Here is a 114179-nt window from a genome sequence, read left to right on the forward strand (position 1 = left end):
AGGATTCGATTGTCGACCCGTGGTATCCGTTGGGCAACGGCAACATCCTGCGGGTGCTCGAAGCCGGCCTGCACATTTGCCACATGCTCGGTTACCGCAACCTGCAAACCGCGCTGGACCTGGTGACCGACAACAGCGCCAAGGCCATGGCCCTGGGTGATCGCTATGGGCTGGAGCCGGGACGGCCAGCGAATTTGCTGATTCTCTCGGCGGACAGCGATTACGAAGTGATCCGCAGCCAGGGCTTGCCGCTGTACTCGATTCGTGGCGGGAAAGTGTTGATGAAGCGGCAGTTGCCGGTGGTCGAGTTTTTCGGCTGACCGGGCTGACGCTATCGCGAGCAAGCTCGCTCCCACAGGTGAACTGCGATGACCACAACAATTGTGGACGACACAGATCCCGTGTGGGAGCGAGCTTGCTCGCGATAGCAATCTGACCGACACCGCAGAATCAGGACATCAACTGCGCCGTACCAAACAAACTGACCCGGCTCAGTTCACCATCGTGTTCTTCAAGAAGCACCGGCGCCGTACCGCCGGGCATAACCACCGCCACAGTCCCCGCCGTCACCCACCCCACACTCCACGCAGCGCAAGCCACCGCGCTGGCGCTGGTACCGGACGATGCGGTCGGCCCTTCCCCTCGCTCGAAGACCCGGGCAACAATGCGCCGCTCGGATTCCAGCCTCGCCCATTGCAGATTGACGCCCGCCGCACACGGCTCGCCAGCCCCGCTCGGTGGCGCAAAAGCGATACGCGTCAGGTCGTCCGACAACCCGGGCTCGCGCATCTGCTCATTGCTCGGCAACGCCTCGGTATCCGTCACCAGCGTCACACAATGGGGATTGCCGATCCGCACGAACTGACTGTAGGCCCACAGCGGATTCAGTCGCGCGAGCGGCGGCACATGGCTCAACTCACGTTGATTCAATGTCCGCGCCTCGACCGCCTGAGCCCCCACCGCATTCGCCCCTAAAGCCGGTTTGCCGAGGTCCAGCCAGAAACCCTGCACGCCGTCGACCTGCGCAGGCGTTACCAAGGTTTCGACAGGCGACACCGCATCACCTTTGTCATGGTGAACCTTGAGCAGGCATCGCCCCTGCGCCGGCATCAAGCCCTGCTCGGTCAGCGCCTGGGAAAAAATCGTCAGGCCATTGCCACTGCGCTCGGCCAGCGTGCCGTCGGTGTTGACGATCAACAGGTCAAACGGTGGCACAGCCTGAAACGGGCCGACCAACAAACCGTCCGAACGGTGCTCCTTGGCACCGGCCGGTTGGGTGCCGGGGGCCCAACTGCAAATGGCTTCCACCGCAGACAGCGCCCAGTCGGCACGGCGTTGCGCCGACTGGCTGGCGTCCTGCGGCAAATCGATACCACGCTGGCGCAGATCGTGTGGGCTGACAACGGCGTAGATATTCCCGCGGGCATCGAAAAGCGAGGTCATGGACAGGTCCTGGGTGAAGTCTGGAACACGACGCTACTGTAAGCGCTGGCGACTCGAATCACACCCACAGAACCTCAAGGTCGTCTGACGGTCGCTGATGTGCAAGGATGTGGCCCTGCTCACAGCCTCCTCCGAAGTACCAAGGATTTTCATGACCGCCATCATCCCTCCCGTCTCTGTCCGCCCCGGACGCCTCGAACAGATGTCGACGCGCATTGCCTTCTTTATTGCAGGCTTCGGCATCGCCGCGTGGGCGCCGCTGGTGCCTTACGCCAAGGCCCGGGCCGGGCTCGATGACGGTACGCTCGGTTTGTTGTTGCTGTGCCTGGGGGTCGGTTCGATTCTGGCGATGCCGATGGCCGGTGCGCTGGCCTCGCGCTTCGGCTGTCGGCGGGTGCTCAGTGGCGGCACGCTGCTGATCTGCCTGGCACTGCCGCTGCTGGCGACGGTGTCGTCGATCCCGCTGCTGATCGCCGCGCTGTTTCTGTTCGGGGCCGGGTTGGGTACGGTGGATTCGACGGTGAACCTGCAAGCGGTGATCGTCGAGCGAGCCAGCGGCAAGACCATGATGTCGGGCTTTCATGGCTTGTTCAGCCTCGGCGGGATAGTCGGCGCGGCGGGTGTCAGCGCCCTGCTCGGCCTGGGTGTTTCGCCGTTGGGCGCGACCTTGGTGGTGATCGTGTTTCTGCTGGTGTCGTTGCTCAAAGCTGCGCCCCATCTGTTGCCCTACGGCAGCGAAAGCTCGGGGCCGGCGTTCGCCATTCCCCACGGCATGGTGCTGTTTATCGGTAGCCTGTGTTTTATCGTGTTCCTGGCCGAAGGCGCGGTGCTGGACTGGAGCGCGGTGTTCCTGACCTCAGAGCGTGATCTCGACACCGCGTATGCCGGACTGGGCTATGCCGCGTTTGCCTTGACCATGACGGTCGGACGGCTGACGGGCGATGCCATCGTGCATAAGCTGGGGGCCACACGCGTGATTGTGTTTGGCGGTTTGACCGCGTCTGCCGGCCTGCTGCTGGCAACCTTGGCACCGGCCTGGGAAGCCGCGCTGATCGGGTATGCATTGGTCGGGGCCGGGTGTTCGAACATCGTGCCGGTGCTGTACACCGCCGTTGGCAAACAGAAAGTCATGCCCGAAAGCATCGCCGTTCCGGCCATCACGACCTTGGGGTATGCGGGGATTCTGGCGGGGCCTGCAGTGATCGGCTTTATCGCCCACGGCAGCAGCTTGAGTTTCGCCTTCGGATTGATCGCGGTGTTGCTGCTGGCCGTGGCGGTCAGTGGCAAGGCGTTGAAGGTTTGAATCACCCGCCACAAAGCGTTGGCGGGTGATACGGGGCTGAACAACGGGTGTTTAAAAACGCAACGTGGCACCGGTGGCGAGCCACTGTTCGCGGTCGTTATTCAGGTGGCGTCCTACCACCAGATCGATATCGACCTTTTTGCCCAGATGCAGACGAGGTCCGGCCTGCCAGCCCTGGTCGCCACCCTGCTGGCCGAAGCGTTCGGCAATCAGCGTCAGGGATTCGGCCAGCGCGTATTCAACGCCTGTGCCCCAGGTCCAGCTACGGCGTTGCTTGCCGTCGTCGTATTCGTGGGTCCAGCCGGTGCTGACGTTCAGACGCAACGACTCGACAGGCTGATACGTCATGGGCAGGGTCAGGTCGGCGCCATCGAAGGAGTGGCGGCGGTTGAGGGCAAAATGCGCGCCTGCGGCAAGGGCCACTTCCAGCCCCAGATCATCATCGCTGAACACCTGCGCCTTGATCTTCGGACTGACTTGGGTCTCCCTGTCGCCATCGTCGTGGCCGTGGGACACCGCGGCGCCGAACTGCACCGAGGGCAGCGCCTTGAACGTGCAGTCCTGGGACAGCTCCGTTTCATGGTTCGACTGTTGGTGGCGTTGGCTTTTGTACCAGACGTCGACGTTGCATTCGCCGGGGGCGTTGATCGAACCGTCGTCGACCACATAGGGGCCGCCGGCGGCGTGGGCTTTGGAAGACAGTGTCAGCAGAAGGGAGACGCCAACGGCCACACCGACAAACACCAGGTTTTGCCGCATGACCCCGCGTTTGTGGGGAGACAGATCTTGAAGAAAAGCAGTGAATGAAACGGCCTCAACGGCCTGCGCAGTGATTTTCGAGTGGGCGGTGCGGCAAGGTGTGTAGTTTGGCATGATCGACCTTGAATACTTGTTCACGCAAATGCTCCTCATGCCTATAACGAGGAGGGTTTGCGACGGCTAAGGTTAATGTCTTCAACAATAAGGCAGTGCTCAGGTGTTGAGAGTTACAACTAGGTTCTTCGGTCATCTTCGACGCTCCTGATCTTTCATTAATGGCCATAACGAGGCACGATCACCCAACTTGGCCGGACGGAATTCATTTCAATTTGTGACAAGTTTATTTCATCCAAAAACATCCACCACCGGCATCACACCTGCCTAGAAACCCATACAGGCCAACACCAACAGTGCTTATCATCAAGAAACAAGTTACACACACTGATACACATTACGAAACATCAGCACACTTGTTTCTGATAGCCGCGCGCACGAACAAACACTATTCAAGTGCTTGACCAGCGATATCTTCCAAACTAAATAATCGTTCTTCGGATGCGCCGAAGTATATCCACCGAGTTACTGACTTGTCCGCACTCAACAGAGAACACGCACTGTTTTCTGAATGATGTTCAGGTAGCCGACAGAAATAATAAGTGAACTTATTAGTTACCGCAGTCGAAAGCGAAGCCCCCCTCCTGTTGCCAGGAGAGGGGCTTTATTGTTTGCGCAAGGCCCGTGACACAGTCACTGGCCTGCCCCGGTTTAGCGGGTGTTCTCGTCGATACCGGCTTGCAGCACCTGGGTCTCGTAATGGCCACCGGCACTCAGTGGGCCGAGGTTGAACTTGCGATCCTTGGCCGTGGCGGCGTCAGGCGTTTGGGTGAGTTCGTCCTTGGCGCCGGTCGCCAGGTTGATCGCTGACTTGGACAGGTTGAGGCCAACATCGGCCCGGTAGTAGCTGCCGCTGAGGCTAGTACTGGTGACCCTGGAACCGCCCAGATCCACCGAACCTTCCTTGGCAGAAATCCGCGCACCGGTCAGTTGTGTTTCCCCGCCTACCCGAAGGTCGACGCCTTGGCTGCCGCTGATGCTGGACGCCTGGGTAACGTTGTTCTTGCTGGTGTGGCTGACGTCCAGGTACAGCGTCGGGGTGTATGAGGTTTCACCGCTCTTGTCGCCGAACAGCGCGCTTTGGGTCGCGTCGGCGACCTTGCTGCCGGCGGTGTCTTTCTCGTTGAGCGAGTAACTGCCGCTGCGGGTCAGTGAGTCCTTGGCCGAGGCCAGGCCTTCAACGCTTTTGTCGACCGCGGTTTCCAGCTTGTCGCGCTGGCTGTCGAAAGCTTCCTGGGCTTTGCCCTCAACCTTGTCCTTGAGCGGGCCGGTAGTCTTGGCCAGTTTGCCGACGGCGCCTGGCTGGTTCTTCTCCGCGTTCAAACGCAGGTCGATACCAACCTTGACGCTGCTCTCATGGTCTTGACGGCTTTCGACCGTGAGATCACCGCCAACCTGGCCGCTGACCTGTTTGGCATCGATCCGGGCACCGGCCAACCGGGTGTCGCTAGCGCTGTTCAGCACCACGCTGTCAGCCTGGATGTGGCTGTTTTTCTGGGTAGTGCTGTTGCGGTTGTCGACGTCGATTTTCGCCCGCGCGTCGAAGCCGTGGCCGCTCTTGGCAACGTCCTGATCGTTGGTCGCCGACGGCGTCGACTTGCTCGCGTTTCCACCGGCGCCGAGGGTCAGCCCCCAGTTGTTGATGGCCTGAGTCGATTGCGCCGACTCCTGATAGATCCCGCCTCGTTGTGCATCAAGGGTCACGCTCGGTGCGCTGACCTGAGTGCCTTGCAAGTGGATCGCGTCAGCAGCGCTGGAACCGCTGCTCAGCGAGACCGGGCCCTGACTGTTCAGGCTGCCACCCTTCAGGATTTGGCTGTTTTCGCCCACCCGACCGATGTTGAAATTGGCGCTCAGGTTGCCATTCAAGCCGCTGCTTTGCTCGGTGCTGCTTTTACCGCCCCCAACATTGAGACCGCCACCCAGATTGCTGCCAGTGGCGCTATGAGTATCCGTCGCAGCTTGCAGATTGAGCTTGCCGCCGGCGTTCAACGAGATGTCAGCCGCCTTGTTCACCACCGTGCCGATGGTGGTGCCTTGCAGCACTTGATCACCACCGCTGCTCAGTTGCACCGGACCTTTGCCCTGAATGCTCGCAACCCGGGCCTGGCTGTCTTCAGTCTGGTTGGCCTTGTGATCGAGTTGGAAACCGGCGCCCAGATTGACGTTGCTGCCTTCGGCGCCCGGGTTGGTGCCGACCGTCAGCGAGCCATCGCCACGCAGGCTGGAAGTGCTGCTGCTCTGATGGTCGTTGGCCTGATTCAGCGCCAGATCGCCGCCGCTCTTGATCGCCACACCGCCCTGCCCGCCGTTGAATTGACTGCCTTGGTACTGGCCGTCACCGCGCAGATCGATCTTCACGCCCTGATTCCCGGCATAGCCGCCGACCACCGCTTTGGAGCTGGTCTCGGAAGTCTGGCGGCTACCGCCCGCCCCGCTGCCGCGCACGTTCACGTCTTCGCCGGTGGTGGTGTAGACGCGAACGCCCACCTTGGCATCCACCGATTGATCGCTGCTGCTGTGAGTGTTGGCGGCCGCCGTCGCGACCTGCCTGTCAGCCTTGATCGTCAGCCCGCCATCGGTTGCACGGTACTGGCTGCCCTGATCCTTCAATTCACCGGCCACCCGAACATCAACCGCCCCGCCCTTGAACTGACTGACCACAGCGGTGCTGTTTTGCTCGGTGCGGCTGTTGTTCGAATGACCGACCTCGACGTCGATGCCGACATTCGGCTGCGTGAGGTTATCCAGCAAACCCGGTTGCTGAACCTTGCTCTGGGCCACACCTTCGATGGCTTTGGCGATGGGACGGGCAATGCCTTTGTACTCGACGTTGGCACCGACATCGGCCGACCAGTTGTTCTCCTTGTGGGAACTGCTGTCGGCGTTGTTGGCAGCCTGATTGTCAACCTGCCCGGCCGTGACCTGAAGCGTCGAGCCAGCGGCAACCTGTGCACCCTGGGTGGTCAGCGTGCCGTTGCCGGCGTTGATCTGCAGCTTGCCGCTGCTCTCGACACCCGTGGTGCGAGCAGTAGTTTTGGCGCTGCTGTCCTGACTGCTGCTGTGGGCGAAATCGACACCGCTACCGGCGCGGTCCAGACCACCGGTGTAGTAGAAGCCGCCGCCATTGCTAGTGGTATCCGTGGTGCTGGAGGTGCTGTCGTGTTCGGCCAACAGCGCAACGTTCTGCCCGCTGAGGCTGACGTCCCCAGCACTGGCTTTGACGTTGGCGCCTTTGAGCGTCAGGTCGCCGCCCGCCGTCAGTTCGACGTTGGCGCCAGTCAGGCTCGAGCCCTGCTGACGGGTTTCATTGGCGGTGGTGGTTTGTTGTTTGTCTTCATAGTGAATGCCGGCGCGGTACTGGCCGGCACCTGGCGCATTCTCTTTGGCATAGACGTCGAAACCACGGTTCTGGCTCGAGGTGTTACTGTCGGAAGTGTTCTGCGCCGAGCTGACCGTCAGCTTGCCCGTCGCGTCCGCACTGAGCGATCCACCGGCCGAGACAGTGGCGCCGACCACGTCGATGTCCTTGGCGCTCTTGAGCGCAAGGTTACTGTCGGAACTCAGCTGGCTGCTGACAGTGGTGCTGCCCTTGAGGTTCTGGCGGCTTTCATCCTTGGCGATGCCAAAGAATTTACTGTCCTTGTCATGGCTGTTGCTGTGGGAGGTGTTCTGCACGCCATCGATGGTCAACGAGCCTTTGTCGCTGATGACGCTGGCCTCGGTCCGGCCACGCACCTGGCTGCCGCTGATGCGCACATCGTCGGCCTTGACGATCAATTTGCCGTCGGCATTGATCTTGCTGCCCTGATTCAGGGTCTTGCCCTGATCGGCATCACCGGTCTTGCCGAAGAACCCGCCACCGACCAGATCTCCCGAGTACCCGTTCTTGCTGCTGCTTTGCGTACGGCTGGCGCTGCCGATCTCAAGCTGTTTGCCAGCCAGTTGAATGTCACCCTTGCTGCTCAGTTCCGCGCCTTGCGAGGACAACAACTCGCCGCTGCTGATCGCAATGTTCTTGCCGGCCTTCAACTGGCTGGTGACGCTGCGTTGCTCCTCGCTGCGGTCGTCCCAATCGGCTTTCCACAGGTGCTTGCGGTGCTTGCCCTGATCGGTCTGGGTACGGGTTTCGGTGGCTGCCGTCAGGCGCAGATCAGCACCGCTGTCGACCTTCAGGGTTTCGCCGGCCTCGACCTTGGCGGCCTTGAGTTCGGTGCTGGCGCCGGACGAGAGTTCGGCATTGCGACTGGCCACGACCTGGCTGCCATGCTGGCGTGAGTCGCTGTCGGTCTGGGTCCGCTCGTAGGTTTCCCACGTGATGCCGATGGTGTTGTTGTTCCAGTTCTCGCGTTTCTCCTGAAGCTTGCGCGCTTCAACGCTGCTCAGCGTGAGGTTGCGCCCGGCGTCGAGTTTGACGTTGCGGCCACTGACATCCGCCGCCGCCAACGTCAGGTCCTTGTCACTGCGCAACGCGACATCACCCTGGCTGCTGCGTACCGCGCTGCGGGTGACGTCGAGGCTGTTGGGCAGTGCCTGGCCGCTGATCTGCAAGTCACCGGCGGATTGAATCTTCACGCCGTCACGGCCTTCAACCTGGACCGGACCGACTCGCACACCCGCGCCTTCGGCGGTGCTGACAATGTTGATGCGCCCGGCCTGCATGGCACCGAACAGGCTGGCATCGATGCGTGAATCCTGAGTGGTGCCGGCCGGGTCGACGTTGCGCACCTGACCGCTCGCGTAATCCAGCTGATTGCGGCCGACCGTCACGCTCAACTGGTCGCGCGCATCGATGCGGCCCTGGCTGTCGATGCGCGGGGCGATCAGGTTGATGCCGCCTTCGCGGTTCGTCAGGCCCTGGCCCTGGATCTGCAATTGGCCGGTGGCGTCACGGGTGTTGAGCCCCTGCAATTTGCCGTCGTTCAGCTCGGGACGACCGACCACCAGGTTGGCATTCGGGGTGTTGATGAAGCTGCCGCCATTGACCGAAATACCGTTAGGGTTGGCCAGCACGTAGTTGGCCGAGCGCCCGAAAATCTCCTGCGCGCCATTGAGGGCCGAGGCGTTACGGCTGATCACTTCGTTGAGGATCACGCTCGCCGCCTGCCCCTGGAACTGCGGGTTGGCAGCCAATTGCCCGGCGAGTTGCGACTGCCCGGCTTGCAGGGCGTTGTTCAACACCAGCCCCTGACGGTCGACGTTGTAGTCGAGAAACTGGTTATGCGACAGACCGGCGCCATTGGGTGCAACGATATTGACGATCGGCACACCGGCCTGATTTTGCAGTTGCGGGGTGCCGCCCGGACCGGGTGCGACCGTCAAGCCACCGGCCAGCGCCTGAGGTAGTTGGGCAACGAAGAGCAGGCTGGCAATCGCCCAACGCAGTTTGCCCCGAGGGGAAAGGTGAAACGCGAACTTTTCTATCGGCATGAGAACCTCTCAATAAATGGGCTGAATCCAGTTGCGCGTTGGGGGGTACGCCGCTGCTGTCGCGCTCAGATGCCGCGGCTGTTTCAGGCTGTCGGGGATGGCGGTTTTCATATCTGCAGGCCCAGGCGCATCAGCCAGGCCTCGGGTTCATTCCCAAAACCTTTGGGTGTGTTGAGGCTGCGTTGGTAGTCGATGTCGACTTGCAGGTTTTTCCAGCTCAGGTTGAGCCCGACACTGGCACCGCTCAGCCGTTGGCCTTCAGCGCCGTGATCGGCCTTGAGCCAACCGTTGTCCAGCCCCAGACGCGGGGTTATTCGCACCGGCAGGCCGCTGTTTAGCGGCAAGCGCAAGGTGTTGCGCCAGATCGCTCCGGTGGCGCCGGATGCACTGTTTTCCCGGTAGCCGCGAACAGCGGAATCGTCGGTGCCCAGCAGTTGTTCGATGGCCGGCAGCGGGTCGGGGCTGTATTGCAGCGAGAGTTGGCTTTGCCATTGCCAGGCTTGCCCGGCGAACTGGCCATTGCGCCACTGGCTGAGGTTCGCGCGGTATTTGCGAAACTGCGCTTTCGGCAGGTTGCTGTTCTGGCGCTGGGCATCGTCGTCGACGCCCCACCACCGCAGCCCCTGGGCATAGTTGATATCGAGGTTCCACACCGCGCTGTTGAGCCAGAACAGGTTCAACCCGGCTTCGGCCACGGTCAGCGTCGGGCTCTGAATGCCGAGGCGAATGTTTTCCAGATAGCTGTCGACGTCCTTGTGCGCCAGTTGCAGGCTGGCACTGAGCTGATGCCCCTGATCACGCCACAACACGCGGTCGGCGCGCAGGCTGAGCTGGTCGGTCAGCCCGCGGCTGTACAACGTGGTGCTGCTGAGTTTGAACGGCGCGCGGTACTCGGCATGGCTGACGAACAGGCTGTAGGTCCAGTAACCGTAAGGAATGGCGTAATACAGGCTGGCGTTACGGCTGTAACGCGGGCCGTGGTTGAGGGTGTCGCTGAGATTGATGCTGAGCAGATCATTGAGCTGCAACGGGCTGTCCAGACTCAGGCTCAAGGTGTCGCGATCACGCCCGGTGCTCGCGCTGCCGAGGTTGTCCAGGCCCATTCCCAAGGCCCAGCGCGAGGCGGCGCTGCTGCGCGAACGCAAAATGATCCGCGAGGCGCCGGGTTGGCTGCCGGGGGCGATGTCGGCCGTCAGATCGAGTGAGCGCAAGCGGTTCAACTGATCCAGGCCCTGCTCCAGATCGCGCAGGTTCAGCGGCTTGCCGAGCATGCCGGGAAAGGCCCCGCCCAGTGCGACCGGCAAGCTCTGATCCTGCAGTTCGATGGACTCGACGTAACCTTCATCGACCCGGATATCCAGCGACTGGCCGGCCGCCGGAGCGCTGACCAGGTACGGCCGACTGGCGATGTAACCGGCATCCACATACAAGCGGGTGATGGTCGCCAGCAGATGGTTGATCTGGCCGACACCCATGCACGAAGCGATCTGCGGCTTGAGTTGCTCATTCAGTTCACGGCTGCTCAACAGCGTGACGCCGCCAATACGCGTCCCGCTCAAGGGCCAGCAACGTTCATCGGCAGTAACCTGCGCGGGCAACGCCGGAGTACTTGGCGCCGGTCCAAAGCTGCTGCGTTCCAATTGGCGGCGCCGCTGTTCCAGTTGCAGTTGTTGCAGGTCGCGTTGTTGCTGCTGTTGCTGACGCAGCCCTTCCTGGCCGAGTGCCGAGGGTTCTGCGGCCTGGAGCGGAGCGATGCTCAGGCTCAGCAGCGCGGCCAACAAACGTGGAAAGAATGGGGTGGAAAAACGCGGAACAACGGAAAGCGAAAACGGCACTCAACATCCTTGCATTCGATTAACTGGCCTAATGCCACGCTATCAATTGGCGTGATAGTCAAACCCTGACTACACAAATGCAAGACGTTGCCTACGTCGTATTTAATAATTAAACATCACTACAGTTTTTGCCGATCGGGTCGTACCGGCTCGCACGCCCGCTCAAAAACACCGCCTATCAAAAGCGTCCACCCAGGATGATCGGCAACCGACGAGCGGCCGGAAAAATCAATTGTCAGAAAATATTACCTGCGTCATATTACGTCCGTAATAACGACTGATATCCCATAGGGGATTGCCATGACCAGCCTGAATACCGTTGATCCTTCCCTTGCCGTGCAACCTGCGCGCACTCCTTTGCTCAAGCGCTTACTGCTCGCTGTTGCGGGCCTCATTGCTCTGGCGTTGATCGCCCTCTACGGTTCGCACTGGTGGACCAGCGGCCGCTTCATCGAAGAAACCGACGACGCCTACATCGGTGGCGATGTGACGGTGATCGGGCCGAAAGTCGCCGGTTATGTCGAAGAAGTGCTGGTGACCGACAACCAACGCGTCAAGGCTGGCGACCTGCTGGTACGCCTCGATTCACGCGACTATCGCGCCAGCCTGGCCAAGGCTGAAGGCGCCGTTGCGGCAGAGGAAGCGCTGCTGGCCAACCTCGATGCCACGGAGCAATTGCAGCATGCGGTGATCGGCCAGGCGCGCGCCGGGATTGATGCCGCCGGCGCGGAAACCGCCCGCTCGCGGGATGACAATGCCCGCTACAAAAAACTGGTCGGCAGTAATGCGGTGTCGGTGGAAAGTGCACAACGCGCCGATGCCACCTTCAAGACAGCTCAAGCGCAGAGTGCCCGGGCACAAGCCGAATTGCTCGCAACCCAACGGCAGCTGGACGTGATCGCCACTCGCAAGCAACAGGCCAAAGCGGCGTTGATGCAGGCACGCGCCGAACGTGATCTGGCGCAACTGAACCTCGGTTACACCGAACTGCGCGCACCGGTCGACGGTGTTATCGGCAACCGCCGGGCGCGGGTTGGCGCCTATGCCCAGGCCGGCTCGCAATTGCTCTCGGTGGTGCCCGCCAGCGGACTGTGGGTCGATGCCAACTTCAAGGAAGATCAACTGGCGCACATGGTGCCGGGGCAGCGCGTGAGCATTCATGCCGACGTGCTCTCGGGCCGCGAATTCCACGGTCATCTGGACAGCCTGGCGCCGGCCACTGGCGCGCAGTTCAGCGTGCTGCCACCAGAAAACGCCACCGGCAACTTCACCAAAATCGTCCAGCGGGTGCCGGTGCGGATCCTCCTCGATCCGGCCGACGGCGTACTCGGCCAATTGCGTCCGGGGCTGTCGGTGACCGCGTCGGTTGATACCAAAACCGCGCCCAAGGAAACCACCGTAGCCATAGCCCAGGCCAGCGCACCATGAGCCGCGCCCTCACCGCCCAGGCTCAACCGTTCAATGCCGCGAGCATGGCAACGGCGACCAAGGTGTTTGCCTTCGCCACGATGTGTATCGGCATGTTCATTGCGCTGCTGGATATCCAGATTGTTTCGGCCTCGCTGCGTGACATCGGCGGCGGGCTCTCGGCCGGTACCGACGAAACCGCTTGGGTGCAGACCAGCTACCTGATCGCTGAAATCATCGTGATTCCACTGTCAGGATGGTTGTCGCGGGTGTTTTCCACCCGTTGGCTGTTCTGCGCTTCGGCCGTCGGTTTCACCCTGGCCAGCCTGCTCTGCGGCGCGGCCTGGAACATCCAGAGCATGATCGCCTTCCGCGCGCTACAAGGATTTCTCGGCGGCTCGATGATCCCGCTGGTGTTCACCACCGCGTTCTTTTTCTTCAGCGGCAAACAACGGGTGATCGCCGCCGCGACCATTGGCGCGGTGGCCTCATTGGCGCCGACTCTGGGGCCAGTGATTGGCGGCTGGATCACCGACGTGTCGTCCTGGCACTGGCTGTTCTACATCAACCTGGTGCCGGGGATTTTCGTTGCCGTCGCGGTGCCGATGCTGGTGAAAATCGACCAGCCGGAATTGTCCCTGCTCAAGGGGGCGGATTACCTGAGCATGGTGTTCATGGCGCTGTTTCTCGGGTGCCTGGAATACACCCTGGAGGAAGGTCCGCGCTGGAACTGGTTCAGCGATCAGACGATTCTGACCACCGCGTGGATTTCCGGGCTGGCGGGCTTGGCGTTCATCGGTCGGAGCTTGCACGTGGCCCACCCGATCGTTGATCTGCGGGCGCTGAAAGACCGCAACTTTGCCCTCGGCTGCTTCTTTTCATTCGTCACCGGGATCGGCCTGTTCGCGACCATTTACCTGACGCCGTTGTTTCTTGGTCGGGTTCGCGGTTATGGGGCACTGGACATTGGTCTGGCGGTGTTTTCCACCGGGGTGTTCCAGATCATGGCGATTCCGCTGTATGCCTTTCTGGCCAACCGCGTCGACTTGCGCTGGATCATGATGACCGGCCTTGGGCTGTTCGCGTTATCGATGTGGGATTTCAGCCCGATCACCCATGACTGGGGCGCCAGGGAGTTGATACTGCCGCAAGCCTTGCGCGGGATTGCCCAGCAATTGGCGGTGCCGCCTGCGGTCACGCTGACCTTGGGCGGGTTGGCCCCGGCACGGCTGAAGCATGCGTCGGGGTTGTTCAATCTGATGCGCAACCTCGGTGGGGCGATCGGCATCGCTGCCTGCGCAACAATCCTCAATGACCGCACCAACCTGCACTTCACACGACTGGCCGAGCACCTGAACAGCAGCAATGAAGCCATGAACCAGTGGCTGTCACAGGTCGGCAGCAACTTCGCCGCACTGGGTCAGAGCGGCGACGCGGGCGTGACGGCCAGCCTGCACCAACTGTGGCTGCTGACCTACCGCGAAGCCCAGACGCAAACCTATGGCGACGCGTTCCTGACGATCATGGTCTGCTTCATCATCGCCACACTGATGGTGCCGTTGATGCGCAAGGTGCAACCGCCGGCTGCGCCATCAGCAGACGCCCATTAATCCTGGATCAGGCCTGCGGCATTTTGCGGAAACCCACCGCCAGTCGGTTCCAGGCGTTGATGGTGGTAATCGCCACGGTGAGGTCGACCATTTCCTTGGGCGTGAATTGCGCGGCGACCATTTCGTAGTCTTCGTCCGGGGCGTGGGTCAGGCTGAGCTGAGTCAGGGATTCGGTCCAGGCCAGGGCCGCACGCTCGCGGTCGCTGAAGAACGGGGCTTCGCGCCAGGCGGTCACGGCGAACAGGCGACGTGGGGTTTCACCATCCTTGATCGCATCGGCGGTGTGCATGTCGATGCAAAAGGCACAGCCGTTGATTTGCGAAGCACGCAGTTTGACCAGTTCGATCAGGGTCTTTTCCAGCGGCAGCTTGGAGACCGCGGTTTCCAGCGCGATCATGGCTTTGAGGGCATCGGGTGAAGCGGTGTAGAAATCGACACGAGATTGCATGGTCAGCTCCGTAGCAAGTGGGAATGCGCCATACGGTAGCGCTGTCGGCGATTGGCACAAATAGCCAATTGTTCAGAAGTCGAGGTAGCCAATGACCGGCCTGCCCGTCCTTTGGCGCGACCGTTTCTCCGGCCGAGTTGGCGGTGAATCGAGCACTGGATCACCTCGATCCACCGGAGTAACAGTAACCGTAGCAGCTGCCGAGCCCGCGAGGCTGCGTTCGAGGACGCAGTCCTCAAACCCTGCGTACGCGGTTTGCCTGAAAGAGCGTGTTGCCTGATTTTACGACTGCTTCGCAGCCGAACGCAGCCTCGCGAACTCGGCAGCTGCTACGGAGCGCGTGTAGCGGCTTAACGGGTCGGTAGACCCGGAACAATACAAAAAACCCACCTCTGTTTCATAAGGCTTCGTAACGGGCTACGTCCGACTACGCAACCACTGCAAGAAGCCCTTCTTCTCCACCACTTTCGGCACTTCCTGTGTCAGGGTTTGCGCAGTGTGCAAGCGGAAATCCAGCAGTGTCTGCATCGCTTCGTTGATGTCGTGGCGGGCGTCGAGACAGGGTTTGAGGTATTCCTTTTCGATCCGGTACAGGGTGCAGAAGGTCTTGGCCGAAAAGTCCGCCGGTACCGATTTATCCGAGAGAATCCCGGCCTCGCCGATCACCTCGCCCGGCCCCATGCGCCCGGCTTCGAACTTTTTGCCGCCACGGCTCAAGGCCACTGACACCACCCCGGATTCGATGATGAACAGGTGATCGCTGACCTCGCCGGCAGGCAGGATCATTTCCCCAGGGCGGAAGGTAATGAGCGTCATGTTCTGGCTGAAGGTGTCTTTCTCCTCCGAACGCAAGGTCGAGAAAATACTCGAGCTTTCGAGCAACGCCCTTGGCCGCGAAAGGTCCGGCGGTGTTGTGGTTTCTGCGGTCGACAACAGGCTCACGCCCGATGCGCGCAGATGCCGGAACGCCAGATCGAACAGCAGATTGCGCACTTCGCGCTTTTGCCCCATGGACGATACAAATCCGATGATCTCGTACTCCACGCCGCTGGCGCTGGAGTTTTTCAAGGAGACGCTCGGCGCCGGTTTGCTGAGCAGTTGCCGGCAACCCTGCATCGCCCGCTCCAGCGCTTCGATCACCGTGTGCGGGCGCGCATGGGGGCTCAGTTGCAGGCTGATGGTAATGCCGAAAATGTCGCTGGGCCGGCTGAAGTTGATGATCTTGGCCTTGGCTGCCAACGAGTTCGGAATCACCGCCATGCTGCCCTGTGAGGTTTGCAGCCGCGTGGCCCGCCAGTCGATGTCGGTGACCCGGCCTTCGGTGCCGTCGATGGAGATCCAGTCATCCAGTTGATAGGGTTTGGTGGTGTTGAGCACGATGCCGGAAAACACATCGCTGAGGGTGCTCTGCAATGCCAGGCCGACGATGATCGCCAGGGCACCGGAAGTCGCCAGCACACCTTTGACCGGCAAATCGAGCACATACGCCAGGGCGGCAATGATCGCGATCAGGAAAATCACCGCGCCGAGCAAATCCTGCAACAACCGGCCGGTATGTCCGACCCGTTGCATCATCACAGTGCCGAGCAATACCGTCAGGGTTCGCGCGCCGAACAGCCACCAACCGATCTGCAATCCGGTCGCGGCCAGGTGCAACGGCACATTCTCCGGCCAGGGCGCCACCTCCATCGGGTTCATGCCTTCATTGAACAGCACGGCACTGAACAACGAAAAAATCATCACCCGCATCGCCAGTTTCCAGTGACTGACACTGACCAACCGCCACAGCAGGATGTCGACCAGAATCAACGCCAAGGCGCAGAACATCGGGTGATCGGTGAGAAGTGACAACATCAAGCAGCTCCAGCAAGGCCAATGGCGTGAAGATCGCACAGATTGGGCACAGTGTAGGAGTGTTTGATTGCGAGGTGAACGCAACCTGCACCACACCACAAAACCAATGTGGGAGCGAGCTTGCTCGCGATGACGGTAGAACAGACACCGATGCAGTGACTGTCAGACCGCTATCGCGAGCAAGCTCGCTCCCACAGGTGGTGAGTGGCGCATGCAGAATCCGTGTACGCCACTCACCATCGCTTGAGCGCAAGGCTCCCTGGATTCGTGATTTTCAGTAAAGAGTGCTTTGCCGATACAGCGGTTTTTCTCAAGGATGCAGACCGGGATACTCGCGGCCATTCCTGTCACAACCCTTGGAGTCACACATGTCTGTTCCAGCTTTCGGCCTCGGTACGTTTCGCTTGCAAGGCCAGGTGGCCATCGATTCGGTGAGCACCGGCCTTGAACTCGGTTACCGGGTGATCGATACCGCGCAAATCTATGACAACGAAGCCGATGTCGGCCAGGCCATCGCCGCCAGCGGTATTGCTCGCGAAGAACTGTTCATCACCAGCAAGATCTGGATCGCCAATTTCGCCAAAGACCAACTGATCGCCAGCCTGAAAGACAGCCTGCGCAAATTGAAAACCGATTACCTCGACCTGACGCTGATTCACTGGCCGTCCCCGGAAAACCAGGTGCCGGTGCACGAATTCATGGGCGCCCTGCTGGAAGCCAAAGCCCTGGGCCTGACCCGACAGATCGGCGTGTCGAACTTCACCGTCGACCTCATGCAGCAAGCCATCGACGCGGTCGGTGCAGACAACATCGCGACCAATCAGATCGAGCTGCACCCTTACCTGCAAAACCGCACAGTGGTCGAGTTCGCCCAGAGCCAGGGTATTCAGATCACCTCCTACATGACCCTGGCCTACGGCGAAGTCCTGAAGGACCCGATCATCCAGCAGATCGCCGAGCGGCATCAGGCAACCCCGGCGCAAGTCACGCTGGCCTGGGCCATGCAGCAGGGTTACGCGGTGATCCCGTCTTCGACCCAACGGGCCAACCTCGACAGCAACCTGGCGGCCCGCAAGCTGACGCTGAGTGCAGCAGACATGGCGCTGATCGCCGGACTGGAACGCGGCCAACGCCTGACCAGCCCGAAAGGTATCGCTCCCGACTGGGATTGAGCAGCACCGCTCAGCGTTGCTCCAGGTGCAGAGCCAAACGTTCCATGGCGTCTTGCAAGGCCTGCACCGCCTGGCTCAGGAGATTGTTGTCGCGCTCGCCGCAGGCAGCTTCCAGCTGTTCGCAACAGTGGACCAGGCGCCGGGCCTTGACCATTTGCGCGCCGCCCTTGATCCGATGGGCCAGCTCCCGCAAGCCCATGCGGTCACGCTTGCAGTAAAAGCCCTGTAAGCGTGCCAGGTCCTTGGCGTTACTGGCGGCCAGCTCAGTCAATAATTTATTGATCAGGCTGCGGTCAGGGCCGGCCAGTTGTTCAAGGCTGCTCAGGTCGATTTCGGCAGCGCTGGTCGGCAGCGTTTCGAGCGGTTGTCGCGTGTTCGTGTCCGGTATCACCCCGGCCAGGCGAGCACTCAGGTCCTTCAGGCCGATGGGCTTGAACAGGCAATCGTCCATCCCGGCTTCCATGCAACGGATCTTTTCTTCGGGCTGGGCATTGGCGGTGAAACCGAGGATCAGGCAAGGCATGTCCCCATTGGCCCGCTCCTCGTCACGAATCGCCATGGCCAACTCGTAACCGCTGAGATTCGGCATGTTGCAATCGGTGATCACCACGTCGAACGTATGTTCACGCCAGCATTCGAGCCCCTGCTCACCGTCTTTGGCGTCACACACATGGTGCCCCAGATGGCTCAATTGCTGTAACAGCAGCAGGAGATTGGCCGGGTAGTCATCAACCACCAGAATGTTCAACGAATGCCCTTGCTCCGGCGGCGCGGTCTCGACCGTCGGCGGCTCGGCCAGCGGCTGCAACGCCAGCACATCAAGGCTGACTTCAACCTGAGTACCAGTGCCCAGCACGCTGCTCAAGTGCAATTGGCCGCCCATCATCTGACACAGCGAGCGACTGATGACCAGGCCCAGACCTGAACCACTGCGGCCATCCTGCGGGCTATTGCCGGCCTGCACAAACGGACTGAACAATCGCTGCAGGTCGAATTCGCTGATGCCAATCCCGCTGTCCTTGATACACAGGTTAACCGCCAGGTTCCCGTGAACGACAGCGGGCTCTACTTTCAGCGTCAGGCTGATCTGTCCGGTGCGGGTGAACTTGATCGCGTTACTCAGCAGGTTGGAAACGATTTGCTTGAAACGCATTGGATCGATCAACACATCGCGGTTACTACCGGCGCCCAGTTCGACCTGCCAAAGCAGGTTCTTTTGCCGCGCCAGACCTTCGAACACCTTGCTTACCGATTCGACTAGGGCCCGCAAATTCGCGCGCTCCGGAGTGAGGGACAAATGTCCCGATTCGATCCGCGAAATATCCAGAATGTCGCCAATCAGCTCCAGCAACTGCTGCGCTGCGTTCGATGCCACCTCAATCGAAAACTGGTCAGTGACGCCCTCCTCGGCACGCTTCTTCGCCAGCTCAAGCATACCGATCACTGCATTCATCGGCGTACGGATCTCATGACTCATGGTTGCCAGGAAGGTCGTCTTGGCCCGGTTGGCATCGTCTGCCGCGTCCCGGGCTTGCTGCACCTGTAGCAGTAATTGCTGACGCTTGCGGATCAGGCTGCGCTGGTAGGCAATCCAGCCCAGTGCCAACAGCAACAACAGTCCTGCGGCCAAAAAACCCTGAAGGATGGGGGTGCGGTAACGCGACCAGTAGCTGTCATCCACCAGCAGTTCATTGCGCCAGCGGCTGGCCAACTCGTCCATTTCTTCCGGGGGAATGCTTAGCAGGGCTTTATTGAGGATTGAGTAGAGCTCAAGGGCTCCACGGTGGGTCGCGAAGCTGATGTGTGCCGGTTCAGTGCCAACGGTACTGGTCACTTGAAGCAAGTCGCGGTAGTGCCGGGCAATCATGTACCGCGCACTGATCAACGAGTTCAAGGCTGCATCGGCCGCCCCGCTGGCCACCATTGCCATCGCCTGGGCGGGGCTTTCTACCTCGACGAAGCGCACACCCGGTGCATTGACCCGAATGAATTCGTGCAAAGCGTTACCGCGGACAATTGCCAGGCGTTTACCCTGCAAATCGTCCAGAGTTTTGGGGGCTCCGGCGCCCTTGGCACTGACCAGCACAAAAGGGTTGATCAGATAAGGTCGAGTAAAACGCAGCTCTGTCTGGCGTTCGATGCTGGGTGTCATGACCGCCAACAGGTCGACTTCGCCACGTTTGAGCTGATTGAGTTGCTCGCTCAACGATTCGCTGTGCAGCGGTTCGAATCTTAACCCGGTGAGCAGGCTGATTCTGTCTAGGACCTCGGCGCTGAGACCACTGAACCGGCCTTCCTTGTCATAAAACGAAAGTGGCTCAAAGTTGCCGATAACACCGACCCTGGCACGCGGATGCTGGTCCAGCCAACGTTGTTCGCTGGCGCTCAACTGCACGCGTTGCGGATTGCTGAAACTGCTGCCGGAGTTCCAGCGACGCAGGATGGTCATGCGCTCCTGCTCTGRAATCACCGCCAGAGCAGCATTGATGATGCGTTGCAAACGGGTGTTCTCGGCGCTCATGGAGAACCCGAATGCATTGACTTCCATTCTGGAAAATTGCGCCAACTGCACATTATTCAGGTAATTGTTGTTGATCAGGTAACGAGCACTGATGGAGTCGCCGAGGTAGGCATCCGCCTGCCGAAAGGCCACTGCGCCAATGGCGCTCAATGTCGAGGGATAGAGTGTTAACCGGGCTTCGGGGTAAATTGCCTGGACAGCCTCGGGCCGCAGGTAGTGATCTAGCATGGCTACCCGCAATCCTGAAAGGTCCGCTGTCAGCCTTGCGCTGTCGCCAACCTTCGCAACCAGAACGGGAGCATCTTCTGCATAGGCATTCGACATCAGAAGCTGCCGATCAGCCGCCTCAAAGTTGTTGGAGGTCCCCAGCAGATCAACCTCTCCCTGCTTCAATGCGTTAATGACAGCCTCGCGAGACTCGTAACGCGTCACCTCAACCTTGATGCGTAGCAATTGCGCGAGCAGGTCTGCAAAATCAGCCGTGATGCCCTCAAAATCGTAGTCGTTGATTTTGCTCTCGAACGGCGGGTAATCCGGCGCCGAAGCGCCCAATCGCAAGCGGCCCCTATCCCGTAACCAGCGCCAGTCGGCCGGTGCCAGTTCGACGCGGTAACCCTCAACGGTCGAGCGTCCCAGTAGATGCAAGGGTTCGGGGTCTTGTGCAAAGGTGTCCGCCGCGTACCACGGACTGAGCAACGTCAGTGCAACCAGCCATACACGCAGGCGCATGTGCATTCAGACCAGATGATTGCGTTTGGCGAATTCTCTCAAGTGAACCAGAGACTGCACATTGAGTTTTGCGATCAAACGGGTTTTGTAGGTACTGATGGTCTTGTGGCTGAGGTTCATGACTTCAGCGATTTCCTTGTTGCTAAAGCCAAGAGCCAAATATCGAAAGATGGTCAGCTCGCGGTTGGAGAGTTTCTCGATCATCTGCAGTTCGTTGAGTTGCCGTGAGTCCTGGCTCACTAAACTGGTGTTCAAACGAGGGAAATAGGTGTAACTGGACTTCACCGCCTGAACGGCTTTACGCAGTTCTTGCAGGTCATTGGTTTTCGAGACGAAACCCTGGGCCCCTGCCCTCATGCAGCGATCGACATAAAACCTCGGCTCATAGGAAGTGAAGACCACCACCCGCGAAGGTGACTGATCGCGCTGTAGACGATCCAGTAATTCCAACCCGCTAAGCTTGGGAATTTTCAGATCCAGCACCACCACATCAGGTTGCTTGCCCAGGATCTTTTGCAGAGCCTCAACACCATCGGATGACTCCAGAATGGTCTGGAACATCACCCTGTCGTTGGAATCCTTGAGGGTCCCAAGCAACATTTTGACGGCGGCCACAACAACCGGGTGATCGTCCACGATCAGCGCTGAACTCATGGCAACTCCTGTAGAAACGCCCAAAAACCCGGTGTGCCACCCATGGTATTTGCCAAGTGCTGACACAACGGCTGCGCAACGACTGTTGCACGAGAAGCGGGGCGAAACTACCTGTCAAAGTTGACAGTTCAGACCAACGGTCATGTGGCTCAGGCGCGTAAACCGCCCTGCTGTCGGGCGTGTCCACGCAGGGAACCGTGAGCCGGCATATCGACGCGACTCATCAACCCCTCGAGGGTTTCCTGGTCCGGTACGCGAGACTGGCTGATCCGGACGTTGTGCTGCTGGACAGCGAACAACGCGGGCAGTCCGGCTTTCTGGGCATCGTAGATCAATGTATGACAGATCTGCTGGTTGTCCTGGCAGAACGCAACCAGGTCCAGGCCGGTCCCGGTACACAAGGTTGCATTGATGATGACCAGGTCAAACGGCTCACAGCCGTATTCGACAACGCTGAGCAGCTCTACAAGGGAGTGCACGGGGGCAATTCGGTAGTAACCGAGCTGATTCAGCTTGCGCTCGATTTTCATGCGATGAAAATGCTGCTCATCGGCGATCAGGATACGTAACGCTTTATTCGGCATGGTTGATTGACCCTACAATGACGGTGCGGCTGTTTACGCCCACCCTTATCAAGAGCGCCTGAGACTAAGGGCAATGCCGCGGGGTTTCTGTAGGACCTTTCTGAAAGAAACAGTTCCCTCTACTTTTAATTTTTTTGTTGTGACGCCGATGACACCTGCGGGGAAATGTCCCAAGGCAGGCGTTATTCGGTCGTGCTCGGGCTCCAGAACGCCTGTTGCACCAAGGGTGAGAGGGAAATTCATGCCACGAGCGCATCCAGTTTGGCTTCGAGCAACGCAAACACAGCCTTTTGCCTTGAGCGCTGGGCGATGACGTAAACGATGTTCGCGACCTCGGCCGAGATCACGTCCAGTGGCTGGCGGTTGATGTTGTCGATGGCTTGCATAAGTTCATTCCTGAATCTTCATTTCCATTTGAAAAGATCGCAGCCTGCGGCAGCGCCTATGTGGGGTTGCGATCTTTGATAAAAACGATGATTAACCGACAGCGACCATTGCATGGCGCCGATGATGTATCTCCAGATGACTCTTGATCGCCCGCAGCACTGTGGCTTCATATTCATGAATGAAAAAGTGCCCGCCGGCCAGCATGTCCACCGAGAAGCTGCCCTGGGTTTCACGGTTCCAGCCGATCAATTGCTCGGTGCTGGCCCGGTCGGCCTTGCCGCCGAACACGTGCACCGGGCACTTGAGCGGTGCTCGCTCCCGGGGCTGAAAGAGCCCGCACAGCAAAAAGTCCGCCCGCAGGATCGGCAACGTCAGGCGCATCAGCTCTGCGTTGCCCAGCACTTCTTCGCTGGTGCCGCCGAGGGCGCGCAATTGCTCGATCAGTTGGGCGTCGGTCCGGGGTTCGGAAAAGCCCCGGTCATAGTCCGAACGCATCGTCGGTGCAGCCGTTCCGGACGCGAACAGCGCCACCGGTTCCGGCGCGCCCAGTGCCCGAAAAGCGTGGGCCATTTCATACGCCAGCAACGCCCCAAGGCTATGGCCGAACAAGGCATAAGGCGCCTTCAAGGACGAACGTTGTTCCCTGGCCAGTTGCAGCGCCAGTTCGCGCATGTCGGTCTGCAACGGCTCGTCAAAACGTGCGCCCCGCCCCGGCAACTCCACCGGTTTGACCTGCAACCATTCCGGCAGCTTGCGCCGCCAGCGGCTGTAAACCATGGCGCTCGCGCCCGAATAGGGCAGACACAGCAGTGTCAGCTGGGTCACCGCACTCCCCTCACTAAATTATCTGTTAGGGGAACGGATGACGCACAACACAAATTAATCGCAGTACGTGTGGGAGCGTGGCTTGCCCGCGATGAACGATAACGCGCAATACCTGAAAAATCGCGGTGTTCGCTTAGCCAGCCGGAACCGGCAGCGCCGATCGCCACGCCGATGCTCAGACCGGTGATCAGCCAGGTCAGGCCTTCCGTGAGTTTGGCCGGCGGCACGATGCGTTCCACCAAACCCATGGCAACAATCAGCGTCGGTGCAAAAAACAGCCCGGCAACAAACACCGCCAGCGACAGCCCGAGAATGTTCCCCGCCAACAACAACGGCAACGTGGTCAGCGCCGTCGCCACCCCGCCGTACAGAAACAATCGCGGCAACGGCGCATTGGGTTTCAACGCACCGAACGCCAACCCGGCCAGGCACGAACCGATGGCATACACCGACAGCACGATGCTCGCGGCCGCCGGCTGGCCTTGCTGCTGGGCGAACGCCACGCTGACCACATCCACCACCCCGACGATGACACCCATGGCGCCCATCAACAGCATCAACAGACGTATATCCTTCGAACCAACGACCGATCCCGGTTGATCGGCATCATGCGGATGCACCGGCGGCTCAGTGCTGCGCTGCAACACAAACGCCGTCACCCCGATCGCCAACATCAGCAACGCCGCCAACGGCCCGGCCTCGGGAAACACCACCACGCACAGCCCCACCGACAGCGGTGGCCCGACGATAAAACACACCTCATCCAGCACTGACTCCAGCGCATAGGCGGTTTGCAACTGCGGCTGACCGCGATACAGCTCGGTCCAGCGGGCCCGGACCATCGCCGACATGCTTGGCATGCAACCGGCCAGCGCAGCGAACACAAACAGTGTCCAGTTCGGCGCTTGCAATCGAGTACACAGCAACAGCAGCAACAACGCGCCACCGCCAACCAAGGCCGAAACCGGCAGCACCCGCCCCTGACCAAAACGGTCAACCATGCGCGACACCTGCGGCGCGCAAAATGCCGTGGCCAAGGCAAAGGTCGCCGCCACTGATCCGGCCAACGCGTAACCGCCCTGTAACTGCGAGAGCATGGTGATCAGGCCGATGCCGGTCATCGAGATCGGCATGCGCGCGACCATCCCCGCCAGCACGAAGGCGCGGCTGCCGGGGGCGTTGAATAGCGCTTGATAGGGGTTTGCCATCGGGTTCCATCCTCTGCGAGGCGTGCAACTTGCCATAAAGCGTCCCTGTAGTAAAAAACCTGGCGAGGCGCAACCACAAATAAACCTGCTCCACCATGAACTCAAGCCTTCGTGCGCCAGTCACTTGGTAAGGCCCTCCTTCTTAGCTGATTGACAGGGCATGTGTCTCTATCTGGAGTGACGCAGCAATGGCTGATCATCACAGCGAGCGACAAAGCGCCATCGACGCCCACGGCATCATCGGTGACATGCGCAGTGCCGCACTGATCAACGACAAGGGCAGCGTGGACTTTTTCTGCTGGCCGGAATTCGACAGCCCGTCGATCTTCTGCGCGTTGCTGGACACCCCGGACGCGGGGATTTTCCAACTGGCCCCTGACCTGCCCGATGCCCGACGCGAGCAAATCTACCTGCCCGACACCAACGTGCTGCAAACCCGCTGGCTGAGCGAGCGTGCGGTGGTGGAAATCACCGACCTGTTACCCGTCGGCGACAGTGACGACGCCCTGCCCCTGCTGATCCGTCGCGTACGGCTGGTCAGTGGCCATGCCACGTTCCACCTGCGTTGCGCGGTGCGCCATGACTACGCCCGAGTGCAGACCACGGCGCGGGCCGACGGTACAGACATCTGCTTCGAAGCCGCTCACCAGCCAGGTTTACGCCTGCACGCCAATCAGCCGATGCAGATTGTGAAAGACGCCGCCGTCGCCACGTTCAGCCTCAAACAGGGACAGAGCGCCGAATTCCTCCTCGGCGCCCTCGACGACCCACGCTTCAAGGATGAAAACAGCGACCTGTGCCTGCAACGCACGCTGAAATTCTGGCGCGACTGGATCGGGCAATCCAATTACCGTGGACGCTGGCGCGAAATGGTCAATCGCTCGGCACTGACCCTGAAACTGCTGACATCGCGCAAACACGGCGCGATCCTCGCCGCCGCCACCTTCGGCCTGCCGGAAACACCTGGCGGCACGCGCAACTGGGACTACCGCTACACCTGGATCCGCGATGCTTCCTTCACCGTCTATGCCTTCATGCGCCTGGGCTTTATCGATGAAGCCAACGCCTACATGCGCTGGTTGCGCGGACGGGTCAGCGACTGCCGGGGCAAACCGACGAAGCTCAACGTCCTCTATGCCATCGATGGTCGCCAGGAACTTCCGGAAACCGAACTCGCGCACCTGACCGGTCACGGCAATGCCAGACCGGTGCGCATCGGCAACCAGGCCTACGATCAGGTTCAGCTGGATATCTTCGGTGAATTGATGGACGCGGTGTACCTGGTGAACAAGCACGGCGAAGCGATTTCCCATGAGGGTTGGCTGCACACCGTCGAGGTGGTCGATCAGGTCTGCGGCAGCTGGCAGCAAGAGGATGTCGGCATCTGGGAAATGCGTGGCGAACAGCATCACTTCCTGCATTCGCGGCTGATGTGCTGGGTGGCGGTGGATCGGGCCATCCGCCTCGCATCGAAACGCTCGCTGCCCGCCCCGTTCGCCCGCTGGGACCAAACCCGCCAAGCGATCTACGCCGACATCTGGAACAATTTCTGGAATACCGAACATGGGCATTTCGTCCAGCACATCGGCGGCACCGCGCTCGACGGTTCGATGTTGCTGATGCCGCTGGTGCGCTTCGTCAGCGCCAAGGACCCGCGCTGGCTATCCACCCTGCAAGCGATCCAGAAAACCCTGGTGCGCGACGGCATGGTGTACCGCTACCACAACGACAGCCAGATCGACGGCCTCGCCGGTAGCGAGGGCGCCTTCGCCGCTTGCTCGTTCTGGTACGTCGAATGTCTGGCCCGCGCCGGCATGCTCGAAAAAGCGCATCTTGAGTTCGAACAACTGCTGCGCTACGCCAACCCGCTCGGACTCTACGCCGAAGAGTTCGACAGCCACGCACGGCACCTGGGCAACACGCCACAAGCACTGACCCATTTGGCACTGATCAGCGCGGCGAGTTTTCTCGACCGGAAGTTGAGTGGGGAAAAGAGTTACTGGCAGCCATGAGGTGCTGCTGAGAGACCTGACGCGGACTATCTGACAACAGACAATCCCTTGTGGCGAGGGGGCTTGCCCCCGTTCGGCTGCGCAGCAGTCGTAACCCCTGTCACTCGATCATCCAGCAAAACCGCATCGAATGGTGTTGGGACCGCTTCGCGTTCCAGCGGGAGCAAGCTCCCTCGCCACAGGTTGTGCTTTACGCGTCGGAGTCGTAGGGATCGAAATTATCCAGTGCCCGATTTACCAGCAACTCGCTCAGTACAATCATCTGCTGAATTGCCAACGCCACATGACGCCGCGAACCTTCCAGCTCGAAGGCCAGATCACTGGCCAGCACATTCACCGACGCCAGGGTTTCGCTGGCGTGGGCCAGCAGGGTTTCGTTATCGACATCGGGAATGACTACAAACATTTTGCCCGGCCGGGTATCGAGTTTCGGTGGCGGGGTGAACGGCGGCAAGTGGTAATCCAGCGCACGCTCGGCTGCTTCATGCAGTTTGCTGGAATCGAGGGAATCGTAAGGGGAAACGCTTGGGTTTTCGGGGGGATTGGGGGTGATTTTGACCATGGTTGAAACTCCATTCAGAAATTGGAGTTCGCCATTTCTGCGACCAAGCAGAAGGGTGGCGAACTGTACGCAGGTTGGTCGACCAGGGAATGGAAACCCGGCAGGGCCTAAGCCCTCCCACGCACAGTTTGCCAATAAGCAAAAAAACCGCTTACGCGGTTCTGTGCGCCATTCTAAACCCGGGCGACCAAACCCGGTCACTGATTTTGCAGCGACCCGCAAACACTAGTCCTCCACCCTTCCTAATCACAACCTGAAAACCTCGTCGGAGAATTCCCTGGCCAACGCTGCTTCTGTAGGAGCAAGGCTTGCCCGCGATGAACGATGACGCGGTCGCCCAGACGAAACGCGTTTAATGATGAATAACCTCAAAAGGTGGTAATCCAGCGCACGTTCGGCGGCTTCATGCAGCTTGCTGGAATCGAGGGGATCGTAAGGGGAAACGCTGGGGTTTTCGGGGGGATTGGGGGGGATTTTGACCATGGTTGAAACTTCTGACATTCATGAAGCTCACCAGCATCGCGACCAAACGATGGGTAGTGGGCGGTACGCAAGTTGGTCAACCGGGAAGTCAGGCACCCGGCGCACTCGAAAGTGCCCCGCGCACAGCACACCGCAAAGCATAACGACAAGTGCAGAAAAAAGGCTTTTCACGGAGTCCCGGAAAAAAACCCAAAAAAAAAGCCCGCTGGGGAGACGGGCTAATGGAATTGCTTTTTAACGGATGAGTTGAGCCTACGGATATGCTTGTGAAAGAAGCGTGAAAGAAACGCCCGGAAATCGATAAAGTTGATACCGCGCATGACACGTCACAAGCCCCCACTAACCTCCTGCACCAAGCCACACGCTGAGACACCCTCACAAAAAACCCCGCTCAATGGCGGGGTCTGTCTAATTTTCGATTACTTGCGTACAGGCACGGAAACCTTGGGCATGAACGGCTTTGCGGTGGTTTTTGTCACCGCTGGCAGCCTGGCCTTGCCCGGTTTGGTCGGTGTTTCACCAAACCCCGCCACATAATCCGTCTGGCCACATTGCACACAATTGTTGACCGGGTACTCAGCACCATCATCTTCAATGTAAGGAATGCTCATCTATCAGTCCCTCCAGACAGATCGATACCGGCAAGCAACTGATTGCCTAAAAAAGTACCGACCTTCAAGGCCTTTGAGACTAGCCGGTCATTCCCAGACCAATTATTCAATTGTCCAACACCCGACGAACGGCCAGGAAAAGCCCCTGACCTCATCGACCTGTTTCTGACAGATAAAACGTCAATCCGCCTATTTGAGCGTCACCGCCGTTCCGGTCACAAACACCACCAGCATGCTGCCCCTGCCCGAAGGCATGCTGATCTCGAAGTCGACCCCAACCACCGCATCCGCCCGAAGACTCTGCGCACGCTCCTTGAGCTCATCCGTTGCCTGGGCTCGCGCCTCCTTCAACGCCCTTTCCAATGTTTGAGAGCGCCCACCGAAGAAATCCCGCATCCCGGCAAACATATCCCGCACAACGTTGATGCCCTGCACGGATTCGGCGCTGACAATGTCCAGGTAGGCTGCGATCTGGCGACCTTCGATGGATTGGGTGGTGGTTATGATCACGTGGCATTCCTTTATTGACTGAGTATCAGCCATGTTGCTGGCTGAAGCCTGAGAGACATACATACTAAGGACTAAGTTCAGCCCGCGATTTCAATCCTGGGTGCACAGGAGGTTGTATGACGGTATTTTTACTGCTGTACCTATGCACTGACGCCTCCCGCACTGACTGCCAGGTGATACCCGTCGAACACTGGGTACGCGCTGACGCTTACAAACAATGCCTCGCAGCAGCAAAAAAGCTGACAATAGATCTCACGGCCAAGAATCGAAAGAGCAATTACTTTGTCTGCGAAACTCAAGTCAATCAGTGACCGTCAATGGAGACACCTGTTAGCGCTCATGCATCAGGAATAAGTCGCCAAGCCATCTTGTCGGATGCACCCCATGCCCAGCAACGCCGCTTCGACGGCCTCATCCAACGGCGTATGCGGCTCGCGTCCCAGCACCTCGATCAATCGCGCATTGTCCATCTGCACCGGAGTGCGCCACAAATAACGCATTTCCAGCGTTTCACGGAAGGTCACGACAAAAGGTGAAGCCAGTGTCAGCAACCACCACGGGAACGCTGCCACACGCGGCTCCAGGCCCGTGTGCCGATAAACAGCGCGCTGGATAGCACGGCTCATCCGCGTACCGTCAGTGTCCAGATGACCGGCCATATGAAAGCTTTCGAAGGCGCGGAGTGTGGTGCGGCGCTCCAGCAACTCGACCATGGTCCGCGCAACGTCAGGCAGATAGGCCCACTGGTGAGCAACGCCCTGCTCACCTGGATAACTCACTGCCTTGACGGGCCTCCCCGGCTTGATCATGCCCATGGAAAACCAGTTGCTACCGGCTCGCGGCCCGAAAAAATCCCCGGCGCGAACGATTAGCGCACGAGCGCCGTTGTCAGCAGCCTTGCGCAAGCGCTGCTCCATCTCCACCCGGATAGCGCCTTTTCGGGTAAGCGGCTGCTGTGGTGAGTCTTCATGCAATACCGGAAAAGCATCAGGGCCGAAGTTATAAACCGTGCCGGGCAGCACGATGGTTGCACCTTCGACCACGGCCGCAGCGATGGTGTTGTCGAGCATCGGCAACACCAGCTCCGACCATCGACGATAGCCTGGCGGATTGACCGCATGCACAATCACCGAGCAGCCCTTCGCTGCCTCGATAACCTCCTGCCGATTCAATGCATCGCCGCGCAACCAGGTGATGCCTGCGTGTTGATTGACGGCCTTTTCGAGATGACGTGTCAGCGCGCACACCTCCCAACCGTCGTCTTTCAATTGACGCGCCACCTCTCCGCCAATCCCGCCTGTCGCTCCCAGTACCAGCACTTTATTGCTGCTCATGCCCGACACCTCAAGGTTATAGAGGGCTTGATCCTGAGCAAATGGACGCTATAGATAAATTGCAGAAGATCAGCGTGACGCTATACATTTATGCATGGCATCGAATATTGGTTGGGAGCTCTATCGATCCTTCCTGGGTGTACTCAATGAAGGATCGCTGTCGGGCGCGGCGCGCTTGCTCGGCATCACACAGCCAACGGTCGGTCGGCATATCGCCGCGCTCGAAAAGGCGCTGGGTGTTGTGTTGTTTACGCGATCACAAACAGGGCTGATGCCCACCGAAGTGGCACTGACCCTGCGCGCCCACGCACAAACCATGGAAAATACAGCGGCCTCGATTGAGCGAGCTGCCTCAAGTCAGGGCGCGGCTGTACACGGGATTGTCCGTATTTCAGCCAGCGACGTGATTGGCGTCGAAGTGTTGCCGCCCATCATCACCCGGCTTCGCCAACAACACCCGGCGTTGAAAGTAGAACTCGTACTGACTAATCGTGTAGTCGATCTCTTGCAGCTCGAAGCCGACATCGCCGTGCGCATGATGCGCCCCCGCCAAGAGCAACTCGTGGCGCGTCGAATCGGTCAAATCGAACTTGGGCTGCATGCGCGCGCCGAGTACTTGAGCCAACATGGCATGCCGCGCGACCTCAACGAACTGGCTAGTCATTCAATCATCGGTTACGACCATCCGAACGCCTTTATCCGCAGTATCAGCAAGTCCATCAAAGGCATTGACCGCCAGCTCTTCTCACTGAGCAGCGACAGCGATCTGGCGCAGTTGGCATTGATACGCGCGGGGGCCGGTATCGGCTTCTGCCAGGTTCCGCTAGCCAAACGTGATGCAGCATTGCAACGCGTGCTGTCGACGTCGTTTTCGCTGGGATTGGAAACCTGGGTGACCATGCACGAGGACTTGCGCAATAGCCCGCGATGCCGCGCGACCTTCGACGCGTTGGTTGAAGGGTTGCAGCGGTATGCAAGTCCGGATGGGCTGGATGATTGAGATAGCGCCTTAGGCATCCACTCCAGTTACAATTTGATACCTATTCACTCCTGCAGACTCACAGCCATGACTGAAGACTTCGAAGTCCCCAGCCCCCACGAAAAGCATCTGGAACACGCTACCGAACACGCCCAGGCCCGCGGGGACAGTTTCGCCAGCAAGATAGCAGTGATGACGGCGATCATGGCAACCATCGGTGCCATGCTCAGTTATCAGGCGGGCTCCACGGAAAGCGAAGCGGCCATGGACAAGAACAACGCCGCCATCAAGAAAACCGAAGCCTCCAACGAGTGGAATTACTACCAGGCGAAATCCAGCCGACAAAACCTCTCTGAACTGGCGATTCACATCCCCGGCCTTGATGCCGCGCACTACACCGCCGAAGCGCAACGCTACAAGACCGAAAAAGAAGAAGTGCGCAAGAAAGCGGAAGCCCTCGAAGCAGAAGCCCGCGAGTGGGATGAAAAATCAGAATTGGCATTGCACCAGCATCACCGTTGGGCACAGGCAATGACGGCGATTCAGATTGCCATATCACTGGCAGCGATCACCTTGTTGACGCGCAAGGAATGGCTGAGACGGATGGCGTACAGCGCAGCGGGCATTAGCGTCGTGCTGGGTTCGCTGGCGTGGTTGCATCTATAAGTTTGTTGAGGGGGACGACATCGGGTCATCCCCTTCGACCTGGCTTTTTGGCGGGCAGGCAATCAATAAACAATCGTGACCAGAACAGACAGCCAAAGCAGTACAACGCCTAAGGCAAATGCCCGTCTGGCCGGCAAAACCCTTTCCTGCGTTTCGTCCTCAACCGGCGTCGTGGCTATCCAGGTCACCGATCCGAGCATTGCGAACCCACCCAGTGCCAACGCCACCACGAAGATTTCGTGCCAGCGCCACGGGTGCGGTTCATGCACTCCCCAGTAGCCGAGAAAGGCCATGCCCATGGCAAACATTGTCGCAGAGGCAGAGCAAAGTCCCACAATTGAACCTACTGGTGCGCGCATCCGGCATCACTCCAACGTCAATTCATCAGGCAGGAATTACAAACAGTCGTGCACCGCCTTCATCAGAGCGCGGGATTTGGCCCACGGCGGGCCTTGATACAGCGATATCCGGCTCCCATTCTTGTACTTCACGATATCCAGCGTCTCATCGGCCGTCACAACGCTTGGCGCAGTAATCCTGTAGCCGTTTGAAATCGTAGTCTGGGTGGTTTTAGGGATCTCGCGCTGCCAGACTGGCAGAACGCACTGGGCGTAATCCTTCGGAACCTTGGCAGTGATCTCGCTGACATTCGGTTCACCCGGCACCAAGGAGGCCGGTAAAGAGCACCCAGCCAACGCTGCAACAGCAAGCGCACCTATCAAAACTCGCATAATTGTTCTCTGCAATAAAATGTGGCAAATGTAACGCGAGGCCGGGTAGACATCCAGCGTAATTAAAGGAACGCACTGTTGCATTATTGAGAACAAACCTATCGAAAAGGAACACTTTCGCGCGTTTCTGAAAGTCGCCCTGCTCCTTTTCGCAACCCCCGCCACGCGTGGGTTTTCTGTCATCTGCCCTTCCCTCGCACGCCAATGTCTCAGCCTTGAGGATATTTGGCGTGCACTGCCGAACTCGACTTTACTTTTATTGATGCACCCAAGAGTTTCTTCACGACACTCACTTTCGGGAGCCCAGTCATGAACACCCCTCTATTCGCACTGGTCGTCGTGCTGTCTGCGGTGGCTGGATGCAGCTCCGAGACATCGGTCTATCGAGAGCAACCGCTGGTCGCAAAGGTAGAAATGGGCATGAGCAAGGATCAAGTCCAGCAAATCGGCGGCAAGCCTTTATCAATCAGTGATCGCACCGTCGAGCCCGGCACCTGTTTTGACTACATGCTCATGCAAGCCGGCCAAAAGCACACGTTCAATGTCAGTTTTGATGGTCGAGGCAAAGTCGACCACAAGAGCTTTATGACGTGTGCAGAATGGAGTCATATGCAGCAAAAGGCCAGAGAGCCATCCGGCACTACGGGCGGGATGGGTGGTGGCGGTTATTAGTGCAGCGGTCATGCCGGCCTATACCCGCGTAACGGCTGGCCGGCCAAGGAGACTGAAATGAAGTGTGCTCTTTTTACCCTGATGACTCTGCTGTTTTGCTCATCGGCCATGGCGTTACCGCCCGATGGGGAAGCGCTTTTCCAGGAGAACTGCAGTGCCTGCCATGGACCTCGAGGCATGGGAGGCTCGGCACCTAAATTGGCGGGAGATGCCAGCGAGTGGAAATCAAAGACATTTGAGCGGGCAGTATTGAACGGTATCGACGACCATGGAAAGCCCCTGAAAGCCCCCATGCCGCACTGGAGTGGCGCCAGCTTCAAAGCTGACAACGGCGCAAAACCCGGCAAGCTTGAAGTAGACGCAATACAGCAATATCTGCACAAACAAAAATAACGCATAACCTTCGGCCGGACGCTTGAGCGGCGCCGGCTTTTTACATTCTGGTCCTACCTGATCCTGTGCAATCCCTGCCGCTCATGGGTGGCCTTGAGGTCGTGCCGGATCTCGCCGATGAGCTTGGTTATTGCCAGATTGCCACTCAAGCTGGAAGCAGGAATCCCCGTCACCAACAACTCCACCCGGCCCGTGACTGGCTCGAAAATCTGAGCTCGCAGCGATCCGCCGGGGTCAATTTGACATTGGCAGGAAAGGGGCAGGAATGCTGATTCGATGAGGTGACGCAACTCGAGCGTAGATAACATGATGACCCCGTTCAGGGCAGGAGCCAGCCAAGGTGCTCTTGCTTAAGGGTGTTGATGGGTCCAGAAGCATTAACGCCTGAACACCGCCCCTCAAACCACTTGGCAGGGGTGACGGCAGTTTCAGTCTACGCCTTGAGTAGTCGTCTGTTAGACCGTTTCGGAGTGTGCGGTTGGGAAAACCGGCCTTGTAGGGCCCGGTAAGACGGTATATTTTTTTGAAGTGGGCAGGCGTCCGGGATGCTCGCAGCCCACCTCCGGTCATTACCAAGAGGAGAGGTGAAAATGGCCAACTCCGTGAAGAAAATGCCGATTCATACCGAAGACAAAGCCAGTCAGCCCCCGGTAACGACTGACCTTTGGCGCCCTCTGGAAAAACTGCGGCAACAGGTCGATCACCTGTTCGAGGACTTCAATCGAGGCTCGGGATTGTCGCCGTTCAGCCGCAGGCTGTTTGACGTCGAGCCGTTCTGGCGACGGGAATTTATCGGTCGCGGGCTACCTGCCGTCGATATTGCCGAGAAGGAAAAAAGCTTCGAGATCACTGCCGAATTACCCGGCATGGATCAGAAGGACATCGAGATCAAACTGTCCGACGGTAGCCTGATCATCAAAGGCGAAAAGAGGGAAGACAAGGAAGAGAATAGAAAGGGATATCACCTTTCCGAGCGTCACTATGGATCCTTCGAACGGGTGTTCAACCTGCCAAAAGGCGTCGATGCCGACAAGATTGAAGCCAAATTCAGCAACGGTGTGTTGAGCATATCGCTGCCGAAAAAACCTGAAGCCATAAAACCGGAAAAGATCGTGCCGATCAAAGGCGAATGAACCGGTGACAGCCCAGCCCCTTGCCGGGAAACCGGCAAGGGGCTTTTAGAGAAGCTTGATCAACACCGCGGTGACCGCAGCCACCGTACCGATCAGGCCAGTCGCAACGGCAACCGGATACCAAAAAGTTTCACGGGTCATCTTGCCCGCCTCGGCGTTCAGCTTGCGCTGCTCAGCCATCAGCTTGACGATTTCCACGTGAATCTTTTCCAGCTCGGCCTGTTGCATGGTCAGCTCCTGCATAACGTTCGTCCTTTCAGGTGGCAGATTGCGTCGGGGGCGCTGCGCTTGGATTCATTTTCTACCCTAAAGGTGTGAAATGAATACCCCTTCCGGACTTGTTTCGTGTGAAGCGCTGAACCAATGAAAACGCTCAAGCACCTGGCTTTGCAGCGTGGCTTCCCACACCGCCATCATTTGCCCTACAGCAATTTCGGAAGCTCCTGTAGCGATCAAATGAAAAAGCCCAGCACTAGGCTGGGCTTCGGAATCGAGGAAATATTGTTATACGGGTGCCTTCGACGATTTCCGCGTCTTTTTGATCGCTTCAGCCCTTTCTATGACTTCTAGCTGAGAAGCGATAGCCTTGCTGATCACTTCTTCAAACACTCCTCGCTTCGTTTCCGCAGAAGCGTTGGAGAAAAAATCAGCCAATGGGCTTCTTTTGCCGGCCTTAACGGCACTCATGATTGTTCCACCTCGGTTAATAGCTCAACGAGCTCTTTTTGATCATAGGTCTCAGGAATCAAAGCGTCAATTTGCTCTACGGAAACGTCGCCCTCGAAGGCCATAGCCGTACGATCCGTATTTTTTATGATCAAATCCACAGAAAAATGTTCACCGTAAGATCTCCTCAGCTCCACAATATTTCTGCGCGCAGCCAAATACTGGCTGACGAATGCATCCATTGGAATATTACGCCCCTCAGTGATCTCTCGAGCTTTAACAAACTGCCAAGCTAGCTCAGGCCGTTGATAAACATAGATCACCTGAGCTACTCGTTGATTTCTCAGGACCCTGTCGATGTTCCGTCTTGCCACGTCAATATTGGCTAAGGTCCCATCAAGAAGAAATGACAGGTGCTTGTTGAACGCCCGATCAAGCACCCTCTCCAGGATTTTGGTGACCGCACTCTGATAAAGAAATGAGTTACCGCCAGCATACCCAGGAATCAAGCACCTGAAATCGTCAGGATCAATGCGTAAAACTCTCTGCGCAGGCACACCTGGAATCCCTTCTTCCAAGGTTTCGACCATCGCCTTGGAAATCTCTGTTTTTCCCTGCCCCAGGTGATCCAGCCATGAAAACGGTGAGCGGAGAGGCTTCCGCTGCAAAAATATTCGTGTCAGCAATTGTTCTGGCAAGCGACGTCCGATTCGCTTTTGCAAACTCAAGGGCTGCCTCTTCAATGGCAATTTCTTCAGGGGTCATATGAAACTCGGTTTCATCGTGGCGTCATCTTAGGCTACAGCATGCTGACTTTACCGGTTGATAATCAGCCAGATCGGAACCAGTACCCGTAGCGATTCGAACGAACAAAGAAAGAGGACGGGGCAATCTCTAAAAATAGATCCGCCTTCTTTTCGCCACTCAACGGAAGTAAAAATAGTGATTTTGCCGTTCCTGCCCCCACATCAGCGTGCTCCTACATCACTGTCAGAAGTCTCGCCCCCTTCACACATTGCACCACTTTGAGCATGAAGCTTATAGTCCGCCCGTCGCCCACATGGCGGCTCGGGTTTGGCGACTCGACGACAAATGTGCAGAAGCCTCTCGGTTAGTTTGCAGAGCGCTTCTGCGCGCAATATGCTGCTCTATGGCGGCTGTGCGTGGGAGACCTTCGGGTCTGCCGGTTTTACCATTTGTCCCGGTTCGCCAACCTGCGTATAGCTGCCACCTTTTCGTTTGGCGACGATTGAGTGGCAGCTCTTCCTAATCAAATGGAGCTCCACGCATGAATCAATACATGGCACTCACCAGCAACGCAGACGACCAACCCACCCTCTTCGTCGATACCACGGCACCCTTGCACATTTTGCTCGACGCAGCCGGCTACCGAATCCGCGCCGTTACTCAAGTTCTTGAAAATCTAGCAATGCGCGGTGAAATCGCTAGCGACTCAGTGATCCTTAACGACTTCGCACTGCTTTGCGCTATTCCTCTGCGCGACGGTTGCGATGTGCTCGATGTCATTGGGCGGCGCTTGGATAAACTTCCGTCATAACGAAAAAGGCGACTTTGGGTCGCCTTTCTAACGGACAAATGAAAGGGGAAGATTATTAAGTCTTCCCCTCCTGTGAGTCTGCTGCGAAATCTAAACGCAATTCTCCCTGCGTTCCTTGTGCTCGTATTCCCACCCCTTACACGCCAGCCCCACATGCTTTGGAATCAGTGCTGCACCGCTGCTGTACGCGGTGATGGTTCGGCGAGTGAACCCCAGCTCAACAGCTGCCGCCGATAACGAGAGATTGTTACTCAGCATCCACCGTTTGAAATCACGGGTCGGCATAACCTCTCCAGATTGCTCCAGTGCCATGCGATGCAATGTTGTGGCGGAGAGCTCGATGTCATCACCCCACGTCACATCAAATCCCCACTCGCCTACTGCGACCCGACTGAATAGCGTCAGGTCCCGCAACGGCTTGAGCACTGGGAACGCCTGGATGTGTTCGGTGACATCAACCGTATGCCGCTTGCCGTTGCTCCACTCGATGTTAAGGGCATGTTTGCCGGCAACTGGTTGCACAGCAGAAATACGCAGCTTGCTGGTCATAAGTCAGTACCTCCGGTTTTGCTCATTCCATACTCGCCAGAGATCGGCAGTATGTGTTCTTGCCCAATGCAGGGCTGCTTTCAAGGCTTTGGATTCAGCTCCTTTGCCTAAAACCACGAGCCCTTCTATCTGAACCAATGACTCACCATCTGGCGTTTGCACGTGAAAGTGCGGCGGCGCGTGGTCGTCGGGATAGATTTTTATTTTCCAGTTTCGTTCGCTATGAAGGGTAGCCATAGCGGGATGCTAGAGAAATTTTTTCCCTGGCACAACTGACTTTTTCAGACGCCAGAAACCACAAAACCCCTGACTTCTTTCGAAATCAGGGGTTTTGTGTGTATCGAATTTGGCGGTGAAGGAGAGATTCGAAAGCGCCCGCCCCCCTGTTTCGCGCACCATCACCCCCGATTTACAAGGGCTCCAGCGCATCTGCCTGTGCGAGAACGTTCCCATCGCGTTCCCATGAATGTATGCGGGAAAAGTGGCGGCACCGGCCCTTAGGCGTTTCCGTGATTTTCGGGAGCGACATCGGAAACGAGTAATTTGGGTAATACGCTGCATCAATCGGCCTCAAGGGCTTGATTTCATTGGCTTTCGAAGACAACGAGCAAGGTAATTTTTAAGTAATGTAGAAGTAAGATAATTACTTTTTAGTAAGGTAATTTTTTCTTTCAATGCCCCCTTATAAGTCAACCACTTAAGCTCACATTACCCTTTTTATTACTCTAAATTACCTTCTGAAGTAATCCAGAAAAGCCAATAAATACGGGGCTTTTAGGGAAGCCGCTGCTCTCGAATTACTGCATTACCTTTTTCCGATTGCGTTCCTGAAAATCGGTACTCACTTGGTAGACCTGCACAGAGCTACCAGCTCCACCGTGGTGACCTCCACCGCTTTTACCTACCCCCTCGCAGGGATTCGCAGGCTTTTCACCTATCACGATCACCACGGCAGCGCCCCGCCTTGGCCGCGTTCAGCCTGGTGCAGCAATGCAGAAAAAAAGACCTATTTAGCCCGCAGGCGAGGTGGGGGGACGACGGCGCGCGCCAGGTGCACAGCGATGATGTATCTCTCCACCAAAGCAAAGCGAAAACAGCAGAGCCCGCTGCTGTAGGCGTGCCGCTTTTTGTTTGGAATGGTACATTCGTGATTAAGATTGTTGTGAGCAAGGAGCGCCGAATGCAGACTGAGCTAACCCATGCCCCTAAAAACGGAAATCGAGTAACTCCTAATCGTCAAGTGTGACGAGTCATTTAGCCTTGGTTTGGAGGAGTCGTCATATAAAACTAAATACCGTCTCCGCCCGCTGGCAAACGAACTTCATACAACCTTGAACACGGATTACCAAGAGAAAAAAACATGAAAATAAGCAGGCTCGTGATTGATGCAATTGGCGGCATACGAAATATCGAACTAACATTCAACCCAAACATGAATATAATATGCGGCCCAAACGGAGTAGGGAAAAGCACAATACTTGATTCAATTGCACTCTTATTTGCTCGCGGAGCAGGAAGTAGACTTACAAAACATGTTTCTTACGAATCAGGAAGCCTTAGAAGCACTTTAATCCATGATGGTATTGAGTTTGAAAGGGCGGCCACCGTTACTCGCTACGACCCCTCAGCGCAGCTTGATTTTTTTTGGGACAGCAAAGCCGAGCATACAAAATATCTATTATTCTCGAAAACAAATAGAATTTTTGATTACACAGCTTTAAACTCCATCGCCAGAGACGCCGTAAAAAACGACCAACAAATGTGGGAGGATAGTAAAAGTGGGGTCCCTACCCACGATATAAAAAACTGGTTCGTATTTCGTTTTTTATACTCAAAACATGAAAACACGCTATCACAAACACAACTTGATAACTACGCACTCGCAAAACAGTGTTTCTCCGCACTAAACAAAGACTATTCGTTCGCCAGAGTAGATGGCTCTAGCAATGATATCATGCTAAATACTCCAAACGGAGAAATTCACTACGAGTATTTATCATCCGGATTTAAGTCTTGCATTTCCATACTATTCGGAATAATAAAAGAAATCGAATACCGATTTACAGAGCCAAGAACTTCCGCAAAAGACTACAATGGAATTATATTAATAGACGAGCTTGAGCTTCACCTACACCCTGAATGGCAGTCTCTGATCGCCATTACACTTACATCAATATTCCCTTCAGCACAGTTCATTGTAACGACACACAGCCCGCACATTATTCAAGCAGCCGACAGCAGTCAGATAATTGCGTTAGAACATACCGACGGTGCTACACATCAAAGAGTTCTACCTTCCTCGAGTGAAGGTTTCAAAGGATGGACGCTTGACGAAGTTTTAACTGATCTGATGGGGATGAATGATACAAGATCACAATACTTTATAGATCTTATAGCTAATTTTGGTCAGGCTATAGACAATGATGATTTAGCATCTGCAAAAGAGCACTTCAAAAAACTAGACGCAGCCCTTCACCCTACAAACCCTAGCAGGAAGCTTTTGCGCATACAACTTGCGTCTATTAATGGGGGTGAAGATGATAAAGCTTGAACGCGCCTTCACTCCACTTTGCCTAACACCATCAGAAGTATCTAGACTTACAATCGAGTTTAAAAGCACCGGAAAAAATGTTTGGAATATCGACCCTTTAAAACTTGCTCTACTACAAACAAGCCACAACAAATGCGCATACTGCGAATGCAATCTAACCATCGAGTCAAAATATGTAGAGGTTGAGCACTTCTTAAATAAGGATCGTTACCCATCGGAAGTCCTATCTTGGAACAACCTACTTCCCTCTTGTAAAAGATGCAACGGTACAAAGGGCTCTCACGATGTTGTAGCAGATCCTATCATCAACCCTTATACCACGAATCCAACACATCATTTCAAGCTCAAGCACTACCGATTGCAGCCAAAATCAGAGCTAGCAAAAAACACAATACATGCCATCGACCTAAATAACTATACTCGAATAATCAAAGTCAGACTCGAAATTGGCGAAGACATACAGCAGTCCATCGAACTTGCGACTGAAAAGCTAGAGTCGTATTTAGCCAACCCAAGCACCCGCCGCCGCAACACGCTCATGTCACTTGTAACCCAACTCCTAACCGAGTGCCAACCTGAAGCATCTTACTCGGCAACAGCGTCAACCATTCTGCATGATTCAGAAGTCTACGCAGAATTGAAACAAGGGTTAGAGAACGCAACACTGTGGACCAACGAACTTAATAAATTACATACGACATCAAAACTACTATCATTAGAAACAACTTAAACCTCGCTTGCCTGCCGTTTTTTTAATCGTGCAGGCACTCCCCCAATCCAAACTAAAGGCACTTACAATCCGGCCAACTCATATTGTTTAAACTTAACAACTTCCTCCCCCACCCAGTCATTTAAGTGCAGCATCCGCGTCTGAATCGGCTCCAACTCGTTCGCCGCATAGATCTGCGCCGCCTCGCGGATCGATCCAAATCCCCCAGCGTTCTGCGGAACAATCCCCATAAACTGCGGCGGTATCCGCAGGCTGGCCAGAACGTCATCACGGGTCTGATTCTTGATCGAGTTGAATTCATCCTTCGCCGCCACCTCACTGACCGGAATCAATTGAATCCCGTCCTTCTTTCCAGTTGGCGAGTACACAAACAGATTGCGAAAATTCCCCGGCCCTTTGGAGTCCTTGAGCGCCTTGCGCAGCGCATCAATATCGGTCTCCGCCTGCGCGGCATCCGTCATGTGCAGGATGAAGCCGGCATGACTCCCGTTCTCGTAGTACTTGCGACGGAACAGCGTCGCGGACTCATTGAGCAAGGCCGACTGCAACGCACTGATCCACTCCGGCAGCCCGTAAATCTCCTGGTGCAGATCTGCCTCGCGCAGATGAAAGATGCTGCCCGGCTCAAAGACATGCTCATTTTTCCATCCTTGCACCTGGTAGTACTGACTGTCCGGCCCGACGCGCATGTACTTCGCCAGCGGCGGTACCAGTTGCCGGATGCCCCCCAGCATTGAGCGTCGCCCCTCAAGGTAACCATTGCTCAGGCACAGGAAATCCAGGGCGAACTGTTCGAACGCCGCCCGCGACAACAGCGGATGCGGGATGAAGGTCTTGCTCAAAAGGTTGCGCTTGAACATCAAGCCTGAGTGCAGATGCACACTCGCCCCAACCGAACGGGCCAGGCCATCCAGCGACAGCGGTGGTTCGTACCAGCGGCCGTTGAACCAGCACTCCAGGTAGTCGAACACCTCCCGGCCACCCAACACCGGCGACGGCTCACCGAGGCTGAACACCTACGTGCCCTGGCTAACTGGCGGTGTTTCGGTGGCTGCGGGCACCAGAGCCTGATTGGCGTGCTGTTCGGTCATGTAAAAATCTCCATCCGCCCGGTATTGGCAGCGGTCTGCCCCTCAAGCGGTTCGTTGTGCAATGCGTGAAAGAGCGCCCACGCCAGATCGGCGTGGCCGGTGTTGTCGTTGCGCCCTGCGGTGTAGGTGTACTGGCGTCCGCCAGCGGTGATTGTCTTGCGGATCGCCATCAGCGACTGTGCCATGTCGGTCCAGCCGACATCGAATTCCAGACGGCCTTTGTGGATCACGTCGTAAGCCTTGAGCACCAGGCGGGTTTTCACTTCAGGCGAATAGCTGAAGGTGGTGACGGCCGGGAAGAACTGGCGCACCAGCTGAGCCACGCCGCTGCCCAAGCCGGTGACATCGATCCCGATGTACGTCATCCAGTAGCGGTCGCAGACGCTTTTGATAAACGCGGCCTGCGCGGCGAAGTCCATGCCCCGGAACTGATGGCGCTCGAGCACGCGGAATTTGCCGCCCGGTACCAGCGGTGGCGCGACCACCACCGGCCCCGAACAGTCGCCCGTCTCGGCCGGGTCGTAGCCAATCCAAACCTGCCGGTCGCCGAACGGCCGCATAGCAAACGGTTTGTAGTCCTCGGCCCACTCGACCCAGCTGTCGACCATGCAGGACTGCAACAACGCCAGCGGGAAGATGCTCGCCCCATCGTCGACAAAATCGCACATCAGCAGGTTGGCGAACGCTTCGGGACTGTATGGGCCGGGCCACGGGTATCAGAAACCATTGCCCTGGCCTGGGAGGATGTCGACTTGCAGCAAGGAACGGTGACGTTCCGCCGATCCAAGGTGCGAGGGGCGTACCGGGTAACGAAAACCCGGCGTTCGACGCGAAAGGTGCGGCTACTGGCGCCGGCATGGGATGCATTACGCAAGATCAACGCGATCAACCAGGACAAGAACGCAGAGACGGTCGATATCGTTGAACGGGACAACAAGACAGTGCGGCAGCACAAACTGCACTTCGTCTTCCTGAATAGCCAAAGCGGTCTGCCGCATGTCAGTGATTTTGTCGTGCGGGACCGGTTTTTCAAGGCTCACTTGAACGCGGCTGGGGTGAGGTATCGGGGGCCGGGGCAGTGCCGGCATACGTACGCCAGTCAGCTATTGACGACGGGAGTGGCTTCGGTTGACTGGATTGCGGAGCAGATGGGGCATACGAATGGAAATATGATCCGACAGCATTATGGGACTTGGATTAATGAGGATGGGCCCGACGTCGTCGGAATCCTGCAACACGCCCTAAATCTGTAGCCCACTGCTACTGCACATAGAGCGGGGGGGGGGAACTCCTCGCAGAACGGTGACTAACCAAGCTCACCGGCGATTATCCCCTTCGCATTTTGCCCAAGTGATCGGCTAAAAAAGCCGTTGCTCCAAGTAGGGGTAACGGCTTTTTACATCGAGGATGGGCAAGTACGCGAACAAACTGCAACGTTAACTCAGCTCAAAAATCAATGGATCAGATAACGAATTACAATCTATTTTCCAGCATCCATAGCCCGGACAACAAGTTTCCACTCCATAGGTCCACGTTCGCAGTTACTGCAAGGTGGCAATGAATCGCACTCACGATTAATTACATCCTCAAACCCGCACTTTTGACACTTGTAGATCCCCGGATAATCAGGATTATTACCTGGTTTCCAGACCTGATCGTACTTGCCAGCGTACATTTCGTCCGTTCGCTTAACAATAGTGTTGTCCCGATACCATGCCATAACCACTTCCATATCAATTATGCGTAACAGCGAAATGCCATCAGCAACGCATTGAATAGGGGCATACCAAGCACTTTTCAAGGCGCACTCAAGTGTTTTTCGAGAAAGCTAACAGGGCAAAAAAAGCCACCCGCGTTCCCATATCGTTCCCATATCGACCTTTTTCAGACGCCAAAAACCACAAACCCCCAACTTTCTCTAGGAAAATCAGGGGTTTGTGTTTACTTAATGTGGCGGTGAAGGAGAGATTCGAACTCTCGATACAATTTCTTGTATACACACTTTCCAGGCGTGCTCCTTAAGCCACTCGGACACTTCACCGTATCTCTTCAAACATGTTCTGTCTGTCGAGGCGCGCTAATGTAGTCGAAAGCTTTTCCGATGGCAAATATTTTTTTCAGAATTTTCATGCGGTTAAGCGATTTGCGCATTCGGGCGGGTTTCGAAGCATGGCAAACCTGCCAATCTTCGGCCGGGTGAATGTTTCTATATAGAGGGCAATGCGCGGTACGTATGGCCGGCTACGCTGGGCGGGCGCGAATTGGCTGACTGGCCGGTCAGTCATGGCGCTTTACCTGGCCTACGGCGGTGGGTAACGTCTGCCCCACTTCAATACAAGGAATAGCGTCATGAGTGAGTTGATTTCCTACCACCTCGAAGACGGTATCGCGACCCTGACCTTGAGCAATGGCAAGGTCAATGCCATCTCGCCGGACGTGATTGCCGCGTTTAATGCTGCGCTGGATCAGGCGGTGACGGATCGTGCGGTAGTGATCATCACCGGTCAGCCGGGCATTCTGTCGGGCGGTTATGACTTGAAGGTGATGACGGCCGGCCCTAAAGAAGCAGTGAGCCTGGTGACTGCCGGTTCGACCCTCGCCCGTCGTCTGTTGTCGCACCCTTTCCCGGTGATCGTCGCGTGCCCTGGACATGCAGTGGCCAAGGGTGCGTTCATTCTGTTGTCGGCTGATTACCGGATTGGTGTCGACGGCCCGTTCAGCATTGGCCTGAACGAAGTGCAGATCGGCATGACCATGCACCACGCCGGCATCGAGCTGGCCCGTGATCGTCTGCGCAAGTCGGCGTTCCACCGTTCGGTGATCAACGCTGAGATGTTCGATCCGCAGAGCGCTGTGGATGCTGGCTTCCTCGACAAGGTCGTTTCTGCCGAAGAACTGCAAGGTGCAGCCCTGGCCATGGCGCGTCAGTTGAAGAAGATCAACATGACCGCGCACAAGAACACCAAGCTCAAAGTACGCAAGGCCCTGCTGGAGACGCTGGACAACGCGATCATCCAGGATCAGGAACACTTGGTTTAATCCCGAAAGCGCTGCGACGAAAAGCCCGACCGCCGAGTCGGGCTTTTTCTTGCCTGATCTGTTTAGAGTCCTTCAGCCGCTCTACTCCGCATCTGACGCTATCAGTCTGAAACATGCGCTTAAACATCGCCTATCTCCTACCTCTATAGCGGCAATTGCCGAAAACAGTGCACATCCGTACACTGCGCCACCTTTTGTCCCGGTGGGCCTGTAGATGCTGTATCTGTTCCGCATGTTATTGATGGGCCTGCATTTTGCTGTAGCGGGTTTGCTCGGTGTAGTGCTTGGCCTGTGCCGACCATTCAACCCGGATAACAGCCGTTTGTGCGCGCGCCTTTATGCCTGGCCGGCGATGTGCATTTTACGTTTGAGGGTGAAGACCGACGTCGATGGGCTGACAAACAAGACCCAAAGCTGTGTGGTGATCGCCAACCATCAGTCCAACTACGATCTGTTTGTGCTGGGCAATGTGGTGCCGCACCGCACCGTGTGCATCGGCAAGAAAAGCCTGAAGTGGGTGCCGTTGTTCGGACAGTTGTTCTGGCTGGCGGGTAATGTGCTGATCGACCGTGGCAATGCGCACAAGGCTCGACAGTCGATGCTCACCACCACCAACACCTTGCGGCACAAGGACACCTCGATTTGGGTGTTCCCGGAAGGCACGCGCAACCTGGGTGAAGAGTTGCTGCCATTCAAGAAAGGCGCGTTCCAGATGGCCATCGCCGCCGGGGTGCCGATCGTGCCTGTGTGCGTCAGCAGCTACATCAACCATATGCGCCTGAACCGCTGGCGCAGCGGCAAGATTCTGATCCGCTCGCTGCCGGCGATTCCTACCGCCGGTTTGAGCATGGACGACATGCCGATGCTGATCGCCCAGTGCCGCGAACAGATGCGCGAGTGCATCGAGTCAATGGATCGACAGCTGCAAGCTGCCTGAATCAAGCCCGCCTCGTGCGGGCTTCTTTTTGCTGGCGAACTTCGCCGATTTTGCTGACTCTCAAACCTAAGAGCAGGATAAGCTGAATACTGCTTTGTCACTGCCATTTGCCAAAAAGAAGTGGGTAAGAATCATGGGTAGAGTCGTTGCGTCTGCGGTCTACAGTGCCGGTAAGAGAGTCGCCAATATCACCCTCGATGAGGGCGCCGCCTGGGCTGCAAAACCCGGTCACTTTGTATGGATCGGCCTTGAAGAGCCGAACGCCCAGGAGCTGGCCAACCTGCAACGTCAGTTCGGCCTGCACGAACTGGCAATTGAAGACGCCCTGGATAAACACAGCCGATCGAAGCTGGAAACCTTTGGCGATGCGCTGTTCATCGTCACGTACTCACCGGTGCGCCATGAGGGCAAACTGGAGTTCATCGAAACCCACATCTTTGCCGGCAAGGGCTACATCATCACCTGCCGCAATGGCCACTCGGCGTCCTACGCCCATGTGCGCCAACGCTGTGAGGCGCGTCCGCTATTGCTTGAGCACGGCGAAGATTTCGTGCTCTACGCCCTGCTCGATTTCGTCATCGCAAACTATCAGCCAGTGGGCGAAGCGATCCATAACGAGATCGACGAACTGGAGCGTAACGTGCTGTGTAGCACGCTCAACGAAAAGGACATTCAGAACCTTCATGGATTGCGTCGCGACGTATTGCGCCTGCGCCGTTATGCGGCACCGATGGTGGAAATCAGCGAAGAGCTGCAGAAGCTGAGCTTCCCGTTTATCGACAAGAACATGCGCCCGTACTTTCGCGATGTGCAGATCCATGTCACGCGGCAGATGGAAGACCTGACGACGTTACGTGACATTGCCAGCCAGACCATCGAGATTGGCGTATTGCTGGAAGCGGCTCGACAAAGCGTGGTGCAGCGCAAGTTTGCAGCCTGGGCGGCAATTCTGGCGTTCCCGACGGCGGTGGCGGGGATCTACGGGATGAACTTTCAGAACATGCCGGAGCTGAGTTGGCACTACGGCTATCTTGGGGTAATGGTGTTTATTACCGTAGGGTGTTTCGCGTTGTGGGCGAGCTTCAAGCGGTCGGGCTGGTTATAACCGCAGGATGCATGGCGAGCGCTTCGCGCTCGATCGCGGGCAAGCCACGCTCCCACAGGGTTTAGGTGTACCTGTGGGAGCGTGGCTTGCCCGCAATGCTTTCAGGGTTTAAACGGATTTGGTCTCGGGTTTGTGGGCCACAAACCGCATCATCCACTCGGCAACGGTGGTGCCGTGGTGCTCCTGCGCCAGGCTTTCCATGCCTTTCTGATAGACCTGTTCGCCCAGGTGCTGCTGACGAATTTCCAGCAACGCCCGCGAGTAATCGTGAATGAACTCCGGGTGGCCCTGGAAGCACAGCACCTGATCGTTGATGTGATACGCGGCGTACGGGCAAAAATCGCTGGAAGCGATCACCGTAGCGTTTTCCGGTAGCGCGGTAACCTGATCCTGGTGGCTGATCAGCAGTGTCAGTTCTTCCCGCACCGGGCTCATCCATGGCGCTTTGGCGGCAAGCTTGTATTTGTGGGTGCCGACACCCCAGCCCTGGGTCGCGCGCTCGCTTTTTCCACCCAGCAGCAGCGCCAGCAATTGATGACCAAAGCACACGCCCAGCAGCTTGTCGCCGCGCTTATAGCGCGACAACAGGTAAGTCTTGAGGGTTTGAATCCACGGGTCGGTGCCGAACGAATCAGCCTTGCTGCCGGTCACCAGATAGGCATCGAAACTCAGGTCATCGCTTGGGTATTCGCCCTGCATGACGTTGTAGACAGTGAATTCGGCAGCGATGGGTTGCTGCGAAAACAGACGCTGGAACATCTGCCCGTAACCCTGATATTGATCGACCAGTTCTGGACGCAGGATGTCGGTTTCCAGAATGCAGATGCGTAACGACATAAAAAATACCTGACACGATAGAGGCGATAGTGCACACCCAGAGCCTGCCTTGAAACGCTGGGTCAAGGCAAGCCCGGTGCGCACCGCCAATCCGTCAGAGCGACTCCCTCAGAACAACGCGCCCTTCGCGGCTTTCTCCAGCAACAACGCCGGCGGTGTAAAGCGCTCGCCGTACTGCTCGGCCAGGTATTGGGCACGGGCGACAAAATCCTTCACGCCGTATTGGTTGATGAACTGCAACGCCCCGCCCGTCCAGGCGGCGAAGCCAATGCCGAAGATCGAACCGATGTTGGCGTCGGCCGTCGACAGCAGCACGCCCTCCTCCACACAGCGCACGGTTTCGATGGCTTGCACAAACAGCAAGCGATCGCGTACGTCCTGCGGCGATATCTGCCCGTCAGCTTTCTCGAAACGCATTTTCAACTCTGGCCACAAATGTTTCTGTCCACCGGCCGGGTATTCATAGAAACCGCCACCCGCGGCTTTGCCGGGACGCCGGCATTCATTGAGCAGCAGGTCGATCACCGCAAACGCCGGGTGCTCGGGCAGCGGTTTACCTTCCGCTTGCAGGTCCTTGGCGGCTTGCTGACGGATATGGCTCATCAGGCTCAGGGAAACTTCGTCGGAGATCGCCAGCGGACCAATCGGCATTCCGGCCTTACGCGCCTCGGTTTCGATCATCGGCGCCGAGATGCCTTCGCCGAGCATGGCGATACCTTCATTGGTAAAAGTGCCGAACACTCGCGAGGTGAAGAAGCCACGGCTGTCGTTGACCACAATCGGGGTTTTCTTGATTTGCAGGACGAAATCGAAACCACGGGCCAGGGTTTCATCACTGGTATTGGCGCCTTTGATGATTTCCACCAGCGGCATTTTGTCGACCGGGCTGAAGAAGTGCAGGCCGATGAATTTCGACTGATCCGGCACGGCGGTCGCCAGACCACTGATCGGCAAGGTCGAGGTGTTGGAAGCGATGACCGCGTCTGCACCGACGATTTTTTGCGCGGTGGACGAGACCCTGGCTTTCAGCTCGCGGTCTTCGAACACCGCTTCGATGATCAGGTCACAGCCCGCCAGATCGGCATCCTGCTCGCTGGTCTTGATCCGCGCCAGGGTGGCGTCACGCTGCTCCGGGCTTAGCTGGCCACGGGCGACTTTTTTGTCCAGCAGTGCTGCCGAATGAGCCTTGCCCTTCTCGGCTGCCGCCAGGTTGATGTCCTTGAGCACTACGTCGATACCGGCCACGGCACTGACATAGGCAATCCCGGCGCCCATCATGCCCGCGCCGAGCACTCCGAGTTTTTTCGTCACGTGCGGTGCGAAACCCGCAGGTCGCGAGCCGCCAGCGTTGATCTCGTTGAGCTGAAACCAGAAGGTGCCAATCATGTTCTTCGCCACCTGGCCGGTGGTCAACTCGGTGAAATAGCGGGTTTCGATCAACTGCGCCGTGTCGAACTCGACCTGAGCGCCCTCAACCGCAGCGCAGAGAATCTTCTCCGGCGCCGGCAGGCAACCCTGGGTTTTGCTGCGCAAAATCGACGGCGCGATGGCCAGCATTTGCGCGACTTTCGGGTTCGACGGTGTGCCGCCGGGAATCTGGTAACCGCTCACATCCCAAGGCTGTTTGACCGCTGGATTGGCAACAATCCAGGCTCGTGCCTTGGCCAGCAGTTCATCACGATCCGCCGCCAGCTCATCGACCAAACCAGCTTGCAGGGCTTGCTGCGGCCGGACTTTCTTGCCTTCGAGCAGATACGGCAGCGCCTTTTCCAGACCCAGCAGGCGCACCATGCGCACCACACCGCCGCCACCCGGCAGCAGCCCCAACGTGACTTCCGGCAAACCGATCTGCACCGACGAATTGTCCAGCGCAATGCGGTGATGGCAGGCCAGACAGATTTCCCAACCGCCACCCAGCGCTGCGCCATTGATTGCCGCAACCACAGGCTTGCCGAGCGTTTCCAGGGTCCGAAGCTGGCCCTTGAGTGTCAGCACCATGTCGTAAAACGCTTTAGTTTGAGGCTTGCCGACCTTGATCAGCTCATTGAGATCGCCGCCGGCAAAGAAGGTTTTTTTCGCGGAGGTGATGATCACTCCGGCAATCGAATCCTTGTCGGCCACCAGCCGCGCTACGCAATCAGCCATCGCCTCGCGGTACACCGCGTTCATGGTATTGGCGCTCTGGCCCGGCATGTCGATGGTCAGGACGACGATCTGGTCCTGGGCTTTTTCATAACGAATGGCATCGGTCATGGCAATTTTCCTTGAAGTCGGAGGCTCAGAGGCGTTCGATGATGGTGGCAATGCCCATGCCGCCGCCGACACAGAGGGTCGCCAGGCCGTAGCGCAACTGCCGCACTTCCAGCTCATCGAGCAAGGTGCCGAGAATCGCGCAACCGGTGGCGCCCAGCGGGTGGCCCATGGCGATGGAGCCGCCGTTGACGTTGACCTTGGCCGGATCGATGGCCATGTCCTTGATGAACTTGAGCACCACCGAGGCGAACGCTTCGTTGACCTCGAACAGATCGATGTCTTCGACCCGCAGCCCGGCCCTGGCCAAGGCCTTGCGAGTGGCCGGCGCCGGACCGGTGAGCATGATGGTCGGATCGGTGCTGGTGACCGCCGTGGCGACGATCCGCGCCCGTGGCTGCAAACCCAGTGCCCGACCTTTGGCTTCGGAGCCGATCAACATCAGCGCCGCGCCGTCGACAATTCCCGAACTGTTGCCGGGCGTGTGGACGTGATTGATTCGCTCCACATGGCTGTAGACCCGCAACGCGGTAGCGTCGAAGCCCATTTGCCCGATCATCTCGAAGCTCGGCTTGAGCTTGCCCAAACCTTCCAGCGTCGACTCGACGCGAATGAACTCATCATGATCCAGCAGGACGATACCGTTCTGGTCCTGCACCGCCACCAGGGACTTTTTGAACGAGCCGTCCGCCCGTGCTCGCGCAGCCTTCTGTTGAGAGTGCAGCGCGTACGTATCGACGTCTTGACGGCTGAAGCCCTCGATCGTGGCGATCAGGTCGGCGCCCACGCCTTGCGGGGTGAAATGGCTGTGCAGGTTGGTCTGCGGATCCAGCGCCCACGCGCCTCCGTCGCTGCCCATCGGCACCCGCGACATGGACTCGACGCCGCCGACCACGACCAGGTCCTCAAAGCCGGAACGGACTTTCATCGCCCCAAGATTCACCGCTTCCAGCCCGGATGCGCAGAAGCGGTTGATTTGCACACCCGCGACGCTAACGTCCCAGTCGGCCACCAGCGCTGCGGTTTTGGCGATATCGGCGCCCTGATCGCCAATCGGCGTGACGCAACCGATCACGATGTCATCGACCTCGCGGGTGTCGAGTTGCGTCCGCTGTTGCAGAGCACCGAGCAAGCCCGCCAGCAGGTTCACCGGTTTGACGCTGTGCAAGGCGCCATCAGCCTTGCCACGGCCACGGGGCGTACGTAACGCGTCGAAAATCAAAGCTTGGGTCATGACGTCCTCGTACCGCTGGGCAGGTGAATAGTTGGTGAGTTCTCACCTTAGGCTCAGCAGCGGCGGATTCAATGACCGAAGCGCTCAACGGCCTTGACGGTCACGCTCAGACGAACGGTAGTGAGCTATCGGATTAATCGATGCAGGTCACCGAACTGTCTAGCAAAAGGCCGGTAAAGCAGCTGGCAGTATGCCTCATAGCTTTTTAGAAGCAGCTTGCTCTTACTTGATACGAAATGGATCTAAAGCACAGCCTGCGGGGCCCCTAAGGTAAACCTTACGAGGTTGTCGTCGGGTTTTGCCGAGGCGCTCGTGAGAAAGGAACTACAGCGCTTTGCCGTCATGGAGAAATGCAGGCAAGCATTCGACGCTCAGGAAATAACAAAAAAAGGCAAACAGCCATGTTCAAACATTCGAAAGTGCGTCAAGCCGGGCTCATTTTATTCGCCACTACGCTGTTACTGATTTTGCCGAACCTCACCAAAGTGATCGGATAATCAAGCGTGGTTGTTGACGACGCCTCACTAAAAAACTGACTCGCTCGCTATCCGGGTCGGCGTGCGTGTGCCAACCTTTACGGCATACCTTCGACAGGATGGCGATCACTTGAAAGCTCTACTTTTGCTTGGGGCCTTGCTGCTCAGCACGCCCTCGTATGCCGCACAGCTGGTGCTCGACCTGGGCACCGGCAGCCGAACCTGGAAAACCGAGGAGTTGCTCAAGCATCCTCAGGTCCAGACGATTCAGATCACCGACGATGTTTCCTACAAAAGGAACATGAGTTATCGCGCGGTGCCGCTGGCGGCATTGTTGACCGGCATCAAGGCTGACGACCACTTGCAAGCCGTGGCCCTGGACGGTTTCGCTGCCGAACTGGCTGCCGCGCCGTTGCTCAACACGGTGGGCGCACAGGCGTGGCTGGCCATTGAAGACCCGGCCAACCCTTGGCCAGCGCTGGCGGAAGGCAAACCCGGCGCCGGACCGTTTTATCTGGTGTGGACCAACCCTCAAGCCGGCCATATCAGCCCTGAGCAATGGCCATTCCAGGTCGCCAGCATCAAACGCCTGGCGGCGGTCGGCGTACGCTTCCCTGCCCTGCTTCCAGACCCGGCACTCGCCGCCAATGACCCGGTGAATCTGGGCTATGCGTTGTTCCAGAAAAACTGCCTGGCGTGCCACCGTCTGAACGGCGCGGGCGATGCGCAGTTTGGTCCGGATTTGAACATCCCCTTCAGCCCTACCGAATACTTTGGCGCTGAATTCCTCAAGCGCTATATCCGCGACCCGCAAAGCTTGCGCCAATGGCCACAGGCAAAAATGCCGGGGTTCTCGACACAGGTATTGTCGGATGAGGAACTGACGTTGCTGGTGGGGTATTTGAAGCATATGGCGGGGCGTAAGCAGCAGCCCTGATGGTTTGAGCGGTGCGGTGTTAGTAAGGGCCTCATCGCGAGCAAGCTCGCTCCCACATTGGATCTCCTGTGTACCGGAAATCCTGTGGGAGCGAGCTTGCTCGCGATGCGGTATCCCCAATATTACTGCTGTTGCACCGAGATCACCGGGGTTGGCGCGACGAACACTTTGGCGTGCATCTGATCCCCGCCACCGCCACGGCGCATGCCACGTACCGGGCAGGCATCGAGATAGTCGAGGCCCACCGCCAGTTTCAGATGACGCTCCGGCCTGGCCAGTTCATTGGTGACATCGAAGCTGTACCACGCGTCGTCGAGCCAGGCTTCAGCCCAGGCGTGACTGGCCAGGTGTTCGCTGTTTTCGCTGTACAGATAACCCGACACATACCGCGCTGGAATCCCCAGGCTACGCGTGCAGGCAAGAAACGCGTGGGCGTGATCCTGGCAGACCCCGGCGCGCCCGGCGAACGCTTGAGCCGCGCTGGTGTCGACTTCGGTGGAGCCCGGCGTGTAGGTCATGTGCTGGTTGAGGCCATGCATCAAGTCGATCAACGCTGTGCGATCACGCCGTTGGCGACATTGCTTCTCGGCGAATGCACGTAACGCTTCATCCACCTCGGTCAGTCGAGTGAAACGCAAGAACGGCAGCGCCGACTGACTCTCATGCTCAGCCTCACGCAACTCATCGATGTCCACCTGCCCCCGCGCGCCGATGATGATCGCCTCATGGGGCTCGTCCATCGTCAGCACATGCAGGATGTTGCCAAACGGATCGAGTTGCGCGCGCACTGGCCGTGGCAAGTCGAGCTGCCAGCTCAGTACGTGCTGACGCTCGCTGTCGTGAGGCGTCAGTCGCAAATACTGGATGCTTGCCCGCACCTGATCTTCATAGCGATAGGTGGTCTCGTGGCTAATGGAAAGTCTCATGCAGCCTCCAGATAAGAACTGTGTATGGCGTTGCCCAACTGGCGCACCAGCGGGATGAACTCGATCAGCCAGGCGTGCAGGCCTTCGGCGAGAATTTCGTTGATGCCGGTGTAACGCAGCCGCGCATCCATTTCTGCCGCCAGACGTTGCGCGGGGCGGCCATTGACTCCCGGCAGACTGGCGAGGATCTGGTCGATTTCTTCAGTGCAGGCACGCAGCGAGCGCGGTACGTCGGCACGCAGCAGCAACAGCTCGGCGACGTGCCTCGCGCCAGGCGCGTCGCGGTAAATTTCGGTGTACGCCTCAAACGACGACAAGGCCCGCAGCAGTGCACTCCACTGGTAATACGCGTGGGCCGTACCGTCGCTGACCGCCTCGGCCTGATCGCCGGCCATTTCGTAGCGGGCATCGAGCAGGCGCAGCGTGTTGTCGGCCCTTTCGATGAAGGTCCCCAGGCGAATGAAGCGGAAGGCATCGTTACGCATGATGGTGCCGTAGCACGCGCCCCGGAACAGGTGGGAACGTTCTTTGATCCACTCGCAGAAACGGCTCATGCCATAGCGACTGAGGCCCTGTTCGGCGATACCGCGAATCTCCAGCCAGGTCGCGTTGATGTTTTCCCACATGTCGGCGGTGATCCGCCCACGTACTGCGTGAGCACTGGCCCGCGCGGCACCGAGACAACTGTAGATGCTGGCCGGGTTCGCTGCATCCAGGGCGAAAAAGTGCAGCAAGCGCTCGGCGTGCAATTGACCGTGGCGCTCCAGGTAATCGTCCAGCGTGCCGGTGATCAGCAAGGGCATCGCCAATTCGTGCAGACCATCGCCGCGCCCATCCTGCGGCATCAATGACAGCGAATAACTGATGTCGAGCATCCGTGCGAGGTTTTCCGCCCGCTCCAGGTAACGCGACATCCAGTACAAATCCGAGGCAGTTCTACTTAACATGGCAGGCTTCCTTCAATCCTCGACCACCCACGTGTCCTTGGTTCCGCCACCCTGGGACGAATTGACCACCAGGGATCCTTCGCGCAGGGCTACACGGGTAAGGCCACCGGGTACGACCCGGGTTTCGCGGCCAGACAGGACAAACGGGCGCAAGTCGATATGCCGTGGGGCGATGCCGTTTTCGACAAACGTCGGGCAGGTCGACAGGGACAACGTCGGTTGTGCGATGTACGCGTGGGGCTTGGCCTTGATGCGTGCACGGAACGATTCGATCTCCTCTGCCGTGGCAGCGGGTCCGACCAGCATTCCGTAACCACCGGAACCCTGGGTTTCCTTGACCACCAGCTCAGACAGGTTCGCCAGCACGTGAGAAAGCTCTGACGGGTTGCGACACTGCCAGGTCGGCACGTTTTTCAGGATCGGCTCTTCGTCCAGGTAGAAACGAATCATGTCGGTCACGAACGGATAAACCGACTTGTCGTCCGCGACACCGGTGCCGATGGCATTCGCCAGCACCACATTGCCGGAGCGATAGGACGACAGCAGTCCTGGAACGCCGAGCATTGAATCCGGGTTGAACGCCAATGGATCGAGGAAAGCATCGTCGAGGCGACGGTAGATCACGTCGACGGCTTTCGGCCCGTCGGTGGTGCGCATGAACACTTTGTCGTCACGTACGAACAGGTCCGCGCCTTCCACCAGCTCCACGCCCATCTCCCGCGCCAGAAACGCGTGCTCGAAGAACGCACTGTTGAAGCGCCCGGGAGTCAGTACCACGACACTCGGATTGTCCAGCGGGCTGGAGCTTTTCAGCGTGTCGAGCAACAGGTTCGGGTAATGATCGATGGGCGCGATGCGCTGGGCGGCGAACAACTCGGGGAAGAGCCGCATCATCATCTTGCGGTCTTCGAGCATGTAGCTGACGCCGCTGGGCGTACGCAAATTGTCTTCGAGCACGTAGTACGTGCCGTCGCCATCGCGCACCAGATCGACGCCAGAGATGTGCGAATAGATATCGCGATGCAGATCCAGCCCTTGCATGGCCAGCTGGTATTGCTCGTTGGCCAGCACTTGTTCGGCCGGGATGATGCCGGCCTTGATGATGCGCTGCTCGTGATACAGGTCGGCGAGGAACATGTTCAATGCCTTGACTCGCTGAATACAGCCGCGCTCGACGATCCGCCATTCACTGGCGGGGATGCTGCGGGGAATGGTGTCGAAGGGAATCAGGCGCTCTGTCCCCTGCTCATCGCCATAGAGCGTGAAGGTTATCCCGGCACGATGAAATAACAGATCGGCCTCGCGTCGCCGTTGTGCCAAAAGCTCGTCAGGCGTTTCAGCCAGCCAACGGGCGAACTCCCGATAGTGCGGGCGGACCTGGCCGCCAGCGTCGTACATTTCATCAAAATAGGTGCGGATCATGCCGTACTCCTTGTCACCCGGACACCTGGACTTCGCAAGGCCCGTGCCAGCGGCATAAACGCTTTACTATCAATCGGTTGGCTAATCACCGAAGACACGCCGCACCAATCCTGTGCGGCAAATGCCCCAACCTGTTCGCCCCCCGCTTCATTGCGAAGCAATGCTCATGGTCATTACCCGCATAGCCAGAGTTGATTTCACGGCCTGTGTGCGGTTGCGATCCTTTGATTTCTCAATGTCCGAAAACGAAAACGGCCAACCCTGAGGTCAGCCGTTGCTGAGTGTTGTCGCTGTTCATAGTGTTATGCGAGTAGCCCTCGTACCTCCTGCTTGACGCCCCATCCTTCGATAATCCCACCCAAAGGCTCGACCACCGCCTCAAAGTCCTGCTCGAAGTCGCCGATGCCGCCGTAAGTGGCGTACATCACCTTGCTCAACTCCAGATGCCAGGCACCGTCATCACGCACGCTGACCTGCGCATTCAAGGATTCACCGCGAAAATGCCCTGCCGCCCTGCGTGCCCGCTCCTCATCCGGAAAAATGGCGTAGAACTCGATGGGATGGAACCGTGAAAAGTCAAAGCCGCCTTCTTTCATGCGGCGCAACACACTGCTGCTGATGTCTTCTTGATAGGCTGTGCTCATGAAACGTCCTCCTCAAACTGATGGATAGACTTTCCGTACTCCCTGCGCCCGCAACCGAATGGTAAGGGCGATACGGCAATCAGATTGCCGCCGGGAAACAAGCATGTAGCTGACAAGACCAGACCTTAGCGATCCATTCGCTGATCTCGTTTGCAGAGTAGCCCCAACTCAGAGCTGCTGCCAAGGCCTGTTTGCGAGTCGCATCAAGTGGTTATGCAAGTGGAGTGATACTGAGAATTTCAATGCTGTTCTGATCTTTCAGGCTTTTGACGGTCGGATCATCGGTTCGACCCTCCAGATCATTGAGATCGAGCTCGGCCGGGACAGGGAGGAGTTTTGAGCGAATCAATTGCGCGGCCCGCTCCATCGTGGGTTTTTGTTCGCAATCGAATTGCTCCACGGTCTGCACACCGTGATCATCAACGAAGGTGACTTCCCACTTTTGCATCGGTGCCTCCTTGGTAAAACCCACAGATGGGCTTACAACATCTCGACCCCGAATACCGGAAAATCGTTCCTCCTGAATCCATCGGTTTGATATTAAAAAGGCCGCCGGTTGGCAGCCTTATTTGCAAAGAGCACGGAATTACTTCTCGGCGCGTGCTTTCAGGGCTTTCAAGGTATTGAAGGGCGCGTCGACCACAAACTTGTTGGCCAGCCAAGACGGCACGCTACCACCCGGCTCGGTGTGAACCTGATAGGTCACTTCGACCTGATCTGCACCTTTTGGAACAAACTTCCAGAAACCCTGGACCTGGGTGACACGAACAAAGCCTTTTTCTTCAGGAAGGTAGGTCGGTACACCTTCAAGCTTACGCGTCAGGCTGCCATCGGCGCCTTCGACAGTGGTCACGTGCAACACCGAGTCACGCGCCGTCACTGGCCACGGGGTGCTGAACTGAGTGTAGGTCCAGCTTTGATCGCCTTCGTGCTTGAGCAACTTCTGCACCTTGCACTCATGAATCCAGGCACATGCGCCGGGCACATCTTCCTGAAGCGCGCGCAACTTGGCCACGGAGGTCTTCATTACGGTCACACCGCGATAGGCCTTGTACTGGGACCCGGCGACTTCACTCAGGGAAACCTTGATACCGTCCTCATCCTTGGCAGTTTTCCAGTCTTCAGCCTGGGCTGTCGTGGCCAGCAAAACGGTCAAACCACACAACACAGCGATACGATGCAGCGAACCCATAGTCTTATTCCTTATTGTTGAAGTTCCGTTCGTTGAACACACTACGCCGCGGTCATTTGCTCCCACCAACCGATCAACTTGATGGCTTCTTCCCGACTGTTGCCGCACACCTCGACATCCGCCTGAAACGCGCTACAGACCGCCGGCCGTTCAGGCTTGCCGAAAATACTGCACAGATTATCGTCAGACAGTTGCACACAACGTTCTCCCGCCGCCTTGCCGTTTGGCATGCCAGGGATGGGTGTGCTGATGGAAGGGGCAATGCAACAGGCGCCACAGCCTTCACGGCAGTTCATGACGACACGCTCCTGGCGACGGGTAATGTGTTGAATAACGTGGACTAGAGTACCCGCTAAAACAGCCGTTTGAAATTGGCCGGACAGAGGTTTTTCGCTCAAACACGCGTGACTGACCAGTCTCCGACAAAGCGTCAGGTGCGCGGGTCACAGATCAATACGCAATTTTACTGTTTGAACTGGAATTCCAGCGCCGCACCTTCGACTTCCCGGTGCTCTTCTTTGCGCATTTGCAACTGCATTTCGTTGCTGAGCAGGCGACCGTTGAGCTGGAACGGGCTGTCATCCCTGGTTTTTTCACCAAACATGGGCGGAAGTAACGGAGCATGTTTGACCAGCGGAACGGTGCCAACAGGTTGCAACTGCTTGACCATGTCCGACGGCAGGCTCAAATCCAGTGTGGCCGGAGGCAAATACGTGGTTCTGACCACTTCGCTCGCGGATTTTGATTTTGAAGCAATCGGTGGGCGTTTTTTTGATGGCGTCAGCTTCTTTGCCACTTTGGTCTTTTTGACGGGCGTTTGGTTCTTCGTCGGCGCAACGGGCTTCACTTTTGCCTCAGACATACTGACGCCCCCCTTATCCAGAGCGGTCGCAGCCATAGCGCTGCCTGGCATGAAAACGCTCAAGAGGCACGCCAACATCAAACCAGCAGGGAAAATCGCTTTCATGAACACTACAGCGCTAACGGCAGAGGGCCATATGCTCGCTTGTTGTAAGGTCCCTGACAAGCTCGCATAACAATCCAGCCCCCCGATGTGCGTCAAAAGCCGCTTGCCGTCTCCTGACAAAGCTGAGTGGCCAGCATCCCGAGTGTCATCAGCGCCCGCTCGGCTTCACGATTCCACGGCGTGCCGCAGTTCAAGCGAATGCAGTGATTGAATTGCTCGGTGTTACTGAAAATCAACCCCGGCGCAATACTGATGCCCTGCTGCAACGCACGTACATGCAGTTCCTGCGTATTGACCCGCCCCGGCAGGCTGACCCACAGAATGAAGCCGCCTGTGGGCCGGGTTATCTGCGTTCCCTCAGGAAAGTACTGCTGCACCGCCAACTGGAAAGCGCTGAGATTCTTGCGGTACTCCTGGCGGATGTAGCGCAAATGGCGATCATAGCCGCCGTTCTCCAGATAGGCCGCAATCCCCATCTGCGTCACGCTGCACGCCGAATGGGTGCTGAAGGTCTGCAGGCGCTGGATTTCCTGCTGGTATTTGCCGGCAATCATCCAGCCGATGCGCACACCGGGTGACAGGGTCTTGGAAAAACTTGAGCAGTAGATGACCCGATCCAGTCGGTCATAGGCTTTCAGCGATTTGGTGCGGCCTTGCTCGAACATCAACTCGCCGTAAATATCGTCTTCGACAATCTGGATATCGAAGTCCGAAGCCAGGCGCAGCAGTTGTTTTTGCCGCTCTTCCGGCATGGTGCCGCCCAGCGGGTTGCTCAGGCGCGTGGTCAGCACCAACGCCTTGATCGACCACTGGTTGGCCGCCAGCTGCAAGGCTTCCAGGCTCATGCCTGTCGCCGGGTCACTGGGGATCTCGATGACTTTCAAACCCAACAAATCGGCGAGCTGCAACAAGCCGTAGTAGGTCGGCGACTCAGCCGCGATCAGATCGCCGGGACGCGTCAGGACGCGCAACGACATTTGCAGCGCATCGACGCAACCATGGGTGATGACCACTTCCGATGGGTCGACCACTACACCGGCATCACGCATGCGGATCGCCACTTGGCGACGCAACGGCTCAAACCCAGGGCTGAACATGTAACTGAACGCCCGCGGGCTGTGGAACCGCGTGACCTTGGCCAATTGCTGGTGCAGTGCCCGTACCGGCAGATAATCGACACTCGGCACCGCCGCGCCCAGCGGGAACACCCCTTCGCGACGCGACTCGACCAACACTTGCTGAATGATACTGCTGCGCGTGACCAGACCTGGACGTTCGACACGCGCGATATCCGGCGTCGGCGCGGTCAGTGCCGGGGTCTGGTGGACGTAGTAACCCGACTGTGGACGTGCGCGAATCAGCCCCTGATCTTCGAGGTTGGCATACGCCTGAAGCACCGTCGCGTGGCTGACATTGAGCTGCGAACTCATCTTGCGCACTGAAGGCACGCGTTCGCCGGGCTGATAGACACCACGCCGGATATCCTCAGCCAACTGCTGAGCAATACGTTGATAGAGCAAGAGATTGGTCATGACGCAGCACTCGATTTCACGGGCATTTTATTCTTGTGTGAAACATTACCGGAACAGTTTAGAAGTGTACTGGGACAGTTACCACAATAGTCGACCGTACAGTGCAGTGACAGCAAAAACTGTACTGTTTTGAGAGCCATTTCGCAGGTATAAAAAAACCCGGCACCACTGAGGGGCCGGGTTTTCCAGTAACGCTGACCTTAGCGGGCAGCGCCGAGCTGGCCTTTTTCGTCGGAGAACACAATTTCGACCCGGCGGTTCTGCGCACGCCCCCGCTCGGAAGCGTTGGCCTCTACCGGGTATTCGTCGCCGTAGCCTTCGACCTGAATGCGCTTATCTTCGATCCCCAGATCGATCAGCATGTCCGCCACCGACTGGGCGCGATCGCGAGACAGCTTGAGGTTGTCCTGCTTGCCGCCGGTGCTGTCGGTATAGCCTTCAATACGCACAACACGCTTGGGGTTGAGTTGCAGGAACTGGACAATTTTCAATACGGTGCGATTCGCCGAGTTTTTCAGCTCGGCTTCACCGGTGTCGAACAGAACATCCCCCAGGGTCATGACCAGACCGCGATCGGTCTGGGTCGTAGCCAGGTTGATGATTTGCTCTTCCAGCCATTTACCCTGTTGTTGCACGCTGAGCAGTTTGTTCTCGCGCAACGCCAGCTGCAAACGCTGACGCTCCAGTTCAAGCTTCACCCCGCGTTCGTCATTCAGCGCTTGCTCGGTGTGCTGACGGGCAATTGCGCTGTAACGCTGACTCAGGTAAGCGTAATGCTTAACATCCGGGCCGCTGCCCCAGTAGGTCGACAGGCGATCAGCCCGCGCAAGGGACTCACCTGCCCGAATCACGTCCTTGGGCGCGATGCGCAGCACATTCGAATCTTCCTTGACCTTCTGAAAATCAGCGCTGGCTTGTTGCAAAGCCGCTGCGCTGTGTTGACCTGCGCAGCCGGCAAGCCCCGCGCAACCCACCAGCAGCAAACCGCCCAGAATGGTGTTTTTCAGGCTCATTGGGCATCTCCCAGCTGCTTGCGCAGGCGAGTGATGCGGGTATTGAGCACGTTCAGTTTTTCCTGACTTTTCACTGTCAGAACCTTGGCCTCGGCCAGACGTGCGTCCAGCTCTGCCTGTTCGGCCTGCATGCGCGCATCCTTGAACGCTTGAGTGGTCATGTCGGCTTGAGCCTGAGCGAATTTGCCTTCGGCGAGTTTCAACTCTGGCACATCTTCAGTCGTTGCCCCGACAGCGGCGGCCTGTTCCAGGGCCCGTTCGGTCAAACGCAATTGTTCATTCGGCGCCGGATCGGCAGCACAACCCGCCAGGGCCATAACGGCCAGGGCAGCGAAAAGAGGTCGAAGAGTCACTAAAAATCCCTACTGTTTTGGGGTGCTGACGGGTTGCTGCAAGTGTGCTTTCCAGCGCTCCAGATTGCGCTGCAGCACGGCCTCCGTCAGGCCGGACGCGGGCAATTCTGTCATCTTTTTCGATAACTGTCCGCGTAACCATGGATCGTTGCAGGCAGAGTTGCGGGAAATGGCGAGGAACAGACCCGGCCGGTCGATTGGCTGCGGATACGCTTGCACATCGTTGGCCATGCCCAATGTCTGTGCCATGGCCATCCCGGTGTAACGCCCGGCGAGCACATAGTCCGCCTCACCCATTAGCAACTTCTGAAAAGCCTGTGTCAGGTTCGGCAGGCTCATCAAGGTCAATTGCTCTTGTGCGTACGCCTCGAACGGTTGTGTCAAACGAGCCTTTGCCGAGACGGCGCCGACATGCCCGCGCAAATCCTGTGCCTCGTTATAGACCCATGCCGAGCCCTTGCGAGTCCAGACCAGATAGTCGTTTTCCAGCAACGGCGGCTGGATGTAGTCCAGTGACTCGAGTTGATTGTCCATAAGAGGTGCATCGGCCAGCATGTCGATACGCCCGCTACGCACTTCATCCAGCGCCCGGGATCGATTGCCGGCGTACAGCAACTCGACCTTGATCCCCAACTCCCCCGCCATCTGCTGCAACAAGTCGGCACTGGTACCGATCAAGTGCGTCGGGTCTTGCGGGTCTTGCCACAGATACGGTGGGGCATCCGGACTGCCGGTCACCACCAGACGCTCGCATTTGCCCGCAGCGACTGACAGCGAGGGCAAAGCCAGCAGGCTCAGCAGCACCCAGAAGCCACTCAAGCAACGCAAATCCATGGCGTATTTCCCCACACTCAAATCGCAGACAATAAAAAGCCCGGCCAAAAGGCCGGGCTCTTTATAAGTCAAGCCGCTGGATTAGACCAGCTTCTCAAACTCTGGGATCGCTTCGAACAAGTCCGCCACCAGGCCGTAATCGGCCACCTGGAAGATCGGCGCTTCTTCGTCCTTGTTGATCGCAACGATCACTTTGGAGTCTTTCATGCCGGCCAGGTGCTGGATCGCGCCGGAGATACCGACGGCGATGTACAGCTGTGGCGCAACGATCTTGCCGGTCTGACCGACCTGCATGTCGTTCGGTACGAAACCTGCGTCGACCGCGGCGCGGGAAGCGCCAACAGCAGCGCCCAGCTTGTCGGCCAGAGCGTACAGGTGCTTGAAGTTGTCGCCGTTCTGCATGCCGCGACCGCCGGAAACGACGATCTTGGCAGCGGTCAGTTCCGGACGATCGGACTTGGCCAGTTCTTCGCCGACGAAGCTGGAAGTGCCAGCGTCGTGAGCAGCAGCAACCGCTTCAACGGCAGCCGAACCACCTTCGGCGGCAACCGGGTCGAAACCGGTAGCACGCACGGTGATGACTTTTACCGACGCGTTGGACTGAACGGTAGCGATGGCGTTACCGGCATAGATTGGGCGCTTGAAGGTGTCAGCGCTTTCAACCGAGATGATCTCGGAGATCTGGTCAACGTCCAGCTGAGCGGCAACGCGCGGCAGGATGTTTTTGCCGTTGGAGGTGGCGGCAGCCAGGATGTGGCTGTAGCCCTTGCCCAACTCCGCTACCAGCGGTGCAACGTTTTCTGGCAGTTGGTGTGCGTAGGCCGCGTTGTCGGCGACCAGCACTTTGGCCACGCCAGCGATTTTGGCGGCAGCTTCAGCTACAGCGCCAACGCCCTGACCGGCCACCAGAACGTGGATGTCACCACCGATTTTGGCGGCAGCCGCCACGGTGTTCAGCGTGGCCGGGGCCACTACTTTGTTGTCGTGTTCGGCGATTACCAAGATAGTCATGATCAGATTACCTTCGCTTCGTTTTTCAGTTTCTCGACCAGTTCAGCCACCGACTTGACCTTGATGCCTGCGCTGCGTGCAGCCGGCGCTTCGACTTTCAGGGTTTTGTTGGTAGAGGCGGTGGAAACGCCCAAAGCATCAGGAGTCAGCACTTCAAGCGGCTTCTTCTTGGCTTTCATGATGTTTGGCAGAGACGCATAGCGCGGCTCGTTCAAACGCAGGTCGGTGGTGACGATGGCCGGCAGTTTCAGGGAAACCGTTTGCGCGCCGCCGTCGATTTCGCGAGTCACGGCAACGTTGTCGCCAGTGACTTCGACTTTCGAGGCGAAGGTGCCCTGACCGTAGCCGCTCAGTGCAGCGAGCATCTGGCCAGTCTGGTTGTTGTCGCTGTCGATAGCTTGTTTGCCAAGGATCACCAGCTGAGGCTGTTCCTTGTCAACAACAGCCTTGAGCAGCTTGGCAACGGCCAGGGAAGTCAGGTCTTCGGCGGATTCGACGAGGATGGCGCGGTCGGCACCCAGAGCCAGCGCGGTGCGCAGTTGCTCTTGAGCGGTGGACGGGCCGATGGAGACGACGACGATTTCAGTCGCAACACCTTTCTCTTTCAGGCGTACGGCTTCTTCCACTGCGATTTCGCAGAAAGGGTTCATCGACATCTTGACGTTAGCGAGATCGACGCCGGAGTTGTCCGCTTTGACGCGAACCTTGACGTTATAGTCGACCACTCGTTTGACAGCTACAAGAACCTTCATGGATTCCTCGTTACTCTCCGGTGAAAAGAAAGTCGCCTAGGCGAACCTGGCGGTTGATGCTCATCGGGCACAAGGGCACCTCTAAAAACGCCGGCATTTGTAATGGGTGACCCAGCTCACGAAGCGTGATGACCGTTCGTCAGTGGTGACTAACGAGTCATTCTTTGTCGCGACGTGTAAACTTCGCGCCAAACCTGCGCTGCGCGTCACCTTGTACTGCCTTCGCCCTGTCTTTAGAGGTGCTCTTGAAACCAACAGTCAGCCTACGGCGAGCGCAAAACCGCCCGTATCTTGACCGGAACACCTATTCCGGTCAATACGCCAAAATGGCCAGTCATAAGCCGCGCTTCTTTGATTTCTCTGGGCTGGAGCAAATTCAAACAAACGTTTGTATTGGACGCTAAGAGTGGTGTAGATATAATGCGCCGCCTAGAGAGAAAGGTGGCTCATCGATTGTCCTCTCCCAGCGTTGTGCAGGGATTCATGGATGCGACACCAAACCTCCAATTAGAAAAAAAACTGTTGAGCCTTGAGTAGGAGATAACCTGTGGAACGCGAATACATGGAATTCGACGTGGTCATCGTCGGTGCCGGCCCCGCTGGTCTTTCCGCCGCCTGCCGATTGAAGCAGAAGGCCGCCGAAGCCGGTAAGGAAATTAGCGTCTGCGTGGTCGAAAAAGGCTCCGAAGTCGGCGCTCACATTCTGTCTGGCGCGGTGTTCGAACCTCGGGCGCTGAACGAACTGTTCCCGGACTGGAAAGAACTCGGCGCGCCGCTGAACACTCCGGTCACTCGCGATGACATCTTCGTTCTGAAGAATGCCGATGGCGCGATCAAGATTCCAGACCTCTTTGTGCCCAAGACCATGCACAACGAAGGCAACTACATCATCTCCCTGGGCAACCTGTGCCGCTGGCTGGCCCAGCAGGCCGAGAACCTGGGCGTAGAGATCTACCCAGGCTTCGCTGCTCAGGAAGCACTGTTCGACGAAAACGGCGTGGTACGCGGGATCATCACCGGCGACCTCGGCGTTGACCGTGAAGGCAATCCGAAAGAAGGCCTGTACACCCCCGGCATGGAACTGCGCGGCAAGTACACGCTGTTCGCCGAAGGCTGCCGTGGCCACATCGGCAAGCAACTGATCAAACGCTTCAACCTCGACACCGATGCCGACGCCCAGCACTACGGCATTGGCCTGAAAGAAATCTGGGAAATCGATCCGGCCAAGCACCAGCCAGGTCTGGTGGTACACACTGCCGGTTGGCCGCTGGACATCATGGGCACCGAAAACACCGGTGGTTCGTTCCTCTATCACCTGGAAAACAACCAGGTTGTAGTCGGCCTGATCGTTGACCTGTCCTACAGCAACACTTACCTGTCGCCGTTCGACGAGTTCCAGCGCCTCAAGCATCACCCGGTGCTCAAGCAGTATCTGGAAGGCGGCAAGCGCATCAGCTACGGCGCCCGCGCGATCTGCAAAGGTGGCCTGAACTCGCTGCCGAAGATGGTCTTCAAAGGCGGCGCGCTGATCGGTTGCGACCTCGGCACCCTGAACTTCGCCAAGATCAAAGGCAGCCACACCGCCATGAAGTCCGGCATGCTCGCCGCTGACGCCGTGGCCGACGCCCTGTTCGCAGGTTCCGAAGGCGCTGATGAACTGAACAGCTACGTTGAATCGTTCAAAGCCAGCTGGCTCTACGAAGAACTGTTCGCCAGCCGCAACTTCGGCCCCGCGATCCACAAGTACGGCGCTATCGTCGGCGGTGGTTTCAACTGGCTCGACCAGAACATCTTCGGCGGCAAACTACCGTTCACCTTGCACGACACCAAGCCGGACTACGCGTGCCTCAAGCTCGCGGCCGACAGCAAGAAGATCGACTACCCGAAACCAGACGGCAAACTCAGCTTCGACAAGCTCAGCTCGGTGTTCATCTCCGGTACCAACCACGAAGAAGAACAGCCTTGCCACCTGAAGCTGGCCGACGCGAGCATCCCGATCAGCAAGAACCTGCCGCTGTACGATGAGCCTGCTCAGCGCTACTGCCCGGCTGGCGTATATGAAGTGATCACCAAGGAAGACGGCGAAAAGCGCTTCCAGATCAACGCCCAGAACTGCGTGCACTGCAAGACCTGCGACATCAAGGACCCTGCGCAGAACATCACCTGGGTAACGCCGGAAGGTTCTGGCGGCCCGACTTACCCGAACATGTAAGTCAAATTGCCAAACATCAAGGCTCCCGAAATGGGGGCCTTTTTGTTGCCTGGAGAAAACCACACCACCCTCTGTAGCAGCTGGCGAAGCCTGCGTTCGGCCGCGCAGCGGTCGTGAAATCAACCACTTCGGTCTTCCAGATAAACCGCGTACGCCGGGTTTACGACCGCTGCGCGCTCGAACGCAGGCTTCGCCAGCTGCTACAGAGACCTCGCAGCGCCTGAAATCTAAGCCACCCGCTCATCCCCCGGATTACGCTCAAAGTAGCGTTTGTACTCACGACTGAATTGCGACGTGCTCTGATAACCCACTCGATGCGCAACCTGCGCCACTCCCAGCCCTTCCGACAGCAACAACTGCTGCGCCTTGAGCAATCGCAAGCGCTTCAAATACTGCACCGGCGACAACAAGGTGCTGCGCTTGAAATGCTCGTGAAAGGTCGACGTACTCATGTTCGCGCAACTGGCCAGCGTCTCGACGTTCAGCGGCTCGGTGAAGTGCGCATGCAAATGACTCAACGACGCCGCAACCCGGGCAAATTGTCCCTGTTGCTCGACCAACGCCCGCAGCACATCAGCCTGCGGACCGCGTAACGCCACGAACAACAACTCACGCAACCGCGCCTGCCCCATGACCTGACATTCCAGCGGATCGTGCAGACAGTGCAACAAGCGCTCGACACAGCCGCGCATGCCGTCATCGAGTACCGCCGAGGTCATGGATTCGGGGGTTTGCGCGGGCGTATTGCGCCCATGCACCAACCCCATGGCCAACACCAGTTCGCCCAAAAGCGCGCGATCGATGGCAATCGACACCCCGAGCAATGGCGCATCAGCCATGGCAAATGTTTCGCATTCGAAAGGCACCGGCAGCGCCTGAATCAGGTAATGCCCGGCACCGTACTCCAGCGTACGCGCGCCCAAATAGGCGACTTTGCTGCCTTGGGCAATGATCATCAGGCTCGGCTCATAGATCTGCGGGCCACGCGCCACATCGCAACTGGCTCTGAGTACGTGCACACCGGGCAAGCGTGTCGGCACGAAACCATCACGGGTCGCCAACGGCTGAATCAGCCCAACCAGCGCGGCATTGGCATCGAGATGACGGGTCAACAGCATGGCAAAAACTTCACGAAAAAAGGGATGAAAGCATCATCGCAGGTCTGAGCGCCAATGCGACCGTTCCACCGAGGATGCCGGAGGAATAGGCATAAGACGCGGAGGAATCGTCATGGTCGGTGAAGCGGACGGCGCGGAAAATCCCCCACCTCCCCCGTCACTGCTTTTACGAGGTTCACCATGTACACCGCCATCGGTTACGCCGCCCAGTCGGCCACCACTCCCCTCGCCCCGATGACCTTCGAACGTCGCAGCCCGCGGGCCGACGACGTAGCTATCGAGATTCTCTACTGCGGCGTCTGCCACTCCGACATCCATCAGGCCCGCAACGAATGGGGCATTGCCGTTTACCCGCTGATGCCAGGCCACGAAATTGTCGGCAAAGTCACCGCCATCGGCGCCAATGTCACCGCCCACAAGGTAGGTGATCTGGTCGGCGTCGGCTGCATGGTCGACTCGTGCCGCCACTGCGAAGCCTGCCATGCCGACCTCGAGCAATATTGCCTCGAAGGTCCGACCCTGACCTACGCGACCCCGGACCGGGTCGACGGCAGCAACACCATGGGCGGTTACTCCGACAGCATCGTGGTCAGCGAGCACTTCGTCGTACGCATCCCCGAGGCACTCGACCCGGCCAGCGCCGCACCGATCCTCTGCGCCGGCATCACCACCTACTCGCCGCTCAAGCACTATGGCGTGAAAGCCGGTGACAAAGTCGGGATTCTCGGTATGGGTGGCCTCGGCCACATGGGCATCAAGTTTGCCAAGGCCATGGGCGCTGAAGTGACGCTGTTCACCCGCTCGGCGAGCAAGGCCGAAGAAGGTCGCCGCCAGGGCGCGGACCACGTGATCGTCTCCACCGATGCCGAACAGATGAAGGCTGCTGCAGGACAGTTCGACTTTTTGCTCGACACCATTCCGGTGCAGCACGATCTGAACCCCTACCTCGATACGCTGCGCTTCGACGGCGTGCATATCCTGGTCGGTCTGATCGAACCGATCGATCCGCCCATCCACGCTGCCAAACTGGTGCTGGGTCGTCGAGTGCTGGCCGGCTCGTTGATCGGTGGTATCGCAGAAACCCAGGAAGTGCTGGATTTCTGCGCCGAGCACAACATCACCTGCGACATCGAAATGCTCGACATCCGCCAGATCAACGAGGCTTACAGCCGCATGATCGCCGGTGACGTGAAGTACCGCTTCGTCATCGATATGGCGACCTTGAAAGTCTGATCAGACTTTAGCGGCTTAGACCTTCAATCCGAGCGCCCCCGACAGCCGAGCCGTGCCCCCTTTGATCAGGGGAATCAGCTCGGCCATTTTTTCCAGCGGCATGTACGGCACAGTGCTGGCGGTGTTTTGAGGCTGCCCCAAACACCTAGACCCAACCACCATCGACGATGAAGTTTTGCGCCGAACACATGGAAGACGCCTCGGAGGCCAGGAAAAGCGCCATGTTTGCTATATGGAAAGGTTCCACGTTACCCGGCAGGCATTGGCTGCGGCTAATCAACTCCCTGGCGGCATCGTCAACCCAGAACGCGAGCTGCTTTTCTGTCATCACCCATCCTGGAACCAGGGTGTTGACCCTGATGCGCCATGGCCCCAACTCCCGTGCCAACGCCCTGGTCATGCCGTGGGTCGCCGCTTTACTGGCCGCGTAGACCGGGTATCCACTGGAGGCCATCATCCAGCCAATGGAACCCAGATTGATGATCGCGCCCTCCCCGGCGGCCTTCATCATGGGGACCACCGCCCGTGCGGCAAAAAAAGCATGCTTCAAATTGACGGAAATCAGTTTGTCGAAAGTCTCCGAGTCAACTTCATCCAAGGTGTGCCTGACATCATTGGCGGCATTGTTCACCAGGACATTCACAGGCCCCAGGGTCTGCGCAAAGCGTCCAATCGCCTCCTTATAAGCGCTCTCGTCAGTGATATCACAGTGAGCGAACTCGACCTTATGGCCCTCAGCCAACAATTGGGCCGCCAACTGCTCACCTTGGCTTTTGGCCATGTCCACGAATGCAACCTTTGCTCCCTGCCGGGCAAAAGCGCAAACCATGGCCTCACCGATCCCCGAGGCACCGCCGGAAATCAATACGGTTTTATCTTTGAGGTCGGTGTACACGGCCGGCACGCCGGCGCCCGTTTCATTACTCATATGACGCTTACTCCACAGTAGGCACTTCGATTCAGGCAGCGGGACTCAAGGTGCGCTCGGGCACTCATGGATCGCTTTCGCCAGCCACCAAATTAGTCTTACTTTATATTGCAAAATCGCCCTTTCAGACTATAAATTTACTGCTATTTCGACGATTTATCGCGAATTAGTAGAACTATTAAACTCAAAACAACAAAAGGACGTTCAACCATGCCGCAATCCCGACACCTGCTTTCCAGCCTTGGCCTTTCCCTGATGATGGCCAGCCTCGGCGTCCAGGCCGCTGGCCTGTCCAGCGAACACAAGGCGTTTGGCAAGACCCATGATGGAACTGCCATCGAGCAATATGTGTTGCGCAACAGCCATGGCATGCAAGCCACGGTCATTACCTACGGCGGCGTCTTGCAATCGTTGAAAGTGCCGGACAAGAACGGCAAGTTCGAAGACGTGGTACTGGGCTTTGACGATGTCCAGGGTTATCAGAGCGGCAAGGCATTCTTCGGCGCGACCATCGGACGCTATGGCAATCGCCTGGCCCAGGGTGCCTTCGAACTGGACGGCAAGCGTTACCAGATGCCGCTCAACGATGGCCCCAACTCGCTGCATGGTGGTGCGCTGGGTTTCGACAAGCGCGTCTGGAAAGCACAACCGCTCAACAGCAAGGACTCGGTCGGCGTGACCTTGAGCTACCTGTCGCCAGACGGTGAGATGGGCTTTCCCGGCAACCTGAAGGTCGAGGTCACCTACAGCCTTAACGACCATAACGAGCTGCGCATCGAGTACAAGGCCTCCACCGACAAACCCACGGTGCTGAACCTCACCAACCACAGTTACTTCAATCTCGCCGGGGCCGGTAACGGTGATGTGCTCAAACAGCTCGCCACCTTGCACGCCAGCCATTACACGCCGGTCAACGGCACCTTGATTCCAACCGGTGAACTGGCCCCGGTAGCCGGCACACCGATGGACTTTCGGCAACCGACCGCCATCGGCCAGCGCATCAAGGACGATCATCCGCAACTCAAATTCGCCGAGCCGAAACAAGGCGGTTTTGACTTCAACTGGGTCCTGGATGCCAAGGGTGATGTCAGCCAACTCGCCGCCGATGTGCGCGACCCGCAATCCGGTCGCCGCTTGCAGCTCTACACCAGCGAACCCGGGGTGCAGTTCTACACCAGCAACTTCCTCGACGGTTCGGTCAAGGGCAAGGCTGGCAAGGCCTACGGACACTGGAGCGCATTCACACTGGAGACCCAGCACTACCCCGACTCGCCGAACCAGCCGGGCTTCCCTAGCACACGGCTGGATCCAGGCAATACATATGCCCAGAACACCATCCTGAAGTTCTCGGCCGACTGAACCTGACCCAGAAGCTGTCGAGCCTTGGCGAGGCTCGACAGCTCCTACATTGAACGCATAGAACATCCCACATTGAACAACCGCGATCAGCGTTGTTTCATGCGGTCGATCACCACGGCCAGCAGCAGGATGGAACCCCGAATCACGTACTGGTAAAACGTGTCGATGTTTTTCAGGTTCATCGCATTCTCGATGATCGCCAGAATCAACACCCCGGCAATCACGTGCCGAATCATGCCGATCCCGCCGCTCAACGACACCCCACCCAGCACGCAGGCGGAAATCACCGTCAATTCGAAACCCTGGCCGATCATCGGCTGGCCGGAGGTCATGCGCGAAGCCAGGATCACCCCGGCCAAGGCACCGATAACCCCGTGCACGGCGAAGATGATGATCTTGGTCCGGTCGACGTTGACCCCGGCCAGCAGCGCCGCTTCCTGGTTGCCACCAATGGCCATGGTGTTGCGCCCATAGGTGGTGTAATTGAGCAGCCAACCAAAAAACAGGAAACAGCCAATGGTGATCAGGATTGGCACCGGCACGCCGAACAACTGGCCATTGCCATAGATGAAGAACTGATCCTGGGACACGCCGACTGCCTTGCCGTTGGCAAAGATATAGGCCAGGCCACGCACGATTTGCATGGTCGCTAACGTTGTGATCAGCGCGTTGATCCGCAGCTTGGCAATCACGATCCCGTTGATCAGCCCGACAAGCAGCCCCAGCAGCAGCGCCGCGCCGATACCGAGCAACACGCTGTCGGTGTCGCGCATCACCACCGCGGCAACGACCCCGGCACAGGCAATCACCGAGCCCACCGACAAGTCGAAATGCCCGGACGCCAGGCAATACAACATGGTGCACGCGGCGATGCCCGTAGTGGAAATCGCCAGCCCCAGACCACGCATGTTCAAGGGCGAGAGGAAGTTGTCGATGAGCAGGGTGCAGAGCACAAAGATCCCCAGCGCCGCCAACAGCATCGCCCAATTATCGAGCAGAGCGCGCACATCCAGGGGTTTGTGCGTCGTCGGCAACGCGTTGTTTTGGGTTGTCATAGTCACCTCTCAGTTCACCTGGCCGTCAGCGCGTTGGCGCGGCAAGGCCAGTTGCAGCAAGTTGGATTCATTGGCCTGTTCGCGGCTCTTCTCGCCGCGCATCACGCCTTCGCAAAGCACCAGGACGCGGTCCGAGACGCCCATCACTTCCATCAGGTCGCTGGACACGACGATCACCGCAATCCCGCTGGCGGCCAGGTTATGGATAATCTGGTAAATCTCGGCTTTCGCGCCGATATCGATACCGCGCGTCGGCTCGTCGAGCAGCAGCACCTTCATCGGCATCGACAGCCAGCGACCCAGAATGGCCTTCTGCTGATTGCCCCCCGACAGGTACATGATTTTCTGCGCCGCATGGGGCGTTTTCACTTTCAACGCCTTGATCTGCTTGTCGGCGTTGCTCTTCTCCCAACTGTCGTGCAACAGCCAGCCAAACCGGGAATGAGCGGTGCGTGCGCTGATGTTGATGTTCTCGGCAACGCTTGCAAGCGGAACGATGCCCTCCTTCTTGCGGTCCTCGGGACACAGCAGGACACCGGCGGCAATCGCGTCGCGCGGCGAGCGTAGTTTCAGTTCCTCACCGCACAGCTGCAGGCTTCCGGCCGTACTGCGCTCAAGACCGCCAAGCAGGCGCAGCAGCTCGGTGCGCCCGGCGCCGACCAGCCCGAACAGGCCGAGAATCTCGCCTTTATACGCCTCGAAACTCACCGCAGAGCGCAAGCCAGGCCCCAACAGACCATCGACCTTGAGCGCCACCTCGCCCCGTTGACGAGGGCGGTAGTCGTAGATGTCCTGAATGTCGCGACCGACCATGCAGGTGACCAACTGATCGTGGGTCAGCTCGCTCATGTCCTCGAACGTGCGCACGTAACGTCCGTCCTTGAACACGGTCACCGCATCGCAGATACGGAACACTTCCTCCATGCGATGGGAAACGTACAGCACCACTTTGCCCTCATCCCGCAGGCGCCCGATGATCGCCATCAAGCGCTCGATTTCCCGGGCCGACAGGCTGCTGGTGGGTTCGTCGAAGGCAATCACATGGGCGCCACGGGACAACGCCTTGGCGATCTCCACCAACTGCCGTTGCCCCAGGGACAGACGGCCGAGCTTTTCCAGCGGATCGATTTCATCGGCCAGGCCCTTGAGACAGGCCAGTGCCTGCTCGCGCAACGCACGGCGGTTGATCACACCGAAACGGGTCGGCAAATGCCCGAGAAACAGATTTTCCGCCACGGTCATTTCCGGCACCAGGTGCAACTCCTGGTGGATGACAGCCACGCCGCAGGCAATGCTGTCGGCGGCGCACTTGAAGACCATCGTCTGCTCGCCGATCTGCAGGCTTCCGCTGCTGGGGCTGTAGGCGCCGCCGAGGACTTTGAGCAAGGTCGACTTGCCAGCGCCGTTTTCGCCCATCAGGGCATGCACCCGCCCCGGGTGGGCAGTAAAGCTGATAGCGTCTAGCGCCTTGACCCCGGGAAAGGTTTTGCCAATGCCGTTGAAGCACAGACTGCCGCTGGCACCGTGCTGTTGTTTGTTCAATTGCGCATGCATAACCACCTCATCACACCGATCAGGCAGCCTTGTCACCAAGGCCGCCGAGGAAAACAACCGACCTCAGTTCCACAGACCGATCTTTTCCAGTTCCTGCTTGAAGTTGTCGCGCGTGATCAGTGTCACCTTGTCCATCGCGGTGTATTTCGCGGGTTCCTTGCCGGTGGTGACCCACTCGAACATCATGCTCGCGGTGTTGTAACCCTCAAGATGCGGACTGGGCAGCATCGAGCCGAAGAAGCCACTGTCGGGCTTCTTCAATTCGCCGATGGCGTCGGTGCCATTGATACCGATACCAATGACATTGGCTGCGGCAAAACCGGCGCTTTCGGTGGCGCGCACGGCGCCCAGCACACTGTTGTCGTTCATGCCGCCGACGATCAGTTTTTTCGCCGCACTCGGCAGTTTCACCAGTGCCGAGTTGGTGGCGTCCATGCTGCCCGGCACGTCGAGGGTCTTGAGCGGTGCAAACAGGATGTGGTCCTTCGGCAGGCCGGCGTCTTCAAGGGATTTGACTGACCCATCGATACGTTTCTTGCCGGTATCGAGTTCGTTGTAGGTAGTGATCACCGCGTAGGTGTCTTTCCAGTCCCAACCGCGCTTCTTCGCTTCGCCAGCCATGGCGGCGCCCTGCTGCTGGCCCACTTCGAAGGCGGCCATGCCGAGGTAAGGCACGTCCTCCATGAACTTGCCGCCGGCATCGACGAAGCGGTCATCCACCGCGATCACTTTCAAATCATTGGCCTTGGCCCTGGCCACGATCGCAGGGCCCAGGGACACATCCGGCGCGCAAATCACGAAGCCCTTGGCGCCGTTGGCGGCGAGGCTGTCGATGGCCGAGAGAGTTTTCTCGCCATCCGGCACGGCGATCTTGATCACGGTAAAGCCCTTGTCCTTACCGGCCTTTTCAGCGAAAGCCCATTCGGTCTGGAACCAGGGTTCCTCCGCTTGCTTGACCAGAAACCCGATCTTCGCGGGCTCGGCGGCGGCCAGCAGCAGGCTGCTCATGCTGACGGCCGATGCCGCCAGGGCGATACTGCACAGGGAACGGATTACACGATGACGACGATTCATAAGGTGACTCCTTGTTTTTGTTGTGAGTGCGAGCTGTGAACCAGTGCAGCCTGATGCTTGAAATTTATCCTGCAAATCGGTGACAGATTTTCCCGGCGATATCGACCTCAATGGCCAGCACCGCTCCGTCCAGCGGATGATTGAGCGGGCTTGCGGCGCTGGTGATGTACAAGGTTCGCAGATCCTTGCCACCGAACACGCAACTGGTGGGTCGGCTGACGGGGAGCTCGATCACGCGGTCGACCTCGCCATCGGGCGCCAACCTGAGCAAGCAACCGCCGTCCCAGCGGGCGTTCCAGAGATAGCCTTCGGCGTCCATGGCCGAACCGTCCGGGACGCCACGCGGGTGCGGCCCGAACCACTTCCGGGGCGAATCGAGCTGGCCGTCGATACCGATCGAATACCGATACAGCGTGCCGTCCAGGCTGTCGCCAAAATACACCTGCGTGGCGTCCTCGCTCCAAAGCAAGGTATTGGGAATACCCAGGCCATGCAGTAGCGGCGTGACTCGCGCATTGGCATCGATACGGAACAAACCACCGGAACGCCGCAGGACCGGCAGGTCTTCGCCCTGCTCCCCAATGTTGTTCTGCATGGTGCCCAGCCAGAGCCTGCCCCCGGCATCGCAACGGGCCTCGTTGGGACGATTGCCCGGTTGCGAATCGGCGACGCAGAGCAAGGTCAGGTGCGGTGCCGCTTGCGTGGAGCTCAGGTCAAGGCGATACACGCCGCTGCTCAGGGTCACCAACGCATCGCCGCTTTCGCAGGGAATGAACGCCGACACCGGCTCCGGCAATTGCCAGACCTGCAGATTTTCACCACTCAGGCGTAATGCCTGTTGGCCGGCAATATCGACCCAATACAGGGCCTGGCCGGGCGCGTCCCAAAACGGACCCTCGCCCAGTTGCGCACGGTGTTCGGTCACTGCGGTCCACACCATGAAGCCTCCTGGATAGTTACTGATTTTCGGGCGCTGACGAGCTTGCTCGCGTTACAGCCGGTCACGCGATGGCTGTCCATCCACCAGACGTTGAATGCGCAACGGGTTGGCATTTTTCAATGCGTCCGGGAGCAAACTGTCGGGGTAGTTTTGAAAGCACACCGGGCGCAGGAAACGGTCGATGGCCAGGGTACCCACCGACGTGCCACGGGCATCCGAGGTTGCCGGAAAAGGCCCGCCATGCACCATCGAATCACAGACCTCGACACCGGTCGGATAACCGTTGAGCAGGATGCGACCGACCTTCTGCTCCAGCAACGGCGTCAGCTCGCTGAACTGCTCGAAGTCCGCGGTTTCGCCAATGATCGTCGCCGTCAGTTGGCCGTGCAGCCCGTGCAATGCGGCACTGAGTTGCGCCTGATCGGCCACTTCAACGAACACGGTGGTCGGACCGAACACTTCTTCCTGAAGCACTTCATCGCCATTGACCAGCAAACTCGCATCAGCCTTGAACAACTGTGGCAGCGCCTGATTACCCGCTTGTGGATGGCCAGCCAGGTGCTCGATGCCAGGGTGCGCAAGGAGCCTTTGCAAGCCTTTGCCATAACTGCTCAAGGTGCCGGTGTTGAGCATGGTCTGGGCGGGCTGGTCGCCGATCAGTTGCGCGACCTGCCGAGTGAACGCAGTGAACTGCGGTGAACCGATGCCGATTACCAGGCCCGGGTTGGTACAGAACTGACCGCAGCCTTGCACCACCGAGGCGGTCAGGTCACGGGCAATGGTGTCAGCCCGCGCTTGCAGCGCCTGGGGTAACACGATCACCGGGTTGATGCTCGACATCTCGGCGAACACCGGGATCGGTTGCGGGCGTGCCGCCGCCATGTCGCACAGCGCTCGACCGCCCTTGAGCGAGCCGGTGAAACCGACCGCCTGGATTGCCGGATGCTTGACCAACGCCTCACCGACCCCGGCGCCATAGATCATGTTAAATACGCCGGCGGGCATTCCGTTTGCCTCGGCCGCCCGGATGATCGCATCGGCGACCCGTTCGGCGGTCGCCATGTGCCCGCTGTGCGCCTTGAAGACCACCGGGCAACCGGCCGCCAGCGCCGCAGCCGTGTCGCCGCCGGCAGTGGAAAACGCCAGCGGAAAATTGCTCGCGCCAAACACCGCCACCGGCCCCAGGCCAATGCGGTACTGACGCAGATCCGGGCGCGGCAACGGTTGGCGATCAGGCAGCGCCCGATCGATGCGCGCCCCGTAGAAATCGCCACGACGCAGCACGTCGGCGAACAGGCGCATCTGGCTACTGGTACGCTTGCGCTCGCCCTGGATGCGTGCAACAGGCAGCGCGGTTTCACGGCAAACCAGGGCGATGAACTCATCGTCCAGCGCATCCAGTTCATCGGCCACTGACGCCAGGAAATACGCGCGACGCTGCGCACTCAAGGCTCGATAGGCCGGGTAGGCCGTCGCGGCAGCATTGGCGGCGGCATCGACCTCCTGCGCCGTCGCCTGGTGGAAAGCATGGGGCAATGCTTCGCCAGTCTGCGCGTCGAAGCTTTGCAGGGTCACGCTGCCGGTCGCACTGCGCCGGCCGCCGATGTAGTTGTGACCAAGAATCCGAGTCATGCCTGTCTCCTTAAAGTGTGCCTACCTGACCGGGGGCCAGCTCCGCGTCGCCGCTGGCGATACCGTTGATCAAGGGCGCGCCGAACTCCGCCTGGCTGATTTCGAACACATCGCCCGGTTGCGTACGGATACCGTCCGCGAAAGACAGGGTCGCGGTGCCGAAGAAGTGAATGTGCACATCCCCCGGTCGCAGGAACTGACGGTATTTGAAGTGGTGGTATTCAAGGTTTTCCAGGCTGTGGCACATATTGGCTTCGCCACTGAGGAACTCGTTCTGCCACACGACCTTGCCATCACGCAAAATGCGACTGCTGCCGGCCAGGTGCTGGGGCAGTTCACCGACCCGCAGTTCAGGACCAAAGCTGCAATTGCGTAATTTGGAGTGGGCCAGGTACAGGTAATTCCTGCGCTCCATCACGTGATCGGAGAACTCGTTACCCACGGCAAACCCCAGGCGATAAGGCTTGCCGTCGTGGCCGATGACATACAGACCGCCGATTTCCGGCTCTTCGCCGGCGTCTTCGGCGAATGGCGGCAGCGCGAATGCCTGACCCGGACGCACGACAGTGCTGCCGTCGCCCTTGTAGAACCATTCCGGTTGCACACCGACCTGACCGGCAGCGGGTTTACCGCCTTCCACGCCCCACTTGAAGATCCGCATGGTGTCGGTCATCGCGCTGTCGTCACCGGCCTGCTGATGCATCTTGTCCCGTGCCGCCGCACTGCCCAGATGGGTCAGACCGGTTCCGCTGACCAGCATATGCGCCGGGTCCGGGTGATCCAGTGGCACCAGTATCCTGAGCTCGGTCAGCAATTGCGCATAATCGTGACTGCCACCCAGGCCGAGGCGCTGGACCTGTTGCCGCAGATCGACGCCCGTCTCGATGGCGGCCAGCGCCAGCTCGCGCACCGTGCGCGCGGATTGCACTTCACGGACCAGACCGTCCTCGACCACGCCGACCCGGCGCTCGCCGTTACTCAATTCGAACTGAACTAAACGCATGAACCTTCTCCTGATCGCGGGCTCAGGAAAAGCTTTGGTTTCAGCGTGATGCGACGAATCGGTCGCAGCTCCTGACCCATGGGATCGATCTCCAATTGTTGTTTTTATGGAAGCTCGGGGACGCCTCTCGCGGAAAACCGCCAGGGTCATACCTCAGTTGCAAACGACTATATAGTATTACTATTTACTCAACAAGACTTCCAAACCTGAGATTTTGCGCTTATGTTAGGGCCAGAAAAGAACAATATAGTCTTACTATAAGAGAACCAGTCATGTCTGATAAAAAACCCGACCTGCGCTCCGCCCAGTGGTTTGGTACCGCCGACAAGAACGGCTTCATGTACCGCAGCTGGATGAAGAACCAGGGCATTGCCGACCATCAGTTCCACGGCAAGCCCATCATCGGGATCTGCAACACCTGGTCGGAGCTGACCCCGTGCAACGCGCACTTCCGCCAGATTGCCGAGCATGTCAAACGCGGGGTGATCGAGGCCGGCGGCTTTCCCGTGGAGTTCCCGGTGTTCTCCAACGGTGAGTCGAACCTGCGCCCCACCGCCATGCTCACCCGCAACCTGGCGAGCATGGACGTCGAGGAAGCCATTCGCGGCAACCCGATCGACGGTGTGGTGCTGCTGACCGGCTGCGACAAGACCACGCCGGCGCTGCTGATGGGCGCCGCCAGTTGCGACGTCCCTGCCATCGTCGTCACCGGCGGGCCGATGCTCAACGGCAAGCACAAGGGCCAGGACATCGGCTCGGGTACCGTGGTGTGGCAACTCAGCGAACAGGTCAAGGCCGGCACCATCAGCATCGACGACTTCCTGGCGGCCGAGGGCGGAATGTCTCGCTCGGCGGGGACCTGCAACACCATGGGCACCGCCTCCACGATGGCCTGCATGGCCGAGGCACTGGGCACCTCCCTGCCCCACAACGCAGCGATTCCGGCGGTGGATGCGCGCCGTTATGTCCTGGCGCACATGTCCGGGATGCGCGCGGTGGAGATGGTTCGCGAAGACCTGAAACTGTCGAAGATCCTCACCAAGGAAGCCTTCGAAAATGCCATTCGCGTCAACGCCGCCATCGGCGGCTCGACCAACGCGGTGATTCACTTGAAAGCCATCGCCGGGCGCATCGGCGTCGAGCTTGAACTGGATGACTGGACCCGCATCGGTCGCGGCATGCCGACCATTGTCGACCTGCAACCGTCCGGGCGTTTCCTGATGGAAGAGTTCTACTATGCCGGGGGCCTGCCGGCCGTCCTGCGCCGCCTCGGCGAAGCCAACCTGATTCCCCATCCCGACGCCTTGACCGTCAATGGCAAGTCGATCGGCGACAACACCAGAGAGGCACCGATCTACGGCCAGGACGAAGTGATCCGCCCCCTCTCCAACCCGATCCGAGCGGACGGTGGCATCTGCGTGCTGCGTGGCAACCTGGCCCCTCTCGGTGCCGTGCTCAAGCCTTCCGCCGCCAGCGCCGAACTGATGCAGCATCGCGGCCGTGCGGTGGTGTTCGAGAACTTCGACATGTACAAGGCGCGGATCAACGACCCGGAGCTGGACGTCGATGCCGACTCGATCCTGGTGATGAAAAACTGCGGTCCCAAGGGTTATCCCGGCATGGCGGAAGTAGGCAACATGGGCTTGCCGGCCAAATTGCTGGCCCAGGGCGTCACCGACATGGTGCGGATTTCCGACGCGCGCATGAGCGGCACGGCGTACGGCACCGTGGTCTTGCACGTCGCCCCGGAAGCAGCTGCCGGCGGACCGTTGGCCGCCGTGAAAGAAGGCGACTGGATCGAACTCGATTGTGCCAATGGGCGTCTGCACCTGGATATCCCGGACGCTGAGCTGGCGGCGCGCATGGCCGACCTGCAAGCGCCACAGAACCTGATCGTGGGCGGCTATCGCCAGTTGTACATCGATCATGTGCTACAGGCGGACCAGGGCTGCGACTTCGACTTTCTGGTGGGTTGCCGCGGCGCCGAGGTGCCGCGTCATTCACACTGATAGTGAATCGGTTCAGGCGTACAGGAGCGCCTGATAGAGGCGGCAGCGATGTTATGATGCCGCGTATTTCGTCAGAGCAGCGCCCCTGTCATGGATCAGCAGTCCCCCAAGCCACGCAAGAGCATGCATGCCCAGATCGTCCAGGAACTGGGCATGCACATTGTCTCCGGACGCCTCAAGCCGGAAGAACGATTGCCCCAGGAAGCAACGCTGTGCGAGACCTATCAGGTCAGTCGGTCGGTGCTGCGCGAAGCCACCCGGGTGCTGAGCGCCAAGGGCCTGGTGTACTCCAAGCCACGGGTCGGCGCGGTAGTGCGCCCACGCTCGAAATGGCACTTGCTGGATCCCGACGTGCTGTCCTGGCTGATGCAGTCGACGCCTCACAGCGAGTTCTTCAATACTTTGTCGGGCGTGCGCCGAATCCTTGAACCAGAAATCGCCGCCATGGCCGCCACCACGGCGACCGACGCCGACATCGCGATCATCGAAAGAGCCTACCAGGCGATGGAAACGGCAACGACCCACGAGAACCTCTTGCAGGCGGACCTGGATTTTCACCATGCGATCGCCGACGCGACCCGCAACGACTTGCTCGCCTACATGTGCAACATGCTGTCGCTGCCGCTGCGCGAGTCAATCAGTATCACCAACCGGCGCCCCGACATTCAAAGGCTCAGCCTGCCCCGGCACAAGGCGATACTGACCGCCATCAAGAATCGTGACGCCCTCGGTGCCCGGCATGCCTCGCTGGTGCAACTTGACGATACCCGTGTCGCCCTGGATACCGTGATGAATGTCCTTACCCCGCTGTAACGCAGGCCCGGCTCAGGCCTTGGCCCCCAACTCGGCGGAAAGCCGGGCGGCGACCTGCTTGATCAGCGGAATCAGCTCGGCCATTTTCTCCAGCGGCATATAGGGTACGGTACTGGCGATGCTGATCCCGGCGACGATTTGCCGGCTGGCATCGCGTACCGGCGCCGCGACACAGCGGATCGACGGTTCATTATCTTCCAGGTCAAAGGCGTAGCCGCCCGCCACATACTCCAGCATGCGCTGCTGGAATTGCTCCCAGGATGGCTCCGGGCGCTGTGGCCATAACTGGTTTTGCCCGCCCGCCGGCAAGCTGATCCGATACAGGCGCAGCCACTCCTGCGGTGAGTCATCGAGCATCAGCGCCTTGCCGATCCCGGTGCGCGCCAAGGGCATGCGATGGCCGACCCGCGAACGCATTTCCGGACCATTGCGCCCGGGATTCTTGTGCAGGTACAGCACGTCGTCGTCTTCACGAATCGCCAGGTGAATGGTATCGCCGGTCAACACCGACAACTCGTCCAGATACGGTGTGGCCAGGGTCACCAGCGGCAGCGCTTCGCGCGCCTGGAAACCCAGCTCGATCAGCTTGGGCCCCAGCAGGTAACCGATTTGCGGCACGACCCGCAGATAGCGCTCCTCCACCAGGCAACTGGCCAGCCGATGGGTAGTGCTGCGGGTGGTACCGATCAGCCGGGCAATTTCCTTGAGGTCGCGAGCACCACTGGCCACGGCCTGAACCACCCCCAGGCCGCGTAGCAGCGTCTGGGTACCTGTCGGCGCGGCGTCCTTGGCGTTTTTTGCGACGTCTTCCTGCATATCTGGCCTTCAACAATCAGCGAGGGAACCGGCGGCATTATGGTCGCCCGGTCTTGCGCTTACTAGAGTTCGATCCGCGCTACCTTGCCTACCAGCAACACATAGGACAGGGCGCCAATCAACGCCAGCGCGGCGATGTAGGTGATTGCCGGGGCGAAGGAGTCGCCGCTGGCGAGAAAGCCGATCACGATCGGCGTGGCGATCGCCGCCAGATTGCCGATGCAGTTGAACACCCCGCCCGTCAGCCCCAACAAGCGTGCCGGTGCCAAGGTCGAGACCAGCGACCAGCTGATCGAAGCCAGCCCGTTGCCGAAAAACGCCAGCGCCAGGAAGGCGATCACCCACGGCGTCGATTCGACAAAGTTGGCACCGATGATCGAGGTGGAAATCAGCAGCCCGCCAATGATCGGCAACTTGCGGGCGAAACCGATCGTCGCGCCGCGGCGGATCAGCCAGTCAGAGAAAAACCCCGAGCAGAGCACGCCAATGAACGCCGCGAGAAACGGCAGCGACGCCAGCAGGCCGGACTTGATGAAGTCCATGCCGCGATATTTCACCAGATAGGTCGGAAACCAGGTCAGGAAAAACCATAACGTCGAATTGAGGCAGAACTGTCCGAGGTAGATGCCCCACAACTTGCGTTGGCTCAACACGGTGCCCAGGTCCGTCCAGCTGAACGGCGCCTTGCGCCGAGCCGTCTCGGCCTGGATATCGACCAGCCCGCCGCCCTCACGGATGAGCTCGACTTCGGCCAGATTGGTCCCCTTGAAATCCCGTGGCTCGCGATACACCGCGTACCAGACGGCCGCCCAGAGAATCCCCACCGCACCGGTGCTGACGAACACCATGTGCCAGCCGTATTGATGTTGCAGCCAGGCCAATACGGGCGTCAGAAAGGCCAGCCCGACGAACTGCCCGGAGGTATAGAAGCCGATAGCGGTCGCGCGCTCACGCTCGGGAAACCAGGTGGTCACCACCCGGCTGTTGATCGGGTAGGCAGGCGCTTCCAGAGCGCCCACGGCCATGCGCAAAACGAACAGCGCGATGAAGCTGGCGGCGAAACCGAGCATCACCGTGGCCACCGACCACAACAGCAGCGCGACGCTGTAGAGGATGCGCGGCGGCACCCGGTCCACCAGCCAGCCACCGGGGATCTGCATGGCGGCGTAGGTCCAGCCGAACGCCGAGAAGATCAGCCCGACATGAATCGGATCGATACCCAGTTCGCTGGTCAGCGCCGGGGCTGCAATCGACAGGTTACTGCGGTCCAGATAGTTGATCACTACGGTGATGAACAGCAGGACCATGATGAAAAAACGCTTGCGGCTCGGCGTCACCAACGACGCCTGCCCGGTGAAAGTCTCGGGATGCATGGGGTGCCTCTTCTTATGATTATTGAGGGCGATACAAAGACTTGTGTTGATACCTTGTGGGAGCGAGCTTGCTCGCGATTGGGCCGACGCGGTATGCCTGAACATCCTCGCTGCACATGCCGCCGTCTTCGCGAGCAAGCTCGCTCCCACAGGGGAACGGTGTTGGGTCAGACCACTATTACCACTCGGCAAAACTGCCATCGGCATGGCGCCAGATCGGGTTGCGCCAGCGGTGGCCGATGGCGGCGCGCTCAATCACGTATTCCTCGTTGATCTCGATGCCCAGGCCCGGGCCGTTCGGGATCTTCACGAAACCCTGGTCATAGTCGAACACCCGCGGATCCTTGACGTAATCCAGCAGGTCATTGCTTTCGTTGTAATGGATGCCCAGGCTCTGTTCCTGGATAAACGCGTTGTAGCAAACCGCGTCCAGTTGCAGGCACGCCGCCAGGGCAATCGGGCCTAACGGGCAATGCAATGCCAACGCCACGTCGTAGGCTTCGGCCATATTGGCGATCTTGCGGGTTTCGGTGATACCGCCGGCATGAGAGGCATCCGGCTGGATGATGTCGACATAGCCCTCGCTGAGCACCCGCTTGAAATCCCAACGGGAAAACAACCGCTCGCCCAGCGCAATCGGCGTGCTGGTCAGCGGCGCCAACTCTTTCAATGCTTCGTAGTTTTCGCTGAGTACTGGCTCTTCGATGAACATCAGCTTGTAGGCGTCGAGCTCCTTCATCAGCACCTTGGCCATGGGCTTGTGCACTCGGCCATGGAAGTCCACGCCGATGCCGACATTCGGTCCCACCGCATCACGCACGGCAGCGACGTTGGCCAGCGCCAGATCGACTTTTTCGAAGCTGTCGACGAATTGCAGCTCTTCGGTGCCGTTCATTTTCACTGCGGTGAAACCACGCTCGACGGCGTCCCTTGCAGCCCTGGCGGTGTCGGCCGGCCGGTCTCCGCCGATCCACGAATAGACGCGAATCTTGTCACGCACCTGGCCACCCAGCAGATCACTGACCGACACGCCGAGGGCTTTACCCTTGATGTCCCACAGCGCCTGATCGATCCCGGCCAGGGCACTCATGTGAATCGCGCCACCACGGTAGAAACCGCCGCGATAGAGCACGGTCCAGATGTCTTCGATATTGCGCGGGTCTTTACCGATCAAGTAATCCGAAAGTTCTTCCACCGCCGCAGCGACGGTATGGGCGCGACCCTCGACCACCGGCTCGCCCCAACCAGTCACGCCCTCGTCGGTTTCGACCTTGAGGAAGCACCAGCGCGGCGGAACGATGAAGGTCGTCAGTTTGGTGATTTTCATCTTCTGCTCTCTTTTTATTAATGCAGTCTTGATGGATGCAGCGCACGCGGCGCCAGACAAATCTCAGCGCAGCGCGTTCCAGGCCGCGACATACGCCCTGGCCCGAACGGCTACATCCTCAGGCGTGAGTCCCGGCTTGAACAACCCGGAACCCAGGCCAAAGCCTTTGACGCCTGCCTCGACAAACGCCTGCATGTTGTCTGGAGTAATCCCGCCTACCGGCAGCAGCACCGTCCCGGCCGGCAGCACTGCCAACCAGGCCTTGACCACCGCCGGGCCCATTTGCTCTGCCGGGAACATCTTCAAGACATCCGCGCCTTCGGCCAGTGCGGCAAAGGCTTCGGTCGGCGTGGCAACGCCAGGCGACAAGTACAAACCCGCCGCCCTGGCCGCACGCAACACGTTGGGATCACTGTGAGGCATGACGATCACCTGACCGCCGGCCGCCTTCACTTGCAGGACCTGTTCCGGGGTCAACACCGTACCGGCGCCGATCAGGCAATCGGCGGGCAAGATGCTGCGCAGGATGCGGATGCTTTCGTACGGTTCAGGGGAGTTGAGTGGTACTTCAATGACGCGAAAACCGGCCTGAAACAACACCTCCCCGATGGCCGCAGCCTCTTGCGGGCGCAGGCCGCGAAGGATTGCGATCAGACCGTTTTTCGCCAGTGCTTGCTTGAGCATGTCAGACCTCTAGTCGGGTTGAACGGAAGCAGTTTTACCGAGCAGCCCGGCCGCGACCGCCAGTTGCCACAAACCGCGTTCGGTGGCTTGTTCGGCCAAGGTCACATGAAAAAAACCGCAGGTTGCGAGGGCTTGTTGATAGCGGGCACAGAGTTGGGCATTGCCGATCAGAACGATCGAAGGAAGCTTTGCGCTGTGGCGGCGATGACGGTGCACCGTTGCCAGCGCGGACAACTCATGACCAATCAATAGGCCAGACAAATAGTCCGGTTGCGCTGTAGCACTGAGCTCGCCGGTCAGGCCAAGGCTGCGTGCACTGAACAACGTCGACAGCGGACCGATTTCACCGTCCGCCGACAACGCCACCTGCACGCCGCGATCAAAGACCTCGCTGTCGAAGGCTGCGCCGCGCTGTTGCGTGCGCCCGAGAATGCTGTGCTCGCTGAGCACTGCGAATAGCTCGCCAGTCATGAACGTGTCGAAATGAGTGATACAGCCTTCGACCACTTCGACCCATTTCGAATGGCTGCCTGGCAGGCCGATCAACAGGTTGTCCCCTGCCCCGGCTGGCAGGTTTTGCAGCACGCCAAGGACCTGGGTTTCCTCGCCACGCATCACATTCGGCAGCCGCGAGCGCTCAATCACGCCGGGCACGATATGCACATCGACACCGCGCAGGCTGCGCACGGTTTGCAGGGAAGTGCCGAGGTTGGCCACATTCGCCGGAGTATCGCAGTAAGCCGCTTCACGCCAGCCCTGCGCACTGCCGACCATGCCACAGGCAATCACCGGCAGGCCGGGCTGTGCATCGAGCCAGTCACCGCAGGCCTCGTCGAATGCCAGTTCAAATCCGTCGGTGCACAACTGGCCGGCGATCACCCGCGGCGCTTTCGGCAACTGCATGATCCCCGATGCGAGCGAACGCTGATCGAGGACGCCACCATTCGGGCCGAGCTTGTACGCACGAAGGGACGTCGTCCCCCAATCGAGCGCGATCAATTGCGCCAGCATCGCTTCACCTGTTTTGTTTTTGGTAGTGAGTGAGCTGGACTATAAACCTGGATACACACATATCTCAATATATAAATATCATTCCCATATATTGGGAATTTTTTGAATTCAAATATGGTTTTGAGCACTCTCGACCCAAAAAAAATCGCAGCCTTCGGCAGCTCCTACGAATCGGTGTAGGAGCCGCGAAGGCTGCGATCTCTGACAGATGCCGCTAGCGATCAATTGCCCTCGGCAAACTCCCGCAACACCGCCCCATCCATGCGATAACGCACCCACTCTTCCTGCGGCTGGGCGCCGAGGGATTTGTAGAAGTCGATGGCCGGGGTGTTCCATTCCAGCACGCTCCATTCGAAGCGGCCGCAGTCGTTGGCGCAGGCGATTTTTGCGAGGTGGCGTAGCAGTTGTTTGCCAGCGCCGCCACCGCGTTGTTCGGGAGTGATGTAGAGGTCTTCGAGGTACAGGCAGTTGCTGCCCAGCCAGGTCGAGTAGCTGAAGAAAAACACCGCGAAGCCAATCGGCAAACCGTCGCGCAGGCAGATCAGGCCATGGGCGGTAGCGCCTTCGCTGAACAGGCTGCGCTCGATGTCGGCGACACTGGCGATGACTTCATGCCGGGCGCGTTCGTAGTCGGCGAGTTCGGTGATGAACGCGAGAATTTGTGGCGCATCGCTGGGGGTGGCCGGACGGATTTCGATCGACATGGACGTGCCTTGTGAACAGTTGAAACCGCCATACTATGTCGGCGATCAGCGCTCGTCACATGTCACTTCAAAACTTAATCTACGGGCGTCGCCACAAAAGGATTGTTATGAGCCTCGTTGCCTTCGCCCCACTGCAAAATCTCGCCTCGACCTTGCTGCCCCACGCGCTGGAGCCATCCGAGGATGGCGCCCACGACCTGTCGCACTTGCAACGGGTATGGTGCAACGTTCAGCGGATTCAAACCGAAGAAGGCGGTGACCTTGAAGTGCTGCTGGCCGCGGTGTTGCTGCACGACTGTGTGGCGGTGGAAAAGAACTCGCCGCTGCGTTCTCGGGCATCGCGGCTGGCGGCGGAAAAAGCCTCGTCGATCCTCAACCAGCTGGATTGGCCTACGCATAAAAGCGCGGCAGTCGCTCACGCCATCGAGGCCCACAGTTTTTCAGCGAACATCGCACCGACCACGCTTGAAGCAAAAATACTCCAGGACGCCGATCGCCTCGACTCCCTTGGCATGCTCGGCGTTGCGCGCACGTTTTACATCGCCGGACGCATGGGCAGCACGCTCTATGATCCACAGGATCCCACGGCGACATCTCGAGAGTACGACGACAAGCGATTCTGCCTCGACCACTTCCAGACCAAGTTGTTGCACCTCGCCAACGGTTTCCAGACACCGACCGGCAAGCATTTGGCTCAGTTGCGTCATGAACGCCTGAAGCGCTTCATGGACGAATTCATCGAAGAAATCGGCTGACCGTCCAGCACGACCTGAAGTCATTGCCCCGCCCGGAGCAATTTGTACCATCGCGCTTTGTAAACTACGGTTAGCCGCGACAGATCAAGCAGTCAATAGCATCTGTTCCACTTGAATCCGCTATCGACAGGTATAAGCATGAACATGGATGCGTCTACGCAATACCCGATTGTTTTGGTTCACGGCCTTTTCGGCTTCGATACGATTGCCGGTTATCCGTACTTCTTCGATATCAAGGAAGCCTTGGAACACGCGGGCGCTCGAGTGTTTGCCGTCAATATCCCAGCCGTCAACGGCAATGAGGAGCGCGGTGAAAAACTGCTCGAACAGGTCAACCGCATTTTGCAGGAAACGGGCGCCGCCAAGGTCAATCTGATCGGCCATAGCCAAGGCCCCCTGGCCGCACGCTACGTAGCAGCGCTGCACCCGGAAAAGGTCGCGTCGGTCACCTCTGTCAGTTGCCCCAATCACGGCTCCGAGATTGCCGACCAATTGCACAAGGCACTGACACCCGGAGAGTTGCCCGAAGCGTTCGTGCTGGCCTTGTTGAGCGCGGTCGGCACGTTCATTTCGCTGATCAGCGGCCACCCGCAAAACCCTCAGGACCCTCAAGCGGCTTTCGAATCACTGACCAGTGCAGGATTGGCTGAATTCAATCGCAAGTACCCGCAAGGAGTACCGAAGGTCTGGGGCGGTGAAGGCAACGAAATCGAAAACGGTGTGTATTACTACTCCTGGAGCGGGATCCTGCAGAATTTCCAAACCCCGCAAATACTCGATCCAACCCACATCAACTGCATTGTGCTGTCGAAGTTATTTTATAAAGAGAAACACGCCAATGACGGGCTGGTCGGCCGATACAGCTCGCACTTGGGGAAAGTGATTCGCTCGGATTACCCCATGGACCATTTTGACGCGGTCAATCAAATGGCCGGGATCACCAGCTGGAACGTGAGCCCGGTCAGTCTCTATCTGGAACATGCCGCCCGGCTCAAGAGCAAGGGTTTGTAAGCCCATCAGCCATGGCCCGGTTTAAATACCGGGCCATTTTCCAGAGCACAGAAGCACTTCGCGTTACGGCTCAAGCCCGATAGGGAAAAACTCGCCGCCGCTCCAGACTCCCAACCAGCGCTGCCCGTCGATTTCGCGGGTCACGGCCAGTTCGACCAGTTGATAAAACACGTTGCGATGGATCAGCGCTTCTAGATTAGTGCGTACATGCACGTAAGGTGCAGGCTCCTGGGTCAGCGGATCGATCACTACCCGCAATGGGTGCTCGGCACCCGCCTCGGTTTGCTCATCAACATTGGTGGTGAAGCGCAACAGCTGGGCTTCGCCCTCGCCTTCAACCTCCAGCGTCACGGCAATGAAAGGCGCATCATCGACCTTGATCCCGACCTTCTCGACCGGAGTAATCAGGAAGTAATCATCGCCGTCGCGGCGAATGATGGTGGAGAACAGCTTGACCATCGGCTTGCGCCCGATCGGCGTGCCCAGGTAATACCAGGTGCCGTCGCGGGCGATGCGCATGTCGATATCGCCGCAGAAGTCGGGGTTCCACAAATGGACCGGTGGCAAGCCTTTGGACTTGGGGATTTGCCCCAACAGATCATTAGCTTTTTGCGGACCATTCATGTTGCTCTCCTGGTGAGTTACTGATCGCTCATGCCCAGCAGGCTACGAGCGTATTGCGCAAGCGGCTGAGCGATCAAGTCTTCTGGCTTGTTGTCGTGGAACGTCAGTAAACCGCCACGGCTCTTGATTCGTGCAGTATCGATCAAATACTGGGTGCTGGTCTCGATCAGCATGATCTGAATCACTCCACTGTCGATCCCCAGGCGATCCACGGCGCCCTGATCGAGCAATTCATCCGAGTTGCCGATACGGTCGTCGGCCTTGGCAAAACGGGTGTAAAGCAAGTAATGCGCGCCAGCCGCACGCGCCTCGCCCATGGCGGTGTCGAGACCTTCGGGGGCGCGAGCACGGCGAACCATCGGGAAATATTCGATGAAACCGTTGAAGGCTTCTTCAGCGACCACGTTCGGCCGCGGATAGGCACTGCCCGGCGGTGCAAAAGCGCCTTGGGCAATGTAGATAAACGAGTCTGGCTGAATGCGCAGATTATTCACACGACGGCTGTCGCTGTGATCAAGCAGACCAGAGTCGCTCATGTGGTAGCGAACCCCTTCGCCCATGTCGCTGACATTCATGCAGCCACCAAGCGCCAAAAAGGCCAGCAGCAAAACCAGGCTACGCATCCTACCCTCCAGAGGCCGGTGACGGAAAACCGGCGAATGTCGGCAGGATGCAGCTTCCGCGCCAGCTCATGAACTGTGGTGTGCCAGATGGTTTTCAGGGGATTAGGAGATCGCTATCGCGGGCAAGGCTTGCCCGCGATGAGGGCAGGCTAGCCGCCGATAATCTTCATGATTGTTGCGCCACCAGAGAACGCCACTTCCTGCTTGTCTCCCAGAGCTTTCACCAGCAGACGCTGGAGCGCCGGCAACGCTTGATGACGGGGTTTGTCCAGAAGGTCACCGACATAGTGGCGGTTACTCGACGACAGGCAGCCATGCAGCCAGCCAGTGGAGGACAGCCGCAAGCGTGAGCACGTGCGGCAGAACGGCACGCTTTCATTGGCGATCACGCCGAAATAGCCGCGCCCCGGAATTTCGTAGCGCACCGCCGTGGCATCCACCGGCGCGTCGGCCTGTAGGTACTCATAACGCTCACCGATCAGGCCCAGCAACTGCTTGAGGCTGACAAACTGCTGCAGGAATGCGTTCGAGTCGCTGGCCAGATGGCCCATACGCATCAGCTCGATGAAGCGCAATTCATAACCGCGTTCCAGGCAATAATCGAGCAACGGCATCACTTGATCGAGGTTCTGCCCGCGTAGCGGCACCATGTTGACCTTGATCTTCATGCCCGCTGCGCGGGCCTGGTCCATGCCGTTGAGCACCGTCGCCAGATCACCACCGCGCGCAATGCTGCGGAACGCATCGGCGTCCAGGGTATCGAGGGAAACGTTGATCCGCCGAATGCCGGCGTCCACCAGCAAGGGCAGTTTCTTCGCTAGCAGTTGACCGTTGGTGGTCAGGCTGATGTCGGCAAGGCCCATCTGCCCGACAGCCTTCATGAAGGTTTCCAGCTTCGGGCTCACCAGCGGCTCGCCGCCGGTGATGCGCAATCGCTCGATGCCCGCAGCTTCGATCAGGTAGGCAACGCCGCGCGCCATGGCCTCGGCCGACAGTTCATCCTGCGCAGCCACCAGTCGCTTGCCATTGGGCACGCAATAGGTACAGGCGTAGTTGCAGGCGGAGGTCAGACTGACCCGCAAATTGCGGAAACGCCTGCCTTGTCGATCAACGATCATGGATCACTCCGGCGGAAGTAGATTCGGAAGCGCTAAAACTTGACTCACAAATCAAGTTTTAGCAATACCTAAGCCTGAGTATATTCCTGGGGCACTGCGCCATACAGAGAAAACATGGCGCAATAAGGCATCTGAATGGTTCAGCTGCTCGGCGTGTCGGTATCGCGCTTGCGCTTGTTGCCCATGCGCACACCGATGTCCATCAGGAACTGGAAGAAACCTTCCTGATCTTCCAGCACATTGCTCCAGAACGGCGAGTGATACAGCGCGACAGCGCCGTGCACCAGCGCCCAGGATGCGCAGTAGTGGAAGTACGGCGGCACGTCTTCAAGCTTGCCTTCGCTGATGCGGCCCTTGATCAACAAGGTCAGGCGTTCGAAGTTGGAGGCGCGAATCTTGTGCAGCTCCTCGACCATCTCCGGCACCTGATTGCCCTTGACCACCTTCTCTTCCAGACGATCGAACAACCGGTAACGTTGTGGATCGCGCATGCGGAATTCGAAGTAGGCCCGGGACAGGGCTTCCTTATCCTTATCGACATCGGCAGAGTGCAGCAGCTCGTTCAGGTCACGCTCGTAATCGAGCATCAGGCGCAGATAGATCTCCGCCTTGGACTTGAAGTGCTTGTAGATGGTGCCTTTGCCGATACCCACGGCATCAGCGATCATCTCGACGGTGACACTGTCTTCACCTTGTTCGAGGAACAGCTTGAGCGCGGTGTCGAGAATTTCTTGCTCGCGGCGACGAAACTCACGGACCTTACGAGGTTCTTTATGCATAAGAAAAGGTCTGTAGGGGTCAAAATACGAAGCCGCGTATTATGCCTAAATTGCGCCAAATTGCACGGATCATCCGACCATGACTATGTTTCTTGATGAATTTGTACAGGCTCCGGGCCTGCGTTATTTGAATCATGCGGCCGTTGCACCCTGGCCAAATCGTGCCGCCGCCGCGGTGACACGCTTCGCTCAAGAGAACGTTTTACTGGGCGCGCGGGACTATTCGGACTGGATGGCACTTGAACAACGGCTGCGTGAACGGCTGACGCGCCTGCTTAACGCACCGTCGACGGATGACGTGGCGCTGGTCAAAAATACTTCTGAAGCATTGTCTTTTGTCGCCTTCGGACTGCCATGGCAAAGCGGCGACCAGATCGTTATCAGCGATGAAGAATTCCCTTCCAATCGCATCGTCTGGGAAGCATTGGCGGCACAAGGCGTGGAAGTGGTGCAGGCCAGCCTCACAGGCGATGACCCGGAAGGTGCCCTGTTGGCAGCCTGCGGACCGCGCACCCGCTTGATGTCGGTGAGTGCAGTGCAATTCGCCAGCGGTCTGCGCCTCGACCTGCAACGCCTGGGTGCCGGCTGCAAACAACAGAACGTGCTGTTTTGCATCGACGCCATCCAGCAACTGGGTGCCCTGCCCTTCGACGTCCAGAGCTATCAATGCGACTTCGCCATGGCCGACGGCCACAAATGGCTGCTCGGACCAGAAGGCCTGGGGGTGTTCTATGTGCGCAGCGAACTGCGTGAACAACTGAAACTGCACGAATTCGGCTGGCACATGCTCGAACACATGGGCGATTACACTCGCACCGGGTGGGAACCGGCCAAGAGTGCACGACGCTTTGAATGCGGCAGCCCGAACATGCTCGGGGCAATGGCGCTGGAAGCCAGCCTGTCGTTATTGGAAGAAGTCGGCATGGAGCAAGTCGCCGCACTGATCGCCGAGCGAGTGAAATGGCTGCAGGACGGCCTGAGCGCAATTCCCGGCGTCAGACTGCATAGCCCGCTGAATCCGGCCCGGCGCGGGGGGATCTTTTCGTTCAGTATCGATGGCATCGATAATCAGGCCGTTTACGAGGCCCTGAAAGCCGAGCAGGTGGTCTGCATTCCGCGCGGCCCAGGCATTCGCTTTTCACCGCACTTCTACACCGAAAAACGCGTGATTGACGAAACTGTCGCCATTGTCGCGTCAATCGCCAAGCAGTGAGAACTCAAGCGAAGCGCCTGTATTCCAAATATGTTTAAGAAACAGCAGGGGCAAACTGGACTCGGCGCAATAGTGATCAATACTTGAACTGTCGGCGTGGCATCTCCCCCAAGTGTTGCGCCGATGAAGGTACCAAAGGACCGCGTACCTTTGTTTTACTCCTAATGGTCTTAACCCGGATTCACCCCCCAGAACCCGGGTTTTTTTTGCCTGCGATTTGAGCGATCAGTTCGATCCTGTCAAATCGGCTTGACGTGCGCCAACGGGAACAGTCGCTTGAAGTTCTCCGTAGTCTGCTCGGCAAAGCGCTCGTAGGATTCGCCCCGCAACATGGCCAGAAACTCCGCCACATCCCGCACGTATTGCGGAAGGTTCGGCTTGCCGCGATGAGGAATCGGCGCCAGGTACGGTGAATCGGTCTCCACCAGCAGGCGGTCTGCCGGCACTTGCCGGGCCACATCGCGCAAGGCGTCGGCATTGCGGAACGTCACGATCCCCGACAACGAAATATAGAACCCCAGATCCAGCGCAGCCTTGGCCATGTCCCAGTCTTCGGTGAAGCAATGCAACACCCCGGCCTGCGGCAATGCCGCCTCACGCAATAACGCCAGCGTATCGGCGCGGGCGCCACGGGTGTGGACAATCACCGGCTTGCCGGTCTGCCGGGCCGCTTGCAGGTGCAAACGGAAAGACTCCTGCTGCAATTCGGCCGCTTCTGGCTCGTAGTGGTAGTCCAGACCGGTTTCACCGATTGCCACCACCCGCGGGTGATTGAGTTCCTGCAGCAGCCAGTCCAGCGCCGGTGCGGCGCCCGGCTGAACATCCAGCGGGTGCACGCCCACCGAACAATCGACATCGTCGTAACGCTCGGCCAGGGCCTTGACGTCCTTGGCGTTGTCGACACTGACGCCGATACAAAGAAAGTGCCCTACCCCGCGCTGACGAGCAGCGGCAAGCGCCGCATCCAGCGAGCCGTCGTGTGCGGCGAGGTCGAGACGGTCAAGGTGACAATGGGAATCTACGAGCATAAAAGACGGCAACTACATCGTATGAGTGGGACGATCGGACTTCAGGGCTCCGACCAGGTAGGTTTCGATTCGGCTTCGGGCGGTGTCGTCGCCTTCATTGAACTGCACGCCGACACCGGCGGCGCGATTCCCCTGAGCACCTTTGGGGGTAATCCAGGTCACTGTACCGGCCACCGGAATTTTTTCCGGCTCATCCATCAAGTGCAGCAGCATGAATACCTCGTCGCCCAACTTGTAGCTTTTGTTGGTAGGGATAAACAGACCGCCGTTCTTGATGAACGGCATGTAGGCCGCATAAAGCACGGATTTGTCCTTGATGGCCAGGGACAGGATGCCGTTACGCGGGCCCGGGCTGACGAGTTCATTCATGCTGACCTCCATGGCTGATGATCAGAGTCTAGGCACAGATGCTCACTTCGGGGCAGGCAAGGACACCCATTGCACCAACAGCGCTTCCAGCAATAACGCCGGATTGAGGTTGGCCTTGCTCATCACTTTCTGCCGCTGGGCGAGAATCCAGTCCTGAATATTCAAGACTTTCTCCTGGGCGGCTTTCTGCGCAAGGTATTGAATCACTTTGCGCATGTCCGCCAGGCCGAGCCCGGCTTCGTCCTGAGTCAGCTGATAACGCAGAATCAGGCTCGACCAGTCGCAGAACCAGTCGAACAGCTGCAACATCGGAATGGATTTCCACTCTTCGGCCAGTTGCGTCGGCGACTGTTGCTGCTTGAGCAACTTCTTCACGCCCTCGACGACCAGCGCACGCTGCTCACGCACGCCCTGCCCTTGCAGCTTGACCGCCGCCAGCGGCGAACCTGCGGCCAGGGTCAACAGTTCGACACGCTCTTCTTCCGTGCAATCGGGCAAGGCCTTGGCCAGCCATTGCAGGCTCATGGCTTCACTCGGCAACGGACAGGCCTGTTGCACGCAACGACTCTTGATGGTCGGCAGCAGACGGCTGCTCTGGTGACTGACCAACAGCAACACGGTATCGCCCGAGGGTTCTTCGAGGCTTTTCAGCAAGGCGTTGGCGGCGTTGATGTTCATCGACTCGGTGGGCTCGATCAGCACGACTTTGCGCCCGCCCATCTGCGCGGTCTGGACCACGAAGCTGACCAGATCACGCACCTGATCGACCTTGATTGCCTTGTCGGCTTCTTCAGGTTCCAGGATGTAGTTATCGGGGTGGCTACCGGCCTTGAGCAGCAGGCAGGATTTGCACTCGCCGCAGGCGCCCTCTGCAGTTGGATGCTGGCAGAGCAAACTGGCCATCAGCCGCTCGGCCAGCGCACGCTTGCCGATTCCGGCCGGGCCATGCAGCAAATAGGCATGGGCGTGCTGGGGGCGACCGGCCAGTTGCTGCCAAAGGCTGTCTTGCCACGGATAGGCTTCAGCCACGGGCCAGCTCCAGCAGACGCGGCAGCAAGGCATCCAGCGACTGCTGAACCTGTGCCAACGGCTGCGAGGCGTCCACCAACAGGTAACGCGCCGGATCAGCCTCGGCACGCTTCAGGAACGCGCTGCGCACCGCCTCGAAAAACACTCGCCCCTCAAGCTCGAAACGGTCCAGTCGACCACGAGCACTGGCACGCGCCATGCCGATTTCAATCGGCAAGTCGAACACCAGCGTCAGGTCCGGGCGCAGATCGCCTTGTACGAAGGTTTCCAGGGTCGCAATACGCTCAAGCGACAATCCGCGACCACCGCCCTGATAGGCGTAAGTCGAATCGGTAAAGCGGTCGCACAACACCACCGCGCCCCGCGCCAGGGCCGGGCGAATGACCTCGGACAGATGCTGCGCTCGCGCCGCAAACACCAGCAACAGCTCGGTATCCGGGTTCATGACCTCATCGACCGGAGCCAGCAGCACGTCGCGGATCCGCTCGGCCAGCGGCGTGCCGCCAGGCTCGCGAGTCAATACGACTTCGATACCCTTGGCGCGCAGACGCTCGGCCAGGTATTCGCGATTGGTGCTCTTGCCCGCGCCTTCCGGGCCTTCCAGAGTAATAAACAAGCCAGTCACAGGCAGTCCTTAGTCAGAGTCATTGCGGGCTTTGCGGCTCATCGGCACTCGGTGCCGGAGTGGCAGCTGGAGCCGGTTGCGATGACGGTAATTGCGGTGTCGCCTCCGGTGCCGTCTCGGGCGATGCCGGAGGAGTCGGTGCCTGCGTATCAGGCGCCGCAGTTCCGTTGGCCGGCGCCGGGCTGGAACGGTAATCGGCGCGTCGTTTGATCTGGAACTCGCGCACAGCACTGTTGTGGGCATCGAGGTCGTCGGAGAACACGTGACTGCCATCACCGCGCGCCACGAAATATAAACTGGTGCCGGACACCGGATTCAGCGCCGCATGAATCGCCTCACGACCGACCATGGCAATCGGCGTTGGCGGCAACCCGGCGATCATATAGGTATTGTAGGGTGTCGGTTCTTTCAGATGGGCGCGGGTCAACTTGCCGTTGTAGCGATCACCCAGGCCATAGATCACCGTCGGATCGGTTTGCAGCAACATGCCGATCTGCATGCGCCGCACGAACACTCCGGCAATCTGCCCTCGCTCTTGCGGCACACCGGTTTCCTTCTCGACCAGCGAAGCCATGATCAGCGCTTGATAGGGTTCGGTATAGGGTGCGTCAGGGGAACGCTTGTTCCACTCTTTTGCGAGGACGTCGTCGAGGCGCTCGTACGCTTTCTCCAGCAGCTCGGCGTCGGTCATGCCCCGCACGAAACGATAGGTGTCCGGGAAAAACCGGCCCTCCGGAAACACTCCGGCGTGACCGAGCTTGTTCATCACGTCGCTGTCGCTCAGCCCCGCGAGGGTTTGTTCGAGCTTGTCATTTTTTGCCAGCGCCGCACGGACCTGATGGAAATTCCAGCCCTCGACCAGGGTCAGGCTGTATTGAACCACTTCACCGCGCTGCCAAAGACCGATCAAGCCTTGTGCGCTCATGCCCGGCAGCATGCGGTATTCACCGCTGTGCAGCGGCTGCGCGGCAAGGTTCAAACGCCAGTACAGGCGCAGCCAAAAGGCGTCCTGAAGCACGCCGTCGGTTTCGAGGCGATTGAAGGTCCCGGACGGTGTCGCACCGTTCGGTACATCCAGTAACTCTTCCTGAGTAATCTTGAGTGGCTGCTCCAGCGCCGAGTTGATCTTCCAGGCCGAAGTGCCCAGCAGTAGCCCCGCCAGAACCAGTCCGGTTTCCAGCAGCAGCAAGAATTTACGTCTCACGAATCAAGCATCCAGTAGCGCGCGGGCAATGCGTTGCAGTTTACGGGTGAGCGACCCAACCGGCCAGCTCAGTGCAGCATAAGCGCGTACCGGCCAGATGCCGTACACACTGTTGCAGACGAAAACTTCATCAGCCTGTTGCAACTGATCAAGGCTGATGTCAGTGACATGCGTGACAATCCCCAACCTCTCGGCCTGGGACAAGAGTTCGGCGCGCATCACTCCGGCAACGCCGCAACGACTCAGATCAGCCGTCAACAACGCGCCATCACGCACCAGGAACAGATTGCTGAAAACACCCTCGATCACCCGCCCCTGAAGATCCAGCATCAAGCCTTCGGCGTGCTCGGTATCCTGCCATTCGGAACGGGCAATGACTTGTTCAAGGCGATTGAGGTGCTTGAGGCCGGCAAGTAGCGGCTGCTCGGAAAGTCGGGTGGTGCAGGGAAACAGCCTGATACCTTGCTGCGCATGGACAGCAGGATAAGCGGCAGGAGGATTGCCTTGCAGAATACGGCGCGGCGACACCGAAGGATCGGCCGCGTAACCACGCTGGCTGTCGCCACGGGTCAGGATCAGCTTGAGCACACCTTCGCCAAGGGCGGTGGCGTAGGTCAGTAGCTCACTGCGAATCAATGCGTGATCCGCGTTAATTGCCAGACGCGAGCAGCCATCGGCCAGGCGACTCAAATGTCGATCCAGCAGCAATGGCTGCCCGCCTTTGACGGCGATGGTCTCGAACAGACCATCGCCATACGCCAGGCCGCGGTCTTTTAGCGACAGTGCGTCAGCCGGCTGACCGTCGACCCAGCTTTCCATCAATCAGCGAACCGGCGGAACACCAGCGAGCCATTGGTACCGCCAAAACCGAACGAGTTGGACAGCACCACATCGATGTTCATGTCGCGCGCAGCGTGCGGCACGAAGTCGAGGTCGCAGCCTTCATCCGGCTCATCAAGGTTGATGGTCGGTGGCGCCACCTGGCCGTTGATTGCCAGCACACTGAAAATCGCTTCGACCGCGCCCGCCGCACCCAGCAGGTGACCGGTCATGGACTTGGTCGAGCTGACCGCCAGCTTGTAGGCGTGATCGCCAAACACCGACTTGATGGCGCAGACTTCGGCGAGGTCGCCTGCCGAGGTCGACGTACCGTGGGCGTTGATGTACTGGATCTGGTCGACGTTCAGCTTGGCGTCACGCAGCGCGTTGACGATGCAACGTGCGGCGCCTGCGCCATCGGCCGGCGGCGAAGTCATGTGGTACGCATCGCCACTCATGCCAAAGCCGATCAGCTCGGCGTAAATGGTCGCACCACGCGCCTTGGCGTGCTCCAGTTCTTCAAGCACCAACGCACCGGCACCGTCGGACAACACGAAGCCATCACGGCCCTTGTCCCATGGACGGCTGGCGCGGGTCGGCTCGTCATTGCGGGTCGACAATGCACGAGCAGCGCCAAAGCCACCCATGCCAAGACCGCAAGCGGCCATCTCGGCACCACCGGCAATCATCACGTCGGCTTCGCCGTAGGCAATATTGCGCGCCGCCATACCGATGCAGTGCGTACCCGTGGTACAGGCTGTCGAAATGGCGTAGTTAGGCCCCTGCGCACCCAGATGGATGGACAGGAAACCGGAAATCATATTGATGATCGAGCCCGGCACGAAAAACGGAGAAATCCGCCGTGGTCCCGAATCATGCAGCGTGCGGCTGGTTTCTTCGATATTGGTCAGACCGCCAATACCCGAGCCCATGGCTACGCCGATGCGTTCACGATTGGCGTCGGTGACTTCCAGGCCAGCGTTACGCACTGCCTGAAACCCTGCTGCCAGACCGTATTGAATGAACAGGTCGAGTTTGCGAGCTTCCTTGACCGACAGGTATTCCTCGACATTGAAGCCCTTTACCGAGCCGCCAAAACGGGTGGAATAGGCAGAAAGGTCGGTGTGTTCGATCAGACCAATGCCACTGCGGCCAGCCAGAATGCCCTGCCAGCTGCTCGGCACATCCGTGCCCAGTGGCGACAACATACCCATACCGGTGACTACGACGCGTCTACGCGACACAGCACTCTCCTTTTTTCAAATGACGACTTTGCATCAGGCCTAAAGGAAAAAACCGCACGCCGTGATGGCAGTGCGGTTTTTCCATGACAGCTAACAACGGCTACAAACTATTACGCCTGGTGGCTAGTAACGTAGTCGATGGCAGCTTGTACAGTAGTGATCTTCTCAGCTTCTTCGTCAGGAATTTCGGTCTCGAATTCCTCTTCCAGAGCCATCACCAGCTCAACGGTGTCAAGGGAGTCGGCACCCAGGTCTTCAACGAAGGAAGCAGTGTTCACAACTTCTTCTTCTTTAACGCCCAGTTGCTCAGCAACGATTTTCTTGACGCGCTCTTCGATGGTGCTCATACCTTGTTTTCACTCCTAATGGACAAATTCAGGCAGCTGGCCAGTGGGTAAGTGTATAGAAAGGCTTTTCAGTTTTTCAACTGAAAGCTTCACTCCTCAAACCCTGACGACCCTCTGCCTATAAATAGATTGCAGCTTTATAACGGATTTTAGACAGCTCGTATGACATTTTTTTGAAGCAATCCGTCACATTTGAATTACATGTACATCCCGCCGTTCACCGGGATTGTAGCCCCAGTAACGTAAGCCGCACCGTCCGACGCAAGAAAAGCGACCACGGACGCGATCTCTTGAGCTTGCCCCAGACGGCCCAGCGGAATTTGCGTCTGCAAGGCTTCACGCTGCGCTTCTGGCAGTTCGCGGGTCATATCGGTATCGATGAACCCTGGAGCCACCGAGTTGACCGTAATCGAGCGCGAACCCACTTCACGCGCCAGAGCACGGCTGAAACCTTCCAGACCTGCCTTGGCGGCTGCATAGTTTACTTGGCCTGCGTTGCCCATGGCACCCACAACCGAACCAATACTGATAATTCGACCCCAACGCGCCTTGGTCATGCCACGCAAAACGCCCTTGGACAGGCGAAACAGGCTGTTCAGGTTGGTATCGACGACATCATGCCACTCGTCATCTTTCATGCGCATCATCAGGTTATCGCGGGTGATACCGGCATTATTCACCAGAATCGCCGGCGCACCGAACTGCTCCTGAATGCTCGCCAGCACGGCCGCTACGGACTCGTCGCTGGTGACATTGAGCTCAAGACCGGTGCCTTGAATACCGTTTTCTTTCAGCGTGGCCGCAATGCGCTCAGCGCCCGAAGCGGAAGTCGCGGTACCCACCACGATAGCGCCCTGACGACCCAGTTCCAGTGCGATAGCCTGGCCAATACCACGGCTCGCGCCGGTAACCAGTGCAACTTTACCTTGCAGACTCATGCAGGCTTCTCCTAAGTTCAGGCCAACGCTGCACGAGCAGCAGCGAAAGCATCCGGGGTGTTCAGATTAGAGGTCGACACGCCTTCGGCGCAGCGCTTGTTCAGGCCAGCCAGGACTTTGCCCGGACCGCATTCAACCAGTTGAGTAGCGCCTTTGGCGGCCAGCGCCTGGACCGACTCAACCCAGCGAACCGGCTTGTAGAGCTGCTCAAGCAGATCGCGCTTGAGGGTTTCCAGGTCCGGCGCCACATCAGCGCTGACGTTCTGCACCAACGGGATTTGCGGAGCCTGCCAGTTGATCGCAGCGATCGACTCGGCAAAGCGCTCGGCAGCCGGGCGCATCAGCTCACAGTGCGACGGCACGCTGACCGGAAGCGGCATGGCGCGCTTGGCACCACGCGCCTTGCAGCCTTCGATGGCGCGCTCGACAGCGGCCTTGGCACCAGCAATCACGACCTGACCCGGCGAGTTGAAGTTGACCGCGCTGACGACTTCGCCTTGCGCAGCTTCGGCACAGGCAGCCAGCACATCGGCGTCATCCAGGCCGAGAATGGCGGCCATACCGCCCTGCCCGGCCGGCACCGCTTCCTGCATCAGTTGACCGCGACGCTCTACCAGCTTCACCGCATCGCCCAGACTCAGGCTGCCGGCCGCGACCAGCGCGCTGTATTCACCCAGACTATGACCGGCAACGTACGCCGGACGTGCGCCGCCCTCAGCCAGCCACAGACGCCACAGGGCAATCGAAGCGGTAAGAATCGCCGGTTGGGTTTTGTCGGTTTGATTGAGCTGCTCTTCCGGCCCTTGCTGGGTCAGTGCCCACAGGTCGTAACCCAGGGCATCGGAAGCTTCTTTGAAAGTTTCGAGGATCAACGGATGTTGCGCGCCCAACTCGGCCAGCATGCCGAGGGACTGCGAACCCTGTCCTGGAAAGACGAATGCGAGGGATGCAGACATGTAACAAGCCCCTAATGATCTTGTCGTCGGAGAATTAACGTCCTGTACTGCTGGACGCAAGAAACTGACAGTTGGATGGCTAATTGAACTGAGCGGTCACATTTAAGCATTGTCGAGCGAAAATGCCTAAAGCAACAAATCCTCGAGTCGACCGTGAAGCCGCTGCGGCAGGTTCTCCTGAATCTCGATCAAGGCACGCTGAATGGCACTCTGAAAGCCCTGCACACCGGCCGAACCGTGACTTTTAACGACGATCCCCTGCAAACCGAGGAAGCTTGCGCCATTATGTCGCGCAGGCGCCAGATCGGCCTGCAAGCGCTTCATCAGCGGTAACGCCAGAGCCCCGACCATTCTCGAGGCCAGGTTTTGCTTGAACAACGCCTCGATCCGCCCGGCGATCATGGTCGCCAGCCCTTCGCTGGATTTGAGCAGGATATTGCCGACAAAACCGTCGCACACCACCACGTCAGCCTCGCCGCGGTACACGCCATCACCCTCGACGAAGCCGATGTAATTCAGCCCGCGAGCATTTTGTAGCAGCGTGGCCGCCAGCTTGACCTGTTGATTGCCCTTGATGTCTTCGGTGCCGATATTCAGCAACGCGACCTTCGGACGAACAATACCCAAGGTTTCCGCCGCCACCGAACCCATCACCGCGAACTGGAACAGGTGTTCGGCACTGCAATCGACATTCGCCCCCAGATCGAGCAACTGGCAATAACCACGTTGCGTCGGGATCGCCGCCACCATGGCCGGCCGATCGATACCCGGCAAGGTCTTGAGCACATAACGCGACAACGCCATCAGCGCACCGGTATTGCCGGCACTGACACACGCCTGAACCTTGCCCTCACGCAACAACTCAAGCGCCACCCGCATCGAGGAGTCCGGCTTGCCGCGCAGGGCCTGGGAAGGCTTTTCGTCCATGCCGATCACATCACTGGCCGGCACAATCGTCAGGCGCGCGCGATCCACAGCCGACTGGCTGGCGATCAATTCTTCTAAAAGGGAGGGTTGACCGACGAGGGTCAGGTGCAGCGAGGGCGTAGCAGACAGACAAGCAAGGCTTGCCTGAACAATGCTGCGGGGACCGAAGTCCCCGCCCATTGCGTCAATCGCGATGACTTGAGCGGACAAGGATTACTCGTCAGCGCCCTTGTCGATCACTTTACGGCCACGGTATACGCCTTCTGGCGATACGTGGTGACGCAGGTGAACTTCACCAGTGGTCTTTTCTACGGACAGAGTGCTTGCCTCGAGAGCATCGTGCGAACGACGCATGTCACGGGCGGAGCGGGATTTTTTGTTCTGCTGAACAGCCATAATTGATTAACTCCTAAACGTTTGGGTCACGCTTTAACTGCGCCAATACACTGAACGGGTTGGACCGCGTTACCTCGTCCTCGCTCGGTTCGGGCTCATCGAGACCCGCCGGCTGCTGGCATTCTTCCGGATGATGAGCAGGCACAATGGGCAAGGCGAGCAGAAGCTCCTCCTCGATCAGTGACTGCAGATCCAAAGGATCTTCGCCCAGTTCCAGCACGTCATAACCTTTCGGCAACGACTGGGTATTCGCACCCTCCTTTACCACAGCATAACTGCATTCGCTGTGAATCGGCAGGGTGACCAGCTCAAGACAACGCTGGCAAACCATTTTGACTTCAGTGTCGATAAAGCTGTGGATGACCACAGATTTACGTTCATCTCGTTCAAAAACGAATTTAGCCTGCACCGTACCGACAGTGTCGGAAAGCGGGTCGCAGAGTCTCTCCAAATCGGCCAGCAGCATTTCACCTTGAAGGGTGGTGCCACGATCAGCCAATTTGCGCGGGTCAACGTGAGGTGGAATCGGGTCATTCAACATAGGCGCAGCATTATAGGGATGCCCCCAGCCATGTCAAAGGAAATTCAGTCCTGTCCGTCACTTGGAAGCCCCGCTAGAATTTGCGACTGACTTTTGGAGAGCCGTATGCTGCCTTTATTACTTGCTTCAAGCTCGGTCTATCGCCGCGAATTGCTGACCCGCTTGCAACTGCCATTTACCTGCAGCTCACCGGATATCGACGAAAGCCATCAACCGGAAGAGTCAGCCATCGAACTGGTAAAACGCCTGGCCCGCGAAAAAGCCCAGGCACTGGCCGGCAGTCATCCCGCCCATTTGATTATCGGCTCGGACCAGGTCGCCGTGCTCGACGGGCGGATTATTGGCAAACCGCACACGTTCGAGAAGGCTCGCGATCAATTATTGGCCGCCAGCGGTGCCAGCGTGACCTTCCTGACCGGCCTGGCAGTGCTCAACAGCCAGACCGGCCATTGCCAGCTCGACTGCATCCCCTTCACCGTCCACATGCGCAAGCTGGATCAGGCGCGCATTGAACGCTACCTGCGCGCCGAACAGCCCTACGACTGCGCTGGCAGCTTCAAGGCCGAAGGACTGGGCGTGAGCCTGTTTCAAAGCACCGAAGGCCCGGACGCCACCAGCCTGGTCGGCCTGCCACTGATTCGCCTGGTGGACATGCTGCTGGCAGAAGGCGTGCAGATTCCCTAAAGATAAAAACCGGCCACGCAGACCTAATGCCGATCAGTTAAGCGAACACAAGGCTTGAAACAACAAAGATCGAATGTGGGAGCGAGCTTGCTCGCGATGGCGGTTTTACATTAGACATCAATGTTAACTATCCCACCGCTATCGCGAGCAAGCTCGCTCCCACACCAGATCTGCTTCGCCTTACGGAAGGTAGCCCTTAACTGACAAGCACTAGCCACGCGGGCCGGTTTTTTTTGTATTGCCCGAGAATCAGCGCAATGCCGGCCCATGAAAGCCCATCCACATGGCCAACTGCTCAGCCACGCTGGCGCCGAGTTTTTTCGAGAAGCGGTCGAACGCCGACTCTTGAATCGTGAAGTCGACCAGCTCTTTCTCGCCGATTACGTCACGCGCCACCGAACTGGCGCTGCCCAAACCATCGATCAAGCCCAATGGCAGCGCCTGCTCGCCCGACCAGACAAGCCCGGAGAACAGCTCCGGATGCTCTTTGTCTTTCAGGCGATCGCCGCGGCCCTTTTTGACACTGTTGATAAACTGCTGGTGAGTGGTATCCAGAACGCCCTGCCAGAACTTGATCTCATCCGGTTTTTCCGGCTGGAACGGATCGAGGAACGACTTATGCTCGCCCGACGTATAGGTCCGACGCTCGACTCCGAGTTTTTCCATGGTCCCGACAAACCCGTAACCGGCCGCCGTCACGCCAATCGAACCCACCAGGCTCGCCTTGTCGGCGTAGATCTGGTCCGCCGCGCTGGCGATGTAATACGCCCCCGAAGCCCCCAGATCGGAAATCACCGCATAGACCTTGATCGCCGGATGCAGGGCACGCAGACGACCGATTTCATCGTAGACATAACCCGACTGCACCGGACTGCCGCCCGGACTGTTGATTCGCAGCACGATGCCCTTGACCTTCGGATCCTCGAACGCGGCGCGCAAACCGCCGACAATGTTGTCGGCACTGGCCGACTCCTTGTCAGCGATCACCCCGGTCACTTCGATCAATGCGGTGTAGCTCGACCCGCGAGTCGCGCTTTTTTCAATATCCATCAATGGCGTGAAGAGGACCAACGCGATCAATAGATAAACAAAGGTCAGCAGCTTGAAGAAAATCCCCCAACGCCGTGAGCGACGCTGCTCTTGCACCCCGGCAAGCAGGGTTTTCTCGAGCAGCTTCCAGCTCTTGTCTTCGCCATCTTCGGCACTGGCCTTGGCTGGCGCCTTCCATTCGTCGGTCATTCCATCCACCCCAACAAAAACCTAATTGGCCCGCTGACCCAGCCAGGCGTGCAATTGCGAAAAATGATCAATCGCCAGGCGCGGTTCGAACACGCGCAAAGCTTCCATCGATTGAGCACCATAGCTGACGGCAACCGAATCCATCCCGGCATTGCGCGCCATCTGCAGATCGAACGACGAATCCCCCACCATCAACGCCTGCTCCGGGCGGACGTCGCAATGCGCCAGAATCTGTTCGAGCATCAGCGGATGCGGCTTGCTGGCGGTTTCATCGGCGGCGCGAGTGATATCGAAATAATTCTCCCAGCCGTGGGACTTCAGCACACGGTCCAGCCCGCGACGCGCTTTGCCGGTAGCCACCGCCAAGTGATAACCCTCGGCACGAAACGCCTCAAGCGACTCGGCGACACCGTCAAACAACGGCGAAGGCACGACCTCCGAGGCGATGTAGTGATCCGCATAGTGCTGACGGAACGCCACCAACTCGTCATCGCCAATCTCTGGATACAGCGTGCGTATCGCTTCCGGCAGCCCCAGGCCAATGATGCCTTTGACGGCAAGATCATCGCGTAACTGAAAACCGGATCGCTGCGATGCGACATGCATCGCCTCGACAATCCGACCAATGGAGTCGGCCAACGTGCCGTCCCAATCGAAAATCAGCAACTTGTAATCAGGGTGCACTCAAGCGCTCCACGGTCTTGGCCCACATTTCATCCACCGGTGCCTGAAGCTTGAGCTCACCGCCATCAGGCAGCGGCACGTTCAGCATGTAGGCATGGAGAAACAGGCGCTTGCCGCCCAGATCGCGAATCTCTTTGCTGAAGTCGTCATCGCCGTACTTGGTGTCGCCAGCAATGCAGTGCCCGGCGTGCAGGGTGTGGACGCGAATCTGGTGAGTCCGGCCGGTGATCGGTTTGGCTTCGACCAGGGTGGCAAAGTCGCCAAAGCGACGCAGGACCTTGAACACGGTCACGGACTCCTTGCCCTCCTCCTCGTCGACCTCGACCATGCGCTCGCCGGAGCGCAGATTGCTCTTGCCCAGCGGCGCACGGACTTGCTTGATCGAGGCAGCCCAGTTACCGCGGACCAGCGCCATATAGCGCTTATCGACGCCATCGCCGCGCAATGCCGTGTGCAAGTGACGCAGCATGCTGCGTTTTTTGGCAATCATCAGCAGGCCGGAGGTGTCGCGATCGAGACGGTGAACCAGCTCAAGCTCCTTGCAATCCGGACGCAACTGACGAAAGGCTTCGATCACGCCGTAATTCAAGCCGCTGCCGCCGTGAACAGCGATGCCGCAAGGCTTGTTGATCACGATCAGCGCCTTGTCTTCGAAGACAATCGAGGCCTCGAGGCGTTGCAGCAAGCCTTGCGCCAATGGCACCGGCTCGTCGCGTTCCGGCACACGCACCGGCGGCACGCGCACGATGTCGCCCGCCTGCAGCTTGTACTCGGGCTTGATCCGACCTTTGTTCACCCGCACTTCGCCTTTACGCAAAATGCGGTAAATCAAGGTCTTGGGCACGCCTTTGAGCCGAGCGAGAAGGAAGTTATCAATACGTTGGCCGGCATATTCCGGCGAGACCTCAAGCAGTTGTACGCCTGGGGTCGAGGGGGCAGTAGTCGTCATGTCGGGAATGATAACAATTTTTTATGGAATTGAAGCACTTAATCATTGCTGCTATAGTCGCGAACGCCGCCAAAAGCGGCCTGGACAGAGGACAAACGGCAGATTGCCGGCCCTGACCAACGCAATTCATCAGGACGCGAGGCCGTCCTACGGGGCTTTCGCAACGATTGGAAGGTTCGTGATTGTAACAAGCGCAGGTGACATGAGGCCTGAAGCGAGCGCAGCAACAGAGTAACCACTCGTCTGATGCGCCGATATTTACGGCCAGTTCACAAAGTGCAGTCAGTCCCGAACCAGCCCTTGAGCGAGTGCTTCGGAAACAACGCCTGTTACAAGCTGAGTGTTAGCCAAACAGCTCTCGCCCAGTCTTGTGTAGCCATGAGCGTGAACTCCCCATTGGAGAACACGGTAAATGTCAACCCGCTGCGGATTCTGCGCGCGGCAGCACCCGAATTATCAGGGATACGTGTAGGGTGGAGATGCACAACCGTCGGACTGTGTAGCACTAGGCTTATATTTAGACGCTTCATCTCGTCCACAGTCGCCGGTTGATTCCTCCTCCTGACTGAGTGCTTAAGTAGCCACAGCAAGCAGGACGCGTACGTCGCGACTCCGGCCCAATTGGTCGAACCTCGCTAGACACTGGAGTGGCCAACCACTCCTGACGCACCTGACACCGACCGTGAGAAGTCGTGTGTGCCGAACGCCGTTTCCGGCAGCCCGGAAACCGACGGTACTACATGAAAAGAATGCTGATTAACGCAACTCAACCCGAAGAGTTGCGTGTTGCACTGGTAGATGGCCAGCGCCTCTACGACCTGGACATCGAGTCCGGTGCACGCGAGCAGAAGAAGGCCAACATCTATAAAGGCCGGATTACTCGCATCGAACCAAGCCTTGAGGCTGCCTTTGTCGATTTCGGCTCTGAGCGCCACGGCTTCCTGCCCCTTAAAGAAATCTCCCGCGAATACTTCAAGAAAGCCCCTGAAGGTCGCGTCAACATCAAGGACGTCCTGAGCGAAGGCCAGGAAGTCATCGTTCAGGTCGAAAAAGAAGAACGTGGCAACAAGGGCGCCGCCCTGACCACCTTCATCAGCCTGGCCGGTCGTTACCTGGTATTGATGCCGAACAACCCGCGTGCCGGCGGTATCTCCCGTCGCATCGAAGGTGAAGAGCGCAACGAACTGCGTGAAGCCCTGAACGGCCTGGTTGCCCCGGCTGACATGGGTCTGATCGTGCGCACTGCCGGTCTTGGCCGCAGCAGCGAAGAAATGCAGTGGGACCTCGACTACCTGCTGCAACTGTGGACCGCCATCAAAGAAGCCTCGCTGGATCGTTCCGCGCCATTCCTGATCTACCAGGAAAGCAACGTGATCATCCGCGCGATCCGCGACTACCTGCGCCAGGACATCGGCGAAGTGCTGATCGACAGCGTTGAAGCCCAGGACGAAGCCCTGACCTTCATCCGCCAGGTGATGCCGCAGTACGCCAGCAAGATCAAGCTGTACGAAGACAGCGTTCCGCTGTTCAACCGTTTCCAGATCGAAAGCCAGATCGAGACCGCTTTCCAGCGCGTCGTTGAGCTGCCTTCCGGCGGCTCCATCGTTATCGATCCGACCGAAGCCCTGGTGTCCATCGACATCAACTCGGCGCGCGCCACCAAAGGCAGCGACATCGAAGAAACCGCCCTGCAGACCAACCTTGAAGCCGCCGAAGAAATCGCCCGTCAGTTGCGCCTGCGCGACATCGGCGGCCTGATCGTCATCGACTTCATCGACATGACCCCCGCCAAGAACCAGCGCGCCGTGGAAGAGAAAGTCCGCGAATGCCTGGAAGCCGACCGCGCTCGCGTGCAAGTCGGTCGCATCTCGCGCTTCGGCCTGCTGGAAATGTCCCGTCAGCGCCTGCGTCCATCGCTGGGCGAAAGCAGCGGCATCGTCTGCCCACGCTGCAACGGCACCGGCATCATCCGTGACGTTGAATCGCTGTCGCTGGCCATCCTGCGCCTGATCGAAGAAGAAGCCCTGAAAGACCGTACCGCCGAAGTTCGTGCACAAGTGCCGATCCCGGTCGCTGCGTTCCTGCTGAACGAAAAACGCAACTCGATCACCAAGATCGAACTGCGCACCCGTGCCCGCATCATCATCCTGCCGAACGATCACCTCGAAACGCCGCACTTCGAAGTTCAGCGTCTGCGCGATGACAGCCCGGAAGCCCACATCAACCAGTCCAGCTACGAAATCGCTGCTGCCGCTGCTGAAGTGGAAGAAGTTCAACCGGCCGCCGCCACCCGCACCCTGGTTCGCCAGGAAGCCGCCGTAAAAACTGCTCCAGCCCGTGCCAACGCTCCGGTTCCGACCGAAGTCGTTGCTACCCCGGTTGCCGCTCCGGTCGCTGCACCCGAGCCAAGCCTGTTCAAAGGCCTGGTGAAGTCGCTGGTCAGCCTGTTCGCCACCAAGGAAGAGCCTGCTGCTCCGGTTGTGGTTGAAAAACCAGCCGCCGAGCGTCCGGCACGCAACGAAGAGCGTCGTAACGGTCGTCAGCAGAGCCGCAACCGTAACGGTCGCCGCGATGAAGAACGCAAACCACGCGAAGAACGCGCGCCTCGTGAAGAACGTGCACCGCGCGAGCCTCGTGAAGAGCGTCAACCACGCGAAGCCCGCGAAGAGACTCCAGCAGTCGCTCGCGAAGAACGCGCACCGCGCCCTCCGCGTGAAGAGCGCGCACCACGTCCCCCTCGTGAAGATCGCAAGCCACGTGGCGAGCGTGAAGAGCGCCCGGTTCGTGAACTGCGTGAACCTCTGGATGCCGCGCCAGCCGCTGCCGCCGCTGTAACTGCTGTTGCTGAAGAGCGTCCGGCCCGTCAGCCACGTGAAGAGCGCGCTCCACGCCCACCGCGTGAAGAACGTCAACCACGTGCCGAACAAGCCGCTGCTGCCGTTGCTGAAGAAGAGCTGCCAACCAGCGAAGAGCAACTGCAGGAAGATGGCCAGGAAAACGCCGAAGGCGATCGTCCACGCCGCCGCTCCCGTGGCCAGCGTCGTCGCAGCAACCGTCGCGAGCGTCAACGCGATGCCAACGGCAACGTGATCGAAGGCTCGGAAGAGTCCGAAACCAGCGAAGAGCCAACAGGCGCTGAACTGGCTGCTGGCCTGGCCGTTACCGCCGCTGTTGCCAGCACCGTGATCAGCGCTCCTGCTGAAGCTCAGGCTCACCAGCAAGCTGAACGCGCTACTGCTGCCGTGACTGAAGAAGTTGCTCAGGTTGAAGCGCCTGTCGTGGAAGCCACCACCCCGGTTGAAGCGCCTGTCGCTCCTGCCGTCGAAGTAGCTCCAGTTCGTGAAGCACAGCCTGAAGTTCACGCTGCCGTTGAACCAGTAGTAGTTGCCGAACAGCCAGTAGTCGCTGCAGAGCCTGTGGTTGAAGCCCCGGTCGCTGAAAAGGCGCCTGAGGTTCGCGAAGAGCAAACTGCGTTCAACTGGGTTGCAGAAACTGCAGCTGTCGAAGCTCCAGCGCCAGTCGCTGAAGCCCCGGCTGTTGTTGCCGAGCCAGCTCCGGTGGTTGAAGCTCCGGTTGTCGCCGAAGTGGCTGCACCGGTTGTCGAAACCGCCCCTGTCAGCGCCCTGACGCCAAGTGGTCGCGCGCCAAACGACCCACGTGAAGTGCGTCGCCGCAAGCGTGAAGAGGAGCGCCTGCAGAAGGAAGCCGAACTGGCTGCCGCTGCTGCACCGGCTGTTGCTGCCGAGCCAGCCCCGGTTGTTGCTGAAGTCGTCGAGGCAGCCCCTGCCCCGGCCGCTGAAGTGACCGCCGAGCCTGCTGCCCCAGTCATCGACGAAAACCTGCGTTCCGTCGAAGAAGTGGTAGAGCACAAACCTGAGGCCCTGGAAAAAGAGCACGAGCCTAAACCCCTCGCCTGATTCCATCAGCCACTAAAAAGCCCCGCCTGGTAACCCAGGCGGGGCTTTTTTATGTCTTTAACATCACACCAATCCCCTGTGGGAGCGAGCTTGCTCGCGATAGCGGAGGATCAGCTTGCATCAATGTTGAATGTTAAATCGCTATCGCGAGCAAGCTCGCTCCCACATTGGATCTGTGCCGGGACTACTTGAAGACCAACGCCTCAGGCACATCCACATCCCACAACACTCCGGGATCATTCACCGCCACCTCAACCACTTTCGCCGAGGCAAACAACGGCTTGGCCCCGCGGTCGCCGGACAACGCCATCAGCGCTGCACCCAACGAACGCCCAAATCCCACTGGATGCCCAAACTCGCCACCTTGCACGGGCACACGGATGGTATCGACCGCTATCCCCTCAACAATCCGCTCGATACTCGACGGCAAGATAAACGGCATATCGCCCAACACCACCAGCCAGCCATCCAGCGCCGGACACGCAGCGACTGCCGCCGCAATGCTGTCTCCCATGCCCGCCGATGCCAGCAACAGCACCTGGCAACCATAAGCCCGGGCCAGCCGTGCAACCTCTGGACGATCCGGCGTCGTCACCAACAACCGGGTGTCCACGCCCTTCGGCAGATTGCGCAGCACCTGTTCGATCACCGGCCGCACAATGCCGTCGCGCCCTTCGCACTTCGCCAGCAACTTGTCCTGATCGGCACCCGCCACTTGTCGATAACGACTGCCCTGCCCCGCCGCGAGAATGATCGCGCCCAGCTTCAAACCCTGCTCGACGCTGCGCATCAGGCTTTGGTCTGCTGCCAGCCTTGCAGCTGATAGCGCACTGGCAAGCTGCGAATACGCTTGCCGGTGGCGGCGAAGATCGCATTGCACAACGCCGGAGCGATGGGCGGCACGCCCGGCTCACCGACACCGCCCAGCGGCACGTTGCCCGCCGGCGTGACCAAATGCACCGCCACCTCTTTCGGCGCCAGGGACATGCGCGCCACTTCGTACATATGGAAGTTGTCCTGCTGGACCTTGCCGTCCTTGAAGCTGATTTCACCCAGCACCGCGTTACCCAGGCCCATCACGCAGGCACCTTCGAACTGCGAGCGAATCCGTTCCGGGTTGATCTGCGGACCGCAATCGACCGCGATGTCGGCCTTGTGCACGATCAGCGTACCGTCGTCCTTGACTTCAACCTCGATGACCGCCGCCACATAGGTGACGAAGCTGTAATGCACCGCCAGGCCCAAACCACGGCCCTTGGGAAGTTTTCGCCCCCAACCGGCACCCTTGGCCGCCGTTTCCAGGACGCCACGCAGGCGCGCCGTATCGATGGGATAACGCTCAGGGGATTCGCCGTAGTTCCACTCTTCGCTCAGGGTTCGCGGATCGATCTGACGGTCCGGCCCCAAGAGCTTGATCTGGTACTTCAGCGGGTCTTGTCCGGCCTTGTGCGCCAACTCGTCGACAAAGCTCTGAATCGCAAAACCGTGAGGGATGTTCGACACTGAGCGATACCAACCAACCCGGGTATACGCCGCCGCGTCAGGGTTTTCCAGGCGCACATTGGGAATCGCGTAGGCCATGTTGGTAAAGCCCATGCCCAACTCGAAGGCCGCTTCGTGATTCATGCCTGGCGCGAACAACGCAGTGATGCTTGGCGCCACGGTGCGGTGCAACCAACCGGACGGCATACCGTCCTTGTTCAGGCTGGCCTTGAGGTATTCCGCAGAGACGGTATGGAAGTACGAACAATGGATGTCATCTTCACGGGTCCATTGCACGCGCACAGCCTTGCCGGGAAACTCCTTGGCCAGAATCGCTGCCTCCAGAATGAAGTCCGGCTTGGACTTGCGACCGAAACCGCCGCCCAACAAGGTGACGTTGACCGTGACCTTGTCGAATGCAATGCCCAAGCGCTCGGCAATGCGCTCGCGGGTCACTTGCGGGGCCTGACTCGGCGCCCAGGCTTCGCAATGGCCATCCTTGAAACGTGCAACGGCAACCATCGGCTCCATCGGCGACTGCGCCAGATGCGGCAGATAGTAGGCCGCCTCCAGACTGCTGTCGGCGCTGTTCATGGCCTCATCGATATTGCCGGTGCTGCGCACCACTTTGCCCGGCTTCAGGGCGGCGGCTTCCAGCTCCTTGCGGTAGGCAATCGAGTCGTAACCGGCATTGGCACCGTCATCCCACTCGATCTTCAGCGCTTCACGCCCCTTGATCGCCGCCCAGGTATTGCTGGCAATCACCGCCACCCCGCCCAACGGCTGGAATTCCGAGGGCAATGGGCGATTTTCAATCTGGATAACCTTGACCACTCCCGGGACTTTCAGCGCCGCGCTGGCATCGAAGGACTTGACCTTGCCGCCATACACCGCCGGCCGCGCCACGGTGGCGAAAAGCATGCCGTCAAAGTGCACATCGGCACCGTAGACCGCACGACCATTGACGATGTCTGCACCGTCGATCGCCCGGGTCGACTCTTTGCCGATATAGCGAAACTCTGAAGGCTGCTTGAGCCGCAGGCTTTCACGAGCCGGCACGGCCAGCGCACCCGCAGCGGCGGCGAGCGCACCGTAACCGAGTTCACGCCCGGTGGGCTGGTGGATAACTTTGTGCAATTGCGCTCGGCACTCGCCAACCGGGACTTTCCACTGATCGGCTGCGGCTTGTTCCAGCATGGTTCGTGCAGCGGCACCGCAACGGCGCATCGGCTCGTACCAATGACGCATGCTGCGCGAGCCGTCAGTGTCCTGATTGCCGAAGCGCACCTCATCACCCGGCGCCTGCCGGACCAAGACCCGCGCCCAATCGGCGTCCAGTTCATCGGCGACCACCATGCTCAAGCTGGTGCGCACACCCTGGCCCATTTCCGAACGGTTGCAGACCACCGTCACGCTGCCGTCGGCGGCAATGCTCACGTAGACCTTGGGATCATCGATCCAGCCGTTGGGCATACCGGCGGCACCGAACTTCTTCTCTTCGGCGAACGCGTCCTGCCAGCCCCAACTGGCGGCGAGCACCAGCGCACCAGTCGCACTCACGCCTTTGAGAAAACCGCGACGGCTGAGATTGCTCAGGGCGAAATCATTCGGTAGCTGGCTCATGCCTTGCGCTCCTGCAGATGAGTGGAGGCCTGGCGGATCGCGGTCTTGATGCGGTTGTACGTGCCGCAGCGGCAGATATTGCCGACCATCGCCTGTTCGATTTGATCATCGCTGGGATTGGGGTTGGTCTTGAGCAACGCAGTGGCCGACATGATCTGCCCACCCTGGCAAAAACCGCACTGGGCGACTGCCGTGTCGAGCCAGGCTTGCTGGACGACCTGGCCAACCGGATCGCTGTGCAGGTTATCGATGGTGCTGACGTCCTGCCCGATCACTGAACCAATAGGC

At 58.6% G+C, this 114179-nt stretch carries 105 protein-coding genes, 1 tRNA gene and 6 pseudogenes (2 of these 112 running past the window's edge); 29 read left to right on the forward strand and 83 right to left on the reverse strand.

The window, feature by feature from the left end; translation table 11 throughout:
* Nucleotides 1-320 carry the 3' end of a cytosine deaminase gene (gene codA / locus AC1DIG_RS17250; protein ID WP_477768271.1) on the forward strand. 919 nt of this gene lie to the left of the window's left edge, so only the last 320 of its 1239 coding nucleotides appear in the window; its start codon lies beyond the left edge, outside the window; it ends in the stop codon at nucleotides 318-320.
* A 130-nt stretch (nucleotides 321-450) separates the two neighbouring features.
* Here the strand turns inward: codA and AC1DIG_RS17255 are convergent, their stop codons facing one another.
* Complete coding sequence (locus tag AC1DIG_RS17255) at nucleotides 451-1443, reverse strand: diaminopimelate epimerase (protein WP_477768272.1); 993 nt, start codon at nucleotides 1441-1443, stop codon at nucleotides 451-453.
* Nucleotides 1444-1594: 151 nt separating this feature from the next.
* On the opposite strand from AC1DIG_RS17255, the gene AC1DIG_RS17260 reads away from it, so the two are divergent.
* Nucleotides 1595-2746, forward strand: coding sequence for an MFS transporter (locus tag AC1DIG_RS17260; RefSeq protein ID WP_477768273.1), 1152 nt, complete (start codon nucleotides 1595-1597; stop codon nucleotides 2744-2746).
* Between the two features lie 51 nt (nucleotides 2747-2797).
* Here AC1DIG_RS17260 and AC1DIG_RS17265 read toward each other — a convergent pair whose 3' ends face one another.
* The 3 genes from AC1DIG_RS17265 to AC1DIG_RS17275 all read right to left on the reverse strand — a co-directional run bounded on the left by AC1DIG_RS17265 (nucleotide 2798) and on the right by AC1DIG_RS17275 (nucleotide 10884).
* On the reverse strand, nucleotides 2798-3619 hold the full coding sequence (locus AC1DIG_RS17265) for a hypothetical protein (RefSeq protein ID WP_477768453.1): 822 nt from the start codon (nucleotides 3617-3619) through the stop codon (nucleotides 2798-2800).
* Nucleotides 3620-4270: 651 nt separating this feature from the next.
* Entirely contained in the window at nucleotides 4271-9049 is a 4779-nt protein-coding gene (locus AC1DIG_RS17270; RefSeq protein WP_477768274.1) for a hemagglutinin repeat-containing protein, read from the reverse strand.
* A 107-nt stretch (nucleotides 9050-9156) separates the two neighbouring features.
* Nucleotides 9157-10884 carry a ShlB/FhaC/HecB family hemolysin secretion/activation protein gene (locus AC1DIG_RS17275; RefSeq protein WP_477768275.1) on the reverse strand — a complete coding sequence of 576 codons (1728 nt, stop codon included), beginning with the start codon at nucleotides 10882-10884 and terminating at the stop codon, nucleotides 9157-9159.
* Nucleotides 10885-11184: 300 nt separating this feature from the next.
* Here AC1DIG_RS17275 and AC1DIG_RS17280 point away from each other — a divergent pair, with 300 nt between their 5' ends.
* On the forward strand, nucleotides 11185-12312 hold the full coding sequence (locus AC1DIG_RS17280; protein WP_477768276.1) for an HlyD family secretion protein: 1128 nt from the start codon (nucleotides 11185-11187) through the stop codon (nucleotides 12310-12312).
* Complete coding sequence (locus tag AC1DIG_RS17285; RefSeq protein ID WP_477768277.1) at nucleotides 12309-13901, forward strand: DHA2 family efflux MFS transporter permease subunit; 1593 nt, start codon at nucleotides 12309-12311, stop codon at nucleotides 13899-13901. Before AC1DIG_RS17280 ends, AC1DIG_RS17285 begins: the two co-directional genes overlap by 4 nt.
* A gap of 7 nt (nucleotides 13902-13908) precedes the next feature.
* On the opposite strand, the gene AC1DIG_RS17290 is transcribed toward AC1DIG_RS17285, so the two are convergent.
* Nucleotides 13909-14349, reverse strand: coding sequence for a carboxymuconolactone decarboxylase family protein (locus AC1DIG_RS17290; RefSeq protein ID WP_477768278.1), 441 nt, complete (start codon nucleotides 14347-14349; stop codon nucleotides 13909-13911).
* Between the two features lie 417 nt (nucleotides 14350-14766).
* Entirely contained in the window at nucleotides 14767-16203 is a 1437-nt protein-coding gene (locus AC1DIG_RS17295) for a mechanosensitive ion channel domain-containing protein (protein WP_477768279.1), read from the reverse strand.
* Between the two features lie 368 nt (nucleotides 16204-16571).
* Here AC1DIG_RS17295 and dkgB point away from each other — a divergent pair, with 368 nt between their 5' ends.
* The gene (dkgB, locus tag AC1DIG_RS17300; protein ID WP_477768280.1) at nucleotides 16572-17375 is read left to right on the forward strand and encodes a 2,5-didehydrogluconate reductase DkgB; all 804 of its coding nucleotides are present in this window, start codon (nucleotides 16572-16574) and stop codon (nucleotides 17373-17375) included.
* Between the two features lie 10 nt (nucleotides 17376-17385).
* Here dkgB and AC1DIG_RS17305 read toward each other — a convergent pair whose 3' ends face one another.
* The 6 genes and pseudogenes from AC1DIG_RS17305 to AC1DIG_RS17330 all read right to left on the reverse strand — a co-directional run.
* Nucleotides 17386-20631, reverse strand: a complete 3246-nt coding sequence (locus AC1DIG_RS17305; protein ID WP_477768281.1) for a transporter substrate-binding domain-containing protein — start codon at nucleotides 20629-20631, stop codon at nucleotides 17386-17388.
* Nucleotides 20632-21279: a response regulator gene (locus tag AC1DIG_RS17310; protein ID WP_477768282.1), complete on the reverse strand. Its 648-nt coding sequence runs from the start codon at nucleotides 21277-21279 to the stop codon at nucleotides 20632-20634.
* 149 nt (nucleotides 21280-21428) lie between these two features.
* Nucleotides 21429-21863 carry a response regulator gene (locus AC1DIG_RS17315; RefSeq protein ID WP_477768283.1) on the reverse strand — a complete coding sequence of 145 codons (435 nt, stop codon included), beginning with the start codon at nucleotides 21861-21863 and terminating at the stop codon, nucleotides 21429-21431.
* A 239-nt stretch (nucleotides 21864-22102) separates the two neighbouring features.
* Nucleotides 22103-22252: pseudogene (locus tag AC1DIG_RS17320) on the reverse strand (MgtC/SapB family protein); the annotation flags it as partial.
* Between the two features lie 88 nt (nucleotides 22253-22340).
* Nucleotides 22341-23075, reverse strand: coding sequence for a thioesterase II family protein (locus AC1DIG_RS17325; RefSeq protein WP_477768284.1), 735 nt, complete (start codon nucleotides 23073-23075; stop codon nucleotides 22341-22343).
* 134 nt (nucleotides 23076-23209) lie between these two features.
* Nucleotides 23210-24283 (reverse strand): annotated as a pseudogene (locus AC1DIG_RS17330) (MFS transporter); the annotation flags it as partial.
* A 188-nt stretch (nucleotides 24284-24471) separates the two neighbouring features.
* Here AC1DIG_RS17330 and AC1DIG_RS17335 point away from each other — a divergent pair.
* Nucleotides 24472-26295: a glycoside hydrolase family 15 protein gene (locus tag AC1DIG_RS17335; protein ID WP_477768285.1), complete on the forward strand. Its 1824-nt coding sequence runs from the start codon at nucleotides 24472-24474 to the stop codon at nucleotides 26293-26295.
* A 190-nt stretch (nucleotides 26296-26485) separates the two neighbouring features.
* Here AC1DIG_RS17335 and AC1DIG_RS17340 read toward each other — a convergent pair whose 3' ends face one another.
* The 5 genes and pseudogenes from AC1DIG_RS17340 to AC1DIG_RS17360 all read right to left on the reverse strand — a co-directional run bounded on the left by AC1DIG_RS17340 (nucleotide 26486) and on the right by AC1DIG_RS17360 (nucleotide 29795).
* Nucleotides 26486-26857 (reverse strand): DUF6124 family protein, encoded by a 372-nt coding sequence (locus tag AC1DIG_RS17340; RefSeq protein ID WP_347927469.1) that lies wholly within the window; start codon nucleotides 26855-26857, stop codon nucleotides 26486-26488.
* 375 nt (nucleotides 26858-27232) lie between these two features.
* A pseudogene (locus tag AC1DIG_RS17345) lies at nucleotides 27233-27340 on the reverse strand (DUF6124 family protein); the annotation flags it as partial.
* Nucleotides 27341-27759: 419 nt separating this feature from the next.
* Nucleotides 27760-27951, reverse strand: a complete 192-nt coding sequence (locus tag AC1DIG_RS17350) for a hypothetical protein (protein ID WP_123583014.1) — start codon at nucleotides 27949-27951, stop codon at nucleotides 27760-27762.
* 189 nt (nucleotides 27952-28140) lie between these two features.
* On the reverse strand, nucleotides 28141-28461 hold the full coding sequence (locus tag AC1DIG_RS17355; protein ID WP_054593276.1) for a YbjQ family protein: 321 nt from the start codon (nucleotides 28459-28461) through the stop codon (nucleotides 28141-28143).
* Between the two features lie 344 nt (nucleotides 28462-28805).
* Complete coding sequence (locus AC1DIG_RS17360) at nucleotides 28806-29795, reverse strand: SDR family oxidoreductase (protein ID WP_477768286.1); 990 nt, start codon at nucleotides 29793-29795, stop codon at nucleotides 28806-28808.
* Between the two features lie 94 nt (nucleotides 29796-29889).
* Between AC1DIG_RS17360 and AC1DIG_RS17365 the strand changes: the two genes are divergently transcribed.
* Nucleotides 29890-30795, forward strand: a complete 906-nt coding sequence (locus tag AC1DIG_RS17365; RefSeq protein WP_477768287.1) for a LysR family transcriptional regulator — start codon at nucleotides 29890-29892, stop codon at nucleotides 30793-30795.
* A gap of 66 nt (nucleotides 30796-30861) precedes the next feature.
* The gene (locus AC1DIG_RS17370) at nucleotides 30862-31440 is read left to right on the forward strand and encodes a DUF4337 domain-containing protein (RefSeq protein ID WP_477768288.1); all 579 of its coding nucleotides are present in this window, start codon (nucleotides 30862-30864) and stop codon (nucleotides 31438-31440) included.
* A 62-nt stretch (nucleotides 31441-31502) separates the two neighbouring features.
* Here AC1DIG_RS17370 and AC1DIG_RS17375 read toward each other — a convergent pair whose 3' ends face one another.
* On the reverse strand, nucleotides 31503-31799 hold the full coding sequence (locus tag AC1DIG_RS17375; protein ID WP_477768289.1) for a hypothetical protein: 297 nt from the start codon (nucleotides 31797-31799) through the stop codon (nucleotides 31503-31505).
* A 36-nt stretch (nucleotides 31800-31835) separates the two neighbouring features.
* Nucleotides 31836-32171: a hypothetical protein gene (locus AC1DIG_RS17380; RefSeq protein WP_477768290.1), complete on the reverse strand. Its 336-nt coding sequence runs from the start codon at nucleotides 32169-32171 to the stop codon at nucleotides 31836-31838.
* Nucleotides 32172-32480: 309 nt separating this feature from the next.
* Here AC1DIG_RS17380 and osmE point away from each other — a divergent pair, with 309 nt between their 5' ends.
* Together osmE and AC1DIG_RS17390 are read left to right on the forward strand one after the other, a co-directional pair.
* Nucleotides 32481-32843 carry an osmotically-inducible lipoprotein OsmE gene (osmE, locus tag AC1DIG_RS17385; protein WP_477768291.1) on the forward strand — a complete coding sequence of 121 codons (363 nt, stop codon included), beginning with the start codon at nucleotides 32481-32483 and terminating at the stop codon, nucleotides 32841-32843.
* Nucleotides 32844-32900: 57 nt separating this feature from the next.
* Entirely contained in the window at nucleotides 32901-33236 is a 336-nt protein-coding gene (locus AC1DIG_RS17390) for a c-type cytochrome (RefSeq protein ID WP_477768292.1), read from the forward strand.
* A gap of 53 nt (nucleotides 33237-33289) precedes the next feature.
* Here the strand turns inward: AC1DIG_RS17390 and AC1DIG_RS17395 are convergent, their stop codons facing one another.
* Complete coding sequence (locus tag AC1DIG_RS17395) at nucleotides 33290-33544, reverse strand: DUF1652 domain-containing protein (protein ID WP_477768293.1); 255 nt, start codon at nucleotides 33542-33544, stop codon at nucleotides 33290-33292.
* A gap of 282 nt (nucleotides 33545-33826) precedes the next feature.
* Between AC1DIG_RS17395 and AC1DIG_RS17400 the strand changes: the two genes are divergently transcribed.
* Nucleotides 33827-34369, forward strand: a complete 543-nt coding sequence (locus AC1DIG_RS17400) for an Hsp20/alpha crystallin family protein (protein ID WP_477768294.1) — start codon at nucleotides 33827-33829, stop codon at nucleotides 34367-34369.
* 45 nt (nucleotides 34370-34414) lie between these two features.
* Here the strand turns inward: AC1DIG_RS17400 and AC1DIG_RS17405 are convergent, their stop codons facing one another.
* From AC1DIG_RS17405 to AC1DIG_RS17415, 3 genes are all read right to left on the reverse strand, one after another.
* Nucleotides 34415-34597 (reverse strand): hypothetical protein, encoded by a 183-nt coding sequence (locus AC1DIG_RS17405; RefSeq protein WP_216745085.1) that lies wholly within the window; start codon nucleotides 34595-34597, stop codon nucleotides 34415-34417.
* Between the two features lie 276 nt (nucleotides 34598-34873).
* On the reverse strand, nucleotides 34874-35056 hold the full coding sequence (locus AC1DIG_RS17410; protein WP_477768295.1) for a hypothetical protein: 183 nt from the start codon (nucleotides 35054-35056) through the stop codon (nucleotides 34874-34876).
* Nucleotides 35053-35763 (reverse strand): zeta toxin family protein, encoded by a 711-nt coding sequence (locus AC1DIG_RS17415; RefSeq protein ID WP_477768296.1) that lies wholly within the window; start codon nucleotides 35761-35763, stop codon nucleotides 35053-35055. The genes AC1DIG_RS17410 and AC1DIG_RS17415 overlap by 4 nt, the downstream gene beginning before the upstream one ends.
* A 560-nt stretch (nucleotides 35764-36323) precedes the next feature.
* Between AC1DIG_RS17415 and AC1DIG_RS17420 the strand changes: the two genes are divergently transcribed.
* Entirely contained in the window at nucleotides 36324-36593 is a 270-nt protein-coding gene (locus tag AC1DIG_RS17420) for a short-chain dehydrogenase (protein ID WP_477768297.1), read from the forward strand.
* A gap of 90 nt (nucleotides 36594-36683) precedes the next feature.
* Here AC1DIG_RS17420 and AC1DIG_RS17425 read toward each other — a convergent pair whose 3' ends face one another.
* On the reverse strand, nucleotides 36684-37142 hold the full coding sequence (locus AC1DIG_RS17425; protein ID WP_477768298.1) for a DUF2442 domain-containing protein: 459 nt from the start codon (nucleotides 37140-37142) through the stop codon (nucleotides 36684-36686).
* Between the two features lie 3 nt (nucleotides 37143-37145).
* On the reverse strand, nucleotides 37146-37379 hold the full coding sequence (locus AC1DIG_RS17430; protein WP_477768299.1) for a DUF4160 domain-containing protein: 234 nt from the start codon (nucleotides 37377-37379) through the stop codon (nucleotides 37146-37148).
* A 1123-nt stretch (nucleotides 37380-38502) separates the two neighbouring features.
* Between AC1DIG_RS17430 and AC1DIG_RS17435 the strand changes: the two genes are divergently transcribed.
* Together AC1DIG_RS17435 and AC1DIG_RS17440 are read left to right on the forward strand one after the other, a co-directional pair.
* Complete coding sequence (locus AC1DIG_RS17435; RefSeq protein WP_477768300.1) at nucleotides 38503-39693, forward strand: AAA family ATPase; 1191 nt, start codon at nucleotides 38503-38505, stop codon at nucleotides 39691-39693.
* Nucleotides 39680-40423 carry an HNH endonuclease family protein gene (locus AC1DIG_RS17440; protein WP_477768301.1) on the forward strand — a complete coding sequence of 248 codons (744 nt, stop codon included), beginning with the start codon at nucleotides 39680-39682 and terminating at the stop codon, nucleotides 40421-40423. The genes AC1DIG_RS17435 and AC1DIG_RS17440 overlap by 14 nt, the downstream gene beginning before the upstream one ends.
* Before the next feature lie 62 nt (nucleotides 40424-40485).
* Here AC1DIG_RS17440 and AC1DIG_RS17445 read toward each other — a convergent pair whose 3' ends face one another.
* Together AC1DIG_RS17445 and AC1DIG_RS17450 are read right to left on the reverse strand one after the other, a co-directional pair.
* On the reverse strand, nucleotides 40486-41439 hold the full coding sequence (locus tag AC1DIG_RS17445) for a phage portal protein (protein WP_477768302.1): 954 nt from the start codon (nucleotides 41437-41439) through the stop codon (nucleotides 40486-40488).
* A 71-nt stretch (nucleotides 41440-41510) separates the two neighbouring features.
* Nucleotides 41511-42212 (reverse strand): annotated as a pseudogene (locus tag AC1DIG_RS17450) (phage terminase large subunit family protein); the annotation flags it as partial.
* Here AC1DIG_RS17450 and AC1DIG_RS17455 point away from each other — a divergent pair.
* Nucleotides 42210-42767: pseudogene (locus AC1DIG_RS17455) on the forward strand (tyrosine-type recombinase/integrase); the annotation flags it as partial. The pseudogenes AC1DIG_RS17450 and AC1DIG_RS17455 overlap by 3 nt on opposite strands.
* 698 nt (nucleotides 42768-43465) lie before the next feature.
* Here the strand turns inward: AC1DIG_RS17455 and AC1DIG_RS17460 are convergent.
* Nucleotides 43466-43555, reverse strand: a tRNA-Ser gene (locus AC1DIG_RS17460).
* 308 nt (nucleotides 43556-43863) lie between these two features.
* Between AC1DIG_RS17460 and AC1DIG_RS17465 the strand changes: the two genes are divergently transcribed.
* The 3 genes from AC1DIG_RS17465 (at nucleotide 43864) to AC1DIG_RS17475 (ending at nucleotide 46595) form a co-directional block, all read left to right on the forward strand.
* A complete protein-coding gene (locus tag AC1DIG_RS17465; RefSeq protein ID WP_123425589.1) occupies nucleotides 43864-44553 on the forward strand; it encodes a crotonase/enoyl-CoA hydratase family protein in 690 nt (229 codons plus the stop codon).
* A 214-nt stretch (nucleotides 44554-44767) separates the two neighbouring features.
* Entirely contained in the window at nucleotides 44768-45490 is a 723-nt protein-coding gene (locus AC1DIG_RS17470; RefSeq protein WP_477768303.1) for a 1-acylglycerol-3-phosphate O-acyltransferase, read from the forward strand.
* Between the two features lie 133 nt (nucleotides 45491-45623).
* Nucleotides 45624-46595 (forward strand): magnesium and cobalt transport protein CorA, encoded by a 972-nt coding sequence (locus AC1DIG_RS17475; RefSeq protein ID WP_477768304.1) that lies wholly within the window; start codon nucleotides 45624-45626, stop codon nucleotides 46593-46595.
* Between the two features lie 108 nt (nucleotides 46596-46703).
* Here the strand turns inward: AC1DIG_RS17475 and AC1DIG_RS17480 are convergent, their stop codons facing one another.
* The 3 genes from AC1DIG_RS17480 to AC1DIG_RS17490 all read right to left on the reverse strand — a co-directional run bounded on the left by AC1DIG_RS17480 (nucleotide 46704) and on the right by AC1DIG_RS17490 (nucleotide 50916).
* Complete coding sequence (locus AC1DIG_RS17480; RefSeq protein WP_477768305.1) at nucleotides 46704-47432, reverse strand: amidotransferase; 729 nt, start codon at nucleotides 47430-47432, stop codon at nucleotides 46704-46706.
* 108 nt (nucleotides 47433-47540) lie between these two features.
* Entirely contained in the window at nucleotides 47541-49685 is a 2145-nt protein-coding gene (locus AC1DIG_RS17485; RefSeq protein WP_477768306.1) for a 3-hydroxyacyl-CoA dehydrogenase NAD-binding domain-containing protein, read from the reverse strand.
* A gap of 25 nt (nucleotides 49686-49710) precedes the next feature.
* Nucleotides 49711-50916, reverse strand: a complete 1206-nt coding sequence (locus AC1DIG_RS17490) for an acetyl-CoA C-acetyltransferase (RefSeq protein ID WP_477768307.1) — start codon at nucleotides 50914-50916, stop codon at nucleotides 49711-49713.
* A 606-nt stretch (nucleotides 50917-51522) separates the two neighbouring features.
* Between AC1DIG_RS17490 and AC1DIG_RS17495 the strand changes: the two genes are divergently transcribed.
* Complete coding sequence (locus AC1DIG_RS17495; RefSeq protein WP_145015418.1) at nucleotides 51523-52329, forward strand: c-type cytochrome; 807 nt, start codon at nucleotides 51523-51525, stop codon at nucleotides 52327-52329.
* 122 nt (nucleotides 52330-52451) lie between these two features.
* Here AC1DIG_RS17495 and AC1DIG_RS17500 read toward each other — a convergent pair whose 3' ends face one another.
* From AC1DIG_RS17500 to AC1DIG_RS17565, 14 genes are all read right to left on the reverse strand, one after another.
* On the reverse strand, nucleotides 52452-53255 hold the full coding sequence (locus AC1DIG_RS17500; protein ID WP_477768308.1) for a transglutaminase family protein: 804 nt from the start codon (nucleotides 53253-53255) through the stop codon (nucleotides 52452-52454).
* Entirely contained in the window at nucleotides 53252-54202 is a 951-nt protein-coding gene (locus tag AC1DIG_RS17505; protein ID WP_477768309.1) for an alpha-E domain-containing protein, read from the reverse strand. Before AC1DIG_RS17505 ends, AC1DIG_RS17500 begins: the two co-directional genes overlap by 4 nt.
* Before the next feature lie 12 nt (nucleotides 54203-54214).
* Nucleotides 54215-55624: a circularly permuted type 2 ATP-grasp protein gene (locus AC1DIG_RS17510; RefSeq protein WP_477768310.1), complete on the reverse strand. Its 1410-nt coding sequence runs from the start codon at nucleotides 55622-55624 to the stop codon at nucleotides 54215-54217.
* Nucleotides 55625-55926: 302 nt separating this feature from the next.
* Nucleotides 55927-56268 carry a ribonuclease E inhibitor RraB gene (locus tag AC1DIG_RS17515; protein WP_019689386.1) on the reverse strand — a complete coding sequence of 114 codons (342 nt, stop codon included), beginning with the start codon at nucleotides 56266-56268 and terminating at the stop codon, nucleotides 55927-55929.
* Nucleotides 56269-56479: 211 nt separating this feature from the next.
* Entirely contained in the window at nucleotides 56480-56716 is a 237-nt protein-coding gene (locus tag AC1DIG_RS17520) for a hypothetical protein (protein WP_477768311.1), read from the reverse strand.
* Between the two features lie 138 nt (nucleotides 56717-56854).
* Nucleotides 56855-57460 (reverse strand): START domain-containing protein, encoded by a 606-nt coding sequence (locus AC1DIG_RS17525; RefSeq protein WP_019689384.1) that lies wholly within the window; start codon nucleotides 57458-57460, stop codon nucleotides 56855-56857.
* Between the two features lie 41 nt (nucleotides 57461-57501).
* Nucleotides 57502-57756 (reverse strand): YkgJ family cysteine cluster protein, encoded by a 255-nt coding sequence (locus AC1DIG_RS17530; protein ID WP_477768312.1) that lies wholly within the window; start codon nucleotides 57754-57756, stop codon nucleotides 57502-57504.
* A 167-nt stretch (nucleotides 57757-57923) separates the two neighbouring features.
* Entirely contained in the window at nucleotides 57924-58427 is a 504-nt protein-coding gene (locus AC1DIG_RS17535) for a translation initiation factor 2 (RefSeq protein WP_477768313.1), read from the reverse strand.
* 92 nt (nucleotides 58428-58519) lie between these two features.
* Nucleotides 58520-59959 (reverse strand): aminotransferase-like domain-containing protein, encoded by a 1440-nt coding sequence (locus AC1DIG_RS17540; protein WP_145015431.1) that lies wholly within the window; start codon nucleotides 59957-59959, stop codon nucleotides 58520-58522.
* A gap of 200 nt (nucleotides 59960-60159) precedes the next feature.
* Nucleotides 60160-60972, reverse strand: coding sequence for an OmpA family protein (locus tag AC1DIG_RS17545; RefSeq protein ID WP_477768314.1), 813 nt, complete (start codon nucleotides 60970-60972; stop codon nucleotides 60160-60162).
* Nucleotides 60969-61325 (reverse strand): DUF4398 domain-containing protein, encoded by a 357-nt coding sequence (locus AC1DIG_RS17550; protein ID WP_145015432.1) that lies wholly within the window; start codon nucleotides 61323-61325, stop codon nucleotides 60969-60971. The genes AC1DIG_RS17545 and AC1DIG_RS17550 overlap by 4 nt, the downstream gene beginning before the upstream one ends.
* A 9-nt stretch (nucleotides 61326-61334) precedes the next feature.
* Nucleotides 61335-62159: a substrate-binding periplasmic protein gene (locus tag AC1DIG_RS17555; protein WP_477768315.1), complete on the reverse strand. Its 825-nt coding sequence runs from the start codon at nucleotides 62157-62159 to the stop codon at nucleotides 61335-61337.
* A gap of 81 nt (nucleotides 62160-62240) precedes the next feature.
* Nucleotides 62241-63170, reverse strand: coding sequence for an electron transfer flavoprotein subunit alpha/FixB family protein (locus AC1DIG_RS17560; protein ID WP_477768316.1), 930 nt, complete (start codon nucleotides 63168-63170; stop codon nucleotides 62241-62243).
* 2 nt (nucleotides 63171-63172) lie between these two features.
* Nucleotides 63173-63922, reverse strand: a complete 750-nt coding sequence (locus tag AC1DIG_RS17565; RefSeq protein WP_477768317.1) for an electron transfer flavoprotein subunit beta/FixA family protein — start codon at nucleotides 63920-63922, stop codon at nucleotides 63173-63175.
* A gap of 547 nt (nucleotides 63923-64469) precedes the next feature.
* Between AC1DIG_RS17565 and AC1DIG_RS17570 the strand changes: the two genes are divergently transcribed.
* Nucleotides 64470-66134, forward strand: coding sequence for an electron transfer flavoprotein-ubiquinone oxidoreductase (locus tag AC1DIG_RS17570; protein ID WP_103317628.1), 1665 nt, complete (start codon nucleotides 64470-64472; stop codon nucleotides 66132-66134).
* Between the two features lie 227 nt (nucleotides 66135-66361).
* Here AC1DIG_RS17570 and AC1DIG_RS17575 read toward each other — a convergent pair whose 3' ends face one another.
* Nucleotides 66362-67252: an AraC family transcriptional regulator gene (locus AC1DIG_RS17575; protein ID WP_427540430.1), complete on the reverse strand. Its 891-nt coding sequence runs from the start codon at nucleotides 67250-67252 to the stop codon at nucleotides 66362-66364.
* Nucleotides 67253-67432: 180 nt separating this feature from the next.
* Between AC1DIG_RS17575 and AC1DIG_RS17580 the strand changes: the two genes are divergently transcribed.
* Nucleotides 67433-68485, forward strand: coding sequence for an NAD(P)-dependent alcohol dehydrogenase (locus AC1DIG_RS17580; protein WP_477768318.1), 1053 nt, complete (start codon nucleotides 67433-67435; stop codon nucleotides 68483-68485).
* A gap of 15 nt (nucleotides 68486-68500) precedes the next feature.
* Here AC1DIG_RS17580 and AC1DIG_RS17585 read toward each other — a convergent pair.
* Nucleotides 68501-68605 (reverse strand): annotated as a pseudogene (locus AC1DIG_RS17585) (IclR family transcriptional regulator); the annotation flags it as partial.
* Nucleotides 68606-68630: 25 nt separating this feature from the next.
* Nucleotides 68631-69413, reverse strand: coding sequence for an SDR family NAD(P)-dependent oxidoreductase (locus AC1DIG_RS17590; RefSeq protein WP_477768319.1), 783 nt, complete (start codon nucleotides 69411-69413; stop codon nucleotides 68631-68633).
* A gap of 210 nt (nucleotides 69414-69623) precedes the next feature.
* Between AC1DIG_RS17590 and AC1DIG_RS17595 the strand changes: the two genes are divergently transcribed.
* Complete coding sequence (locus AC1DIG_RS17595) at nucleotides 69624-70772, forward strand: aldose epimerase family protein (protein ID WP_477768320.1); 1149 nt, start codon at nucleotides 69624-69626, stop codon at nucleotides 70770-70772.
* 86 nt (nucleotides 70773-70858) lie between these two features.
* Here AC1DIG_RS17595 and araH read toward each other — a convergent pair whose 3' ends face one another.
* From araH to araD1, 6 genes are all read right to left on the reverse strand, one after another.
* Nucleotides 70859-71827 carry an L-arabinose ABC transporter permease AraH gene (gene araH / locus AC1DIG_RS17600; protein ID WP_123583067.1) on the reverse strand — a complete coding sequence of 323 codons (969 nt, stop codon included), beginning with the start codon at nucleotides 71825-71827 and terminating at the stop codon, nucleotides 70859-70861.
* A 9-nt stretch (nucleotides 71828-71836) separates the two neighbouring features.
* Entirely contained in the window at nucleotides 71837-73381 is a 1545-nt protein-coding gene (gene araG / locus AC1DIG_RS17605; RefSeq protein WP_477768321.1) for an L-arabinose ABC transporter ATP-binding protein AraG, read from the reverse strand.
* Between the two features lie 63 nt (nucleotides 73382-73444).
* The gene (locus tag AC1DIG_RS17610; RefSeq protein ID WP_477768322.1) at nucleotides 73445-74455 is read right to left on the reverse strand and encodes a substrate-binding domain-containing protein; all 1011 of its coding nucleotides are present in this window, start codon (nucleotides 74453-74455) and stop codon (nucleotides 73445-73447) included.
* A gap of 64 nt (nucleotides 74456-74519) precedes the next feature.
* Nucleotides 74520-75395 (reverse strand): SMP-30/gluconolactonase/LRE family protein, encoded by an 876-nt coding sequence (locus AC1DIG_RS17615; RefSeq protein ID WP_477768323.1) that lies wholly within the window; start codon nucleotides 75393-75395, stop codon nucleotides 74520-74522.
* Nucleotides 75396-75446: 51 nt separating this feature from the next.
* Nucleotides 75447-77027 (reverse strand): aldehyde dehydrogenase (NADP(+)), encoded by a 1581-nt coding sequence (locus tag AC1DIG_RS17620; RefSeq protein WP_477768324.1) that lies wholly within the window; start codon nucleotides 77025-77027, stop codon nucleotides 75447-75449.
* Nucleotides 77028-77037: 10 nt separating this feature from the next.
* Nucleotides 77038-78030 carry an AraD1 family protein gene (gene araD1 / locus AC1DIG_RS17625; protein WP_477768325.1) on the reverse strand — a complete coding sequence of 331 codons (993 nt, stop codon included), beginning with the start codon at nucleotides 78028-78030 and terminating at the stop codon, nucleotides 77038-77040.
* 272 nt (nucleotides 78031-78302) lie between these two features.
* On the opposite strand from araD1, the gene AC1DIG_RS17630 reads away from it, so the two are divergent.
* Both AC1DIG_RS17630 and AC1DIG_RS17635 read left to right on the forward strand, forming a co-directional pair.
* Nucleotides 78303-80039: an IlvD/Edd family dehydratase gene (locus tag AC1DIG_RS17630; RefSeq protein ID WP_477768326.1), complete on the forward strand. Its 1737-nt coding sequence runs from the start codon at nucleotides 78303-78305 to the stop codon at nucleotides 80037-80039.
* Nucleotides 80040-80129: 90 nt separating this feature from the next.
* Nucleotides 80130-80852 carry a FadR/GntR family transcriptional regulator gene (locus AC1DIG_RS17635; RefSeq protein WP_477768327.1) on the forward strand — a complete coding sequence of 241 codons (723 nt, stop codon included), beginning with the start codon at nucleotides 80130-80132 and terminating at the stop codon, nucleotides 80850-80852.
* 12 nt (nucleotides 80853-80864) lie between these two features.
* Here AC1DIG_RS17635 and AC1DIG_RS17640 read toward each other — a convergent pair whose 3' ends face one another.
* The 6 genes from AC1DIG_RS17640 to AC1DIG_RS17665 form a co-directional block, all read right to left on the reverse strand.
* Nucleotides 80865-81668, reverse strand: coding sequence for an IclR family transcriptional regulator (locus AC1DIG_RS17640; protein WP_477768328.1), 804 nt, complete (start codon nucleotides 81666-81668; stop codon nucleotides 80865-80867).
* 62 nt (nucleotides 81669-81730) lie between these two features.
* On the reverse strand, nucleotides 81731-83041 hold the full coding sequence (locus AC1DIG_RS17645) for an MFS transporter (protein WP_477768329.1): 1311 nt from the start codon (nucleotides 83039-83041) through the stop codon (nucleotides 81731-81733).
* Between the two features lie 178 nt (nucleotides 83042-83219).
* Nucleotides 83220-84368, reverse strand: coding sequence for a galactonate dehydratase (gene dgoD / locus AC1DIG_RS17650; RefSeq protein WP_477768330.1), 1149 nt, complete (start codon nucleotides 84366-84368; stop codon nucleotides 83220-83222).
* A 63-nt stretch (nucleotides 84369-84431) separates the two neighbouring features.
* Entirely contained in the window at nucleotides 84432-85052 is a 621-nt protein-coding gene (locus AC1DIG_RS17655) for a 2-dehydro-3-deoxy-6-phosphogalactonate aldolase (RefSeq protein WP_477768331.1), read from the reverse strand.
* A gap of 9 nt (nucleotides 85053-85061) precedes the next feature.
* On the reverse strand, nucleotides 85062-86063 hold the full coding sequence (locus tag AC1DIG_RS17660; RefSeq protein WP_477768332.1) for a 2-dehydro-3-deoxygalactonokinase: 1002 nt from the start codon (nucleotides 86061-86063) through the stop codon (nucleotides 85062-85064).
* Nucleotides 86064-86284: 221 nt separating this feature from the next.
* Nucleotides 86285-86767 (reverse strand): GNAT family N-acetyltransferase, encoded by a 483-nt coding sequence (locus AC1DIG_RS17665; protein ID WP_123583080.1) that lies wholly within the window; start codon nucleotides 86765-86767, stop codon nucleotides 86285-86287.
* A 107-nt stretch (nucleotides 86768-86874) separates the two neighbouring features.
* Here AC1DIG_RS17665 and AC1DIG_RS17670 point away from each other — a divergent pair, with 107 nt between their 5' ends.
* Entirely contained in the window at nucleotides 86875-87522 is a 648-nt protein-coding gene (locus tag AC1DIG_RS17670; RefSeq protein ID WP_477768333.1) for an HD domain-containing protein, read from the forward strand.
* A 138-nt stretch (nucleotides 87523-87660) separates the two neighbouring features.
* Complete coding sequence (locus AC1DIG_RS17675; RefSeq protein WP_477768334.1) at nucleotides 87661-88533, forward strand: lipase family alpha/beta hydrolase; 873 nt, start codon at nucleotides 87661-87663, stop codon at nucleotides 88531-88533.
* 63 nt (nucleotides 88534-88596) lie between these two features.
* Here the strand turns inward: AC1DIG_RS17675 and AC1DIG_RS17680 are convergent, their stop codons facing one another.
* From AC1DIG_RS17680 to AC1DIG_RS17695, 4 genes are all read right to left on the reverse strand, one after another.
* Nucleotides 88597-89157 carry a DUF1285 domain-containing protein gene (locus AC1DIG_RS17680; protein ID WP_477768335.1) on the reverse strand — a complete coding sequence of 187 codons (561 nt, stop codon included), beginning with the start codon at nucleotides 89155-89157 and terminating at the stop codon, nucleotides 88597-88599.
* 17 nt (nucleotides 89158-89174) lie between these two features.
* A complete protein-coding gene (locus AC1DIG_RS17685; protein WP_477768336.1) occupies nucleotides 89175-89780 on the reverse strand; it encodes a DUF4823 domain-containing protein in 606 nt (201 codons plus the stop codon).
* 149 nt (nucleotides 89781-89929) lie between these two features.
* Nucleotides 89930-90898 (reverse strand): GTP 3',8-cyclase MoaA, encoded by a 969-nt coding sequence (locus AC1DIG_RS17690; RefSeq protein ID WP_477768337.1) that lies wholly within the window; start codon nucleotides 90896-90898, stop codon nucleotides 89930-89932.
* Nucleotides 90899-91038: 140 nt separating this feature from the next.
* The gene (locus tag AC1DIG_RS17695; RefSeq protein ID WP_019689364.1) at nucleotides 91039-91677 is read right to left on the reverse strand and encodes a TetR/AcrR family transcriptional regulator; all 639 of its coding nucleotides are present in this window, start codon (nucleotides 91675-91677) and stop codon (nucleotides 91039-91041) included.
* A gap of 79 nt (nucleotides 91678-91756) precedes the next feature.
* Here AC1DIG_RS17695 and AC1DIG_RS17700 point away from each other — a divergent pair, with 79 nt between their 5' ends.
* The gene (locus AC1DIG_RS17700) at nucleotides 91757-92890 is read left to right on the forward strand and encodes an aminotransferase class V-fold PLP-dependent enzyme (protein WP_477768338.1); all 1134 of its coding nucleotides are present in this window, start codon (nucleotides 91757-91759) and stop codon (nucleotides 92888-92890) included.
* A gap of 239 nt (nucleotides 92891-93129) precedes the next feature.
* Here the strand turns inward: AC1DIG_RS17700 and AC1DIG_RS17705 are convergent, their stop codons facing one another.
* From AC1DIG_RS17705 to AC1DIG_RS17765, 13 genes are all read right to left on the reverse strand, one after another.
* Nucleotides 93130-93918 carry a TatD family hydrolase gene (locus AC1DIG_RS17705; RefSeq protein ID WP_477768339.1) on the reverse strand — a complete coding sequence of 263 codons (789 nt, stop codon included), beginning with the start codon at nucleotides 93916-93918 and terminating at the stop codon, nucleotides 93130-93132.
* 12 nt (nucleotides 93919-93930) lie between these two features.
* On the reverse strand, nucleotides 93931-94287 hold the full coding sequence (locus AC1DIG_RS17710) for a PilZ domain-containing protein (protein ID WP_477768340.1): 357 nt from the start codon (nucleotides 94285-94287) through the stop codon (nucleotides 93931-93933).
* Nucleotides 94288-94329: 42 nt separating this feature from the next.
* Nucleotides 94330-95316, reverse strand: coding sequence for a DNA polymerase III subunit delta' (locus tag AC1DIG_RS17715; RefSeq protein ID WP_477768341.1), 987 nt, complete (start codon nucleotides 95314-95316; stop codon nucleotides 94330-94332).
* Nucleotides 95309-95941, reverse strand: a complete 633-nt coding sequence (gene tmk, locus AC1DIG_RS17720; protein WP_145015475.1) for a dTMP kinase — start codon at nucleotides 95939-95941, stop codon at nucleotides 95309-95311. Before tmk ends, AC1DIG_RS17715 begins: the two co-directional genes overlap by 8 nt.
* A 19-nt stretch (nucleotides 95942-95960) precedes the next feature.
* Nucleotides 95961-97145: an endolytic transglycosylase MltG gene (gene mltG, locus AC1DIG_RS17725; RefSeq protein WP_477768342.1), complete on the reverse strand. Its 1185-nt coding sequence runs from the start codon at nucleotides 97143-97145 to the stop codon at nucleotides 95961-95963.
* Between the two features lie 3 nt (nucleotides 97146-97148).
* Entirely contained in the window at nucleotides 97149-97964 is an 816-nt protein-coding gene (gene pabC / locus AC1DIG_RS17730; protein WP_477768343.1) for an aminodeoxychorismate lyase, read from the reverse strand.
* Nucleotides 97964-99208 carry a beta-ketoacyl-ACP synthase II gene (gene fabF / locus AC1DIG_RS17735; RefSeq protein ID WP_477768344.1) on the reverse strand — a complete coding sequence of 415 codons (1245 nt, stop codon included), beginning with the start codon at nucleotides 99206-99208 and terminating at the stop codon, nucleotides 97964-97966. The genes pabC and fabF overlap by 1 nt, the downstream gene beginning before the upstream one ends.
* Before the next feature lie 110 nt (nucleotides 99209-99318).
* Nucleotides 99319-99555 carry an acyl carrier protein gene (gene acpP, locus AC1DIG_RS17740; RefSeq protein ID WP_003175607.1) on the reverse strand — a complete coding sequence of 79 codons (237 nt, stop codon included), beginning with the start codon at nucleotides 99553-99555 and terminating at the stop codon, nucleotides 99319-99321.
* A gap of 197 nt (nucleotides 99556-99752) precedes the next feature.
* Entirely contained in the window at nucleotides 99753-100493 is a 741-nt protein-coding gene (gene fabG, locus AC1DIG_RS17745) for a 3-oxoacyl-ACP reductase FabG (protein WP_007997043.1), read from the reverse strand.
* 17 nt (nucleotides 100494-100510) lie between these two features.
* Nucleotides 100511-101449 carry an ACP S-malonyltransferase gene (gene fabD, locus AC1DIG_RS17750; protein WP_427528472.1) on the reverse strand — a complete coding sequence of 313 codons (939 nt, stop codon included), beginning with the start codon at nucleotides 101447-101449 and terminating at the stop codon, nucleotides 100511-100513.
* Between the two features lie 126 nt (nucleotides 101450-101575).
* On the reverse strand, nucleotides 101576-102586 hold the full coding sequence (gene plsX / locus AC1DIG_RS17755) for a phosphate acyltransferase PlsX (protein WP_477768345.1): 1011 nt from the start codon (nucleotides 102584-102586) through the stop codon (nucleotides 101576-101578).
* A 3-nt stretch (nucleotides 102587-102589) separates the two neighbouring features.
* Complete coding sequence (gene rpmF / locus AC1DIG_RS17760) at nucleotides 102590-102772, reverse strand: 50S ribosomal protein L32 (RefSeq protein ID WP_003179396.1); 183 nt, start codon at nucleotides 102770-102772, stop codon at nucleotides 102590-102592.
* Nucleotides 102773-102785: 13 nt separating this feature from the next.
* Nucleotides 102786-103313 carry a YceD family protein gene (locus tag AC1DIG_RS17765; RefSeq protein ID WP_008152342.1) on the reverse strand — a complete coding sequence of 176 codons (528 nt, stop codon included), beginning with the start codon at nucleotides 103311-103313 and terminating at the stop codon, nucleotides 102786-102788.
* 105 nt (nucleotides 103314-103418) lie between these two features.
* Here AC1DIG_RS17765 and AC1DIG_RS17770 point away from each other — a divergent pair, with 105 nt between their 5' ends.
* Complete coding sequence (locus AC1DIG_RS17770) at nucleotides 103419-103997, forward strand: Maf family protein (protein ID WP_477768346.1); 579 nt, start codon at nucleotides 103419-103421, stop codon at nucleotides 103995-103997.
* 249 nt (nucleotides 103998-104246) lie between these two features.
* Here the strand turns inward: AC1DIG_RS17770 and AC1DIG_RS17775 are convergent, their stop codons facing one another.
* Genes AC1DIG_RS17775 through rluC form a run of 3 tightly spaced genes read right to left on the reverse strand, consistent with a single transcriptional unit; the run spans nucleotide 104247 to nucleotide 106869 of the window.
* The gene (locus AC1DIG_RS17775; RefSeq protein WP_103317666.1) at nucleotides 104247-105236 is read right to left on the reverse strand and encodes a S49 family peptidase; all 990 of its coding nucleotides are present in this window, start codon (nucleotides 105234-105236) and stop codon (nucleotides 104247-104249) included.
* 21 nt (nucleotides 105237-105257) lie between these two features.
* Entirely contained in the window at nucleotides 105258-105920 is a 663-nt protein-coding gene (locus AC1DIG_RS17780; RefSeq protein WP_477768347.1) for an HAD-IA family hydrolase, read from the reverse strand.
* A complete protein-coding gene (gene rluC / locus AC1DIG_RS17785) occupies nucleotides 105910-106869 on the reverse strand; it encodes a 23S rRNA pseudouridine(955/2504/2580) synthase RluC (RefSeq protein ID WP_477768348.1) in 960 nt (319 codons plus the stop codon). The genes AC1DIG_RS17780 and rluC overlap by 11 nt, the downstream gene beginning before the upstream one ends.
* Before the next feature lie 740 nt (nucleotides 106870-107609).
* Here rluC and rne point away from each other — a divergent pair.
* Nucleotides 107610-110786, forward strand: coding sequence for a ribonuclease E (gene rne / locus AC1DIG_RS17790; RefSeq protein WP_477768349.1), 3177 nt, complete (start codon nucleotides 107610-107612; stop codon nucleotides 110784-110786).
* Nucleotides 110787-110970: 184 nt separating this feature from the next.
* On the opposite strand, the gene AC1DIG_RS17795 is transcribed toward rne, so the two are convergent.
* The 3 genes in view from AC1DIG_RS17795 to AC1DIG_RS17805 are tightly spaced (each overlapping or abutting the next) and all read right to left on the reverse strand, a layout consistent with a single transcriptional unit that may run on beyond the window.
* Nucleotides 110971-111576: a nucleotidyltransferase family protein gene (locus tag AC1DIG_RS17795; protein ID WP_477768350.1), complete on the reverse strand. Its 606-nt coding sequence runs from the start codon at nucleotides 111574-111576 to the stop codon at nucleotides 110971-110973.
* Nucleotides 111576-113891, reverse strand: coding sequence for a xanthine dehydrogenase family protein molybdopterin-binding subunit (locus AC1DIG_RS17800; RefSeq protein ID WP_477768351.1), 2316 nt, complete (start codon nucleotides 113889-113891; stop codon nucleotides 111576-111578). The genes AC1DIG_RS17795 and AC1DIG_RS17800 overlap by 1 nt, the downstream gene beginning before the upstream one ends.
* Nucleotides 113888-114179, reverse strand: partial view of a (2Fe-2S)-binding protein gene (locus tag AC1DIG_RS17805; RefSeq protein WP_477768352.1) — the 3' portion only. It continues 179 nt past the right edge of the window; the window shows 292 of its 471 coding nt (coding positions 180-471); the start codon falls outside the window, past its right edge; the stop codon is at nucleotides 113888-113890. The genes AC1DIG_RS17800 and AC1DIG_RS17805 overlap by 4 nt, the downstream gene beginning before the upstream one ends.

This window comes from Pseudomonas sp. 05N431, from assembly GCF_056397005.1.

Excerpts from the sequence above, each read along its gene's own strand:
- AC1DIG_RS17255 (WP_477768272.1), bottom strand. The coding sequence starts at position 1,443 with ATGACCTCGCTTTTCGATGCCCGCGGGAATATCTACGCCGTTGTCAGC.
- AC1DIG_RS17260 (WP_477768273.1), top strand. The coding sequence starts at position 1,595 with ATGACCGCCATCATCCCTCCCGTCTCTGTCCGCCCCGGACGCCTCGAA.
- AC1DIG_RS17265 (WP_477768453.1), bottom strand. The coding sequence starts at position 3,619 with ATGCCAAACTACACACCTTGCCGCACCGCCCACTCGAAAATCACTGCG.
- AC1DIG_RS17270 (WP_477768274.1), bottom strand. The coding sequence starts at position 9,049 with ATGCCGATAGAAAAGTTCGCGTTTCACCTTTCCCCTCGGGGCAAACTG.
- AC1DIG_RS17280 (WP_477768276.1), top strand. The coding sequence starts at position 11,185 with ATGACCAGCCTGAATACCGTTGATCCTTCCCTTGCCGTGCAACCTGCG.
- AC1DIG_RS17285 (WP_477768277.1), top strand. The coding sequence starts at position 12,309 with ATGAGCCGCGCCCTCACCGCCCAGGCTCAACCGTTCAATGCCGCGAGC.
- AC1DIG_RS17290 (WP_477768278.1), bottom strand. The coding sequence starts at position 14,349 with ATGCAATCTCGTGTCGATTTCTACACCGCTTCACCCGATGCCCTCAAA.
- AC1DIG_RS17295 (WP_477768279.1), bottom strand. The coding sequence starts at position 16,203 with ATGTTGTCACTTCTCACCGATCACCCGATGTTCTGCGCCTTGGCGTTG.
- dkgB (WP_477768280.1), top strand. The coding sequence starts at position 16,572 with ATGTCTGTTCCAGCTTTCGGCCTCGGTACGTTTCGCTTGCAAGGCCAG.
- AC1DIG_RS17310 (WP_477768282.1), bottom strand. The coding sequence starts at position 21,279 with ATGAGTTCAGCGCTGATCGTGGACGATCACCCGGTTGTTGTGGCCGCC.
- AC1DIG_RS17315 (WP_477768283.1), bottom strand. The coding sequence starts at position 21,863 with ATGCCGAATAAAGCGTTACGTATCCTGATCGCCGATGAGCAGCATTTT.
- AC1DIG_RS17335 (WP_477768285.1), top strand. The coding sequence starts at position 24,472 with ATGGCTGATCATCACAGCGAGCGACAAAGCGCCATCGACGCCCACGGC.
- AC1DIG_RS17340 (WP_347927469.1), bottom strand. The coding sequence starts at position 26,857 with ATGGTCAAAATCACCCCCAATCCCCCCGAAAACCCAAGCGTTTCCCCT.
- AC1DIG_RS17350 (WP_123583014.1), bottom strand. The coding sequence starts at position 27,951 with ATGAGCATTCCTTACATTGAAGATGATGGTGCTGAGTACCCGGTCAAC.
- AC1DIG_RS17360 (WP_477768286.1), bottom strand. The coding sequence starts at position 29,795 with ATGAGCAGCAATAAAGTGCTGGTACTGGGAGCGACAGGCGGGATTGGC.
- AC1DIG_RS17365 (WP_477768287.1), top strand. The coding sequence starts at position 29,890 with ATGGCATCGAATATTGGTTGGGAGCTCTATCGATCCTTCCTGGGTGTA.
- AC1DIG_RS17370 (WP_477768288.1), top strand. The coding sequence starts at position 30,862 with ATGACTGAAGACTTCGAAGTCCCCAGCCCCCACGAAAAGCATCTGGAA.
- AC1DIG_RS17375 (WP_477768289.1), bottom strand. The coding sequence starts at position 31,799 with ATGCGCGCACCAGTAGGTTCAATTGTGGGACTTTGCTCTGCCTCTGCG.
- AC1DIG_RS17380 (WP_477768290.1), bottom strand. The coding sequence starts at position 32,171 with ATGCGAGTTTTGATAGGTGCGCTTGCTGTTGCAGCGTTGGCTGGGTGC.
- osmE (WP_477768291.1), top strand. The coding sequence starts at position 32,481 with ATGAACACCCCTCTATTCGCACTGGTCGTCGTGCTGTCTGCGGTGGCT.
- AC1DIG_RS17390 (WP_477768292.1), top strand. The coding sequence starts at position 32,901 with ATGAAGTGTGCTCTTTTTACCCTGATGACTCTGCTGTTTTGCTCATCG.
- AC1DIG_RS17395 (WP_477768293.1), bottom strand. The coding sequence starts at position 33,544 with ATGTTATCTACGCTCGAGTTGCGTCACCTCATCGAATCAGCATTCCTG.
- AC1DIG_RS17400 (WP_477768294.1), top strand. The coding sequence starts at position 33,827 with ATGGCCAACTCCGTGAAGAAAATGCCGATTCATACCGAAGACAAAGCC.
- AC1DIG_RS17405 (WP_216745085.1), bottom strand. The coding sequence starts at position 34,597 with ATGCAACAGGCCGAGCTGGAAAAGATTCACGTGGAAATCGTCAAGCTG.
- AC1DIG_RS17410 (WP_477768295.1), bottom strand. The coding sequence starts at position 35,056 with ATGAGTGCCGTTAAGGCCGGCAAAAGAAGCCCATTGGCTGATTTTTTC.
- AC1DIG_RS17420 (WP_477768297.1), top strand. The coding sequence starts at position 36,324 with ATGAATCAATACATGGCACTCACCAGCAACGCAGACGACCAACCCACC.
- AC1DIG_RS17425 (WP_477768298.1), bottom strand. The coding sequence starts at position 37,142 with ATGACCAGCAAGCTGCGTATTTCTGCTGTGCAACCAGTTGCCGGCAAA.
- AC1DIG_RS17430 (WP_477768299.1), bottom strand. The coding sequence starts at position 37,379 with ATGGCTACCCTTCATAGCGAACGAAACTGGAAAATAAAAATCTATCCC.
- AC1DIG_RS17435 (WP_477768300.1), top strand. The coding sequence starts at position 38,503 with ATGAAAATAAGCAGGCTCGTGATTGATGCAATTGGCGGCATACGAAAT.
- AC1DIG_RS17440 (WP_477768301.1), top strand. The coding sequence starts at position 39,680 with ATGATAAAGCTTGAACGCGCCTTCACTCCACTTTGCCTAACACCATCA.
- AC1DIG_RS17465 (WP_123425589.1), top strand. The coding sequence starts at position 43,864 with ATGAGTGAGTTGATTTCCTACCACCTCGAAGACGGTATCGCGACCCTG.
- AC1DIG_RS17470 (WP_477768303.1), top strand. The coding sequence starts at position 44,768 with ATGCTGTATCTGTTCCGCATGTTATTGATGGGCCTGCATTTTGCTGTA.
- AC1DIG_RS17475 (WP_477768304.1), top strand. The coding sequence starts at position 45,624 with ATGGGTAGAGTCGTTGCGTCTGCGGTCTACAGTGCCGGTAAGAGAGTC.
- AC1DIG_RS17480 (WP_477768305.1), bottom strand. The coding sequence starts at position 47,432 with ATGTCGTTACGCATCTGCATTCTGGAAACCGACATCCTGCGTCCAGAA.
- AC1DIG_RS17485 (WP_477768306.1), bottom strand. The coding sequence starts at position 49,685 with ATGACCGATGCCATTCGTTATGAAAAAGCCCAGGACCAGATCGTCGTC.
- AC1DIG_RS17490 (WP_477768307.1), bottom strand. The coding sequence starts at position 50,916 with ATGACCCAAGCTTTGATTTTCGACGCGTTACGTACGCCCCGTGGCCGT.
- AC1DIG_RS17500 (WP_477768308.1), bottom strand. The coding sequence starts at position 53,255 with ATGAGACTTTCCATTAGCCACGAGACCACCTATCGCTATGAAGATCAG.
- AC1DIG_RS17505 (WP_477768309.1), bottom strand. The coding sequence starts at position 54,202 with ATGTTAAGTAGAACTGCCTCGGATTTGTACTGGATGTCGCGTTACCTG.
- AC1DIG_RS17510 (WP_477768310.1), bottom strand. The coding sequence starts at position 55,624 with ATGATCCGCACCTATTTTGATGAAATGTACGACGCTGGCGGCCAGGTC.
- AC1DIG_RS17515 (WP_019689386.1), bottom strand. The coding sequence starts at position 56,268 with ATGAGCACAGCCTATCAAGAAGACATCAGCAGCAGTGTGTTGCGCCGC.
- AC1DIG_RS17520 (WP_477768311.1), bottom strand. The coding sequence starts at position 56,716 with ATGCAAAAGTGGGAAGTCACCTTCGTTGATGATCACGGTGTGCAGACC.
- AC1DIG_RS17525 (WP_019689384.1), bottom strand. The coding sequence starts at position 57,460 with ATGGGTTCGCTGCATCGTATCGCTGTGTTGTGTGGTTTGACCGTTTTG.
- AC1DIG_RS17530 (WP_477768312.1), bottom strand. The coding sequence starts at position 57,756 with ATGAACTGCCGTGAAGGCTGTGGCGCCTGTTGCATTGCCCCTTCCATC.
- AC1DIG_RS17535 (WP_477768313.1), bottom strand. The coding sequence starts at position 58,427 with ATGAAAGCGATTTTCCCTGCTGGTTTGATGTTGGCGTGCCTCTTGAGC.
- AC1DIG_RS17540 (WP_145015431.1), bottom strand. The coding sequence starts at position 59,959 with ATGACCAATCTCTTGCTCTATCAACGTATTGCTCAGCAGTTGGCTGAG.
- AC1DIG_RS17545 (WP_477768314.1), bottom strand. The coding sequence starts at position 60,972 with ATGAGCCTGAAAAACACCATTCTGGGCGGTTTGCTGCTGGTGGGTTGC.
- AC1DIG_RS17555 (WP_477768315.1), bottom strand. The coding sequence starts at position 62,159 with ATGGATTTGCGTTGCTTGAGTGGCTTCTGGGTGCTGCTGAGCCTGCTG.
- AC1DIG_RS17560 (WP_477768316.1), bottom strand. The coding sequence starts at position 63,170 with ATGACTATCTTGGTAATCGCCGAACACGACAACAAAGTAGTGGCCCCG.
- AC1DIG_RS17565 (WP_477768317.1), bottom strand. The coding sequence starts at position 63,922 with ATGAAGGTTCTTGTAGCTGTCAAACGAGTGGTCGACTATAACGTCAAG.
- AC1DIG_RS17575 (WP_427540430.1), bottom strand. The coding sequence starts at position 67,252 with ATGCTGTTGACCCGTCATCTCGATGCCAATGCCGCGCTGGTTGGGCTG.
- AC1DIG_RS17580 (WP_477768318.1), top strand. The coding sequence starts at position 67,433 with ATGTACACCGCCATCGGTTACGCCGCCCAGTCGGCCACCACTCCCCTC.
- AC1DIG_RS17590 (WP_477768319.1), bottom strand. The coding sequence starts at position 69,413 with ATGAGTAATGAAACGGGCGCCGGCGTGCCGGCCGTGTACACCGACCTC.
- AC1DIG_RS17595 (WP_477768320.1), top strand. The coding sequence starts at position 69,624 with ATGCCGCAATCCCGACACCTGCTTTCCAGCCTTGGCCTTTCCCTGATG.
- araH (WP_123583067.1), bottom strand. The coding sequence starts at position 71,827 with ATGACAACCCAAAACAACGCGTTGCCGACGACGCACAAACCCCTGGAT.
- araG (WP_477768321.1), bottom strand. The coding sequence starts at position 73,381 with ATGCATGCGCAATTGAACAAACAACAGCACGGTGCCAGCGGCAGTCTG.
- AC1DIG_RS17610 (WP_477768322.1), bottom strand. The coding sequence starts at position 74,455 with ATGAATCGTCGTCATCGTGTAATCCGTTCCCTGTGCAGTATCGCCCTG.
- AC1DIG_RS17615 (WP_477768323.1), bottom strand. The coding sequence starts at position 75,395 with ATGGTGTGGACCGCAGTGACCGAACACCGTGCGCAACTGGGCGAGGGT.
- AC1DIG_RS17620 (WP_477768324.1), bottom strand. The coding sequence starts at position 77,027 with ATGACTCGGATTCTTGGTCACAACTACATCGGCGGCCGGCGCAGTGCG.
- araD1 (WP_477768325.1), bottom strand. The coding sequence starts at position 78,030 with ATGCGTTTAGTTCAGTTCGAATTGAGTAACGGCGAGCGCCGGGTCGGC.
- AC1DIG_RS17630 (WP_477768326.1), top strand. The coding sequence starts at position 78,303 with ATGTCTGATAAAAAACCCGACCTGCGCTCCGCCCAGTGGTTTGGTACC.
- AC1DIG_RS17635 (WP_477768327.1), top strand. The coding sequence starts at position 80,130 with ATGGATCAGCAGTCCCCCAAGCCACGCAAGAGCATGCATGCCCAGATC.
- AC1DIG_RS17640 (WP_477768328.1), bottom strand. The coding sequence starts at position 81,668 with ATGCAGGAAGACGTCGCAAAAAACGCCAAGGACGCCGCGCCGACAGGT.
- AC1DIG_RS17645 (WP_477768329.1), bottom strand. The coding sequence starts at position 83,041 with ATGCATCCCGAGACTTTCACCGGGCAGGCGTCGTTGGTGACGCCGAGC.
- dgoD (WP_477768330.1), bottom strand. The coding sequence starts at position 84,368 with ATGAAAATCACCAAACTGACGACCTTCATCGTTCCGCCGCGCTGGTGC.
- AC1DIG_RS17655 (WP_477768331.1), bottom strand. The coding sequence starts at position 85,052 with ATGCTCAAGCAAGCACTGGCGAAAAACGGTCTGATCGCAATCCTTCGC.
- AC1DIG_RS17660 (WP_477768332.1), bottom strand. The coding sequence starts at position 86,063 with ATGCTGGCGCAATTGATCGCGCTCGATTGGGGGACGACGTCCCTTCGT.
- AC1DIG_RS17665 (WP_123583080.1), bottom strand. The coding sequence starts at position 86,767 with ATGTCGATCGAAATCCGTCCGGCCACCCCCAGCGATGCGCCACAAATT.
- AC1DIG_RS17670 (WP_477768333.1), top strand. The coding sequence starts at position 86,875 with ATGAGCCTCGTTGCCTTCGCCCCACTGCAAAATCTCGCCTCGACCTTG.
- AC1DIG_RS17675 (WP_477768334.1), top strand. The coding sequence starts at position 87,661 with ATGAACATGGATGCGTCTACGCAATACCCGATTGTTTTGGTTCACGGC.
- AC1DIG_RS17680 (WP_477768335.1), bottom strand. The coding sequence starts at position 89,157 with ATGAATGGTCCGCAAAAAGCTAATGATCTGTTGGGGCAAATCCCCAAG.
- AC1DIG_RS17685 (WP_477768336.1), bottom strand. The coding sequence starts at position 89,780 with ATGCGTAGCCTGGTTTTGCTGCTGGCCTTTTTGGCGCTTGGTGGCTGC.
- AC1DIG_RS17690 (WP_477768337.1), bottom strand. The coding sequence starts at position 90,898 with ATGATCGTTGATCGACAAGGCAGGCGTTTCCGCAATTTGCGGGTCAGT.
- AC1DIG_RS17695 (WP_019689364.1), bottom strand. The coding sequence starts at position 91,677 with ATGCATAAAGAACCTCGTAAGGTCCGTGAGTTTCGTCGCCGCGAGCAA.
- AC1DIG_RS17700 (WP_477768338.1), top strand. The coding sequence starts at position 91,757 with ATGACTATGTTTCTTGATGAATTTGTACAGGCTCCGGGCCTGCGTTAT.
- AC1DIG_RS17705 (WP_477768339.1), bottom strand. The coding sequence starts at position 93,918 with ATGCTCGTAGATTCCCATTGTCACCTTGACCGTCTCGACCTCGCCGCA.
- AC1DIG_RS17710 (WP_477768340.1), bottom strand. The coding sequence starts at position 94,287 with ATGAATGAACTCGTCAGCCCGGGCCCGCGTAACGGCATCCTGTCCCTG.
- pabC (WP_477768343.1), bottom strand. The coding sequence starts at position 97,964 with ATGGAAAGCTGGGTCGACGGTCAGCCGGCTGACGCACTGTCGCTAAAA.
- acpP (WP_003175607.1), bottom strand. The coding sequence starts at position 99,555 with ATGAGCACCATCGAAGAGCGCGTCAAGAAAATCGTTGCTGAGCAACTG.
- fabG (WP_007997043.1), bottom strand. The coding sequence starts at position 100,493 with ATGAGTCTGCAAGGTAAAGTTGCACTGGTTACCGGCGCGAGCCGTGGT.
- fabD (WP_427528472.1), bottom strand. The coding sequence starts at position 101,449 with ATGTCTGCATCCCTCGCATTCGTCTTTCCAGGACAGGGTTCGCAGTCC.
- rpmF (WP_003179396.1), bottom strand. The coding sequence starts at position 102,772 with ATGGCTGTTCAGCAGAACAAAAAATCCCGCTCCGCCCGTGACATGCGT.
- AC1DIG_RS17765 (WP_008152342.1), bottom strand. The coding sequence starts at position 103,313 with ATGTTGAATGACCCGATTCCACCTCACGTTGACCCGCGCAAATTGGCT.
- AC1DIG_RS17770 (WP_477768346.1), top strand. The coding sequence starts at position 103,419 with ATGCTGCCTTTATTACTTGCTTCAAGCTCGGTCTATCGCCGCGAATTG.
- AC1DIG_RS17775 (WP_103317666.1), bottom strand. The coding sequence starts at position 105,236 with ATGACCGACGAATGGAAGGCGCCAGCCAAGGCCAGTGCCGAAGATGGC.
- rluC (WP_477768348.1), bottom strand. The coding sequence starts at position 106,869 with ATGACGACTACTGCCCCCTCGACCCCAGGCGTACAACTGCTTGAGGTC.
- rne (WP_477768349.1), top strand. The coding sequence starts at position 107,610 with ATGAAAAGAATGCTGATTAACGCAACTCAACCCGAAGAGTTGCGTGTT.
- AC1DIG_RS17795 (WP_477768350.1), bottom strand. The coding sequence starts at position 111,576 with ATGCGCAGCGTCGAGCAGGGTTTGAAGCTGGGCGCGATCATTCTCGCG.
- AC1DIG_RS17800 (WP_477768351.1), bottom strand. The coding sequence starts at position 113,891 with ATGAGCCAGCTACCGAATGATTTCGCCCTGAGCAATCTCAGCCGTCGC.